This is a genomic window from Kitasatospora sp. NPDC048286 (assembly GCF_043201735.1).
Lineage (GTDB): Bacteria > Actinomycetota > Actinomycetes > Streptomycetales > Streptomycetaceae > Kitasatospora.
The window spans coordinates 1-98,448 of record NZ_JBICZE010000023.1 but is presented as its reverse complement, the minus strand read 5'-3'; the positions used below and the strand labels follow the sequence as shown (position 1 = coordinate 98,448).

General features: G+C 72.6%; 84 protein-coding genes, 5 tRNA genes and 3 pseudogenes. 76 read left to right on the top strand and 16 right to left on the bottom strand.

Translation table 11 applies throughout. The features are described from left to right. Window positions 1–92: pseudogene (locus tag ACGF13_RS37500) on the bottom strand (roadblock/LC7 domain-containing protein); the annotation flags it as partial. A 10-nt stretch (window positions 93–102) separates the two neighbouring features. Next, complete coding sequence (locus ACGF13_RS37495; RefSeq protein WP_392883865.1) at window positions 103–3,987, bottom strand: nitrate- and nitrite sensing domain-containing protein; 3,885 nt, start codon at window positions 3,985–3,987, stop codon at window positions 103–105. Window positions 3,988–4,625: 638 nt separating this feature from the next. Here ACGF13_RS37495 and ACGF13_RS37490 point away from each other — a divergent pair. From ACGF13_RS37490 to ACGF13_RS37435, 12 genes are all read left to right on the top strand, one after another. Further along, window positions 4,626–4,844, top strand: a complete 219-nt coding sequence (locus ACGF13_RS37490; RefSeq protein WP_392883864.1) for a hypothetical protein — start codon at window positions 4,626–4,628, stop codon at window positions 4,842–4,844. Between the two features lie 266 nt (window positions 4,845–5,110). Further along, entirely contained in the window at window positions 5,111–5,911 is an 801-nt protein-coding gene (locus tag ACGF13_RS37485) for a fumarylacetoacetate hydrolase family protein (RefSeq protein WP_392883863.1), read from the top strand. Next, a complete protein-coding gene (gene gltX, locus ACGF13_RS37480) occupies window positions 5,904–7,403 on the top strand; it encodes a glutamate--tRNA ligase (protein WP_392883862.1) in 1,500 nt (499 codons plus the stop codon). Before ACGF13_RS37485 ends, gltX begins: the two co-directional genes overlap by 8 nt. A gap of 238 nt (window positions 7,404–7,641) precedes the next feature. Beyond that, window positions 7,642–7,713, top strand: a tRNA-Gln gene (locus ACGF13_RS37475). Window positions 7,714–7,750: 37 nt separating this feature from the next. After that, a tRNA-Glu gene (locus ACGF13_RS37470) sits at window positions 7,751–7,823 on the top strand. Window positions 7,824–7,870: 47 nt separating this feature from the next. Then, window positions 7,871–7,943, top strand: a tRNA-Glu gene (locus ACGF13_RS37465). A 47-nt stretch (window positions 7,944–7,990) separates the two neighbouring features. Next, window positions 7,991–8,063 (top strand) — tRNA-Glu (locus ACGF13_RS37460). A 48-nt stretch (window positions 8,064–8,111) separates the two neighbouring features. Beyond that, window positions 8,112–8,186, top strand: a tRNA-Gln gene (locus ACGF13_RS37455). A 317-nt stretch (window positions 8,187–8,503) separates the two neighbouring features. Beyond that, window positions 8,504–9,928 carry a 3-isopropylmalate dehydratase large subunit gene (leuC, locus tag ACGF13_RS37450; RefSeq protein ID WP_392883860.1) on the top strand — a complete coding sequence of 475 codons (1,425 nt, stop codon included), beginning with the start codon at window positions 8,504–8,506 and terminating at the stop codon, window positions 9,926–9,928. A 3-nt stretch (window positions 9,929–9,931) separates the two neighbouring features. Beyond that, on the top strand, window positions 9,932–10,528 hold the full coding sequence (gene leuD, locus ACGF13_RS37445; protein ID WP_392883858.1) for a 3-isopropylmalate dehydratase small subunit: 597 nt from the start codon (window positions 9,932–9,934) through the stop codon (window positions 10,526–10,528). Window positions 10,529–10,710: 182 nt separating this feature from the next. Next, window positions 10,711–11,058 (top strand): hypothetical protein, encoded by a 348-nt coding sequence (locus tag ACGF13_RS37440; protein ID WP_392883857.1) that lies wholly within the window; start codon window positions 10,711–10,713, stop codon window positions 11,056–11,058. 133 nt (window positions 11,059–11,191) lie between these two features. Continuing rightward, window positions 11,192–11,938: an HU family DNA-binding protein gene (locus tag ACGF13_RS37435; protein WP_392883855.1), complete on the top strand. Its 747-nt coding sequence runs from the start codon at window positions 11,192–11,194 to the stop codon at window positions 11,936–11,938. Between the two features lie 199 nt (window positions 11,939–12,137). Here the strand turns inward: ACGF13_RS37435 and ACGF13_RS37430 are convergent, their stop codons facing one another. Both ACGF13_RS37430 and cofC read right to left on the bottom strand, forming a co-directional pair. Beyond that, window positions 12,138–12,359 carry a hypothetical protein gene (locus ACGF13_RS37430; protein WP_392883854.1) on the bottom strand — a complete coding sequence of 74 codons (222 nt, stop codon included), beginning with the start codon at window positions 12,357–12,359 and terminating at the stop codon, window positions 12,138–12,140. Window positions 12,360–12,479: 120 nt separating this feature from the next. Beyond that, the gene (gene cofC, locus ACGF13_RS37425) at window positions 12,480–13,163 is read right to left on the bottom strand and encodes a 2-phospho-L-lactate guanylyltransferase (RefSeq protein WP_392883853.1); all 684 of its coding nucleotides are present in this window, start codon (window positions 13,161–13,163) and stop codon (window positions 12,480–12,482) included. Between the two features lie 231 nt (window positions 13,164–13,394). Here cofC and ACGF13_RS37420 point away from each other — a divergent pair, with 231 nt between their 5' ends. The 3 genes from ACGF13_RS37420 (at window position 13,395) to ACGF13_RS37410 (ending at window position 16,468) form a co-directional block, all read left to right on the top strand. Beyond that, entirely contained in the window at window positions 13,395–14,225 is an 831-nt protein-coding gene (locus ACGF13_RS37420; protein ID WP_392883851.1) for a lysophospholipid acyltransferase family protein, read from the top strand. Continuing rightward, on the top strand, window positions 14,222–15,223 hold the full coding sequence (locus tag ACGF13_RS37415; RefSeq protein ID WP_392883850.1) for an NAD(P)H-dependent glycerol-3-phosphate dehydrogenase: 1,002 nt from the start codon (window positions 14,222–14,224) through the stop codon (window positions 15,221–15,223). Before ACGF13_RS37420 ends, ACGF13_RS37415 begins: the two co-directional genes overlap by 4 nt. Window positions 15,224–15,322: 99 nt before the next feature. Beyond that, window positions 15,323–16,468, top strand: coding sequence for a D-alanine--D-alanine ligase family protein (locus tag ACGF13_RS37410; RefSeq protein WP_392883848.1), 1,146 nt, complete (start codon window positions 15,323–15,325; stop codon window positions 16,466–16,468). A 78-nt stretch (window positions 16,469–16,546) separates the two neighbouring features. On the opposite strand, the gene ACGF13_RS37405 is transcribed toward ACGF13_RS37410, so the two are convergent. Then, window positions 16,547–17,065 (bottom strand): DUF3515 family protein, encoded by a 519-nt coding sequence (locus tag ACGF13_RS37405; RefSeq protein ID WP_392883846.1) that lies wholly within the window; start codon window positions 17,063–17,065, stop codon window positions 16,547–16,549. Window positions 17,066–17,133: 68 nt separating this feature from the next. Further along, window positions 17,134–17,367, bottom strand: coding sequence for an Lrp/AsnC family transcriptional regulator (locus ACGF13_RS37400; protein ID WP_392883844.1), 234 nt, complete (start codon window positions 17,365–17,367; stop codon window positions 17,134–17,136). A gap of 209 nt (window positions 17,368–17,576) precedes the next feature. Between ACGF13_RS37400 and ACGF13_RS37395 the strand changes: the two genes are divergently transcribed. The 3 genes from ACGF13_RS37395 (at window position 17,577) to thiD (ending at window position 20,545) form a co-directional block, all read left to right on the top strand. Next, window positions 17,577–18,542: a thiamine-phosphate kinase gene (locus ACGF13_RS37395; protein WP_392883842.1), complete on the top strand. Its 966-nt coding sequence runs from the start codon at window positions 17,577–17,579 to the stop codon at window positions 18,540–18,542. A gap of 156 nt (window positions 18,543–18,698) precedes the next feature. Then, window positions 18,699–19,724, top strand: coding sequence for an ATP-dependent 6-phosphofructokinase (locus ACGF13_RS37390; protein WP_392883841.1), 1,026 nt, complete (start codon window positions 18,699–18,701; stop codon window positions 19,722–19,724). Between the two features lie 23 nt (window positions 19,725–19,747). Then, on the top strand, window positions 19,748–20,545 hold the full coding sequence (thiD, locus tag ACGF13_RS37385; protein WP_392883839.1) for a bifunctional hydroxymethylpyrimidine kinase/phosphomethylpyrimidine kinase: 798 nt from the start codon (window positions 19,748–19,750) through the stop codon (window positions 20,543–20,545). A gap of 154 nt (window positions 20,546–20,699) precedes the next feature. On the opposite strand, the gene rpmB is transcribed toward thiD, so the two are convergent. Then, on the bottom strand, window positions 20,700–20,885 hold the full coding sequence (gene rpmB, locus ACGF13_RS37380) for a 50S ribosomal protein L28 (protein WP_014138233.1): 186 nt from the start codon (window positions 20,883–20,885) through the stop codon (window positions 20,700–20,702). Window positions 20,886–21,167: 282 nt separating this feature from the next. On the opposite strand from rpmB, the gene ACGF13_RS37375 reads away from it, so the two are divergent. The 10 genes from ACGF13_RS37375 (at window position 21,168) to mutM (ending at window position 31,072) form a co-directional block, all read left to right on the top strand. Further along, a complete protein-coding gene (locus ACGF13_RS37375; RefSeq protein ID WP_392883838.1) occupies window positions 21,168–22,796 on the top strand; it encodes a DAK2 domain-containing protein in 1,629 nt (542 codons plus the stop codon). Window positions 22,797–22,867: 71 nt separating this feature from the next. Beyond that, on the top strand, window positions 22,868–25,087 hold the full coding sequence (recG, locus tag ACGF13_RS37370) for an ATP-dependent DNA helicase RecG (protein ID WP_392883837.1): 2,220 nt from the start codon (window positions 22,868–22,870) through the stop codon (window positions 25,085–25,087). Between the two features lie 103 nt (window positions 25,088–25,190). Continuing rightward, entirely contained in the window at window positions 25,191–25,724 is a 534-nt protein-coding gene (locus ACGF13_RS37365) for a hypothetical protein (RefSeq protein WP_392883836.1), read from the top strand. Window positions 25,725–25,853: 129 nt separating this feature from the next. Beyond that, entirely contained in the window at window positions 25,854–26,435 is a 582-nt protein-coding gene (gene rsmD, locus ACGF13_RS37360; protein WP_392883834.1) for a 16S rRNA (guanine(966)-N(2))-methyltransferase RsmD, read from the top strand. A 49-nt stretch (window positions 26,436–26,484) separates the two neighbouring features. After that, window positions 26,485–26,976: a pantetheine-phosphate adenylyltransferase gene (coaD, locus tag ACGF13_RS37355; protein ID WP_392883833.1), complete on the top strand. Its 492-nt coding sequence runs from the start codon at window positions 26,485–26,487 to the stop codon at window positions 26,974–26,976. Between the two features lie 184 nt (window positions 26,977–27,160). Next, complete coding sequence (locus ACGF13_RS37350; RefSeq protein ID WP_392883831.1) at window positions 27,161–28,336, top strand: ATP synthase F0 subunit B; 1,176 nt, start codon at window positions 27,161–27,163, stop codon at window positions 28,334–28,336. A gap of 173 nt (window positions 28,337–28,509) precedes the next feature. Next, complete coding sequence (locus tag ACGF13_RS37345; RefSeq protein WP_392883830.1) at window positions 28,510–29,154, top strand: YceD family protein; 645 nt, start codon at window positions 28,510–28,512, stop codon at window positions 29,152–29,154. Between the two features lie 2 nt (window positions 29,155–29,156). Further along, entirely contained in the window at window positions 29,157–29,330 is a 174-nt protein-coding gene (rpmF, locus tag ACGF13_RS37340) for a 50S ribosomal protein L32 (RefSeq protein WP_030056747.1), read from the top strand. Between the two features lie 20 nt (window positions 29,331–29,350). Beyond that, window positions 29,351–30,139 (top strand): ribonuclease III, encoded by a 789-nt coding sequence (rnc, locus tag ACGF13_RS37335; RefSeq protein WP_392883829.1) that lies wholly within the window; start codon window positions 29,351–29,353, stop codon window positions 30,137–30,139. 54 nt (window positions 30,140–30,193) lie between these two features. Further along, window positions 30,194–31,072, top strand: coding sequence for a bifunctional DNA-formamidopyrimidine glycosylase/DNA-(apurinic or apyrimidinic site) lyase (gene mutM / locus ACGF13_RS37330; RefSeq protein ID WP_392883827.1), 879 nt, complete (start codon window positions 30,194–30,196; stop codon window positions 31,070–31,072). 63 nt (window positions 31,073–31,135) lie between these two features. On the opposite strand, the gene ACGF13_RS37325 is transcribed toward mutM, so the two are convergent. Continuing rightward, window positions 31,136–32,056, bottom strand: coding sequence for a hypothetical protein (locus ACGF13_RS37325; protein WP_392883825.1), 921 nt, complete (start codon window positions 32,054–32,056; stop codon window positions 31,136–31,138). 320 nt (window positions 32,057–32,376) lie between these two features. Between ACGF13_RS37325 and ACGF13_RS37320 the strand changes: the two genes are divergently transcribed. The 5 genes from ACGF13_RS37320 (at window position 32,377) to ftsY (ending at window position 39,795) form a co-directional block, all read left to right on the top strand. Continuing rightward, the gene (locus tag ACGF13_RS37320) at window positions 32,377–33,699 is read left to right on the top strand and encodes a hypothetical protein (RefSeq protein ID WP_392883823.1); all 1,323 of its coding nucleotides are present in this window, start codon (window positions 32,377–32,379) and stop codon (window positions 33,697–33,699) included. A 98-nt stretch (window positions 33,700–33,797) separates the two neighbouring features. Further along, a complete protein-coding gene (locus ACGF13_RS37315) occupies window positions 33,798–34,097 on the top strand; it encodes an acylphosphatase (protein WP_359900575.1) in 300 nt (99 codons plus the stop codon). A 445-nt stretch (window positions 34,098–34,542) separates the two neighbouring features. Next, complete coding sequence (locus tag ACGF13_RS37310) at window positions 34,543–34,746, top strand: hypothetical protein (protein ID WP_045702518.1); 204 nt, start codon at window positions 34,543–34,545, stop codon at window positions 34,744–34,746. 155 nt (window positions 34,747–34,901) lie between these two features. Further along, the gene (smc, locus tag ACGF13_RS37305; protein WP_392883821.1) at window positions 34,902–38,492 is read left to right on the top strand and encodes a chromosome segregation protein SMC; all 3,591 of its coding nucleotides are present in this window, start codon (window positions 34,902–34,904) and stop codon (window positions 38,490–38,492) included. 67 nt (window positions 38,493–38,559) lie between these two features. Continuing rightward, window positions 38,560–39,795, top strand: a complete 1,236-nt coding sequence (gene ftsY / locus ACGF13_RS37300; protein ID WP_392883820.1) for a signal recognition particle-docking protein FtsY — start codon at window positions 38,560–38,562, stop codon at window positions 39,793–39,795. 96 nt (window positions 39,796–39,891) lie between these two features. Here the strand turns inward: ftsY and ACGF13_RS37295 are convergent, their stop codons facing one another. After that, entirely contained in the window at window positions 39,892–40,584 is a 693-nt protein-coding gene (locus ACGF13_RS37295) for a bifunctional DNA primase/polymerase (protein ID WP_392883818.1), read from the bottom strand. Window positions 40,585–41,221: 637 nt separating this feature from the next. On the opposite strand from ACGF13_RS37295, the gene ACGF13_RS37290 reads away from it, so the two are divergent. The 7 genes from ACGF13_RS37290 (at window position 41,222) to ftsH (ending at window position 51,818) form a co-directional block, all read left to right on the top strand. Beyond that, window positions 41,222–42,676: a hypothetical protein gene (locus ACGF13_RS37290; RefSeq protein WP_392883817.1), complete on the top strand. Its 1,455-nt coding sequence runs from the start codon at window positions 41,222–41,224 to the stop codon at window positions 42,674–42,676. 317 nt (window positions 42,677–42,993) lie between these two features. After that, a complete protein-coding gene (locus ACGF13_RS37285) occupies window positions 42,994–44,382 on the top strand; it encodes an ammonium transporter (protein ID WP_392883815.1) in 1,389 nt (462 codons plus the stop codon). Further along, window positions 44,379–44,717, top strand: coding sequence for a P-II family nitrogen regulator (locus ACGF13_RS37280; RefSeq protein WP_392883814.1), 339 nt, complete (start codon window positions 44,379–44,381; stop codon window positions 44,715–44,717). Before ACGF13_RS37285 ends, ACGF13_RS37280 begins: the two co-directional genes overlap by 4 nt. 157 nt (window positions 44,718–44,874) lie before the next feature. Then, window positions 44,875–47,337: a [protein-PII] uridylyltransferase gene (locus ACGF13_RS37275; protein WP_392883812.1), complete on the top strand. Its 2,463-nt coding sequence runs from the start codon at window positions 44,875–44,877 to the stop codon at window positions 47,335–47,337. Window positions 47,338–47,515: 178 nt separating this feature from the next. After that, window positions 47,516–49,081: a signal recognition particle protein gene (gene ffh, locus ACGF13_RS37270; RefSeq protein WP_392883810.1), complete on the top strand. Its 1,566-nt coding sequence runs from the start codon at window positions 47,516–47,518 to the stop codon at window positions 49,079–49,081. Between the two features lie 86 nt (window positions 49,082–49,167). Beyond that, window positions 49,168–49,692 carry a GNAT family N-acetyltransferase gene (locus tag ACGF13_RS37265; RefSeq protein ID WP_392883808.1) on the top strand — a complete coding sequence of 175 codons (525 nt, stop codon included), beginning with the start codon at window positions 49,168–49,170 and terminating at the stop codon, window positions 49,690–49,692. Window positions 49,693–49,784: 92 nt separating this feature from the next. After that, window positions 49,785–51,818, top strand: coding sequence for an ATP-dependent zinc metalloprotease FtsH (ftsH, locus tag ACGF13_RS37260; protein WP_392883807.1), 2,034 nt, complete (start codon window positions 49,785–49,787; stop codon window positions 51,816–51,818). 144 nt (window positions 51,819–51,962) lie between these two features. On the opposite strand, the gene ACGF13_RS37255 is transcribed toward ftsH, so the two are convergent. After that, window positions 51,963–52,787 (bottom strand): SAM-dependent methyltransferase, encoded by an 825-nt coding sequence (locus ACGF13_RS37255; RefSeq protein WP_392883806.1) that lies wholly within the window; start codon window positions 52,785–52,787, stop codon window positions 51,963–51,965. A gap of 189 nt (window positions 52,788–52,976) precedes the next feature. On the opposite strand from ACGF13_RS37255, the gene proS reads away from it, so the two are divergent. The 18 genes and pseudogenes from proS to ACGF13_RS37165 all read left to right on the top strand — a co-directional run bounded on the left by proS (window position 52,977) and on the right by ACGF13_RS37165 (window position 69,560). After that, complete coding sequence (proS, locus tag ACGF13_RS37250) at window positions 52,977–54,389, top strand: proline--tRNA ligase (protein WP_392883805.1); 1,413 nt, start codon at window positions 52,977–52,979, stop codon at window positions 54,387–54,389. A gap of 535 nt (window positions 54,390–54,924) precedes the next feature. Then, window positions 54,925–55,503, top strand: a complete 579-nt coding sequence (locus tag ACGF13_RS37245; protein WP_359822362.1) for a hypothetical protein — start codon at window positions 54,925–54,927, stop codon at window positions 55,501–55,503. A 354-nt stretch (window positions 55,504–55,857) separates the two neighbouring features. After that, window positions 55,858–56,286, top strand: a complete 429-nt coding sequence (rpsP, locus tag ACGF13_RS37240) for a 30S ribosomal protein S16 (protein ID WP_097236094.1) — start codon at window positions 55,858–55,860, stop codon at window positions 56,284–56,286. Window positions 56,287–56,288: 2 nt separating this feature from the next. After that, a complete protein-coding gene (locus ACGF13_RS37235; protein WP_030056773.1) occupies window positions 56,289–56,528 on the top strand; it encodes an RNA-binding protein in 240 nt (79 codons plus the stop codon). Window positions 56,529–56,697: 169 nt separating this feature from the next. Then, entirely contained in the window at window positions 56,698–57,279 is a 582-nt protein-coding gene (gene rimM / locus ACGF13_RS37230; protein ID WP_392883804.1) for a ribosome maturation factor RimM, read from the top strand. Between the two features lie 101 nt (window positions 57,280–57,380). Further along, a complete protein-coding gene (gene trmD, locus ACGF13_RS37225) occupies window positions 57,381–58,199 on the top strand; it encodes a tRNA (guanosine(37)-N1)-methyltransferase TrmD (RefSeq protein WP_392883869.1) in 819 nt (272 codons plus the stop codon). A 154-nt stretch (window positions 58,200–58,353) separates the two neighbouring features. Next, window positions 58,354–58,704: a 50S ribosomal protein L19 gene (rplS, locus tag ACGF13_RS37220; RefSeq protein WP_030306736.1), complete on the top strand. Its 351-nt coding sequence runs from the start codon at window positions 58,354–58,356 to the stop codon at window positions 58,702–58,704. 78 nt (window positions 58,705–58,782) lie between these two features. Further along, entirely contained in the window at window positions 58,783–59,748 is a 966-nt protein-coding gene (gene lepB / locus ACGF13_RS37215) for a signal peptidase I (protein WP_392883802.1), read from the top strand. Between the two features lie 193 nt (window positions 59,749–59,941). Further along, window positions 59,942–60,721, top strand: a complete 780-nt coding sequence (gene lepB, locus ACGF13_RS37210; protein WP_392883801.1) for a signal peptidase I — start codon at window positions 59,942–59,944, stop codon at window positions 60,719–60,721. Window positions 60,722–60,964: 243 nt separating this feature from the next. Then, entirely contained in the window at window positions 60,965–61,963 is a 999-nt protein-coding gene (lepB, locus tag ACGF13_RS37205; RefSeq protein WP_392883799.1) for a signal peptidase I, read from the top strand. A 160-nt stretch (window positions 61,964–62,123) separates the two neighbouring features. After that, on the top strand, window positions 62,124–62,876 hold the full coding sequence (lepB, locus tag ACGF13_RS37200) for a signal peptidase I (RefSeq protein ID WP_392883798.1): 753 nt from the start codon (window positions 62,124–62,126) through the stop codon (window positions 62,874–62,876). A 112-nt stretch (window positions 62,877–62,988) separates the two neighbouring features. Then, a complete protein-coding gene (locus ACGF13_RS37195; protein WP_392883797.1) occupies window positions 62,989–63,462 on the top strand; it encodes an NUDIX domain-containing protein in 474 nt (157 codons plus the stop codon). A 55-nt stretch (window positions 63,463–63,517) separates the two neighbouring features. Beyond that, on the top strand, window positions 63,518–63,844 hold the full coding sequence (locus tag ACGF13_RS37190; protein ID WP_030056781.1) for a DUF2469 domain-containing protein: 327 nt from the start codon (window positions 63,518–63,520) through the stop codon (window positions 63,842–63,844). A gap of 225 nt (window positions 63,845–64,069) precedes the next feature. Then, window positions 64,070–64,534, top strand: coding sequence for a YraN family protein (locus tag ACGF13_RS37185; RefSeq protein WP_392883868.1), 465 nt, complete (start codon window positions 64,070–64,072; stop codon window positions 64,532–64,534). Window position 64,535: 1 nt separating this feature from the next. Next, entirely contained in the window at window positions 64,536–66,251 is a 1,716-nt protein-coding gene (locus ACGF13_RS37180; RefSeq protein WP_392883796.1) for a YifB family Mg chelatase-like AAA ATPase, read from the top strand. Then, window positions 66,248–67,444, top strand: coding sequence for a DNA-processing protein DprA (gene dprA / locus ACGF13_RS37175; RefSeq protein ID WP_392883795.1), 1,197 nt, complete (start codon window positions 66,248–66,250; stop codon window positions 67,442–67,444). The genes ACGF13_RS37180 and dprA overlap by 4 nt, the downstream gene beginning before the upstream one ends. A 595-nt stretch (window positions 67,445–68,039) precedes the next feature. After that, window positions 68,040–68,836: pseudogene (gene whiG, locus ACGF13_RS37170) on the top strand (RNA polymerase sigma factor WhiG). A 139-nt stretch (window positions 68,837–68,975) separates the two neighbouring features. Continuing rightward, the gene (locus ACGF13_RS37165; protein ID WP_392883867.1) at window positions 68,976–69,560 is read left to right on the top strand and encodes a TetR/AcrR family transcriptional regulator; all 585 of its coding nucleotides are present in this window, start codon (window positions 68,976–68,978) and stop codon (window positions 69,558–69,560) included. 138 nt (window positions 69,561–69,698) lie between these two features. On the opposite strand, the gene ACGF13_RS37160 is transcribed toward ACGF13_RS37165, so the two are convergent. Then, a complete protein-coding gene (locus ACGF13_RS37160) occupies window positions 69,699–70,097 on the bottom strand; it encodes a M23 family metallopeptidase (RefSeq protein ID WP_392883794.1) in 399 nt (132 codons plus the stop codon). Between the two features lie 905 nt (window positions 70,098–71,002). Here ACGF13_RS37160 and rpsB point away from each other — a divergent pair. From rpsB to rlmN, 6 genes are all read left to right on the top strand, one after another. Beyond that, entirely contained in the window at window positions 71,003–71,875 is an 873-nt protein-coding gene (gene rpsB / locus ACGF13_RS37155; protein ID WP_392883793.1) for a 30S ribosomal protein S2, read from the top strand. 129 nt (window positions 71,876–72,004) lie between these two features. Further along, window positions 72,005–72,844 (top strand): translation elongation factor Ts, encoded by an 840-nt coding sequence (gene tsf / locus ACGF13_RS37150; RefSeq protein WP_392883792.1) that lies wholly within the window; start codon window positions 72,005–72,007, stop codon window positions 72,842–72,844. Window positions 72,845–73,105: 261 nt separating this feature from the next. Beyond that, a complete protein-coding gene (gene pyrH / locus ACGF13_RS37145; RefSeq protein WP_329929692.1) occupies window positions 73,106–73,870 on the top strand; it encodes a UMP kinase in 765 nt (254 codons plus the stop codon). Between the two features lie 76 nt (window positions 73,871–73,946). Next, entirely contained in the window at window positions 73,947–74,504 is a 558-nt protein-coding gene (gene frr / locus ACGF13_RS37140) for a ribosome recycling factor (protein ID WP_360348875.1), read from the top strand. Then, a complete protein-coding gene (locus ACGF13_RS37135; RefSeq protein ID WP_392883791.1) occupies window positions 74,504–76,015 on the top strand; it encodes a phosphatidate cytidylyltransferase in 1,512 nt (503 codons plus the stop codon). Before frr ends, ACGF13_RS37135 begins: the two co-directional genes overlap by 1 nt. A 90-nt stretch (window positions 76,016–76,105) precedes the next feature. After that, window positions 76,106–77,206: a 23S rRNA (adenine(2503)-C(2))-methyltransferase RlmN gene (rlmN, locus tag ACGF13_RS37130; RefSeq protein ID WP_392883789.1), complete on the top strand. Its 1,101-nt coding sequence runs from the start codon at window positions 76,106–76,108 to the stop codon at window positions 77,204–77,206. A gap of 33 nt (window positions 77,207–77,239) precedes the next feature. On the opposite strand, the gene ACGF13_RS37125 is transcribed toward rlmN, so the two are convergent. The 4 genes from ACGF13_RS37125 to ACGF13_RS37110 form a co-directional block, all read right to left on the bottom strand. Then, complete coding sequence (locus ACGF13_RS37125) at window positions 77,240–78,391, bottom strand: hypothetical protein (RefSeq protein WP_392883787.1); 1,152 nt, start codon at window positions 78,389–78,391, stop codon at window positions 77,240–77,242. Between the two features lie 55 nt (window positions 78,392–78,446). Then, window positions 78,447–79,202: an ABC transporter ATP-binding protein gene (locus ACGF13_RS37120; RefSeq protein ID WP_392883785.1), complete on the bottom strand. Its 756-nt coding sequence runs from the start codon at window positions 79,200–79,202 to the stop codon at window positions 78,447–78,449. A 225-nt stretch (window positions 79,203–79,427) separates the two neighbouring features. Then, on the bottom strand, window positions 79,428–80,822 hold the full coding sequence (locus tag ACGF13_RS37115) for an aspartate aminotransferase family protein (RefSeq protein WP_196946910.1): 1,395 nt from the start codon (window positions 80,820–80,822) through the stop codon (window positions 79,428–79,430). Beyond that, window positions 80,819–81,292 (bottom strand): Lrp/AsnC family transcriptional regulator, encoded by a 474-nt coding sequence (locus ACGF13_RS37110; protein ID WP_030243538.1) that lies wholly within the window; start codon window positions 81,290–81,292, stop codon window positions 80,819–80,821. Before ACGF13_RS37110 ends, ACGF13_RS37115 begins: the two co-directional genes overlap by 4 nt. A gap of 297 nt (window positions 81,293–81,589) precedes the next feature. Here ACGF13_RS37110 and ACGF13_RS37105 point away from each other — a divergent pair, with 297 nt between their 5' ends. From ACGF13_RS37105 to ACGF13_RS37095, 3 genes are all read left to right on the top strand, one after another. Beyond that, the gene (locus ACGF13_RS37105) at window positions 81,590–83,035 is read left to right on the top strand and encodes a gamma-aminobutyraldehyde dehydrogenase (protein WP_392883783.1); all 1,446 of its coding nucleotides are present in this window, start codon (window positions 81,590–81,592) and stop codon (window positions 83,033–83,035) included. 185 nt (window positions 83,036–83,220) lie between these two features. Further along, entirely contained in the window at window positions 83,221–84,579 is a 1,359-nt protein-coding gene (locus ACGF13_RS37100; protein WP_392883781.1) for an aspartate aminotransferase family protein, read from the top strand. Between the two features lie 77 nt (window positions 84,580–84,656). Further along, window positions 84,657–85,859 (top strand): spermidine/putrescine ABC transporter substrate-binding protein, encoded by a 1,203-nt coding sequence (locus ACGF13_RS37095; RefSeq protein ID WP_392883780.1) that lies wholly within the window; start codon window positions 84,657–84,659, stop codon window positions 85,857–85,859. Window positions 85,860–85,865: 6 nt separating this feature from the next. Here ACGF13_RS37095 and ACGF13_RS37090 read toward each other — a convergent pair whose 3' ends face one another. Beyond that, on the bottom strand, window positions 85,866–87,518 hold the full coding sequence (locus ACGF13_RS37090) for a PucR family transcriptional regulator (RefSeq protein WP_392883778.1): 1,653 nt from the start codon (window positions 87,516–87,518) through the stop codon (window positions 85,866–85,868). A 254-nt stretch (window positions 87,519–87,772) separates the two neighbouring features. Here ACGF13_RS37090 and ACGF13_RS37085 point away from each other — a divergent pair, with 254 nt between their 5' ends. The 9 genes and pseudogenes from ACGF13_RS37085 (at window position 87,773) to ACGF13_RS37045 (ending at window position 98,172) form a co-directional block, all read left to right on the top strand. After that, window positions 87,773–89,284, top strand: a complete 1,512-nt coding sequence (locus ACGF13_RS37085) for a gamma-aminobutyraldehyde dehydrogenase (protein ID WP_392883776.1) — start codon at window positions 87,773–87,775, stop codon at window positions 89,282–89,284. A 54-nt stretch (window positions 89,285–89,338) separates the two neighbouring features. After that, window positions 89,339–90,589: a spermidine/putrescine ABC transporter substrate-binding protein gene (locus ACGF13_RS37080; protein ID WP_392883774.1), complete on the top strand. Its 1,251-nt coding sequence runs from the start codon at window positions 89,339–89,341 to the stop codon at window positions 90,587–90,589. A 41-nt stretch (window positions 90,590–90,630) separates the two neighbouring features. Beyond that, a complete protein-coding gene (locus tag ACGF13_RS37075) occupies window positions 90,631–91,773 on the top strand; it encodes an ABC transporter ATP-binding protein (RefSeq protein WP_392883772.1) in 1,143 nt (380 codons plus the stop codon). Further along, the gene (locus ACGF13_RS37070; protein WP_392883770.1) at window positions 91,770–92,714 is read left to right on the top strand and encodes an ABC transporter permease; all 945 of its coding nucleotides are present in this window, start codon (window positions 91,770–91,772) and stop codon (window positions 92,712–92,714) included. The genes ACGF13_RS37075 and ACGF13_RS37070 overlap by 4 nt, the downstream gene beginning before the upstream one ends. Continuing rightward, the gene (locus ACGF13_RS37065) at window positions 92,714–93,517 is read left to right on the top strand and encodes an ABC transporter permease (RefSeq protein ID WP_224280157.1); all 804 of its coding nucleotides are present in this window, start codon (window positions 92,714–92,716) and stop codon (window positions 93,515–93,517) included. The genes ACGF13_RS37070 and ACGF13_RS37065 overlap by 1 nt, the downstream gene beginning before the upstream one ends. A 63-nt stretch (window positions 93,518–93,580) precedes the next feature. Next, window positions 93,581–94,975 carry an NAD(P)/FAD-dependent oxidoreductase gene (locus tag ACGF13_RS37060; protein ID WP_392883768.1) on the top strand — a complete coding sequence of 465 codons (1,395 nt, stop codon included), beginning with the start codon at window positions 93,581–93,583 and terminating at the stop codon, window positions 94,973–94,975. A 133-nt stretch (window positions 94,976–95,108) separates the two neighbouring features. Further along, window positions 95,109–95,539 (top strand): annotated as a pseudogene (locus ACGF13_RS37055) (hypothetical protein). Between the two features lie 115 nt (window positions 95,540–95,654). Further along, entirely contained in the window at window positions 95,655–96,428 is a 774-nt protein-coding gene (locus ACGF13_RS37050) for a nucleotidyl transferase AbiEii/AbiGii toxin family protein (protein ID WP_392883766.1), read from the top strand. A gap of 220 nt (window positions 96,429–96,648) precedes the next feature. Further along, on the top strand, window positions 96,649–98,172 hold the full coding sequence (locus ACGF13_RS37045; protein WP_392883764.1) for a CoA-acylating methylmalonate-semialdehyde dehydrogenase: 1,524 nt from the start codon (window positions 96,649–96,651) through the stop codon (window positions 98,170–98,172). Window positions 98,173–98,448: the final 276 nt, after the last annotated feature.

Here is a 98,448-nt window from a genome sequence, read left to right as displayed (position 1 = left end):
TCCGCGGAGACCACCACGGTGTGGGACACCCCGGGGGTGTTGTCCACGAAATTGGTGATCAGCCAGTTCAGGTTCTGTGCGGCCTGGCTCATCTGGTTCAACTCAACGCTCCTGGTGATCTGCGCCGTTGCCGTCGCTCCGGCCACCGAAACTATCGAATCCGGGCTGCTGGGCACCATGCTGGAAGCCCGCCTGGTTGGCGGCCTGCTCGGCGCCGGCGCGACGGCCCTGCTGGATGCCGCGACGCAGGTTGGTCAGCCGGCCGCGGACCTCCTCGGGAGCCCGGGAGACCTGGGGACCGGTCAGCGGCGAGGCCTCGGCGGTGCCGGAGACCAGGTTGGCCTGCGGGGTCCGCCGGGGCAGGCCCGACATGGTGACGCCGCTGGTCGAGGGCTCGCGGATCTGCTCGGCGCGGCGCCAGCGCTCGTCGTTCGCGGACGGACGCCACGGCGCGTCGCCGGTGCCCGGCTGCGGCTGGCCCTGCTGCGGAGCCGGCTGGGGGGCCTGCGGCTGCTGGGGGGCCTGCTGCTGAGGAGCCTGTTGCCGCGGGGCCTGCGGCTGCTGCGGGGCCTGCTGCTGCGGAGCCGGCTGGGGCGCCTGCCGCGGCGCCTGCCGCGGAGCGTGCTGCTCCTCGGCCTGCGGCTGGAACTCCGGCGCGGAGGTGCCGGGGCGGCGCGGCTGGTACGGCCGCGGCCGCGCCTGCTGCGGGCCCTCGGACTGCGGGAACCAGGGCTGCTCGCCGCCGGTCGGCAGCGCCATCGGCTCCTGGTGCGGCAGCGGCTGGGGCTGCTGCGGGGCCTGCTCCTGGCGCACCGGCTCCGGACGCGGCGGGTTCGGCACGTTCGGCAGCACCGGCTCGACCAGGCCGAGGCCCAGCGGGTCGCGCGGGTCGATCTGGCTGGCCTCGAAGCGCGGGCGGGCGAACTGCTGGGTGCTCTCCACCGGCGCCGGCTCGGCCGACGGCAGCGGCTGGGGCTGCTGCTGGTGGGCCTGCGGCGGCAGCTGCGGCTGACGGTCGCGCTGCGGCGCGTCCGGACCGGGGCGCTGCGGACCGCGCGGGCCCTGGGCGGCGGGCCGACCGGGGGCGCCGGGGCCCTGCGGGGCCGGACGGCGCTGCGGCAGGCCGTCCTGCGGACGGTTGCCCGGACGGGCACCCTGCGGCGGCGTGCCGGGACCGCCGGGGCGGCCGTGCTGCGGCTGCTCGCCGGTCCGGGCACCCGGACCGCCGTCGAACTCGCCGCCGGGACGCGGCCGTTCCTGGCCGGGACGGCCCGGCAGGGGCTGACCGGCCTGCGGCTGGTTCGGCTGCGGCTGGCCGGGCTGCTGCGGACGGGCCTGCGGCTGGCCGGGCTGCTGCTGACCGGCCTGGGGCTGGCCGGGCTGCTGCTGACGGTCGCGGCGGGGCAGGCCGTTCGGTCCGCTCTGCGGCGGGCCCTGGCGGCCCGGGGTGCGCTGCGGCAGACCGCCCTGCTGGGCCTGCTGCGGAGCCTGCTGGCTCTGCGGGGCCTGCGGAGCCTGCTGGTTCTGCGGAGCCTGCCGCTTCTGCTTCGGCTGCGGCTGGGCGGGCTGTCGGCCCTGGCCCTGCTGACCGCCGCCCTGCGGGGGGTTCTCCCGCAGCGACTGGCCGACCTTGCGGGTCGGCAGACCGCCGCCGGGCGCACCCGGACCGGCCTGCGGACCGGGGCCCGCCTGCGGACCGGGGCCCGCCTGCGGACCGGGGCCGGCCGGAGCGGTCGGGCCGCCCTGGCCGAGCTGCGGGCGCCCGCCCTGCGGGGCACCGGCGGCCGGGCCCTGGCCGAGCGCGGCCGGGCCGCCCTGGCGGCCGGGCGGCATCTGGCGCTGCTGGCGCGGCGTCGGGGCGACCCCGCGCTGCTGCTTGCCCTGGCCGGAGCCGGCCCGGCCGGCACCGGCACCGCGGCGGTCGCCGGAGTTGGTGACGTCCACCGGGAGCATGACCAGCGCGGTGGTGCCACCGGAGTCGCTGGGACGCAGCTGGATGCGGATGCCGTGTCGCAGGGACAGGCGGCCGACCACGAAGAGGCCCATGCGGCGGGAGACGGAGACGTCCACCGTCGGCGGGTTGGCGAGGCGCTCGTTGATCTCGGAGAGGTCGTCGGGGCTCAGGCCGATGCCGGTGTCGTGGATCTCGACCAGCACGCGGCCGTCCGGCAGCGCGTGGCCGGTGACCCGGACGCGGGTCTGCGGGCTGGAGAACGAGGTGGCGTTCTCCAGCAGCTCGGCGAGCAGGTGGACGAGGTCGTTGACGACGCGGCCGGCGACCTCGGCCGACGGCACGGCGGCGAGCTCGATGCGCTCGTACTGCTCCACCTCGGAGGCGGCGGCGCGGAGCACGTCGACCAGCGGGACGGGCCTGGTCCAGCGGCGGCCCGGGTCCTCGCCGGCGAGGACGAGGAGGTTTTCGCCGTTGCGGCGCATGCGGGTCGCGAGGTGGTCCAGCTTGAAGAGGTTGGCCAGCTGGTCCGGGTCCGCCTCGCGGCTCTCCAGCTCGGAGATGAGCGACAGCTGGCGCTGGATGAGGCCCTGGCTGCGGCGCGAGAGGTTGGTGAACATCGCGTTGATGTTGCCGCGCAGGAGGGCCTGCTCGGCGGCGAGGCGGACGGCCTCGCTGTGCACCATGTCGAACGCGTGGGCCACGTGGCCGATCTCGTCGGTGGAGTCGATGGCGACCGGCTCGACCGTGGTGTCGACGTCGTGGGGGTCGGCCTCGGAGAGGGTCTTGACCAGCTCGGGCAGGCGGCGCTCGGCGACGTCCTCGGCCGCGGCCTGGAGGCGGGTCAGCGAGCGCACCATCGAGCGGGCGATCAGACCGGCGCCACCGAGGGCGAAGAGCAGCACCAGGGCGATCGCGACACCGATGATCAGGGCGTCGGCGTCGGCCTGGGACTGGAGGTCCTGGGCCTTGCCGTCCAGGTTCTCGATGAGCTTGGACTCGATCCGGCGCTCGGCGGTGATCTTGGCGCTGGCCTTCTCGTACCAGTCCTTGTAGGTGACCGCCTCGGTCTGGCGGATGCCGCTCTGGGTGAGGACCGTGGAGGCGTAGCGGTCGGCGTCGGAGACCACCGAGTTGTAGCTCAGCTGGCTGCGCAGGTTGTCCAGGTCGTGCGCGGTGTAGATGTTGTTGAAGCTCGCGATCGCGTTGTCGTACGAGCTGCGCAGGCGGATACCGAAGGACTCGTCGCTGGGGCTGAGGTCGGGGCTCTTCGGGTTGGCCAGCGCGGCGCTGATCAGGGCCCGCTGCTGCGAGGTCGCGTCCTTCGCCAGCGAGAACTGCTGGAGCGCGCCGGTGGCGATGACCAGGTCCTTGCTGTTCGACGCGAGCGCGATGTCCTGGGTGATGGACAGCAGGTCGCGGATGATCACGTCGTAGGCGGTGATCGTCGACTGGATGTTCTGGTTGTTCTGGTACGGCAGGCTGCGGGTGTCCGCGATCGAGTTCAGGTCCTTGCGGATCTGGAGCAACAGCGCCTTGCCGCCGGACAGTTGGAGGTCCTCGAACTTGTCGGAGGAGGCGGTGAAGGTGCGGCTCAGGTCGTCGGTGGACTTGCGGGCCGCGACGATGTCGTCGTCCAGCGGGGCGGTCGGGTCGTGGGTGATCGGGCCGGCGCTGATGTCGCGCTCGGTCTGGAGCGCGTCCGCGAGGTTGGTCGCCTTCTTGGCCAGGTCGGAGAGGTTGGCCATCTGGGCGAGTTGCTGCGAGTTCTCCATCGAGCTCTGGATGCGCAGGCCACCGAGGACCAGCGAGACCAGCACGGGGAGGGCGAGCAGCGCGATCAGACGGGTGCGGATGCGCCAGTTGCGCATCGCGAGCCGGCTCAGACCGGTGGCGCGGCGCCGGGTCAGGGAGGTGCGGAGTTTGTCCCGGGTGGACTTCCGCTCCTGGCCGTCCTCCTCCGGGCGGCCGGGGGCCTCGGGTGTCACCGGCTCGGCGGGGCCGCCGGGGGCCGCCGCCTGTTGAGGGGCTGCCACAGGCTCACGCGACTCCGGGTTACCCGCGGCGCCGCTACCCCTTTTGAAACGTCCCTGCACTGGCGTCGCAACCTCTGGACCGGGCGTCCCGCCGCGTCGCCACGGCCTGGACGGTGTCGAGTTTCCATCCGCACCCCGGCCGGTCCGGGAGAGCGGGCACCGGGGTGGACCACTCCCTACCCACGGTCCGTCGCATTCCAGCACAGCCGGGGAATCCCAACAAGGGCCGCAGGTACCGGGTGTCGGGCGCTACCGACCGCTTGCGCGATCTCACGGACTGTGTGCCAACGGGACCGGAATACCGCCTTTTTCGGACACTCGCCGGATACATGCCAAGCGGGCGCAGCGTCGGGAAGAGTCACAGACCTTCCGGAATGCCCTTTATCGGAGGGAATGTCGGAAAATCCGAGTGCGGCGATATGTCGGATATCTGCGTTTTGCTCGGCATTTTGTGAGCAAAATCACAGCCCAATGTGTAGCTTTGGTCACGGCCTCTGTGGAATGAGATCTCGTAACCTGGCTGTCGCCTGGGCACGGCCTCGAATAAGCCTGCCCAGAACCCCTCCGAATCAATCGGAATCCATCAGGTCGTCCCGATCCGCCGCGATCGGTCCGGCCATGACCACGAGGTGCTCTCGATGTCCCAGGCGAAGAACGCCACCAAGTCCACGCTGTCCTGCCGCCCCACGGCGAACCCGCGCCGGACGACGCTGGCCTCGGTCGAGGACTTCAGCAAGATCCCGGGCGCCCGCAAGCCCGAGGACGTCGTGACCTACGGCACCGAGCTGCCGGCCGCCACCGCCAACCCGCGCCGCATCCAGCTGATGGTCGCGCCGGTCGTCGTCGTTCAGGACTGACCACCCGCAGCGCCGCGTCGAGGGCGCCGTCGTCACACCCGTGGCGGCGGCGCCCTCGCCGTTGTGCGGCGGGCGCCCTGCGGACCCCCGCGCCCCGGTCGGCCCGGACTCCGCCCCGACCGTCCTGAACAGGGGCAAAGCGGTCAGTCGAGGCCCCACGCGATAGCCTGGAGACCGATTGACGGGGCCGCGCCCACTGCGGGCGGGGCGCCAACCAGCGCCCGGGCGCGCCCCGGGCGGCCGACGAAGCGAGGGGTACCCCAGCCGTGCGCATTGCCAGGTTTTCCGTCCGGGAAGGGAGCCCTGCCGCCGGCAGCGTCTCCTTCGGCGTGGTGGAGGGCGACCCTTCCCAGCCCGACTCGCTGGTCGTCCACGCGCTGGCCGGCCACCCGTTCGGCCAGCCCCAGCCCACCGGCGAGAGCTTCCGCTTCCAGGACGTCCGGCTGCTCAGCCCGATGCTCCCGAACAAGATCGTGGCGGTCGGCCGCAACTACGCGGCCCACGCGGCGGAGCTGGGCAACGACGTCCCGGACGTCCCGCTCACCTTCTTCAAGCCGTCCACCTCGGTGATCGGTCCGACCGAGAACATCGCGTACCCGCCGTTCTCCTCGGACGTCCACCACGAGGCCGAACTCGCCGTGGTGATCGGCCGGATGTGCCGTGAGGTGCCGTTGGACCGGGTGCCCGAGGTGATCCTCGGCTACACCTGCGCCAACGACGTCACCGCCCGGGACGTCCAGCAGCGCGAGGGCCAGTGGGCCCGGGCCAAGGGCTTCGACACGGCCTGCCCGCTGGGCCCGTGGATCGAGACCGACCTCGACCCGAGCGACCTCGCGATCACGTGCACGGTCAACGGCGAGCTCCGCCAGACCGGCCGCACCTCCCAGATGGTCCGCTCGGTCGCCGAGCTGGTCGTCCACATCTCCGAGGCCATGACGCTGCTGCCCGGCGACGTCATCCTCACCGGCACACCCGCAGGGGTGGGCCCCCTCAACGTCGGCGACGAGGTCGCCGTCTCCATCGAAGGCATCGGCACTCTCACCAACAAGGTGATCAAGCGTGGCTAACACTGACCCGGCCGTCCGGGTTCGCTTCTGTCCCTCCCCGACCGGCAACCCCCACGTGGGCATGGTCCGCACGGCCCTGTTCAACTGGGCCTACGCCCGCCACAACGGCGGCACGCTGGTCTTCCGGATCGAGGACACCGACTCCGCCCGCGACTCCGAGGAGTCGTACAACCAGCTGCTCGACGCGATGCGCTGGCTCGGCCTCGACTGGGACGAGGGCCCGGAGGTCGGCGGCCCGAACGCGCCGTACCGGCAGTCACAGCGGATGGACATCTACGCCGATGTCGCCCGCCGCCTGCACGAGGCGGGCCACGCCTACCACTGCTACTGCTCCACCGAGGAGCTGGACGCCCGCCGCGAGGCCGCCCGCGCGGCCGGCAAGCCCTCCGGCTACGACGGCCACTGCCGCGAGCTGACCGACGAGCAGGTCGCCGTCTACAAGCTGGAGAAGCGCGAGCCGATCCTGCGCTTCCGGATGCCCGACAGGACCATCAGTTTCGACGACCTGGTCCGCGGCACGCTCACCTTCGAGCCGGAGAACGTGCCGGACTACGGCATCGTCCGGGCCAACGGCGCCCCGCTCTACACCCTGGTCAACCCGGTGGACGACGCCCTGATGGGCATCACCCACGTGCTGCGCGGCGAGGACCTGCTGTCCTCCACCCCGCGGCAGGTCGCGCTGTACGCCGCGCTCGCCGAGATCGGCGTCGGCAACGGCACCACCCCGCGCTTCGGCCACCTGCCGTACGTGATGGGCGAGGGCAACAAGAAGCTCTCCAAGCGCGACCCGCAGTCCTCGCTCAACATGTACCGCGAGCGTGGCTTCATCCGCGAGGGCCTGCTCAACTACCTGTCCCTGCTGGGCTGGTCGCTGGCCGAGGACCGCGACCTGTTCGACATGGACGAGATGGTCGCCGCCTTCGACGTCACCAAGGTGAACGCCAACCCGGCCCGCTTCGACCTGAAGAAGTGCGAGGCGATCAACGCCGAGCACGTCCGCCGGCTGGCCCCGGAGGACTTCGTCCGCCGCCTGGTGCCCTTCCTCCAGGGCGCCGAGCTGCTGCCGGCCGAGCCCACCGCCGAGCAGCTGGACCTGCTCGCCAAGGTGGCGCCGCTCACCCAGGAGCGGATGGTCGTGCTGAGCGAGATCGTGAACATGGCCGGCTTCCTGTTCGTGGCGCCGGAGAAGTTCGCCGTCGACCCGGACGACGCCGCCAAGGTGCTCACCGCGGACGCCCGCCCGGTGCTGGAGGCCAGCATCAAGGCGCTGGAGGAGCTCGCGGACTTCACCCCGGAGCCGATCCAGGCCGCGCTGCGCGAGGCACTGGTGGACGGGCTGGGCATCAAGCCCAAGTTCGCCTTCACGCCGCTGCGGGTGGCCGTCACCGGCCGCCGGGTCTCCCCGCCGCTGTTCGAGTCCATGGAGCTGCTGGGACGCCCTGAGACGCTGCGCAGGCTGCGGTCCTCCCTGGACGCCCTGCCGGCCGCCTGAGCGGGCCGCTGAGCAGGCCGCGGGCCCGGCTTCGTGCCGGGCCCGCGGCGTACCCGGAGGTCATCCGTAGGCCTCCCGGCCGCTGCCTGGGGTTATCGATTTTGGACCCGGGGCCGACGTCGGGTAATGTTCTTTCTGCGCCGCCCGGGAGGGAACGGACGAGGGAACGAAAGCCCCTCGGAAGGGACCGACCGAGAGGCGCAACGCCTGAGAAGGGCCCGCGAGGGTTCAACTCTGGTGGGGTATGGTGTAATTGGCAGCACGAGTGATTCTGGTTCATTTAGTCTAGGTTCGAGTCCTGGTACCCCAGCGCAGTACGTGAGTACGGCAACATAAAAGAAGATCAAGCCCCCGTTGTGTAGCGGCCTAGCACGCTGCCCTCTCACGGCAGTAGCGCCGGTTCGAATCCGGTCGGGGGTACTGATCCCGCAAGGGATCGACCGGTCCCGCGAGGGACCACCTGGAAAGCCCCCGTTGTGTAGCGGCCTAGCACGCTGCCCTCTCACGGCAGTAGCGCCGGTTCGAATCCGGTCGGGGGTACTGATCCCGCAAGGGATCGACCGGTCCCGCGAGGGACCACCTGGAAAGCCCCCGTTGTGTAGCGGCCTAGCACGCTGCCCTCTCACGGCAGTAGCGCCGGTTCGAATCCGGTCGGGGGTACTTCAGAGCAGGAAGCCGATGGGCTCGCCCATCGGCCCTTGCTTTGTGTGGGGTATGGTGTAATTGGCAGCACGAGTGATTCTGGTTCATTTAGTCTAGGTTCGAGTCCTGGTACCCCAGCCAGAAATTGGAAAGACCCCGGTTCCCCGGGGTCTTTTTCGTTGTGCAGTGGAGGCTTCCCGAAAGGGCCCCACCCGGTCGCGGGTGGGGCCCTTTCGGCGTTCTGCGGGGCCCGGCCGACCGGTGCGGGGACGGCCTCCGCGCTGTCCATGCGCTAAGACCGCGGTCTCACTCCGCGAGACACCAGTTCAATCTCCGGCGAAAAGCGCCACTCTGGACGGGAGCGGCCCGGAAGTCTCGCGGGCGGCGCACACGCTTTGACCTCGACGACACTCGACGACACGAGAAGGCCGGCAGCGCGGCCGGCTGGAGGGAATCCGATGGGACGGACACTCGCAGAGAAGGTCTGGGACGACCACGTCGTGCGGCGTGCGGAGGGTGAGCCCGACCTCCTCTTCATCGACCTGCACCTGCTCCACGAGGTCACCAGCCCGCAGGCCTTCGACGGGCTGCGGCTGGCCGGCCGCACGGTCCGCCGCACCGATCTGACGATCGCCACCGAGGACCACAACACCCCCACCCTGGACATCGACAAGCCGATCGCCGACCCGGTCTCCAGGGTGCAGCTGGAGACCCTGCGCGGGAACGCCGCCGAGTTCGGCGTCCGGATCCACTCGCTCGGCGACGTCGAGCAGGGCGTCGTGCACGTCGTCGGCCCGCAGCTCGGCCTGACCCAGCCCGGCATGACCGTGGTCTGCGGCGACTCCCACACCTCCACCCACGGCGCCTTCGGCGCGCTGGCGTTCGGCATCGGAACCAGCCAGGTCGAGCACGTGCTGGCCACCCAGACCCTGCCGCTGGCGCCGTTCCGGACCATGGCGGTCACCGTCGAGGGCGAACTGCCCGAGGGCGTCACCGCCAAGGACCTGATCCTGGCCGTCATCGCGAAGATCGGCACCGGCGGCGGCCAGGGCTACGTCCTGGAGTACCGCGGTTCGGCGATCCGGGGCCTGTCCATGGAGGCCCGGATGACCATCTGCAACATGTCGATCGAGGCCGGCGCCCGGGCGGGCATGATCGCCCCGGACGAGACCACCTTCGCGTACCTCCAGGGCCGCCCGCACGCCCCGCAGGGCGAGGACTGGGACGCCGCCGTCGCGTACTGGAAGACCCTGGGCACCGACGAGGACGCGGTCTTCGACCACGAGATCTTCATCGACGCGAGCGAGCTGACCCCGTTCGTCACCTGGGGCACCAACCCCGGTCAGGGCGCCCCGCTGGGCGCGAACGTGCCCGACCCGGCCTCCTTCGCCGACCCGCAGGAGCGCGTCGCCGCCGAGAACGCCCTGCGGTACATGGGCCTGGAGGCCGGCACCCCGCTGCGCGAGGTGACCGTCGACGCCGTCTTCGTCGGCTCCTGCACCAACGGCCGGATCGAGGACCTGCGGGCCGCCGCCGCCGTCCTGGAGGGACGCCGGATCGCCGACGGCGTGCGGATGCTGGTCGTCCCCGGGTCCGTCCGGGTCGCCCTGCAGGCCGTCGAGGAGGGGCTGGACAAGGTGTTCACCGCGGCCGGTGCCGAATGGCGCCACGCGGGCTGCTCGATGTGCCTGGGCATGAACCCCGACCAGCTCGCCCCGGGGGAGCGCTGCGCCTCCACCTCGAACCGCAACTTCGAGGGCCGGCAGGGCAAGGGCGGCCGCACCCACCTGGTCTCCCCGCAGGTTGCCGCCGCGACCGCTCTCCTGGGTCGCCTCGCGGCCCCCGCCGACCTGACCGCCGACGTCGCAGCCGTGGAGGCCTGAGCCATGGAGAAGTTCACCACCCACACCGGCCGGGCCGTCCCGCTGCGCCGCAGCAACGTGGACACCGACCAGATCATCCCGGCCCACTGGCTCAAGAAGGTCACCCGATCCGGCTTCGAGGGCGGCCTGTTCGAGGCCTGGCGCAAGGACGAGTCGTTCATCCTCAACCGGCCCGAGCGGCAGGGTGCCACGGTCCTGGTGGCCGGCCCCGAGTTCGGCACCGGCTCCTCCCGGGAGCACGCCGTCTGGGCGCTCCAGAACTACGGCTTCCACGCGGTCATCTCGTCGCGCTTCGCCGACATCTTCCGGGGCAACTCCCTGAAGAACGGCCTGCTGACGGTCGTGCTGCCGCAGGAGACCGTGGAGCGGCTCTGGGTGCTCACGGAGAGTGACCCCTCGGCCGAGATCACCGTCGACCTGGAGGCGCGCGAAGTGCGTGCCGAAGGCGTCACGGCGGCCTTCGAACTGGACGACAACGTGCGGTGGCGGCTGCTCAACGGCCTGGACGACATCAGCATCACGCTGCGGAACGAGGCCGACATCGCGGCCTTCGAGGCGACCCGTCCGAGCTTCAAGCCCCGTACTCTGCCTGCCGCCTGAGTTCCCCTCAGAACAAGCATTCTGACGATCCACCGGATGGCCCGCGCCCCCCTCGGGGGGGCCGGGCCATCCGTCGTTCCGGAGCACGAGTTAGCGCCGGGGCCCGCCCCGGATTGCCCATTTGGCTTTGCGGAAGAGGGGCCCGCGCAAGTACAACTGCGGGTAGATGGCACAATCAGTACATGCACCGGCACCATGAACCTCCGTACGCGGGCGGCGAACCCGCGGCTGAGGACTCCATGGGCCGGCCATCCGAACGCCGAATTGACGACCGGCCGGACGTCACCTCCGCACCAGCTGAGGGGCCGGACGACCAGGAAGTCGCAGCGCTCTACGCGCTCGTGGCCGAGCGGTTGAAGCAAGCTCACGCCCGCGTGCATGCGCTGAACGTGTCTGCCGATGCAAAGACCGCTCTCACCCGGCAACTCCTCATCGTCACCGAGACCGCCAAGCGCGATCTTCCGGAGGCGGCAAGGCGGTTGAGTCGCTTTGTACATGACCTCGACGAGCGGCCCCCGCCGCTCGACTGAGGTCGCCGACGCGCAAATCCATTGCGACACTAGGGTGATTCGCGCGTTTGGTAATTGAAAGTCCGCAGATACATACCTAACGTGCGAAAAGAACGGATGGAATCATCCGGCGCCCGTTTCCGAAGGGGAAGACGTGAACAAGGCTCAGCTTGTCGAAGCGGTGGCCGAGCAGCTGGGCGGTCGCAAGGCTGCCGCAGAGGCCGTCGACGCAGTGCTCGACACCATGGTCCGTGCCGTTGTGGCCGGTGACCGGGTTTCGGTCACCGGGTTCGGCACCTTCGAGAAGGTGGAGCGCTCCGCGCGCTTCGCCCGCAACCCGCAGACCGGCGAGCGGGTCAAGGTCAAGAAGACCTCGGTCCCGCGCTTCCGTCCGGGGCAGGGCTTCAAGGACCTGGTCAGCGGCAGCAAGAAGCTGCCGAAGGAAGGCCCCTCGGTGAAGAAGGCCCCCAAGGGCTCCCTCACCCCGGGCAAGAGCGGCGTCGCCGCCACCCCGGCCGCCAAGCGTGCCGCCACCAAGCGTGCCGCCGCTGCCGCCGCCGCTCCGGCCACCAAGAAGGCCGCCGCCAAGAAGACGGTGACCACGGCCGCCGCCAAGAAGGCCGCCACCACGGCTGCCGCCAAGAAGACCACGGCCACCGCCAAGAAGGCGACCGCGAAGACCACGGCCGCGAAGACCACCGCCGCCAAGAAGACCACGGCGACCGCGACCAAGGCCGCCGCGACCAAGAAGACGGCCGCGGCGAAGAAGGCGACCACCACGGCTGCCGCCAAGAAGACCACGGCCACCGCCAAGAAGGCGACCGCCACGGCCAAGAAGACGGCGCCGGCGAAGAAGACCGCCACCCGCAAGACCACCGCGCGCAAGACCTCTGCCAAGTAAGTCCCGCGCGACCGTCCTCGGACGGCCTTCGGCCAGGAGCCGCGGCACCCCTTCCGTGAATTCACGGAGACCGGGCGCCGCGGCTCTTTCGGTTTCCGGGCGCTCGGTCAGGAATCGACGGCGTACGGCGGCGCGGGGGCGACCAGGACGGCGTGACGGAAAGCGGGCCGGTAACCTGGGCGGGGGCCGATCGGGCCGGTCAGGCCTCGGCGGGGTCGGGGAAGGTCTGGAGCGTCACGAAGACCACCCGGCGGGCCTCGCCGGTGCCCTCGGTGCGGATCCGCACCCGCTGGCCGGGGCGCAGCAGCCGCAGGCCGCCGGCGTCGAAGGCGGCCGCGTCGAACGGCACCGGGGTCCCGTCGTCGAGCAGCACGGAGCCGGCCCGGGTGGCGGGGTCGAAGGTGAACGCGGTGGCCTGCATGCGAGCAGCATAGCGAGCGGGCCGTCCTGGGCCCGGGAGCAGGTCGGGCGGCGTCCCGGACGGGGCCGGGGCGGGCTCGGAACAGGCTCGGCGCGGGCTCGGGGCAGGCTCAGTGCGTGCTCAGCGCAGGCTCAGGCGGGCGAACAGGGCGCTGGTGTGCGGGCCGAGGCCGAGCACCGCGGCCTCGCCGAGGTCCGCCCCGGTGTCCACGTCCCGGCGCACCGACTCCACGTCCGCGAGGCGCAGTTCGAGCGCCCCGCCGGCCGCGTGCCGGGCCCGGGAGCCGTCCCCGAAGGCGGGGGAGAGCGGTCGGCCGGGGGCGCAGGCGAGCAGTGTGGTGCCGAGGCCGGGGGAGTCCGGCAGGAAGGCCCGGCCGTCGGGCGGCACCGCGCCCAGCACCCGGGCGAGTTCGGCCGGGCGCAGTGCCGGGAGGTCGGCCGAGAGCGCGGCCAGCGAGGCCCGCGGGGCCAGCGCCCGGGCCCGCGCGGCGCCGTGCGCCAGCGCCCGGTTGAGGCCGCCGCCGGGCTCGTCGGCGACCACCAGGGCGCCGAGCGCGGCGAGCCGGGCGCCGGCCCCGGCGTCGCGGGTGACCACCAGGACCCGGCCGACGCCCGGAGTGGCCAGGGCGGCGCTGACGGTGTCCAGCGCGAAGGACAGTGCCAGGTCGGCCCGGTGCGGCCCGGCGTACGGGGCCAGTCTGCTCTTGGCCAGGTCGAGCGACTTGAGCGGAAGCACCAGCGACCAGCCGGCCGTGGGTGCGGGGGGCGCGACGGGCCCACTGGGGCGTACGGTGTCCTGGGTCATCGGCGTCATTGTGTCGCCGGTCCCGGAGCCCTCGCCAGGCCGTTCGAGCTGTGCGGACGTGCGTTTGATCACGCCCGCCGGGCGGGTTGGCGCGGTTGCTCGACAGCCGGTGAGCGGGCGGGCGACACTGTTCCGCGCCCGTGGCCCGGGCACCGGCGGAAGAAACGGTGCGCGGCACCGGGAAGCCATGACCGCGGTGATCCGTGCCGCATCGGATGAGAAGGAGCTGGGGTGGCCCGCCGCTCGTACGCCAAGTTCGGCAACGCCGACTACGGCATCTGGTACCGCTTCGCGGCCGTGCTGGTGAAACCGGTGACGACCGCCCTGGTGAAGCCCGACTGGCGGGGCTGGGAGCACATTCCGAAGAACGGCGGTTTCATCGCCGCGGTGAACCACAATTCGATCATCGACCCGGTGATCTACGCGCACTGGCAGTACAACAGCGGACGTCCGCCGCGCATTCTCGGCAAGTCCTCGCTGTTCTCGATCCCCTTCATCGGATTCATGCTGCGCAAGACCGGCCAGATTCCGGTGTTCCGCGAGTCCACCGACGCCGCGCAGGCGTTCCGGGCCGCGATCGACGCGATCAACGGCGGCCAGTGCGTGCAGTTCTACCCGGAGGGCACGCTCACCCGGGACCCCGACCTGTGGCCGATGACCGGCAAGAGCGGCGTCGCCCGGGTCGCGCTGATGACCGGTGCGCCGGTCATCCCGGTCGCGCACTGGGGCGCCCACGAGATCATCCCGCCGTACGGCCGGCCCGGTTACGGGAAGGGCAAGTTCAACCTCTTCCCGCGGCACAGGGTCACCGTCGCGGCCGGGCCGCCGGTGGACCTCAGCAAGTACCGGGGGCAGGAGCTCACCACCCAGGTGCTCGCCGACGCGACCGAGGACATCATGACGGCGATCACCGCCGTGCTGGCCGAGGTCCGGGGCGAGGAACCGCCGGCCGAGCGCTACGACATGCGCAAGGCCGCCCGGGAGCGTGCCGCGGCCGCGCTGGCCGAGCGCCGGCGGGCCAAGGGCGAGCGGACCAAGGGCACCGAGGAGGACGGCAAGTGACCCGCTGCGCCGTGATGGGGACCGGCTCCTGGGGCACCGCGTTCGCGCTGGTGCTCGCCGACGCGGGCTGCGAGGTCGTGCTGTGGGCCCGCCGCCAGGAACTGGTGGACGCCGTCAACTCCACCCACGAGAACCCGGACTACCTGCCGGGCGTCCGGCTGCCCGACACCGTGCGGGCCACCACCGACGCCGCCGAGGCGCTGGCCGGCGCCGACTTCGCGGTGCTCGTGGTGCCCTCGCAGACGCTGCGCGACAACCTGGCCGCCTGGACGCCGCTGATCGAGCCGCAGACCGTGCTGGTGAGCCTGATGAAGGGCATCGAACTCGGCACCGCCAAGCGGATGAGCGAGGTGATCGACGAGGTCACCGGCGTCGGCCCGGAGCGCGTCGCGGTGGTCAGCGGGCCCAACCTGGCCAAGGAGATCGCCAACCGGCAGCCCGCGGCCAGTGTGGTCGCCTGCTCCGACGAGACGGTCGCCAAGCGGCTCCAGGCGGCCTGCCACACGCCGTACTTCCGGCCGTACACCAACACCGACGTGGTGGGCTGCGAACTCGGCGGCGCGGTCAAGAACGTGATCGGCCTGGCGGTCGGCATGGCGGCCGGCATGGGGCTCGGCGACAACACCAAGGCGACCCTGATCACCCGCGGGCTGGCCGAGACCACCCGGCTCGGCGAGGTGCTGGGCGCGGACCCGCACACCTTCGCGGGACTGGCCGGGATGGGCGACCTGGTGGCCACCTGCTCCTCACCGCTGTCGCGCAACAACACCTTCGGCATGAACCTGGGCCGGGGCATGTCGCTCGCGGAGACCATCGCGGCCACCCGGCAGACCGCCGAGGGCGTCAAGTCCTGCGAGTCGGTGCTGGACCTGGCCCGGCGCAACGGGGTCGACATGCCGATCGTCGAGGCCGTGGTGGACGTGGTGCACAACGAGCGGCCCATCAAGGAGGTCCTGCAGGCGCTGATGTCGCGTTCGGCGAAGCCGGAGCGGCGCTGAGCCCGCAGGGCGGCTTCGGCGGCGTCCGGTTCCCCGCCGCCGGCTCCCGGGCGCCGCTCGCCTTCCGCCCGGGCCTCGCACGGTAGTCTCAAACCCGATATGAGCATCGAACAGACCTCCCCGAACCGGCCCGACCGGAAGCCGCGCGTCGCGCTGGTCTTCGGCGGGCGCAGCTCCGAGCACGCCATCTCGGTCTCCACCGCGGGCAGTGTGCTCAGGGCGATCGACCGCGACAAGTACGACGTGCTGCCGATCGGCATCACGCACGAGGGCCGCTGGGCGCTGACCAGCGACGAGCCGGCCCGGATGGCCATCACCGACGGGCGGCTGCCGGACGTGGCGCACGTCGCCGAGGGCGTCGACGGCCAGGTCGCGCTGCCGGTCGCCCCGGGCAACCGCGAGGTGGTCCTGACCGAGCCGGGCAGCGCCCCCAAGGCGCTCGGCGAGGTCGACGTGGTGTTCCCGCTGCTGCACGGCCCGTGGGGCGAGGACGGCACGCTCCAGGGCCTGCTGGAGCTCTCCGGCGTCCCGTACGTCGGCAACGGCGTGCTGGCCAGCGCGGCCGGCATGGACAAGGAGTTCGCCAAGCGGATCCTGGCCTCGCACGGTCTGGAGGTCGGCCGTTACACCATCGTGCGGCCGCGCGACTGGGAGTCCGAGGAGGGCCGCGCCGCGGTGCGCGAGCGGGCCGCCGAGCTGGGCCTGCCGGTGTTCGTGAAGCCCTGCCGGGCCGGCTCCAGCATCGGCATCACCAAGGTGAAGGACCTGGCCGACCTCGACGCCGCGATCGAGGAGGCCCGTCGGCACGACCCCAAGCTGATCATCGAGGCGGGCGTGACCGGCCGCGAGATCGAGTGCGGCGTGCTGGAGTTCGAGGACGGCCCGCGGGCCAGCGTGGCCGGCGAGATCCTGGTCGGCGAGGGCTTCGACTTCTACGACTTCGATGCCAAGTACATCGACTCCTCGGACGTGAAGATCCCGGCGGACCTGACCGCCGAGGAGCTCGCCGAGATCCAGCGCCAGGCGATCGAGGCCTTCGAGGCGCTCGGCTGCGAGGGCCTGGCCCGGGTGGACTTCTTCCTGCTGGAGGACGGCACCTGGATGATCAACGAGATCAACACCATGCCCGGCTTCACCCCGATCTCGGCCTACCCGAAGATGTGGGCGGCCAGCGGGGTCTCGTACCCGGAGCTGATCGACCGGCTGCTCGGCGCTGCGCTGCGCCGCTCGACCGGGCTGCGCTAGCGGGCCGTACGGCGCAGGGCGGGCCGTACGGCGCAGGGCGGGCCGGGAGCTTCCCGGCCCGCCCTGCGTTCGTCGTGCTCAGCCGGGGATGTTGGCCTTGACCAGCGGGGTGAGCGCGGCGGCCGGGTCCAGCGGGCTGCTGTAGACGCCGGGCGGGGAGATCACCTCGACGTAGGCCGCGCGCATGGTCGTGACCAGGCGGTAGCTCCCGTCGTCCAGCTTCTGCGACCACCAGGTGAGGTCGTCGACGGTCGGGGACAGGTCCTTGGCGTGCGGCCCGTCCAGCTCCTCGGGCCGGTCGACGCCGCAGCGCAGGACCGTCCGGGGCGAGCTGTCCCAGACGGCCACGTACGGCGAGGCGGGCGACGGGTCCTTGCGGGCGTGCCCGAGCAGCTCCTTCGGCAGCGCGGCGGCCAGGGCCCTGCAGTAGCCGGCCGCCCTACCGGTCGGGTCCGGGACCTCGACGGCCCGGTCGGCCGGGCCCCAGCTGCCCACCAGCACCACGACCGTGCAGGTCAGGGCGACGGGCAGGGCCAGCCAGCGGACCGGGGCCGGCAGGGCGGTCAGCGCCTTGGGGACGCGCAGTTCTCTGGCCACCCGCCGATGGTAACCGGGCCTTACGCGCCCGGGCTCCCGGTGCGCCGGCCCGCCCCGGCCCACGGGCCCTAGAGGTGCACCACGGGGCAGGTGAGGGTGCGGGTGATGCCCTCGACCTTCTGGACCCGGGCCACCACCATGCGGCCCAGCTCGTCCACCGTCCCGGCCTCGGCCTTGACGATCACGTCGTACGGGCCGGTGACGTCCTCGGCGGTGAGCACGCCCGGGATCTCGGAAATGGTCTGGGCCACGGAGGTGGCCTTCCCAACCTCGGTCTGGATCAGGATGTATGCCTGTACCACGGGGACCTCCCGGCGGCCGGTTCAAGGGGGGATCGCCGCCGTGAGCACCCGGTCAGGCGTGTGGGTGGATGGGCTCACCGGCAGTCTGATCACCACGCTACCCCGCGGTGGGCCGGGGAGGGGAGACCCCGGGGCCCCGGAAGGGCGTACGCTGCGCGCGGGGGAGCGCGACGGGGGCCGATTCGGATGGAAACGCGAGAGGACGGCAGATGCAGGGGACCGTGGGCGAGCTCGGCGAGTTCGGCCTCATCAGGGAGCTGACCGCCCGGGTACCGCTCACCGATGCGGTCGACCTCGGCCCGGGTGACGACGCCGCGGTGGTACGGGCACCGGACGGCCGGGTGGTGGCGACCACGGACGTCCTGATCGAGAACCGGCACTTCCGCCGGGACTGGTCCACCGCCTACGACGTGGGCCGCAAGGCCGCCGCCCAGAACCTCGCCGACGTGGCCGCGATGGGGGCGGTGCCGACCGCCATCCTGCTCGGCCTGGTCGCCCCCGCGGACCTGCCGACCACCTGGGCGACCGAGTTGATGGACGGGCTGCGCGACGAGTGCCAGGTGGCCGGGGCGACGGTGGTCGGCGGCGACGTGGTGCGCGGCGACACCGTCACGCTGGCCATCACGGCGCTCGGCGACCTCCAGGGGCGTGCGGCGGTGACGCGCTCCGGCGCACAGGTCGGCGACGTGATCGCGGTGACCGGCTGGCTCGGCTGGTCCGCCGCCGGGCTGACCGTGCTCCAGCGCGGCTTCCGCTCCCCGCGCGCCTTCGTCGAGGCGCACCGCCGGCCCGAACCGCCGTACCACGCGGGCCCGGCGGCGGCCGAGTTGGGCGCGACCTCGATGATCGACGTCAGCGACGGGCTGGTCGCCGACCTCGGCCACGTGGCCCGGGCCAGCCAGGTGGACATCGACCTCAAGGCCGCCGACTTCGACGTCCCGGCGCAGATGGCCGACATCGGCCAGGCGGTCGGGGTGGACCCGCTGGTCTGGGTGCTCTCCGGCGGCGAGGACCACGCGATCGTGGCCACCTTCCCGCGCGGGGTCCAACTCCCGGCCCGCTGGCGGGTGGTGGGCGAGGTGACCGGCCGCCCGACGGGCAGCCGCAGCGGCCGGGTGACGGTCGACGGCGCCCCCTGGGACCGGGTCGGCGGCTGGGACCACTTCGCCGAGTAGCGGGCGGTCCTCCCGGATCCCCGTACGACGGACGGCGCGTGACGCTCCGGTGTGCGGGGACGGGATTCGCGGGTGCGTTGTGCGTAGGCTTGCGCCATCCCAGCCGCCCGTCCGGCGCGGATGGTCCGAACCACTGCGAGTGGGAGCACACCACAGATGCGCATCGGTGTACTGACCAGCGGCGGCGACTGCCCCGGCCTCAACGCGGTGATCCGCTCGGTGGTGCACCGGGGCACCGACGTCCACGGGGACGAGATCGTCGGCATCCTGGACGGCTTCCTCGGACTGATCGAGGGCCGCACCAGGACCGTCACCCACGACGACGTCACCGGCCTGCTCACCCTCGGCGGCACCATCCTGGGCTCGGCCCGGGTGCGGCGGGACCGGATCGTCTGGGCGGTGGAGAACGCCAAGACGCTGGCCCGGGAGATCGGCATCGACGCGCTGATCGCGATCGGCGGCGAGGGGACGCTGACCGCCGCCAAGCTGTTCAGCGACGCCGGACTGCCCGTGGTCGGGGTGCCGAAGACCATCGACAACGACATCGACACCACCGACATGACCTTCGGCTTCGACACCGCCGTCCACGTCGCGACCGAGGCGATCGACCGGCTGAAGACCACCGCGGAGTCCCACCAGCGCGTCATGGTGGTCGAGTTGATGGGCCGGCACACCGGCTGGATCACCCTCACCGCGGGCATGGCCGGCGGCGCCCACGGCATCCTGATCCCGGAGAAGCCCTTCGACATCGAGGCGGTGGCCCGGATAATCGAGGACCGCTTCGCGCGCGGCAAGAAGTTCGCCATCATCGCCGTCGCCGAGGGCGCCTGCCCGGTGCCCGGCACCATGCGCTTCGACCACGGCGAGGTCGACCAGTACGGCCACCGGACCTTCGGCGGGATCGGCACCCGGCTCGCCCACGAGCTGGAGAACCTGCTCGGCAAGGAGGCCCGCCCGGTCATCCTCGGCCACGTCCAGCGCGGCGGCACCCCGACCGCCTACGACCGGGTGCTCGCCACCCGGTTCGGCTGGCACGCCGTGGAGGCCGTCCACCGGGGGGCGTTCGGGCACTTCACCGCGCTGCGCCGGACCGGCATCGAGCTGCTGCCGATCGGCGACGCGGTGACCCGGCTGAAGACGGTGCCGCGGGACCGCTGGGCGGAGTCCGAGGCGGTGCTCTGAGACCGCGCGGGTAGGTTGGGGCCATGTCCTCCACCGCACCCCCCCGCGTGCTCACCGTCGCCGGCTCCGACTCCGGCGGCGGTGCCGGCATCCAGGCCGACCTCAAGGCGATGCTCGCCCTCGGCGTCCACGGCATGAGCGTGATCACCGCCGTCACCGCGCAGAACTCGCTCGGCGTCCAGGGCTACTGGGAGCTGCCCGCCGAGGCCGTCCGGGCGCAGTTCCGCAGTGTGGTGGACGACATCGGGGTGCAGGCCGTGAAGACCGGCATGCTCGCCTCGGTCGAACTCGTCGAGACCGTCGCCGAACTGCTGGCCGGGGTGGACGCCCCGGTGGTGGTCGACCCGGTCGGGGTCTCCAAGCACGGGGACGCGCTGCTGGTCGCCGAGGCCGTCGCGACCGTCCGCGAGAAGCTGCTGCCGGTCGCCACCCTGGCCACCCCCAACCTGCACGAAGTGACCCAGCTCACCGGGCTGACCGTCGAGGACGAGTCGCAGATGCTGGACGCCGCCAAGGCGCTGGTCGACCTCGGGCCGCGCTGGGCGCTGGTCAAGGGCGGCCACCTGGAGGGCGAGGCCGCCGACCTGCTGTACGGCGGACCGGACGAGGTGCACTGGTTCCGGGCGCCGCGCTACGACAACCGCCACACCCACGGCACCGGCTGCACCCTGGCCAGCGCGATCGCCTCCGGCCTGGCCAAGGGCGAGCCGCTGCCGCGGGCGGTGGCCTCGGCCAAGGAGTACATCACCGGCGCGATCGCCGGGGGCTTCGCCCTGGGCGCCGGCATCGGCCCGGTCGACCACGCCTGGCGCTGGCGCTGAGGAACCCGGGAAAACAGAGGTGGGCGGGCTCCTGGATGGAGTCCGCCCACCACTGGTGAGTCCGGAAATCGGCGTAGTCGGCCACGGAAACAGCGAAGCCGGCTCATCCGAGGATGAACCGGCTCACTGGAGGACCGGCTTGCCGGTCTGCGCGTCAGCGCGAGACCTTACCGGCCTTGATGCACGAGGTGCAGACGTTGAGCCGCTTCGGCGTCCGCCCAATCACAGCGCGCACCGTCTGAATGTTGGGGTTCCAACGACGGGGGGTACGGCGGTGAGAGTGGGAGATGCTGTTGCCGAAGCCCGGCCCCTTGCCGCAGACGTCGCAGTTGGCAGCCACAGGAGTCACTCCAAGACTTCAGATCAGATACTTTCGAAAACCCCGCTCAGCCACCAGAACACTCACGTGAACCAGACCGGACAAGGGGGTGAGCCTGGACGGTTCCAGGCAACCGGAAGAGCATACAACGCTTGCTTCCGTCCCACGAAACTACCATGACCGGCCGAGTGATCGCTCCGGTCGCCGGTCCGGACGACCCCACCCGAGCCCCGATAACCTGCCGGTATCACCCCTCGCCGTTCATTGCCCGGCCATGTCGGCGTCCCATCCGGAGGAGACCTGGTGCTGCACACGCTCGACGCCCCGGCCGTGCGCACCTGGTGCCAGCTCGCCCTCCGCGCGCTCGGCCAGGCCCGCGAGGAGATCGACGCGCTCAACGTCTATCCCGTCCCGGACGGCGACACCGGCACCAACCTCTACCTGACCGTCGAGTCCGCCGCCGCCGAGGTGGAGAGCCGCTTCGCCGACCCCGTCGACCCGGGCCCCGGGCTGGCCGACACGGTCCGGGCGATGGCCCGCGGCGCGCTGGTCGGTGCCCGCGGCAACTCCGGGGTGATCCTCGCCCAGTGGCTGCGCGGCACCGCCGAGACGCTGGCCGAGGGCGGCGGCGCCGAACAGCTGCGGGCCGCCCTGCAGCGGGCCGCCGACTCCGCGTACCAGGCCGTCGCGGAGCCCGTCGAGGGCACCCTGCTGACCGTCGCCCGGGTCGCCGCCCGGGAGGCCGTACGGGCCGGGGACGGGCTCGCGCAGGTCGCCGACACCGCCTACCGGGCCGCCCGGGACGCGCTGCGGCACACCCCCGAACAGCTCGCCGTGCTGGCCGAGAACGGTGTGGTGGACGCCGGCGGGCGCGGCCTGGTGGCCGTCCTCGGCGCGCTCGCCGACGCCGTCGCCGGGCAGCAGCCGATGGGGCCGGTCGCGCTGCGCGGCGACATCCGGGCCGTCGAGAGCTGCGAGACCCACCTCAGGCCGCCCGGCCCCGGCCACCCCGCCTTCGAGGTCATCTACCTGCTGGACGCCCCCGACGAGGCGCTGCCCGCGCTGCGCGCGCGGCTCGGCGAACTCGGCGACTCCCTGGTGATCGGCGGCGGCGACGGCCTGTGGAACGTCCACGTCCACGTGGACGACGCGGGCGCCGCCGTGGAAGCCGGGGTCGGAGCCGGGCGCCCGCACCAGATCCGGATCACCCACTTCGCCGAGGCCGCCGCCCGCTCCGGCAGCGCCGCCGAGCGCGGCGAGCGCGAGGAACGGGCCCGGGCGGTGCTCTCGGTGGTCTCCGGCGGGGGCCTGGCCGAACTCTGCGAGCAGGCCGGCGCCGTCGTCCTGCACGCCGACCCGGACCGCCCGCCGGCCAGCGCCGAACTCGCCGCCGCCGTGCGCCGCTCGGCCGCCCGCGAGGTCGTCCTGCTGCTCAACGACCCCGAGCTGCGCGCCGCCGCCGGGGCCGCCGCCGACCAACTGCGCGAGGAGGGGGTGCGGATCGCCGTCCTGCCCACCCGCTCGCCGGTGCAGGGACTGGCGGCGCTGGCGGTGCACGAGGGCGGCCGCCGCTTCGACGAGGACGTGGTCGCCATGACCTCCGCCGCCGGGGCCACCCGGTACGCCGAGCTGGCCGTCGCCGAGGGGGAGTCCTGGACGATGGCCGGGGTCTGCCAGGCCGGGGACGTGCTCGGGCTGATCGACGGCGACGTCGCGGTGATAGGCGTCGGCCTGGCCGAGGTCGGCGAGAGCGTGCTGGACCGGATGCTCGGCGCGGGCGGTGAACTCGTCACCCTGATCCTCGGCGAGGGCGCCGACGAGGCGCTCGCCGAACGGCTCGTCGCCCACGTCCGGCACCGGCGGCCCGAGGTGGACGCGGTGGTCTTCCACGGCGGCCAGGAACCGGCGCCGCTCCTCATCGGGGTCGAGTAGCGCCGCCCCGGCGGCGGACGGGCGGGCGACCAGCGCCGTTCTGTCCGTCCGGTGGTGTAGACAGGGGCCTGATGGGCGCTCTCGATGAACCACTGACCAAGCTCGTCGGCGACCGCACCGCGAAGGTGCTCGCCGACAGCCTCAAGCTGCGCACGGTCGGGGACCTGCTGCACCACTATCCGCGCCGCTACGTCGAACGCGGCCAGCTCACCAGCCTGGACGAGCTGGAGGTCGACGAGCACGTCACCGTGCTGGCCAGGATCGAGAAGGTCACCCTGATCCCGTTCCGCGGGCGCAAGGGCGACCGACTGGAGGTCGTCGTCACCGACGGCCGCAGCCGGCTCTCGCTGGTCTTCTTCAACCAGGGCTGGCGGCAGAAGGAGCTCAGGGCCGGCGCCCAGGGCCTGTTCGCGGGCAAGGTCGGGGTCTTCAACCGGACCCGCCAGCTCGTCTCCCCGGACTACCAGCTGCTCGACGAGGACGCCGGGTCGGACGCGGCACGGCAGTTCGCCGGCCGGCTCATCCCGGTGTACGGCGCCAGCGCGCAGATGCCCAGCTGGAAGCTGTCGATCTGCATCGAGACCGCGCTCACCAAGCACCTCGGCGACGTCGGCGAACCGCTGCCCGCCGAACTGCGCGAGCGGCACGACCTGATCCCGCTGCCCGAGGCGCTGGAGCTGATCCACCGCCCGCGCGGCCACGCCGACCGCGAGCGCGCCCAGAGCCGGCTGCGCTGGGACGAGGCCTTCGTGCTGCAGGTCGCCCTCGCCCAGCGCCGGGCCGCCGACTCCGCCCTGCCCGCCAAGCCGCGCCGGGCCCGCGAGGGCGGCCTGCTGGACGCCTTCGACGCCCGGCTGCCGTTCACCCTCACCGAGGGCCAGCAGAAGGTCTCCGCCGAGATCGCCGCCGACCTGGCCACCGAGCACCCGATGCACCGGCTGCTCCAGGGCGAGGTCGGCTCGGGGAAGACTCTCGTCGCCCTGCGCGCCATGCTCGCCGTGGTGGACGCGGGCGGCCAGGCGGTGCTGCTCGCGCCCACCGAGGTGCTCGCCCAGCAGCACCACCGCTCGATCGTCGAGATGATGGGGGACCTCGCCGAGGGCGGCATGCTGGGAGGCTCCGACCTCGGCACCCGGGTGGTGCTGCTGACCGGCTCGATGGGCGTCCCCGCCCGCCGCCAGGCGCTGCTCGACATGGCCTGCGGGGACGCCGGGATCGCCATCGGCACCCACGCGCTGATCGAGGACAAGGTGCAGTTCCAGGACCTCGGCCTGGTCGTGGTGGACGAGCAGCACCGCTTCGGCGTCGAGCAGCGGGACGCGCTGCGCGCCAAGGGCGAGCAGCCGCCGCACCTGCTGGTGATGACCGCCACCCCGATCCCGCGCACCGTCGCGATGACCGTCTTCGGGGACCTGGAGACCTCCGTCCTGGACCAGCTGCCGGCCGGCCGCTCGCCGATCTCCACCCACGTCGTCCCGGCCCTGGAGAAGCCCAACTTCCTCACCCGGGCCTGGGAGCGGGTCCGCGAGGAGGTCGCCAAGGGCCACCAGGCGTACGTGGTCTGCCCCCGGATCGGGGACGAGGAGCCCGCCGCCGACGTCGGGAAGAAGCGCCGCAGGGCCGCCGAGGAGGACTTCGAGGAGGTCGCCGACGCGGGCGCCGCGAGCGACGAACGGCGGCCCCCGCTCTCGGTGGTGGAGACGGCCGACAAGCTGGTCAGGGGGCCGCTCGCCGGGCTGCGGGTGGAGATCCTGCACGGCCGGCTCGCACCGGAGGCCAAGGACGAGGTGATGCGCCGGTTCGCGGCCGGCGAGGTGGACGTGCTGGTCGCCACCACGGTGATCGAGGTCGGCGTCAACGTCCCCAACTCCACCGCGATGGTCATCATGGACGCCGACCGCTTCGGCGTCTCCCAGCTCCACCAGCTGCGCGGCCGGGTCGGCCGCGGCAGTGCGGCGGGCCTGTGCCTGCTGGTCAGCGAGATGCCCGGGGGCAGCGCCGCGAGGGCCCGGCTGGACGCGGTGGCGGGCACCCTGGACGGCTTCGAGCTGTCCCGGATCGACCTCGAACAGCGCCGCGAGGGCGACGTGCTGGGCCAGGCGCAGTCCGGGGTGAAGTCCTCGCTCAAGGTGCTCTCGGTCCTGGAGGACGAGGAGGTCATCCTCACCGCCCGCACCGAGGCCACCGGCCTGGTCGCCGAGGACCCGGACCTCGCCGCCCACCCGGAGCTGCGCACCGCGCTGGAGAGCCTGCTCGACGAGGACCGCGCGGCCTACATGGAGAAGGGCTGAGCCGTTCCGGCGGAGCCGGATTGTCAGACCCCCGGGAGAGAATGAAGGTGTTCAGGGCGCACCTCCAAGGTGCGTACCTGGCACGACACTTGGGGGTCATGCCATGGCATTCCGTCATCTCAACGAGCTCCCGCTGGGCGACAAGGTCTTCCGGATCGAACTCGCCAGCGACGACGACCGCGAGGTCACCCTCACCCTGACCGGCTGGCGCGAGGGGGCGGCCGCCGCACCGCTCGCCTCGGGCCGGCTCCGCCTGCCGGTCGAGGACGTCGCCTCGCTGCGGATCGCGCTCAACCGCGCGCTGCGGGCGCTGGCGATCGTCGCCGACGTCTCCGAGCCCATCCCCGACCGCGACGTGCTGCGCGAGCTGTACCCCGGCCACGGCGCCCCCTGGGTGCCGCAGCACGAGGAGGAGCTGGTCCGGCGCTTCCACGACGGCGAGACCGTCGCCCGGATCGCCGCCCGCTTCGGTCGCACGCCCGACTCCGTCCGGACCAAGCTGCGCGAGCTCGGGCACGACCCGCGCCGCCCCGAGTTCTGCCCGCCCGACGGCTGCCTGTCCTGGTCCCGCTACGCCTCGCCGGCCCTGCTCGGCGCGAGCGCCCCGGCCCAGGCGGCGGACTCCGAGGCGAGCTGACCACCCGTGGGTGACGGTGCGGCCCGGCGGGAGCGTCCCGCCGGGCCGCACCGGTCCGGCACCGGCGCGCTCCTGCGGGTCGGGGCGGGATAGCGTGGTCGGGCAGCGACGAAAGGACCTCCCACCACCATGACCCGCGTGATCGCCGGGGCGGCCGGCGGCCGCCGGCTGGCCGTACCGCCCGGCCGGGGCACCCGACCGACCTCCGACAAGGCCCGCGAGGCGATGTTCTCCACCCTGGAGGCGCTGCACGGAACCGTGCGCGGAACCCGGATGCTGGACCTGTTCGGCGGATCGGGCGCGGTCGGGCTGGAGGCGCTGTCGCGCGGCGCCGAGCACGTCCTGCTGGTCGAGGCGGACGCCCAGGCGGCCCGGGTGATCCGGGAGAACGTCCGGACGATCGGCCTGCCCGGCGCCGAGGTGCGGGCGGCCAGGGCCGAGAAGGTGATCGCCGGCCCGCCTCCGCAGAGCCCGTACGACCTGGTCTTCCTCGACCCGCCGTACGTGGTGACGGACGAGGAGGTCCGCGAGATGCTGATCACACTCCTGGCCGGGGGCTGGCTCACGGAGGACGCACTCGTCACCGTGGAGCGCAGCACCCGCGGCGGCGGCTTCGACTGGCCCGAGGGCTTCGAGGAGCTCCGCTCCCGCCGCTACGGCGAGGGAACGCTCTGGTACGGTCGCGCCGCCGCGGCCGGCGAGCAGGAGTAGCGGGCCGCCGCCCGCAGCAGCCGTCATCCCACGAGGGAGCACACACGCCATGCGCCGAGCCGTCTGTCCCGGTTCGTTCGACCCGATCACCAACGGCCACCTCGACATCATCGAGCGGGCTTCGAAGCTGTACGACATGGTGCACATCGCGGTCCTGATCAACCGGAACAAGCAGGGCATGTTCACCGTCGAGGAGCGGATCGGCCTGATCGAGGAGGTCACCGCCGGCTTCGGGAACGTGGTGGTCGAGTCGCACCACGGCCTGCTGGTGGACTACTGCCGGGAGCGCGGCATCCCCGCGATCATCAAGGGCCTGCGCGCCGTCAGCGACTTCGACTACGAGCTCCAGATGGCCCAGATGAACCACGGTCTGACCGGGGTGGAGACGCTGTTCGTGCCGACCTCGCCGACGTACAGCTTCCTCTCCTCGACGCTGGTCAAGGAGGTCGCCTCGTACGGCGGCGACGTCTCGCACCTGCTGCCCGCGACGGTGCACGGCCGGCTGGTGGAGCGGATCGCGGAGCGCAAGGCCCAGCAGTAGCCGTCCGTCCCTTTCCTGCCGGTTCGTCACGGATCGTCCCGCGGGCGGCAGACCGGTTCGGCTGAGGCGTTGTGACCGTGCCCGGCAGTGGCCGTACAGTCTGTATTCCTGCCCTGCGGTGAGGTCCACCGCGTCGGGCCTGCCTCCGCCGGACCGTCGGCGGCACACGGAAAGACGAAGCCCCGTGGACGTGCAGAACAAGGTCGACGAGATCGTGGCGGCGGTCGAGAACGCCCGCTCGATGCCGATGTCGGCCTCCTGCGTGGTGAACCGGGCCGAGCTGATCGGCCTGCTCAACGACCTCAGGTCGGCGCTGCCCGCCGAACTGGCCCAGGCCCAGTCGGTGATGGCCGACCACGAGCAGGTGGTGGCGGGCGCCCAGGCCGAGGCCGACCGGATCATCCAGGGCGCGCACGCCGAGCGCGGCTCGCTGATCTCGGACACCGAGGTGGTCCGCCGGGCCCAGGCCGAGGCCGACCGGATCCTCGCCGAGGCGCGCGCCGAGGTCGACACCAAGCGGGCCGAGGCCGACGACTACGTGGACAGCAAGCTCGCCAACTTCGAGGTCGTGCTGACCAAGACGCTGGGCGCGGTCGGCCGCGGCCGCACCAAGCTGCGCGGCGAGTCCAGCGTCTTCGAGGCCGAGCCCGACACCGAGAGCGACGGCGAGGAGTTCCGTCCGCAGCGGATCAGCCCGAGCCCCGAGGTCGACGAGTACGTCGATGTGAAGCTCGCCACCCTGGAGAACGTGCTCGGCGCCACCCTGGAGGCCGTCGGCAAGGGCCGGGACAAGCTGCTCGGCAAGCGGCCGATCGACGAGCTGGGCGCCTACCTCGCCGCCGCCGACCAGGCCCAGCAGGCCAAGGAGCGGGCCGAGGCGGTGGCCGCGGGCTTCGCCCACGACCCCGAGGGCGACGACATCGCCTGGTACCGCGAGGACGTCCCGCAGCAGCAGACCTGGCCGGAGCAGACCCCGGCCGCGGCCGACTGGCAGGCCCCCGGCACCGACCAGTACGCGGCCGCCCAGCAGCCGGGCGGGCAGTACGTCGAGGTGTACGGCGGCTACGACCCGGCCGGCCAGGGCGACCCGTACAACACCCAGTGGGGCCAGCAGCAGGGCGGCTACCAGCAGCAGGGCTACCAGGACCAGCAGGGCGGCTACAGCTATCCCCAGCAGCAGGGCTACGCCGCGCAGTCGTACGACGGCTACGCCTACCCCCAGCAGCCCACCGCGCCGCCGGCCGTGCCGCACCAGCAGCAGGGCCAGCAGCAGGGCCAGGGGCAGGGCCTGGACGAGACCAGCTTCTTCGACACCAGCATGATCGACATGACCAGGCTGCGGGAGCTCGGCGGCCGCTGAACCGGCCCGGCGCGGCGGTGCGGGAGTCTCCTGACGGGACCGAAGTTGGGCCTGACGGGAGACTCCGGTAGTCTGACCACTCCGGCCCCTCCATGTCCGGCTGTCGGCTTGCCCTCGCAACGCCGGTCCGGGCGGAGACGCCACCGAAGATCCCCCCAGGAAGTCAGGACACCGTGAACCGCCTCGACCACCGCGACCCCCTCGTGTTCGACACGCACGAGCTCGGTCGGCGTCCGGGCTCGATGCGCAAGGTGAGCCGGACCCTGGAGGCCCCCGAAGGCTTCGGGATCATCGACGTCATCGGCGTGCCGGAGAAGAGCCCGATCGACCTGGAGCTCCGCCTGGAGTCCGTGGTCGAGGGCGTGCTGGTCACCGGCACCGCCGAGGCCCACGTCGAGGGCGAGTGCGTCCGGTGCCTGGAGCCCGTCGAGTTCGACATCGACGTGGACTTCCAGGAGCTGTACTACTACCCGGAGTCCGACGAGCGCCACCGCGCCCGGACGACCGGGACCGAGGACCTCGACGAGGACTCGGAAGAAGAGACTTACCGTCTGGAGGGCGACTTCTTCGACCTCCAGCCGGTGCTGCGTGACGCGGTGGTGCTCGCACTGCCGCTGCAGCCGGTGTGCCAGGAAGACTGCCTGGGCCTGTGCTCCGAGTGCGGAGCGCGCCTGAGCGACGACCCGGCGCACCACCACGATGCCGTCGACCCCCGGTGGGCGGCTCTGCAGGGACTCTCCGCCGCCCCCGGCGACGAGGGTGACGGATCTAAGAACAGCGACACCCGTGAGGGTCTCGCCGAGAACCAGGAGAAGTAGCCGTGGCTGTTCCGAAGCGGAAGATGTCGCGCAGCAACACGCGCCACCGTCGGTCCAACTGGAAGGCCGTCGTTCCGGCCCTCGTGGCGTGCGACCGCTGCCACGAGCCGAAGCTGGGCCACATCGCGTGCCCGAGCTGCGGCACGTACAACCGTCGCCAGGTCCTCTCGGTCTGATCGGCGGGGTGTACGGATCGATGTCGGACGGTAACTCCACCCGCAAGGCGACCACCGCCCCGAAGGGTTCTTCGGGCGGCGGCAAGGCCGGCGGGCCGGCTTCGACCGAATACGACGTCCTGGAAGGGCGCCTCGGGTACACACTCGAGCGCGCCCTTCTGGTACGTGCCCTGACCCACCGCTCGTACGCGTACGAGAACGGCGGGCTGCCCACCAACGAGCGCCTGGAGTTCCTCGGCGACTCGGTGCTGGGCCTCGTGGTGACCGACACCCTCTACCGCGTCCACCCGGACGTCCCGGAGGGCACGCTCGCCAAGCTGCGCGCCGCGGTGGTCAACTCCCGCGCATTGGCGGACGTCGGCCGTGGTCTGGACCTCGGCGCGTTCATCCGCCTCGGCAAGGGCGAGGAGGGCACCGGCGGCCGCGACAAGTCGTCGATCCTCGCCGACACCGTCGAGGCCGTGATCGGCGCCGTCTACCTGGACCGGGGACTGGACGCGGCCACCGAGTTCGTCCACCGGCTGTTCGACCCGCTGATCGAGGAGTCCTCTCAGCTGGGAGCCGGCCTGGACTGGAAGACCAGCCTGCAGGAGCTCACCGCCTCGGTGGGCATCGGCGTGCCGGAGTACGTGGTCATGGAGTCCGGTCCGGACCACGAGAAGACCTTCACCGCGGCGGCCCGGGTGGCCGGCGAGGACTTCGGCAGCGGCGTCGGCCGTTCGAAGAAGGAAGCCGAGCAGAAGGCCGCCGAGAGCGCCTGGCGCGCGATCAAGGAGAAGTACGCCGACCGGCTGCCCGCCGGGGCGTGACCTCGAAGTAGCCTTCACTCCTGCTGATCCGTACCGAGCAGGAGGCGTGTTCCCGTGCCCGAACTTCCCGAGGTCGAGGTCGTCCGCCGTGGTCTGGCCAACTGGGTGGCCGGGCGGACCGTCGCCGACGTCCAGGTGCTGCACCCGCGCGCGGTGCGCCGCCAGCCGGCCGGCGCGGCCGACTTCACCGCCCGGCTCACCGGCACCATCCTCGGCACCGCGCAGCGCCGCGGCAAGTACCTGTGGGTGCCGCTGGCCGGGACGGGCGCGGGCTTCTCGCTGATCGGCCACCTCGGGATGAGCGGCCAGCTGCTCGTCCAGGACCCGTCCGTACCCGACGAGACGCACCTGCGGGTGCGGCTGCGCTTCGCCGACGGCGGGCGCGAACTGCGCTTCGTCGACCAGCGGACCTTCGGCGGCCTGGCGGTCGAGGAGGCCGAGGACGGGGACCCGGAGGGCACCCCGGTGTCCATCGCGCACATCGCCCGCGACCCGCTCGACCCGCGCTTCGACGACGCCGCCTTCGCGGCCGCGCTGCGCGCCAAGCGGACCACCGTCAAGCGCGCCCTGCTCGACCAGACCCTGATCAGCGGCGTCGGCAACATCTACGCCGACGAGGCGCTGTGGCGCTCCAAGCTGCACTACGACCGCCCGACCACGACCCTCACCCGCCCGCAGGCCCTGCTGCTGCTGGCCAACGCCCGGGACGTGATGACCGCGGCGCTCGCCGTCGGCGGCACCAGCTTCGACAGCCTCTACGTCAACGTGAACGGCGAGAGCGGCTACTTCTCCCGGGACCTCGACGCCTACGGCCGCGAGCAGGAGCCCTGCCGGCGCTGCGGCACCCCGATCCGGCGGGCGGCCTGGATGAACCGCTCCAGCTACTTCTGCCCCCGCTGCCAGCGGGTGCCGCGCGCCCGCAGCGGAGGCTGAGCCGTCGGGCGTGCCCCGCGGACCTCCGCCCGGTCGGACGGGGTCCGCGGGGCACGCCCCGCGCTACTTCCGGGTGAGTTCGGGCTCCTGGACGGCCGGCTCCCCGGGCGTGCCGTGGGTGTCCTGGCCGAAGTAGGCGACCCCGACCGCGGCGACCACCGCGAGCAGGAAGCCGATCACACCGAGCCAGCCCAGGCCGGCCTTGGAGGAGTCGCCGAGCCAGAGCACGCCGACCGCGCCGGGCAGCACCGTCTCGCCGACCACCAGCGCGGCGGTCGCGCCGTTCACTGAGCCGATCTGCAGCGCCACGGTGTGGATGTACATGCCGCCGAGACCGCCGACCAGGACCGCGTACAGCGCCGGGTCGGAGAGCAGCTCGCCGAACGCGAACGGCTCGATGCCGTTGAGGATGCGCACCCCGACGCCCAGGGCGCCGAAGCCGAGGCCGGAGAGCAGACCGGCGACGATCGCGCCGTTGGCGCCCATCCGCCGCACCAGCAGGCTGCCGCCGACCAGCAGCACGGTGGTGATGATCAGCAGCCACCAGTGGAAGGACATCGCCGCGTGGTGGCCGCCCTCCGGCCCCGCCGAGACGGCCAGCAGCACCAGCGCCGAGCAGAGCACGGCGATCGACGCCCACTCCAGCTGCTTGAGCCGGATCCCCAGCAGCTTGATGCTGAGCACCGCGGTGATCACCAGGTTGGCGCTGATGATGGTCTGGGACAGGAACAGCGGCAGCAGTCGGGCGGCCAGTGCGCCGAGCCCGAAACCGATCAGGTCGAGCACCGTGCCGAGGATGAACTCCCAGGTGACGGCGGCCTTCGCGGTCGAGGACAGGCTCGGGCCGCCGTGCTCGGTGGTCGAGGTGGTGGCGCCCTTGGCGGCCTCCTCCCGCGCGGAGCGGCGGGATCCGACGGCCTGGAGGACCGAGCCGGTGCCGTAGCAGGCGGATGCCGCCACGGCGGTGACGAGGCCGATGATCACCAAGTGCTCCGATCGGGAGTCGGGTCAGGAACGAGCTGAGTAAAGAAAAGGCAATGGGACCGGTGGTCCGGGACCACTATGCCCGTTCGCACGGTACGGTCGGCACGCCCCCCGCAGTGCCCCGGAGCCCGGTCGGACCCGCCGGAACGTACGTCCGGGAGCCTCGCGGGGTTCCCGCCCGGAACCCGCCTCAGGGGTGGCTGGGGGAAACATCATCCCCGAGGAGGGGAGCGGGCCCGGCGGACGGCGGGGGCTCTTGTCAGTACCAGTATGCGAAGGGTATGGCGTGCTCAGCCGCCGGTCGCGGTAGCGTCGGGGGCATGAGAACCCTTGCACGACGTTCCCGGGGCGCCGGGCCGCTTGCCCTGGTGGCGGCGCTGCTCGGGCTGCTGCTCCTGGTGGCGCCCGCGGCCTCGGCCGCCGGCGGGCTGAGTGATGCCGCGGCCACCCTGAAGAAGGGCCAGGTCTACGTCGCCCCGGCCATGACCAGCCGATTCAGCGAGTCCCAGGCCGACGCCCTGAGCAAGAAGATCGACAAGGCCGACAAGCCGATCTTCATCGCGGTCATCCCCGACTCCGCGTACGCGAAGTCCACCCTCCAGGACCTCCGCACCCTGGTGGGCGTCGACGGCGTCTACGCGGTCTGGCACGACGGCAAGCTCGACGCCGGCGGCGACCGCGGCGCGATGGGCGCCGCCCAGGCCCAGCGCATCGCCGGCGCGGCCCAGCGCTCCAACGGCGGCGACATCAACGCCACCCTGAACTCCTTCGTCGACCAGGCCGCCCCGCAGACCAAGGGCACCGGGGTCAACCACAGCACCTCGATCGCCTGGGTGGTCATCCCGCTCGTGCTGGTCGCGCTCGCCGGCACCGGCGTCTTCCTGCTGTTCCGCCGCGCCAAGAAGCGCAAGGAGGAGCAGGCCAGGGCCGAGCTGGAGCAGCTGCGCCGGGTCGTGGACGAGGACATCACCGCCTTCGGCGAGGAGCTGGACCGGCTCGACTTCAGCCCGGCCGCGGCCGACGCCGACGACGCCCAGCGCACCGACTACACCCACGCCCTGGACTCGTACGAGAAGTCCAAGCGGCTGATGGACGAGGCGAAGAAGCCCGAGGACGTCAAGGAGGTCACCGAGGCGATCGAGGACGGCCGCTTCTCGCTGGCCACCCTGGCCGCCCGGCGGGAGAAGCGGCCGCTGCCCGAGCGCCGCCCCCCGTGCTTCATGGACCCGCGGCACGGCCCGTCCGTCAAGGACGTGGACTGGGCCCCGGCCGGCGGCTCCGCCCGTGCCGTGCCGGTCTGCCAGGCCGACGCGGACCGGGTGGCGGCCGGCCTCGACCCGGCGATCCGCACCGTCGACACCGACCAGGGCCCGCAGCCGTACTGGAACGCCGGCCCCGCGTACGCCCCGTACGCCGGCGGGTACTACAGCGGCTTCGGCGGCGGCCTGCTGCCCGGCCTGCTGGTCGGCACCATGCTCGGCTCGATGATGAGCTCCCCGGCCTACGCGGCGGCGCCGATGATGGACGGCGGCTACCAGGACCAGTACGAGGGCGGCGACTTCACCGGCGCCGACTTCAACGCGGCCGACTTCGGTGGCGGTGGCGACTTCGGTGGTGGCGACTTCGGCGGCGGGGACTGGTAGTCCGCCCAGCCGACCGACCAGGTCAGCGGCCCCGCCGGTGCTCCGGCGGGGCCGCTCCCGTTCGCGCGGGGACGCGCGCGGGAGGCTAGGGTCGGGGCATGCACGGTCGTGACGCCCACAGTGAGGAACCGGTCCGGGTGACCGCCTGGGTCCGGGGGAAGGTCCAGCAGGTCGGGTTCCGCTGGTGGACCAGGGCGCGGGCGCTGGAGATCGGCCTGACCGGCTACGCCGGCAACCTCGGCGACGGCCGGGTGCAGGTGGTGGCCGAGGGGCTCGCGGCCGACTGCGAGCAGCTGCTGGCCAGACTGCGCGGCCCGGGGACCCCGGGGAACGTCAGCGGGGTCACCGAGATCTGGACGGCCGTCGGCCCCGGTTACGAGGGCTTCGAGATCCGCTGAGCCGCCCCGGGCCCGCCCTGCGGCGGCCCGGCGCGCGGCTCGCCGCTCGGTCCGCAAGCGGGCTTCCGCGAAAAGATCCGGAACTGGCGGTGTCACGAGGTTGCCATCTGGGCAGACTCGTGGTTGACTCCGCATCGAACGATGATCCACGAGCACGGGGTGGACCGGGCCCGAGGCCCCCAGGCGTGACGACTCCGCCGGGCAGGTGACAGGGGCGCGGTAGCGTGCGGTGATCGTGTTGACCCTTTCCGTCTTTGGTGAGACGCTGGAAGCCCGCGCACACGACCGCGTTCTCCCGGCAGGCGCATACCCTCGTGAGCCCAGCTCACGGTGTTGTGCCGTAGTGCCCAGCCAGCACTTCCGGTGACGCGCCGCGCGTGCGTCCCCCTTCCCCCTAGACCTGGACCGTTCCGGTTCGGTCACTCAGCGTGGAGGACCATTCATCATGGCAAAGGCGCTTCTCGGGTACGTCGGCGGCCCCGACCCGCGAATGCTCTCCGAGATGCGACGGCTTCAGCAGCGCGTCCAGGATCTTGAAGCCGAGCTCCTTCGGATGCAGGCTGAGAACGACGCTCTGACCGCTGTCGCTGACGAGCACTCGCTGCTCAACAGCATCGATCTGGATCAGCGGGAGCCGGCTCTCACCTGAGTCCCGCCCGGTCCTCGCAGATCGACGCCGCTGTGCACTGAGCCGCCCCGAAAGGGACGCAGCTTGCAAGGGACGCCCGGATGTGGCGTCCCTTCGTCGTGTCCGGCTCCGGATACAGTCGGTTCCCGTCGTGAGCGATTGAGGAGACCGGCCGCGTGCACCTGAAGAGTCTGACGCTGCGCGGGTTCAAGTCCTTCGCCTCCAGCACCACCCTGCGCTTCGAGCCGGGCATCACCTGCGTCGTCGGGCCGAACGGCTCGGGGAAGTCGAACGTGGTCGACGCGCTGTCCTGGGTGATGGGCGAGCAGGGGGCCAAGTCGCTGCGCGGCGGCAAGATGGAGGACGTCATCTTCGCCGGGACCAGCGGGCGCGCCCCGCTCGGCCGCGCCGAGGTCAGCCTCACCATCGACAACGTCGACGGTGCCCTGCCGATCGACTACTCCGAGGTGACCATCACCCGGACCATGTTCCGCAACGGCGGCAGCGAGTACGCGCTCAACGGCGAGACCTGCCGCCTGCTGGACATCCAGGAACTGCTCTCCGACTCCGGCATCGGCCGCGAGATGCATGTCATCGTCGGCCAGGGGCAGCTGGACTCCGTCCTGCACGCCGACCCGATGGGCCGACGCGCCTTCATCGAGGAGGCGGCCGGCATCCTCAAGCACCGCAAGCGCAAGGAGAAGGCGCTGCGGAAGCTGGACGCGATGCAGGCCAACCTCAACCGGGTCCAGGACCTGGTGGCCGAACTGCGCCGCCAGCTCGGACCGCTCGGCCGACAGGCCCGGATCGCCCGCCGGGCCGCCGGCATCCAGGCCGACCTGCGCGACGCCCGGCTGCGGCTGCTCGCCGACGACCTCGGCGTGCTGCGCCGGGCCGTCGAGGCCGAGGTCGCGGACGAACTGGCGCTGCGGCTGCGCCGCACCACCGTCGAGCAGGAACTGGCCCGAGCGGTGCAGCGCGAGCGCGTCCTGGAGGCGCAGGTCCAGCAGCTCGGCCCCGGCCTGGAGACCGCCCGGCAGACCTGGTACCGGCTCTCCGCGCTGGCCGAGCGCACCCGCGGCACCGTCGGGCTGGCCGAGGCCCGGGCCCGGCACGCCGTCGCAGGGGGCCGGGGCGAGGAACGGCGCGGGCGCGATCCCGAGGAACTGGAGCGGGAGGCCGAGCAGGTCCGCGAGCAGGAGGCCGCGCTGACCGAGGCGCTGGAGGAGACCCGGTACGCGCTGGCCGAGGCCGTCGAGCGCAAGGGCGGACTGGAACGGGACCTGGCCGCCGAGGAGCGCCGGCTGCGGGACGCCGCCCGGGCCATCGCCGACCGCCGGGAGGGCCTGGCCCGGCTGCAGGGGCAGGCCGCCGCCGCCCGGTCCAAGGCCGCCGCGGCGCAGGCCGAGATCGGCCGGCTCACCGAGGCCAGGGACGAGGCGCTGCTGCGCGCCGAGGCGGCCCAGGGCGAACTGGACGAACTCCAGCAGCAGGTGGACGGCCTCGCCGGGGAGGACGAACAGGCCGAGGCCCGGTACCGGCGGGCGCGCGAGCGGCTGGCCGCCGTGGAGGCGGAACTGGCCGCGGCCCGGGAGACGGCCGGCGCCGCCGAGCGCGAGCGGGCCGGGCTGACCGCGCGGCACGAGGCGCTCTCCCTCGGGCTGCGCCGCAAGGACGGCACCGGGGCGCTGCTGGAGGCGGGGGAGCGGCTGGGCGGGCTGCTCGGCCCGGCGGCCGCGCTGCTGCGGATCGAGCCGGGGTACGAGGTGCCGCTCGCCGCGGCGCTCGGTGCGGTGGCCGACGCGGTGGCCGTCGACTCGCCGTCCGCCGCCGCCGGGGCGCTGCGGCTGCTGCGGGCCGAGGACGCCGGCCGGGCCGCGCTACTGATCGCCGGTGCCGCCGAAGTGGCGGAGGCGGCGGGGGAGTTGCCCGCCGGTTCCCGCTGGGCGGCCGAACTGGTGGACGGCCCGGCCGAGTTGCTCGGTGCGGTCCGGCGGCCGCTGGCCGCGGTGGCGGTGGTCGAGGACCTGGACCAGGCGCTGCGGCTGGTCGCCTCGCGGCCCGGAATCCGCGCCGTCACCGCCGACGGGGACCTGCTCGACGCCGGCTTCGCCCAGGGCGGGTCCGGCGGTGCGCCCAGCCTGCTGGAGACCCAGGCGGCGGTGGACGAGGCGGCCCGGGCGATCGGTGAACTCACCGCCCGCTGCGCCGAGTCGGCCGAGCGCCTCGCCGAACTCACCGAGCAGCGACGGGAGTCGGCCGCCGAGGTGGAGCAACTGGCCGAGCGGCGGCGGCAGGCGGAGAAGGACCGGGCCCAGGTCGCCGGGGCGCTCGGCCGGCTCGGCGGGCAGGCCCGCGCCGCCGCCGGGGAGGCCGAGCGGCTGTCGGCCGCGGCCGCACGGGCCGAGCAGGGGCTGACCGAGCTGCTGGACGGCGCCGAGGAACTGGCGCGGCGCCTGGCCGCCGCCGAGGAGTCGGCCCGGGCGGGGGAGGACGAGCCGGACGCCGCCGAACAGCAGCGGCTGGCCGAGGCCGCGAGCGACGCCCGGCAGGCCGAGCTGGAGGCCCGGCTCGCCGTGCGCACCCACGAGGAGCGGGTCCGCGCCCTGACGGGCCGGGCCGACCAGTTGGACCGGGCCGCCCGCGCCGAGCGCGAGGCGCGCGCCCGGGCCGCCGAGCGCCGCCGGCGCGCCGAGCACGACGCCTCGGTGGCGAACGCCGTCGCGGCGGGCGCCCGGCAGCTGCTGGCCTGCCTGGAGGTGTCGCTGGCCCGCGCGGACGCCGGGCGCGCGGCCGTCGAACAGGCGCGCACCGAGCGCGAGCAGGAGCTGCGCGAGCACCGGGAGCACGGCCGCGGGCTCAAGGAGGAGCTGGACAAGCTCGTCGACGCCGGGCACCGGGACGAGGTGCTGCGGGCCGAGAAGCGGCTGCGGATCGAGCAGCTGGAGGCGCGCGCGCTGGAGGAGTTCGGCATCGACGGCGGCGAACTGCTCGCCTCGTACGGGCCGGACCAGCCCGTCCCGCCGTCGCCCCCGCAGGACGGGACGGAGCCGGGGGAGCCGTACCCGTACGTCCGTGCCGAGCAGGAGAAGCGGCTGCGGGCGGCCGAGAAGGCGTACCAGCAGCTCGGCAGGGTCAACCCGCTGGCGCTGGAGGAGTTCACCGCGCTGGAGGAGCGCCACCGCTTCCTCGGCGAGCAGCTGGACGACCTCAAGCGCAGCCGGCGCGACCTGATGGACATCGTCCGGGACGTGGACCAGCGGGTCGAGCAGCTGTTCACCTCGGCGTACCACGACACCGCCGCCCAGTTCGAGGGCGTCTTCGCCCGGCTCTTCCCGGGCGGCGAGGGCCGGCTGGTGCTGACCGACCCGGACGACATGCTCGGCACCGGGGTCGAGGTGGAGGCCCGCCCGCCGGGCAAGAAGGTCAAGCGGCTGTCGCTGCTCTCCGGCGGCGAGCGCTCGTTGACCGCGGTGGCGCTGCTGGTGGCGATCTTCAAGGCCCGGCCCAGCCCGTTCTACGTGATGGACGAGGTGGAGGCGGCGCTGGACGAGACCAACCTGCGCCGGCTGATCGGGATCATGGAGGAGCTGCGGGAGAGCTCCCAGCTGATCGTCATCACCCACCAGAAGCTCACCATGGAGTCGGCCGACGCCCTCTACGGCGTGACGATGAAGGGCGACGGCATCTCCCGGGTGATCAGCCAGCGGCTGCGCGAAGAGCACCGGGAGCGGCGGCCGCGGGCGGTACGCACCGCATCGGTGTAGTGCGCACCGCATCGGTGTGGGTCGGCTGCGGTCCATCCGGCCCCCGGTCGCGGATACTGGAGCGGTTATGGAATACGTGATTCTTGCCGTAGTCATCGCCGTGATCGCCATCGGTGCGATCGCGGGCCTCGTCGTTTCCGGCAGACGACGCCAGCAGCTGCCCCCGAAGTCGCAGGCGCCGGTCATCACGGCGCCGAAGCCCACCCCGCAGGAACCCCAGGTCGGCGAGGAGTCCGCGCCGCCGACCGAGGCGCCCCGCCGCACCGTCGAGGAGGTGGAACTCCCGGCGGAGCCGGAGGCCGCCGAGGCCCCCGAGGCTCCCGAGGCCGTCGAGGTCGTGCCCGTCGAGGCCGAGGCGGCGCCCGCCGTCGAGGTCCCCGAGCCCACCGCCGGCCGGCTGGTCCGGCTGCGCTCGCGGCTCTCCCGTTCGCAGAACTCGCTCGGCAAGGGTCTGCTCTCGCTGCTCTCCCGGGAGCATCTGGACGAGGACACCTGGGAGGAGATCGAGGACACGCTGCTCACCGCCGACGTCGGTGTCACCCCGACCCAGGAGCTGGTCGAGCGGCTGCGCACCCGGGTGAAGGTGCTCGGCACCCGTACCCCCGACGAGCTGCGCGCGCTGCTGCGCGAGGAGCTGGTCGAGCTGATCGGCAAGGACGCCGACCGCACCGTCCGCTCCACCAGGCACGAGGAGGGCCCGGCGGTGGTCCTGGTGGTCGGCGTCAACGGCGTCGGCAAGACCACCACCACCGGCAAGCTGGCCCGCGTCCTGGTCGCCGACGGCCGCAGGGTGGTGCTCGGCGCCGCCGACACCTTCCGTGCCGCCGCCGCCGACCAGCTCCAGACCTGGGGCGAGCGGGTGGGTGCGCGCACCGTGCGCGGCCCGGAGGGCGGGGACCCGGCCTCGATCGCGTTCGACGCGGTCAAGGAGGGCATCGCCGAGGGCGTCGACACCGTGCTGATCGACACCGCCGGCCGCCTGCACACCAAGACCGGCCTGATGGACGAGCTGGGCAAGGTCAAGCGGGTCGTCGAGAAGCACGGCCCGGTGGACGAGGTGCTGCTGGTGCTGGACGCCACCACCGGCCAGAACGGCCTGGTCCAGGCCCGGGTGTTCGCCGAGGTGGTCGACATCACCGGCATCGTGCTGACCAAGCTGGACGGCACCGCCAAGGGCGGCATCGTGGTCGCGGTCCAGCGCGAGCTGGGCGTGCCGGTCAAGCTGATCGGCCTGGGCGAGGGCGCGGACGACCTGGCTCCGTTCGAGCCGGGCGCGTTCGTGGACGCGCTGATCGGGGACTGACGCCCTCCCCGTACGTGCGACGGTACGTACCCCAGGGCGCACGAAGGGCCCGCTCCCTCCTCGGGGGCGGGCCCTTCCGCATGCCGGGGCGGCGGGTCAGGAGGCCATCCAGGCCGGCTCGGCGGTGCGCTCGCGGCTGCGGTGGCAGGCGTAGGCGAGGGTGCCGAGCAGCAGTCGGGCCTCCGGCGGGCAGCCCGCGTTGTCGCGGGTGGGGCGGCGTAGCCAGCGGACCGGGCCGAGGCCGTCGAGGACGGTGGGCGGGGCGGCGACGTAGCTGCCCTCGCCGTGGCAGGTCAGGTCGAGCGCGGCGTCGTCCCAGCCCATCCGGTACAGCAGGTCGGGCAGGCGCCGGGCGGTGCCGGCGGCGACCAGGAACTGGAGCCGGCCGGTGGGGGCGGCGAGCACCGGGCCCACCTGGGTGCCCATCCGCTCCAGCCGGACCAGGGCCTGGAGGCCGGCCTGCTCGGGGACGTCCAGGACGTCGAAGGCGCGGCCGGTGGGGAAGAGCACCGAGCCCTCGGCGCGGGGGGCGCGGGCCCGGCCGCCGCCGCCCGGCGCGGGGTGCAGGCCGGGGGCGGCGCAGCGGGGGGAGCCGCAGGGACAGCGGGTCGGGGCGGTGGCGCCGGTGACCGGGGTGCCGGTGGCCGGGTCGCCGGTGACGACCGCCCAGCCCCAGCGGCCGGTGTACTCCGCGGCGGCCTGGGACGCGGTGACCTTGGTGCGGCGGCGCGCGCCCAGCGGTGCCAGCCGCAGGTGCCCCAGTCGAAGTTCGCCGAACAGGTTGTCCATGCCTCCCCCAACAGGTTCTCGTTGCCGATGGTTACGGGACGGTGACTGTGTGTCGATTGTCAGCTGTGTGGTGCGTAGTGCGGTGGCGGCGCGCAGCGCGTGGTGTGCGCCTGTTCCGCCGGTGTGCCTCGGGCGCCGCCTTGTGGGGGCGGCGCCGATGCCGGATCGTCGTGTGCGTGGGGCTGTCGCCGTCCCGAGTGAACGGTGAACTCACCTGTGGCTGCGGTGGATTGCGGTGTCCGCCGGGTCCTCCGGGGTGCTTCGGCGGACTTGGCGGCCCGCATATGCCGGGCCGTTGGGACTCCCTAAGTGAAGCGTGTGCCCCTGGGCTTCGGTTCACTCCTGGGGGTGGCGAAAGGTGGCGTTTCGCCAGGGCCGCTCCCGCGGACTCGTCGTGGGGCATTACGTTCAGCGTGCGGATGTCGTCGAGGAGTCTGTTCCGGGCCGCCGAGGCGCGGGAGTCGGGGACCTGACGGATCGTCCGCGACGATGGCACACCAGTGCGAGGGCTTCGCGGTACGGCGGTGCCGCGGCACGGCAGCGCCTCAGGCACGGCACGTCTGGCAAGAGCCCGCAACCGTCGGGCGGTCACGATCGGGGGCCCCGCTAGGGGCCGGGCGGGATGGGGACGTTACCCATGGCAGAGAAGCAACCGAATGAGAAGCTGACCACGTGGTTCGCCCGCAGTGGCTGGTCCAAGGGCGAGTTGGCCCGCCAGGTCAACCGCCGGGCCCGGCAGATCGGCGCCCACCACGTGTCCACCGACACCTCGCGGGTGCGCCGCTGGCTCGACGGAGAGCAGCCCCGCGAGCCGATCCCCAAGATCATGTCGGAACTCTTCTCCGAGCGGTTCGGCTCGGTGGTCTCGATCGAGGACCTCGGCCTGCGCGCAGCGATCCCGGTCTCGACCGTGGGCGGCGGCGTCGACCTGCCGTGGAGCGGTCCGCAGACCGTCCAGCTGATCAGCGACTACTCCCGCAGCGACCTCATGCTCAACCGCCGGGGCTTCCTCGGCACCTCGCTGGCGCTGACCGCGGGTGCCGCGCTGATCGAGCCGATGCAGCGCTGGCTCACTCCCGGCCCGACCGGCGTCCCCACCCCGATCCTCACCGCTGCCAACGGCGGCGAGGCGTTCACCGGCCGGCTCTCCGAACCCGAGCTCGAACTGCTGGAGCAGACCACGGTCATGTTCCGGCAGTGGGACGCGCAGAACGGCGGCGGGCTGCGCCGCAAGGCCGTCGTCGGCCAGCTGCACGAGGTCACCGACCTGCTCCAGGAGACGTACAGCGAGGACACCACCAAGCGGCTGTTCCGGCTCACCGCCGAACTCGCCCACCTGGCCGGGTGGATGTCGTACGACGTCGGGATGCACCCGAGCGCGCAGAAGTACTACGTGCTCGCCCTGCACGCGGCCAAGGAGGCGGGCGACCGCCCGTTCGGGGCGTTGATCCTCACCGACATGAGCCGCCAGATGATCCACCTCAACCGGGGCGAGGACGCCCTGGAGCTCATCCACCTGGCCCAGTACGGCAGCCGCGACACCGCCACCGCGCGCCAGCAGTCCCTGCTGTACGCGATGGAGGCGCGCGCCTACGCCACCATCGGCGAGGTCAACCGCTGCGCCCGGGCGGTCCGGCTGGCCGAGGACACCTTCACCGACATCCGCGAGGGGGACCAGGACCCGGACTGGCTGAAGTTCTTCTCGCCGGCCGAGCTGAACGCCGAGAACGCGCACTCCTTCCGCGACCTCGCGTACCACTCGGACAACGCCGAGCTCTACGCCTCGATGTCCGCGCCGGTGATGGAGACCGCGGTCGACCTGTTCCGCCAGGACGCCGACCACGTGCGCTCGTACGCCTTCAACCTGATCGGCATGGCCAGCGTCCACCTGCTGCAGAAGGAGGCCGAGCAGGCGGCGGTGATGGCCGAGCAGGCGGTGGACATCGCCACCAAGGTGCGCTCGGAGCGGCTGAACTCCCGGGTGCGCAAGACCACGGAGGCCGCGGCGGCCCGGTTCAAGGGCGTGGACGCGGTGAGCCGGCTCAAGGAGCGGGTGGTCCAGGACATCCCGGAGTTCGTCTCGGTGGTCTGACCGGTCCCGCCGAGGGCCTTCCGAGGGAAGCTCCACCGACCGTGGCGGCCGCCGCCGCCACGGTCGGTGGCATGTCCGGAGTCCGGCGGTGCGGCCGTCCGCGTGGCGGTTCGGGCCGGGCGGGCGGTGGTTCAGGCCGGGCGGGGCCGCGGTTCACGCAGCCGTAACCCGCGCGTCGCACGTGTCACGGCGGTGAAACAACCGGCCACACCGGCCGAAACCCGCCTTCGACACGCTCGTCCCGACGCCGACGCCCCGGGTGGCACCACGGGACGGATCCCCGGGTGCGGATCGGCCTGGACGCAGAGGAGACGCCGATGCCGGACGGCTTCAGTGCGGGCGACACCGCCTTCGTACTCATCAGTGCCGCCCTGGTCATGCTGATGACCCCGGGGCTGGCCTTCTTCTACGGGGGGATGGTCAGGGCCAAGAGCACGCTGAACATGCTGGCGATGAGCTTCCTCTCGCTCGGCATCGTCAGCGTGCTGTGGGTCCTCTACGGCTACTCGCTCAGCTTCGGGTCCGACTCCTTCGCCGGTCTGATCGGAAACCTGGACCACCTCGGGATGCGCGGCCTCGGCCTCGACCAGCTGGCCGGCTCCATCCCGGTCACCGCCTTCGCGCTCTTCCAGCTGATGTTCGCGGTCATCACCCCGGCGCTGATCAGCGGCGCCGTGGCGGACCGGGCGAGATTCGCCGCCTGGGGGCTGTTCATCGCGCTCTGGGTGACCGTCGTCTACTTCCCGGTCGCGCACTGGGTGTTCTTCTTCGACGGCGGCCACGGCGGCTGGCTGGGAGACCGCAACGGCGTGATCGACTTCGCCGGCGGGACCGCCGTGCACATCAACGCGGGCGTCGCCGGGCTCGCCCTCTGTCTGGTGCTGGGCAAGCGGATCGGCTTCCGGAAGGACCCGATGCGCCCGCACAGCCTGCCGCTGGTGATGCTCGGCTCCGGACTGCTCTGGTTCGGCTGGTTCGGCTTCAACGCGGGCTCGGCGCTGGCCGCCAACGGCGTCGCCGCGATGGCGATGGTCAACACCCAGGTCGCCACCGGCGCGGCGCTGGTCGGCTGGCTGGTCTACGAGAGGTTCAGGCACGGCGCGTTCACCACGTTGGGTGCCGCCTCCGGAGCGGTGGCCGGGCTGGTCGCGATCACCCCGGCCTGCGGCTCGGTCAGCCCGCTCGGGGCGGTGGCGATCGGGCTGGTCGCGGGCGCGGTCTGCTGCGCCGCCGTCTCGCTGAAGTACCGCTGGGGCTTCGACGACTCGCTCGACGTGGTGGGCGTGCACGCGGTCGGCGGCGCGGTCGGTTCGCTGCTGGTCGGCCTGTTCGCCACCGGCGGGGTCGGCCAGGGCGTCAAGGGCCTGTTCTACGGGGGCGGGATCGGGCAGCTCGGCAAGCAGGCGATGGGCGTGGCGGTGGTCGCGGCGTACTCCTTCGTGCTGTCCTGGCTGCTGGCCAAGGCGGTGGACCGGCTGATCGGCTTCCGGGTCGCCGCGGACGTCGAGGTGGCCGGCATCGACCGGGCCGAACACGCCGAGTCCGCCTACGATTTCAGCGCCGTGGGGGCGGGCCTGGCCCGGGCCCTGCCGGGCCTGGCCGTCGCTGCCGCGAAGCCCGTCGCCGAACGGTCCGCCGCCGCGGAGCCCGACCCGGAGCCCGCGGCGAAGTCCGCCGAGAAGAAGACCGAGGTCGACGCCCGATGAAGCTCATCACCGCCGTGATCAAGCCGTACCGACTGGACGAGGTGAAGGCCGCCCTGCAGGCCTTCGGGGTGCACGGCCTGACCGTCACCGAGGCCAGCGGCTACGGCCGCCAGCGCGGCCACACCGAGGTGTACCGGGGGGCCGAGTACACCGTGGACCTGGTACCGAAGGTCAGGATCGAGGTCCTGACCGAGGACGAGGACGCCGAGGACCTGATCGAGGTCCTGGTGAACGCCGCCAGGACCGGGAAGATCGGCGACGGCAAGGTGTGGAGCGTCCCGGTCGACACCGCCGTACGGGTCCGCACCGGCGAGCGCGGGCCGGACGCCCTGTAGCCCGACCGCGCACCGGCGGGCCCTTCGCCAGGGGAGGGTCCGCCCGACGGCGCACCGGCGTCCCCCGGCCGGTCGAACGGCTCGTCCTCGGGTCGGAGCGGCGGTACGGGGCTCACCGGTGCGACGGTCCACCAGCACGACGGACGGGACTCCGCGCATGACCACCGAGACCAGCCCCTCCGACCCCTGTGACCCGGCGGGGCACGCCGCCGCCCGGGCCGCGCTGCTCGCCGGCCCCGGGCCGGTCGGCCGCCCCCGCCGGCGGGCGCTCGCCCGGCTCACCGACGACTGGCTGGCCGGGCTGCTCGCCGCCGCCGGCGCCCCGCCCGGCGTCGCGCTGGTCGCGGTCGGCGGGTACGGGCGCGGCGAGCTCTCCCCGCGCAGCGACCTGGACGTCCTGCTGCTGCACTCCGGCCCGATCGCCCGGGAGCTGCCCGAGCGGATCTGGTACCCGGTCTGGGACGCGGGCGCCCGGCTCGACCACGCGGTGCGCACGGTGGCCGAGGCCCGCTCGGTCGCCGCCGCCGACCTCAAGGCCCAGCTCGGTCTGCTGGACGCCCGCCACCTCGCCGGGGACCGGGCGCTCACCGACGCGCTGCGCTCCGCGGTGCTCACCGACTGGCGCGCGAGCGCCCCCGCACGCCTGCCCGAGCTGCGCGAGCTGGCCCGCGCGCGGGCCGAACGGCAGGGTGAGCTGGCCTTCCTGCTGGAACCCGACCTCAAGGAGGCCCGCGGCGGCCTGCGCGACGTCGTGGTGCTGGACGCGATCGCCGCCACCTGGCTCGCCGACGCGCCCCGGGACGGCCTGGACGCCGCCGCACTGTGGCTGGCCGACGTGCGCGACGCCCTGCACCTGGCCACCGGCCGGGCCACCGACCGGCTGAGCCTCCAGGACCAGGACCAGGTCGCCGAGCGGCTCGGGGTGCTGGACGCCGACACCCTGCTGCGCCGGGTCTACGAGGCGGCCCGCACCATCGCGTACGCGGGCGACGTCACCTGGCGGGCGGTGGACCGGGTGCTGGCGGCCCGCGCCGGCCGCGGTCGGCGGGTGCGCCGTCCGGGCATCCCGTTCGTCGGCCCCGGCCGCGGCGCCGGAGGGCAGGTCCACGGCGCCGGAGGGCGGGCCCGGGGCGCGGTCGAGCGGCGTCCGCTCGCCGAGGGCGTGGTCGAGCAGGACGGCGAGGCGGTACTCGCCCAGGGCGCCCGGCCGGCCGCCGACCCGGTGCTGCCGCTGCGCGCCGCGGCCGCCGCCGCGCAGAACGGGCTGACCGTCTCGTACGCCACGGTGCGCCGGCTGGCCGCCGAGTGCCGCCCGCTGCCGGTGCCCTGGCCGGACGAGGCGCGCGAGCAGCTGGTCACCCTGCTGGGCGCGGGGGAGGCGGCCGTCCCGGTGTGGGAGGCGCTGGAGGCGGAGGGGCTGGTCCGGCGGCTGCTGCCGGACTGGGAGCGGGTGCGCTGCCGTCCGCAGCGCAACGCCGTGCACCGCTGGACGGTGGACCGGCACCTGGTGGAGACGGCGGTGCGGGCCGCCGCGATGACCCGCCGGGTGGCCCGGCCGGACCTGCTGCTGGTCGCCGCGCTGCTGCACGACATCGGCAAGGGCTGGCCGGGGGACCACTGCGAGGCCGGCGAGGTGATCGTCCGCGACCTCGGCCCCCGGATGGGCTTCGGCCCCGAGGACACCGAGACGCTGGCGGTGCTGGTCCGCCACCACCTGACCCTGGTGGACACCGCGACCCGGCGCGACCCGGACGACCCGGCGACCGTCGAGGCGATCACCAAGGTGGTCACCACCCGGGCCGAGCTGGAGCTGTTGCGCGCGCTCACCGAGGCGGACGCGCTGGCCACCGGCCCCGTCGCGTGGAGCGCCTGGCGGGCCTCGCTGGTGGACGGCCTGGTGGCCCGGGTGGCGGACCGGCTGGCCGGGGCGGGCGCCCCGCCGGTGGAGCCGGCGCCGACCGCCGAGCAGGAGCGGCTCGTGGTGGAGGCCGCCAGGACGGGGCAGCCCGCGCTGTCGCTGCGGGCCCGGTCCGAGGGGGCGGCGCCGGGCGCCGAGCCGATGGGCGTCGAGCTGGACCTGGCGGTCCCGGACCGTCCCGGGCTGCTCGGCACCGCCGCCGGGGTGCTCGCGCTGCACCGGCTGGCCGTCCGCTCGGCCGGGCTGCGCGAGCTGGACCCGGTGGGCGCAGGGCCGGTGCTGCTGCTGTCCTGGCGGGTGGCGGCCCAGTACGGCGAGCTGCCGGAGGCGGCCCGGCTGCGGGCCGACCTGCGCCGGGCACTGGACGGCTCGCTGGACGTCGCCCGCCGGCTCGCCGAGCGGGACGCCGCGGCCCCGCGCCGCCGGGGCATCCCCACCCCACCGCCGCTGGTCGCGGTGGCGCCCGCGGTGGCCTCGGCGACCGCGACCGTGCTGGAGGTCCGCGCGCACGACGCCCCCGGGCTGCTGCACCGGATCGGCCGGGCACTGGACGGGGCGGGTGTGCGGGTGCGCACCGCGCACGTCTCCACGCTGGGCGCGGAGGCCGTCGACTCGTTCTACCTGACCGACGGGGACGGCCGGCCGCTGACCGCCCGGCGGGCCGGCGAGGCGGCGGCGGCGGTCCGGGCCGCGCTGGGCTGAGCGCTCGGCGTGGCGTGGCGGGCCCCGCAGGGGAAGGTCGGGGGGAGGCCGGACGGCGAGGTCGGCCGGGGTGCGGGCGGGCGTTCCGACCGGGGGTGGAGACCGTACCCGGGGCGGCCGGATACCCTGGGGGGCGACGACCGTACCGATACCGATGCCGTAGAGGACCCGCGACGACGTGTTCGACACCCTTTCCGATCGCCTCGCAGCGACGTTCAAGAACCTCCGGGGCAAGGGCCGCCTGAGCGAGGCGGACATCGACGCCACCGCCCGCGAGATCCGCATCGCGCTGCTGGAGGCGGACGTCGCGCTGCCGGTCGTCCGGGCCTTCATCAAGCAGGTCAAGGAGCGGGCGCTCGGTGCCGAGGTCTCCGGCGCGCTGAACCCGGCGCAGCAGATCATCAAGATCGTCAACGAGGAGCTCATCGCGATCCTCGGCGGCGAGACCCGCCGGGTGCGGTTCGCCAAGAGCGGCCCGACGGTGATCATGCTCGCCGGTCTCCAGGGTGCCGGTAAGACCACCCTCGCGGGCAAGCTCGGCCACTGGCTGAAGAAGCAGAAGCACACCCCGCTGCTGGTCGCCTGCGACCTCCAGCGCCCCAACGCGGTCAACCAGCTCCAGGTGGTCGCCGAGCGCGCCGACGTGGCCTTCTACGGCCCGCAGCCGGGCAACGGCGTCGGCGACCCGGTGCAGGTGGCCAAGGACTCGATCGAGTACGCCAAGCAGAAGCAGTACGACGTCGTCATCGTCGACACCGCCGGCCGCCTGGGCATCGACGCCGAGCTGATGCAGCAGGCCGCCGACATCCGCGCCGCGGTGAACCCGGACGAGGTCCTGTTCGTCGTCGACGCGATGATCGGCCAGGACGCGGTCACCACCGCGCAGGCCTTCCTCGACGGCGTCGACTTCACCGGCGTGGTGCTCTCCAAGCTCGACGGCGACGCCCGCGGCGGTGCCGCCCTGTCGGTCGCGCACGTCACCGGCCGGCAGATCATGTTCGCCTCCAACGGCGAGAAGGTCGACGACTTCGACGCCTTCCACCCGGACCGGATGGCCTCGCGCATCCTCGGCATGGGTGACGTCCTCTCGCTGATCGAGAAGGCCGAGCAGACCTTCTCGCAGGCCGAGGCGGAGAAGATCGCCGCCAAGCTGCGCGGCGGCCCGAAGCAGTTCACCCTGGACGACTTCCTGTCCCAGCTGGAGCAGGTCCAGAAGATGGGCTCGATCTCCAAGCTGCTCGGCATGCTGCCGGGCATGGGCCAGATCCGGGACCAGATCAACAACATCGACGACAAGGACGTCAACCGGGTCGGCGCGATCATCAAGTCGATGACCCCGGCCGAGCGCGCCGAGCCGGAGCTGATCAACGGCTCCCGCCGGGCCCGCATCGCCAAGGGCTCCGGCGTCCAGGTCGGCGAGGTGAAGAACCTGGTCGAGCGGTTCTTCGAGGCCCGCAAGATGATGTCCGCGATGGCCTCCGGCAAGGGGATGCCGGGCATGCCGGGCATCCCCGGCATGGGCGGCGGCGCGAAGAAGTCCGGCAAGAAGGCCCCGCAGGCCAAGGGCAAGCGCAAGAGCGGCAACCCGCTGAAGCGCGCGCAGGAGGAGGCCGCGGCCGCCGAGCGCCGCGCGCTCGGCCCGGGCGCCGGCCAGGGTCCGGCGGACGGCGGCGCGTTCGGCCTCGGCGCGGGCAAGGGCCCGGCCGACTTCGAGCTGCCCAAGGAGTTCAAGGACATGCTGTAGTCCTTGATCGACTCTGATCGACTCTGATCGGCCCGTCGTCCGGTGTTTCCGGGCGGCGGGCCGATCGCGTGTCCGATGATGGGGTCATGCGAGTGATGATCAGGGCCCCGAGGGCCGAGGACACGGCCGTTTACGCCGACGCGGTCCGGCGGTCCGCCGAACACATCGGCCGGTGGAACCCGGTCGAGCCGGACGGACTGCCCGACCTGCTGAAGCGCCAGGGCTCCGGGCTGCGGACCTTCCTGATCCTCGACCGGGAGACCGGCGGACTGGTCGGCAAGGTGAACGTCGCCAACATCGTGATGAGCCGGTTCTGCAACGCCACGCTGGGCTACGACTCGTACCTGCCGTTCAACGGCACCGGGCGGATGACCGAGGGCATGCGGCTGGTCCTGGACCGCTGCTTCGCCCCGCGGTCGTCCGACGGGCTGGGCCTGCACCGGCTGGAGATCAACGTCCAGCCGGACAACGAGCGCTCGATCGCGATGGCCAAGCGGCTGGGCTTCCGGCACGAGGGCTTCTCCCCGCGGATGCTGTTCCTCCAGGGGGACTGGCGCGACCACGAGCGGTTCGCGCTGACCGCCGAGGAGTGGCCGGGCACGACGGCATAACCGCTGGTGGGAGCGGCCGGCGCGGCCGTACGGCGGCTCGGGCGCGGCGTTGCGATTGGCTCGCCCGAGCACCTGTCCGTATTGTCCGATGGGTGACCGAACCCGTGCCGCCACGTCAGACTCCCGACCAGCCCTGGCGCTCGGAGGGCGCCCCGCCCCCGCCGCCCAAGCGCCGGATGCCCGGCGGCTGGGTGGGGCTCGCCCTCACCGCCCTCGTGGTGTTCCTGATCTCCGACCTGCTGTTGTCCTTCTTCGGCCCCGCCGGGTCCACCACGATCTCGTACACCGAGTTCAACAACCAGCTGAACAAGGGCAACATCACCAAGATCTACGCCAAGGGCGACGCGATCGAGGGCACCCTCAAGACCGCCCAGCCCAAGCCGGACGGCGGCAAGGGCGACTACACCGAGTTCGACACCCAACGGCCCTCCTTCGCGGGCGACAACCTCTGGAGCACCCTGCAGCAGAAGGGCGTCGAGGTCACCGCCACCTCGCCGGTCCAGCAGCGCAGCTTCCTCACCAACCTGCTGCTCTCGCTCGCCCCGATGCTGCTGCTGATCTTCATCTGGGTGATGCTCGCCCGCCGGATGGCCGGCGGACTCGGCGGCGGACCGCTCGGCCGCAAGGCCCCGCCCAAGCCGGTCACCGCCGAGCAGGGCAAGCGCACCACCTTCGCCGACGTGGCCGGCATCGACGAGGTCGAGGCCGAACTCACGGAGGTCGTCGACTACTTGAAGAACCCCGAGCGGTACCGCAGGCTCGGTGCCAAGATGCCGCGCGGCGTGCTGCTGAGCGGCCCGCCCGGAACCGGCAAGACCCTGCTGGCCCGGGCGGTGGCCGGCGAGGCGAACGTGCCATTCTTCTCCGCCTCCGCCTCCGAGTTCATCGAGATGATCGTCGGCGTCGGCGCCAGCCGGGTCCGCGAGCTGTTCGCCGAGGCCCGCAAGGTCGCCCCGGCGATCATCTTCATCGACGAGATCGACACCATCGGCCGCCAGCGCGGCGCCGGCGGCGGCATGGGCGGGCACGACGAGCGCGAGCAGACGCTCAACCAGATCCTCACCGAGATGGACGGCTTCACCGGCTCCGAGGGCGTCATCGTGATCGCCGCGACCAACCGGGCGGACGTGCTCGACCCGGCGCTGCTGCGCCCCGGCCGCTTCGACCGGCGGATCACCGTCAGCCCGCCCGACCGGGAGGGCCGGGCGGCGATCCTGCGCATCCACAGCCGCAGCGTCCCGCTGGCCGGCGGCACCGACCTCAGCCGGCTGGCCAAGGTCACGCCGGGGATGACCGGCGCCGAGCTCGCCAACCTGGTCAACGAGGCCGCGCTGCTGGCCGTCAAGCGCAAGCAGGACGCGGTCAACGAGCGGGACCTCTCGGACGCCCTGGAGAAGGTCCAGCTCGGTGCGGTGCGGCCGCTGGTGATGCCGCAGGAGGAGCGCGAGCGGACGGCGTACCACGAGAGCGGGCACGCGCTGCTGGGCATGCTCCAGCCCGGCGCGGACCCGGTCCGCAAGATCACCATCGTGCCGCGCGGCCGGGCGCTCGGCGTCACCCTCTCCACCCCGGAGGACGACCGCTACTCGTACACCGAGCCCTACCTGCGCGGCCGGATCATCGGCGCGCTCGGCGGCATGGCGGCCGAGCAGGTGGTCTACGGGGTGATCACCACCGGCGCGGAGAGCGACCTGGAGCAGGTCACCAACATCGCCCGCGGGATGGCCGGGCGCTGGGGGATGAGCGAGCGGGTCGGCCGGCTCACCGCCGTGCCCTCCGACCCGCAGGGCGCGTACGGGCTCTCCGCCGCGCCGACCACCCTGGACGCGGTGGACGAGGAGGCCCGGCGGATCGTCTCCGAGTGCTACGACGACGCGCTGCGGATCCTGACCGAGCAGCGGCACCGGCTGGACGCGCTGGCGGCTGCGCTGCTGGAGGCGGAGACGCTGGACGAGGCGGAGGCGTACCGGGCGGCGGGAGTGCCGCGGGGGGCGTCGGCGGAGGGCTCCGGAGGGGCCGAGGGGTCCGGTGGGGCCGGCGGCTCTGACGGGGCCGGTGGCTCCGACGGCTCCGATGGCTCCGATGGGTCCGATGGGTCCGACGGGAAGTCGATCGACCGGGCGTGAAGCCGGGAATCGGGGGCGTGCGCCATGGTGGCGGGCGCCCCCGATTTCGTGTTTCCCGGTCCCTTTCCCCGTCCCTTTCCCTGCCTCCTGCCCCGCCTCTTGCCCCGTCCCTGTCCCCGCTCTGCCCGGCGATCCCCGCTCTGCCTAGCGCGGCCGCTCGGCGACCAGGTAGCGGAACAGGTTCTCCATCCGCACCGAGCCGTCCGCGCGCAGGTACGGCTGGAGCACCTCCTCCAGCTCCTTGGCCACCAGCGAGGCGCCGGAGAACTCCTCGGCCGGCTCGAACAGGCCGGTGGAGAGCAGCCCTCGCACCGCGCTGTCGAGGTCGGCGTAGGCGAACGGGCAGCTCACCCGGCCGCTGCCGGCCGGACGCAGCCCGGCCGGGGCGAGCAGGTCCTCCAGGGCGCCGGGCGCGCTCAGCTCGAACGGGTCGCGCGCGGTGGTCCGACCCGCCATCCGCCGGGCCACGTCCAGCACCGGGGCGCTCTCGCAGCGCTCCGGCGGCCCCCAGGCGGCCAGCACCACGTGCCCGCCCGGGAGGGTGAGCCGGGCGGCCTCGGCCACCACCGGGCCGGGCTCGGCGGCGCCGGGCAACTGCTCGAAAACCGTCACCAGCGAATGGGCCGGGTGGGGGACGGCGGATGGTGTCCGGGCCCCCGCGCACACCCGCAGCCGACGGGCGCGGGCCAGCTCGCGCAGCTCGTCCCGCGGCTCCTGACCGGCGACCTGGGCGCCCCGGCCGACCGCGAGCAGAAGGGCCAGTCCGGACCGGCAGCCCAGGCCCAGCACGCTGCTCGCCGGGCCGACCTCCAACCGGTCGTAGACCGCCTCGTAGAGCGGCACCAGCATGCGCTCCTGGATCTCCGCCCAGTCGCGCGCCCGCGTGGGGCGCGCCGCCCCGGTCCGCGGGTGGTGCGGGCGTGCGCCCGTCGGTCGTGCGGTCGTGCCGGTCGTCCGCGCTGAAGCCATGGCGGCCTCCCATCCGGTCCTTCGGTGTGCTGCTACGGCTCCCCCAAAGTCCCGCCCCACACCAGCGAACAGCGGGTCGGGCCCGGCGTCCAGAGGGGTGCAGGGTGGTGCGCGCGTGTCACGGTGGTGCGCCCCCGTCCGGTGATACCGATTCGAAACCGGGGCCCCGGGCCCCGTACCATTCGCCCCATGGCTAAGGCACCCGTTCTCACCCCTCAGGCGGAAGACTTCCCGCGCTGGTACCAGGACCTCATCAACAAGGCCGAGCTGGCCGACAACGGTCCGGTGCGCGGCACCATGGTCATCCGACCGTACGGCTACGGCCTGTGGGAGCGGATGCAGCAGGAGATGGACGCGCGGATCAAGAAGGCCGGCGCGCAGAACGCCTACTTCCCGATGTTCATCCCGCAGTCCTACCTGACCAAGGAGGCCGAGCACGTCGAGGGCTTCGCCCCCGAGCTCGCGGTGGTCACCCACGGCGGCGGCAAGCAGCTGGAGGAGCCGGTCGTCGTCCGGCCGACCTCCGAGACGATCATCAACGAGTACTTCTCGAAGTGGGTGCAGAGCCACCGCGACCTGCCGCTGCTGATCAACCAGTGGGCCAACGTGGTCCGCTGGGAGCTGCGTCCGCGCGTCTTCCTGCGCACCACCGAGTTCCTCTGGCAGGAGGGCCACACCGCCCACGCCACCTACGAGGACGCCCGTGACTACGCGTCGATGATCCACACCCAGGTCTACGGCGACTTCATGACCAACGTGCTCGGCATCGACGTCGTGCTCGGCCGCAAGACCGCCAAGGAGCGCTTCGCCGGCGCCATCAACACCCTCACCCTCGAGGGCATGATGGGCGACGGCAAGGCCCTCCAGATGGGCACCAGCCACGAGCTGGGCCAGAACTTCGCCAAGGCGTTCAACACCACCTACCAGCTGCAGGGCGCCGAGCGCGAGCACGTCTGGCAGACCTCCTGGGGCGTCTCGACCCGCATGGTCGGCGGCCTGATCATGTCCCACGGCGACGACAACGGCCTGCGGGTGCCCCCGCGCCTGGCCGCCGTCCAGGCCGTCGTCCTCGCGATCAAGGGCGACGACGCGGTCATCGCCAAGGTCCGCGAGATCGGCGCCCAGCTGGAGGCCGCCGGCATCCGGGTCGTGGTCGACGACCGCACCGACACCCCGTTCGGCCGCCGCGCCGTCGACTGGGAGCTCAAGGGCGTCCCGCTGCGCATCGAGGTCGGCCCGCGCGACCTGGAGAACGGCACCGCGATGCTGGCCCGCCGCATCCCGGGCGGCAAGGAGCCGGTCTCCATCGACGCCCTGGCCACGCTGCTCCCGGGCGTGCTGGAGGAGGACCAGGCGCTGCTGCTGCGCCAGTCCCGCGAGCGCCGCGAGTCCCGCACGGTCGACGTCAAGACCATCGACGAGGCCATCGAGGCCGCCGCGACCGGCTGGGGCCGGATCTCCTGGGCCGACCTCGGCGCGGAGGGCGAGGCCAAGCTGGCCGAGCAGGGCGTCACGGTCCGCTGCATCGTTGCCGCCGACGGTTCGGTGCCGCAGACGGACGACCAGGAAGGCAACGTCGCGATCGTCGCCCGGGCGTACTGACATCCGTTCGGTGTCCGGCGGACGGCAGACGGCGTTCGGCGGACGGTGTTCGATGTCCGGTGGGTGGCCTTCGGCGGATGGCCTTCGGTGGACGGTGTTCGGTGGACGGCGGATGTCGCTTCGATGTCCGCCGGACGTCCGTCCTCCGCGGGTATTGACCGGCAGCGGCGACATTTGCCCGGAATGCGGATGGGTAAGAATCCGGTAACTGTTCCGGTGTGTCCGCGCGGTGGACATCCCTACTGGCCGGTCAACTCCCGGTATTAACGGAATAGCGGTACGGTGTACGGCCCGTGGCCCTGTCAATCCGGCAGGCCCACGGGCCGTACGTCCTGGGTGGCGACAGCCCGCCCCCCGGACGGAATTCACCAGGCCCGTCGGCGTTGCGACGGGCCGAAACCGGCAGGGGGTTGGTCTTGCGTCAGATCCGGAACGCGCAATTCGCGCGCGGCCTCGCATTCCTGGGAGTTCCCTGTGAATTCCCCGGGAACGGGAACATGCGGAACATCGGCTCGCACTCCATCGTTGGTCTAGCGTGAGCACGACACAGCCCCTCGTTCTCGCGGCCGAACTGGCCGCCGCCTGGAGCGACATCCAGGCCTACCACCAGGACCTTCCCGACCTCGCCTCGCCCGAGGCGCTGATCGGGGAGTCCTCCTCGGCCTGTGGGACGCGGCTCGGTTTCGAGCGCCTCCTCCACGAGGCTGCCCATGGTCTGGCCGCGGCCCGGGACATCCGGGACACCTCGCGGGCCGGCCGCTACCACAACCGGCGCTTCCTGATGCTCGCTTCCGAGCTGGGCCTGGCGCACCCGGTCGAGCCGCACGCGAGCAGCGGCTTCTCCCAGGTGACCATGCTCAAGGAGACCCAGGAGCGGTACGCCGACACCATCGAGCGCCTGGACCGTGCCCTCGGGGCGCACCAGGAGGCGGTGGCCGGCGACGGCGCGACGCGCGCCTTCCGCGGCCCGGCGGCCCGGCACGGCTCCTCCGGGGGCGGCGTGCGGGTCAAGGCGGTCTGCGGCTGCGGGCGCAATGTCCGGGTCGTTCCGTCGGTGCTCGCGCAGGCGTCCATCGTCTGCGGTGCGTGCCAGCAGCCGTTCAAGATCGCCTGAGCGGTCGACGCCCCGGCGGGCTGCTGTGCGGGCAGCGGTCCGGCCGGAATGCCGGAGTGCGGCAGCGAGCCGCACTGCGGTGAAGTGAGCACTGCGGAAGTGAGCGGTGCAGCAGGACAGTGGTGATGTCTTCGGGCCGGACCGGGAGCGGGGGCTCCCGGTCGAGCCCTGACCGGGCGCCCGGCCCGCGTACAGGCGGTTCTCGCCGATGTGGCAGAATGGACAGCTGAGTACTCGGCAGCCGAGCAGGACCCCTCTCTCCTACGGCTGGCGTGTCCCTTGAACGGTCCGCCGCGCAACCCCACGCGCTGGCGAGCCCGCTCACCCACGTCAACACCAGGAGAATCCACTCCCGTGGCAGTCAAGATCAAGCTGAAGCGTCTCGGCAAGATTCGCTCCCCGCACTACCGCATCGTCGTCGCCGACTCCCGCACCAAGCGTGACGGCCGCGCGATCGAGGAGATCGGCATCTACCAGCCGACCTACAACCCCTCGAAGATCGAGGTCGACAGCGACCGCGCCCAGTACTGGCTGTCCGTCGGCGCCCAGCCGACCGAGCCGGTGCTCGCCATCCTGAAGCTGACCGGCGACTGGCAGAAGTTCAAGGGCCTGCCGGCTCCGGCGCCGCTGAAGGTCGCCGAGCCGAAGGTCGAGGACTTCTCGCACCTGTTCGCCAAGGCCGTCGCCGGCTTCGAGGACGCCACCACCGGCGTCGCCATCACCCCGAAGGCCAAGAAGTCGGACAAGGCCGAGGCCGAGGCCGACGCCGCCGCCGAGGCCTGATCGTGATCGAGGACGCCCTCGACCACCTGGTGAAGGGCATCGTCGAGCACCCCGACGAGGTGCAGGTGCGCTCGCGCAACCTGCGTCGGGGTAACACCATCGAGGTGCGGGTGCACCCCGATGACCTCGGCAAGGTGATCGGCCGGGGCGGCCGTACGGCGCGCGCGCTGCGCACCGTGGTCGGCGCCCTCGGCGGTCGCAACGTCCGGGTCGACCTGGTCGACGTGGACAACATTCGCTGACGCTGCTGCTCGTTCAGCCGTCAGGGCTTGTGAGGCCGACCGGGACGCATGTCGTCCCGGTCGGCCTTTCGCATTTCCATCCGCTTATCCGTCGCATCGCCGCTTCGCGGCACCGCTTCGCAGCCCGTCGCTTTCGTTTCGGCTCAGGAACTCCAGGAGAACGATCACCGTGCAGCTCGTCGTCGGCAGGATCGGCCGTGCCCACGGCATCAGGGGGGACGTCAGTGTCGAGGTCCGCACCGACGAGCCGGAACTCCGGCTCGGCCCCGGTGCCGTCGTGCTCACCGACCCCGCGTCGGTCGGACCGCTGACCGTCGAGTCCGGCCGGGTGCACAGCGGCCGGCTGCTGCTGCGCTTCGCCGGCGTCAAGGACCGCAACGCGGCCGAGGCCCTCCGCGGCACCGTGCTCATCTCCGAGGTCGACCCGGAGGAGAGCCCCGAGGACCCGGAGGAGTACTACGACCACCAGCTGGTCGGCCTGGACGTGGTGCTGCTCGACGGCACCCTGGTCGGTGAGCTGACCGAGGTCGTCCACCTGCCCTACCAGGACCTGCTCACGGTGAAGAAGGCCGACGGCACGGAGGTGCTGGTGCCCTTCGTCAGCCAGATCGTGCCGACCGTCGACCTGGAGAACCAGCGTGCCGTGATCACCCCGCCGCCCGGGCTGATCGACCCGGAGCAGGCCGAGGTCGCGGGGACCTCCTCGGTCGAGCGCACCGAGGGTTCCGAGGACGCGGAGGAGTCGGAGTGACCGTCGAGGAGCGTGCCGGGTCGGGGGCCGAGGCGGTCGACAGCGCCGTGTCCGGCACTGTCGTGTCCGACGCTGCCGTCTCCGGTGCGGTGCAGAGCGGTATGAGGATCGACGTCGTCACGATCTTCCCCGAGTACCTGGAGCCGCTGGACATCTCGCTGGTCGGCAAGGCCCGCGCCCGCGGCCAGCTGGACGTGCACGTCCACGACCTGCGCGGGTGGACCCACGACGTGCACCGCACGGTCGACGACAGTCCGTACGGTGGCGGCCCCGGCATGGTGATGAAGCCCGAGCCGTGGGGCGAGGCGCTGGACGCGGTGGTCGCCGCCGGCCCCGAGGGGCAGGTGCCCACGCTGGTCGTGCCGACCCCGAGCGGGCGCCCGTTCACCCAGGAGCTCGCCCAGGAGCTGGCAGGCCGCCCCTGGCTGGCCTTCACCCCCGCCCGGTACGAGGGCATCGACCGCCGGGTGATCGAGGAGGCGGCCACCCGGATGCCGGTGGTCGAGGCCTCGATCGGCGACTACGTGCTGGCCGGCGGCGAGGTCGCCGTGCTGGTGATGGTCGAGGCGATCGCCAGGCTGCTGCCCGGCGTTCTCGGCAACGCCGAGTCCCACCGCGACGACTCCTTCGCGCCGGGCGCGATGGCCGATCTGCTGGAGGGCCCGGTCTACACCAAGCCCGCCGAGTGGCGCGGCCGGACCGTCCCGGACGTGCTGCTCAGCGGCAACCACGGCAAGATCGCCCGCTGGCGCCGCGAGCAGGCCTTCGCCCGGACCCTGGCGAACCGCCCCGACCTGGTCGAGCGCTGGCAGTACGGCGCCTTCGACAAGAAGGAGCGCGAGGCGCTGAGCATCCTCGGCCTGGCCTGGGACGAGCGGCTCGGCCGATTTCGGTCCGCGGCCGGTGATGTGGAAGAATAGGCCGCTGCTGTCTGTCGCTGGTTCCCTTCCGTAGGGGGCACGTGGACCGGCGCCCCCGCCACGGGGGGATCGTCGTCAGCCGATGCGGCCCGCAGCAGACCCCATTGTGACGACTTTCCGTGGGCGGCCCGTGGCGCCTGCGATGGAGAGCAACATGAGCAACAAGCTCGCTGCTGTCGACGCGGCCTCGCTGCGTAGCGACATTCCGGCCTTCCGCGCCGGTGACACCCTGAAGGTTCACGTCCGGGTCATCGAGGGCAACCGCTCCCGTGTCCAGGTCTTCCAGGGCGTCGTCATCCGCCGCCACGGCGCCGGTATCGGTGAGACCTTCACCGTTCGCAAGGTCAGCTTCAACGTCGGCGTGGAGCGCACCTTCCCGGTGCACACCCCGGTCGTCGAGAAGATCGAGGTCGTGACCCGCGGTGCGGTTCGCCGCGCCAAGCTGTACTACCTGCGTGACCTCCGCGGCAAGGCCGCGAAGATCAAGGAGAAGCGCGACCGCTGATCCACCGGCCCCCGGCCTCGCCGGGGGATCGGAACGCTCCGAGGGGGCCGAACGGCCGCAAGGTAAGCTCACCCCCCGATGAGCACGCACGAACCATCCGCGGACCGCGACGGCAGTCCCGCACCCACCGGTGCGGACTCGCTGTCGCGGTCCGCGGTCGTTTTCGGGGGCGGGCCTGAGCACGCCGAGGTGCCGGAACAGGCCGAGGGCCAGGAGCGGGCCGAGGGCTCCGGCGACAGTGGCCCCGGCGGCGAGGGCGCCGATGGTGCCGGCAGTGCCGATGGCGCCGATGGCAGTGATGGTGGCGACGGGGGTGATGACGGTGGTGGCTCCGGTGACGACGACTCGGAGCAGGCGGAGGAGCCAGGGCACTCGCGCTCGCGGGACCTGCTGCTGTTGGTCGGGATCTGTCTGGCGGCCCTGCTGCTGGTGAACGCCTTCGTCGCGCGCCCGTTCTCGGTGCCCTCCGGGTCGATGGAGGAGACCCTGCGCCCGGGCGACCGGCTGGTCGCGAACCAGCTCGCCTACGCCTTCGGCGGCCACCCCCAGCGGGGCGACGTCGTGGTCTTCGACGGGACGGGCTCCTTCCTGCGTGGGTCGGCCGCGCCGTCCGGCTTCTGGGACGGCCTGCACTCCCTCGCCCAGGACCTCGGACTGGCCCCGGCCGGGGACACCGTCTACGTCAAGCGCGTGATCGGGGTCGGCGGGGACCGGGTGACCAGCACCGGCCCGGGCGCGCCGATCACCGTCAACGGCGTGCCGATCGACGAGACCTCCTACCTCTCCCCGGGCGACGACCCGTCGAGCGTGGCCTTCGACGTCATCGTGCCGGCCGGCAAGCTCTGGGTGATGGGTGACCACCGCAGCGCCTCCCGGGACTCGCGCGACCACCTCGGCGAGCCCGGCGGCGGCTTCGTGCCCGAGAAGAAGGTGATCGGACGTGCGGACTGGGTGGTCTACCCGATCTCGCGCTGGACCGGCCTGGACCGGCCCGCGGCCTTCGCCGTGACTGCGGGAACGGGCGGTCATGGGGACCAGAGGTAGGGGGCGGCTCGCCGACCGCCCCGCGGCCGGGGGACCGGGGGACGGGGAGTCGACGGCCGGCGGGGCGACGGCCGGGGGACCGGGGGAGGACGCAGCGGCGGGCCGTGGGCCGATCGGGGCCGCGCCGGCGCGTGGTCGGGCCGAGCGCCGGCGCAGTGCCCGCAAGGCGGCCCGCCGGCGCAGGCGCTCGCTGGTGCTCGAGGCGCCGCTGATCGTCCTGGTCGCCCTGCTGGTGGCGCTGGTGATGAAGACCTTCCTGGTCCAGGTGTTCGTGATCCCCTCCGGCTCGATGGAACAGACCATCCTGATCGGGGACCGGGTACTGGTGGACAAGCTGACCCCCTGGTTCGGCAGTGAGCCGCAACGCGGCGACATCATGGTGTTCAAGGACCCGGGCGGCTGGCTGGAGCACGACCGCAAGCCGTCCGAGGACGGCCCGGTGCTGGGCGCGGCCAAGCGGGTGCTGACCTTCGTCGGGCTGCTGCCCTCCGACGACGAGCAGGACCTGATCAAGCGGGTGATCGGCGTCGGCGGCGACACCGTCGAGTGCTGCGACGCCCAGGGGCGCCTCACCGTCAACGGCCGTCCGGTGGAGGAGCCCTACCTCGCGCCCGGCAATCCGCCGTCCCGGCAGACCTTCAGGATCCAGGTGCCGGAGGGGCGGTTGTGGGTCATGGGCGACCACCGGGACGTCTCCGCCGACTCCCGTTTCCACATGGGCAATCCGGGACAGGGGACGATCCCGCTGAGCGGCGTGGTCGGTCGCGCGTTCGTGGTCGCCTGGCCGCTGGACCGCTTCCATCAACTCGATACGCCGAGTTCACTCTCCTCTCTCGCCCGGATGCCGCAGGCCGGCGGAACTGCCGCGGAATCGGTGGGCGTTGGGCCGGTTCCTGTGGAACCCCCGCTCGTTATGGGTGTGTTGGGCATCCTTCCGCTCGTCGTTCGTCGGTCCGGGCGGCCTCCGGAGTGAGCCGCGCAGGCCGCCGACCGGACGGGCCTCGCGTGTGGGACCGCGAGCCGGATGCCTTGGAGTGATAGAGAAGTGCAGGTGCGGCCGGGAGTGGTCCGGGCCGTCGGCCGAGGCTGTGCTGGTGTCAGGGGCGTCCGCCGTGGGCAAGCCCTGAGGCGTTCATGGTCGTGGTGAGCGTGGTGCCCGCTGTGCGGCACTCTGAGCGCGGGCGCACGGGCGTCCGCACAGCAGGGAGGAGACGTTGTGGGGGATTTGGTGATCGGCGCCCGATCAGGCGCCGGAGAGCCCGAGGGCTCGGGCCGTCGGGCGGACCGGTCCGCCGAGTCCGCGGCCTCGGCCGAGGCCTCGGCGGCGCAGACCGCCGACGGTCAGGGCGGCTCCGGGCCGGAGGACGCCCCGGACTCCCCGCATGCGGGTGCCGAGCCCGCGGACGGGTCGGAGTCGGAGGCTCCGGCCGATCCGCGCAAGCAGCGCTCGTTCTGGAAGGAACTGCCGATCCTGATCGGCATCGCGCTGATCCTCGCGCTGGTGATCAAGACCTTCTTCGTCCAGGCGTTCTCCATTCCGTCGGAATCGATGCAGAACACGCTGCAGGTCGGCGACCGTGTCCTGGTGGACAAGCTGACCCCGTGGTTCGGGGCCGAACCCGAGCGCGGCGAGGTCGTGGTGTTCCACGACCCGGGCGGCTGGCTGAACGACGAGCCGACCCAGCAGAGCAGCAACTCCTTCGTCCGCGGTGTCCAGGACGTGCTCAGTTTCGTCGGCCTGATGCCCTCCGCCAACGAGAAGGACCTGATCAAGCGGGTCATCGCGGTCGGCGGTGACACCGTCGAGTGCGAGGCCGACGGGCCGGTGACGGTCAACGGCGTCGCGCTCAACGAGCCGTACGTCTACCCGGGCAACACCCCGTGCGGTGACCACCCCTTCGGCCCGGTCCAGGTGCCCAAGGACCGGATCTGGGTGATGGGCGACCACCGCGCCAACTCGCTGGACTCCCGCTTCCACATGGACCAGCCGGGCGGCGGCACCGTCCCGGTGAACAACGTGATCGGGCGTGCCTTCGTGGTGGCCTGGCCGATCAGCCACTGGTCGACGCTGCCGGTGCCGGACACCTTCGACCAGACGGGCCTGGCGGCGGCCGCGCCGATGGCGCCGCCCGTGGCCGGTGCGGTGGGGGCCGTCGCCCTGCTCCCGCTGGTGCGTCGGGTGCGGGGCCGGGCGGAGCGCCGCCGGGAGTCCTGAGCTCCACCGGATCCCGACCCACCGGGTTGGCCCCGGCTCTTGCGCGGGCCGTGGTACCGACGAGTAATCTGCTCGGACGTGCCACGGCCCGTCGGCTTTTCCGCCCGTGCCTCCGGCGTGCCAGTGGTGTTCTCCGGTCGGCCAGAGGTGGACGGTGTCGATGAGCAGTGTCGTGGAGCAGACGGCCGACCACCCGACCGCGCCCGCCTGTGTGCGCCGCCGGCCCGCCGCGGTGCTGCAGGGCGTCGCGCTGGCGCTCGGACTGGTGCTGATGGTCGGCGGTTTCGCCCTGATCGCGATCGACTACCGGCCGTACAACATCCCCACCGCCTCGATGCACCCGACGCTGCGTGCCGGTGACACCGTGCTCGCCCGCAAGGTCGGCGGCGGCGACATCGGGCGGGGCGACGTGGTGGTGTTCAGGGACCAGGCCTGGGGCGGCGAGCTCATGGTCAAGCGGGTGGTCGCGGTCGGCGGGGACACCGTCGCCACCACCGGAGCCGACTACCGGCTGACGGTCAACGGGCAGCCGGTGGACGAGCCCTACCTCGCGACCCAGGGCCACCAGGGCGCCACGTTCAGCGTGACGGTGCCCCAGGGCCGGCTGTTCCTGCTCGGCGACAACCGGGTGGGCTCGCTCGACTCCCGTACCCACCTGGAGGTCGACGGCGGGACCGTCCCGGCCGACGCCGTCGAAGCCAGGGTCGAGGCCACCGCGCTGCCGTTCGGCCGGATGGGCCTGCTCGGTAGGGTCACCGACTTCGACGGCTTCACGGGCCCGAAGGCCGCGCGGCCCGGTCCGCTGGAACCTCTCGTCTACGCAACCCTCGCGGGCGCGGCGCTGATCCTCGTGACCTCGGCGGTGGGCGGGGTGGCCGGCCTGGCCCGCCGGTTCCGGGGGCGCAGCTCCTGAGCGGGGCCGTCGCCCGGTGGGCCGCTCTGCCGAACATCGCCCCGGACGGCCGCGTCGGGTGGCAGGATCGGTAGCGCCACCGATGCGAACGGAAGGAGCGTGGAGCGCCGCCATGACAGCACGGCGTCGCAGGGCGGCGCGGATCCTGCTGCTCGACGGGCAGGACCGCATCCTCCTCTTCCTGGGGGCCGACCCGGCCGCCCCGGAGGAGACGTGGTGGTTCACGCCCGGGGGCGGCTTGGAGGCGGGCGAGGGCGTGCGCGAGGCCGCCGAGCGGGAGCTCGCCGAGGAGACCGGCCTGCGGGGTGTGGACCTGGGGCCCTTGGTGGCGTACGGCACGGTGTCGTTCTCCTTTCGGGGACAGCGTTACGAGCAGGAACAGTGGTTCCACCTGGCCCGGACCGCGGAGACGGGGCTGGACCACTCGGGCGTGGGCGCGGACGAGCACGCCCAGCTGCTCGCGGCCCGCTGGTGGACGGTCGAGGAACTGAGGGGAACCGCCGAGACGGTCTATCCGGTCGGTCTGGCGGACTTCCTGGAGCGGCTGCTGGCCGAGGGCCCGCCGGTGGAACCGGTACGGCTCTGACCGTGGGTGCGGTGGTCCACAATGGGTGGACGTGACAAGTTGAGGGGACGCCTGGATGAGTGCCGAAGATCTCGAGAAGTACGAGACCGAGATGGAGCTCAAGCTCTACCGGGAGTACCGGGACGTCGTCGGCCTGTTCAAGTACGTGATCGAGACCGAGCGACGGTTCTACCTCACCAACGACTACGAGTTGCAGGTGCACTCGGTCCAGGGCGAGGTGTTCTTCGAGGTGTCGATGGCGGATGCGTGGGTCTGGGACATGTACCGGCCGGCCCGGTTCGTCCGCAAGGTCCGGGTGCTGACCTTCAAGGACGTGAACATCGAGGAACTCGCGAAGAGCGATCTGGAGCTGCCCTCGGACGAGTCCGGCTTCGGGAACTGACGTTGAACGACTCCGTCCCGCGTTGTCCAGCCGAATTTCGCGGGAACGGGGCTTCTCACCCCTGAGGGTGACAAAAGTTGTCCACAGGCCCGAGTTATCCACAGGGAACGGGAATTCCCGGGCCTCGTCGTGCGCGTTGGTGCAGCCTCCTCGGCGGAGGTGGTCACCATGCAGCACACCGTCGTGCAGGACCAGCAGCACCAGCAGGACCAGGCCGTACCGGACATGGCCGCAGCCGGGAAGGCCCCGCGGGCGGTCCCGGACCGCACCACCAAGAACGGGCTCGGCCGCTACGGGGAGCGGGTCGCCGCCCGCCGGCTCGCGGAGGCCGGGCTCCGCATCCTGGACCTCAACTGGCGCTGCGTCGAGGGCGAGCTGGACATCGTCGCCCTCGACGGCGACACCGTGGCGGTCTGCGAGGTGAAGACCCGCTCCGAGCGGGGTTTCCAGCAGCCCACCGAGGCCATCGACCGGACCAAGGCCGCCCGGCTGCAACGCCTGGCCGAGCGCTGGATGGCCGAGCGTTGGCCCGGTCACTTCGCCGAGCTGGCCGGGCCCGGCTACGACCCGGGGCCCACCGATCCGCAGTGGCCGCCCGCCCCACCGGGCGGGGTGCGGATCGACCTGGTCGCGGTGGTCAACCGGGCGCGGGGTGCGGCCCTGGTCGACCACCTGCGGGGGGTGGTCTGAGATGGCCTTCGCCCGCACCTGTTCCGTCGCGCTGGTCGGCGTCGACGGAGTGATCGTCGAGGTCCAGGCCGATCTGGAGCCCGGGGTGGCCGCGTTCGCCCTGGTCGGCCTGCCCGACAAGGCGCTCACCGAAGCCCGCGACCGGGTCCGAGCCGCGGTCGTGAACAGCGGCGAGGCCTGGCCGCAGCGCAAACTGACGGTCGGACTCAGCCCCGCCTCGGTGCCCAAGAGCGGCAGCGGCTTCGACCTCGCGGTGGCCTGCGCCGTGCTGGCCGCCGCCGAACGGCTCGACCCCTCCACCATCGCCGACCTGCTGATCATCGGCGAGCTGGGGCTGGACGGCCGGGTGCGGCCGGTCAGAGGGGTGCTGCCCTCGGTGCTGGCCGCCGCCGACGCCGGGTACGAGCGGGTCGTGGTCGCCGAGCAGACCGCGCCCGAGGCCTCGCTCGTCCCCGGGGTGACGGTGATCGGCGTCCGCAGTCTGCGCCAGCTCGTCGCCAACCTGACCGGCGTGGCGGCACCGGAGGAGCCGCCCGATCCGATCGGAGGCCGACCGGATCCGCTGATGGCCGGGCTGATGCTGCCCTGCGCGGGAGTGCGGGGCCTGCCCGACGACCGGGCGGCCCGGCTCGACATGGCCGACGTGGCCGGCCAGTACGAGGCCCGGCGGGCCCTGGAGATCGCCGCCGCCGGAGGACACCACCTCTACTTGAAGGGCCCACCGGGCGCGGGCAAGACGATGCTGGCGGAGCGGTTGCCCGCGCTGCTCCCGCCGCTGACCCAGAAGGAGGCGTTGGAGGTCACCGCCGTCCACTCGGTGGCGGGGCTGCTCCCGGTCGGGCGTCCGCTGATCGACACCGCGCCCTACTGCGCCCCGCACCACTCCACGACGATGCCGGCCATCGTCGGCGGCGGCAGCGGCCTGCCGAGACCCGGCGCGGTCTCGCTGGCCCACCGGGGCGTGCTCTTCCTGGACGAGGCGCCGGAGTTCCCGGTCCGGGTGCTCGACGCGCTGCGCCAGCCGCTGGAGTCGGGCGAGGTGGTGATCGCCCGCTCGGCCGGATCGCTGCGGCTCCCGGCGCGCTTCCTGCTCTGCCTGGCGGCCAACCCCTGTCCGTGCGGTCGGTACTCGCGGCGGGGTGAGGGCTGCGAGTGCACCCCTGCCATGGTCAGCCGCTACCAGGGGCGACTGTCCGGGCCGCTGCTGGACCGGGTCGACCTCCAGGTCCAGGTGGCCCCGGTGACGCGGGTCGAGCTGATGGAGCGGGACGCCACGGCGGAGACCACCGAGACCGTCGCGGCCCGGGTGCTGGCCGCGCGGGAGCGGGCGGCGGCCCGGCTGGCGAGCACCCCGTGGCGGACGAACGCGGAGGTGCCGGGCCACGAGCTGCGCACCCGCTGGCAGCTCGCGGGCGGCGCGCTCAACGACGCCGCGCGGCAGTTGGAGCGGGGGCTGCTGACCGCCCGGGGCCTGGACCGGGTGCTCCGGGTCGCCTGGACGGTCGCCGACCTCGCCGGACGCGACCGGCCGGACCAGCGGGACGTGCGTAGCGCCCTCGTCCTGCGCACCGGGGTGGAGCACGGACTGCCGCTGACCGAGCGGGTCCTCGGCCGGCTCGGCGGAATCCCGGCGCGGCGCGGCAGCCCGGAAGAGGGCCGGCCCGCGAAGCCGGGGGCGCCTGACGGACATCCGCGGAACCAGGAGGGTGAGGCATGAACCAGTTGCTCAGGCAACCGCGAATTCCCGGCGCGGCCGAGGCCGAGGTCGGTGCCGCGGCCAACGTCGAGCCGGAGCCCGAGCGCCTCGCCCGGGTGCTGCTGGGCCGGCTCAGCGAACCGGGCGACGCGGTGGTCGGCCGGTGGCTCGGCCAACTCCCCGCCGTCGATGTGGTGAAGGCGATCCGGGGCGGGACGGTGCCCGACCACCCCGCGCTGGACGCCACCCGGCTGGCCGGGTACCAGGCGCGGCTCCCCGGCCTGGACCCGCAGATGGACCTGAAACGGGTACGCGACGTCGGCGGACGGTTCATCATTCCGGGGGACACGGAGTGGCCCAGCCAGCTCGACGACCTGGGTGACGGACGTCCGATCGGACTCTGGGTGACGGGCACCGGCTCGCTGCGGCTGCTCGCACTCCGGTCCGTCGCGCTGGTGGGCTCCCGCGCCTGCACCGCCTACGGCGCCCACGTCGCGGGGGAGCTGTCGGCCCAACTGGCCGAACGAGGCTGGGTGGTGGTCTCCGGAGCCGCCTACGGGATCGACGCCGCCGCGCACCGAGGGGCACTCGCGGTCGGCGGGATGACCGCCGCCGTGCTCGCCTGCGGTGTCGACGTCGCCTATCCCAAGGGCAATGCCGAACTGATCCGGCGGATCGGCGTCCAGGGTCTGCTGGTCAGCGAACTGCCGCCCGGGGAGCATCCGAACCGCTTCCGCTTCGTCCTCCGCAACAGGGTCATCGCGGCGCTCACCCGGGGAACGGTGGTGGTCGAAGCGGCGGTGCGCAGCGGCGCCCTGAGCACGGCCAGACGGGCGCGGGACCTCAACCGCCACACCATGGGTGTCGCGGGCCCGGTGACTTCGGAGCTCTCCGCCGGGGTGCACGCCCTGATCCGCAGCGGCGCTGCCACCCTGGTCACCGACGCGGCCGAGATCATGGAGCTGATCGGGGCGATCGGGGAGGACCTGGCGCCGCAGCGCAGCGGCCCGGTGCTCCCGCGCGACCTGCTGGAACCGGCGGTGGCCCGGGTGCTGGAAGCCGTACCCGCGACGGCGGAGGGGGCGCCGGTCGAGCGGCTGGCCCGGCAGTCCGGCCTCCCGCCGGACGAAGTCCTCCAACGGCTCTACGAGTTGGGCTCGCTCGGCTACGTGGAGCGGCACGGCGCGCACTGGCGCGTGGTGCGGAGGAGGTGAGCGTCGGAACGGAGAACGCGCCCGCGCCGAGGGCACGCACGTCGGACCGTCCGGCTGCCTGGCACTCCGGTTCCTCTGTTCGCAGGATCGATCCGGTGTGCGACGGCCACCGGATCGGGGGACGACCGAGTGGCGGTAGCGCTTCGCAGTGAGTCGGTCACGCTACGCTCCACATGCCTTCCCTATCAGCACATGACTCGGCAGAACGGCGCAGACCAACGCATGCCCACACACATTCCCGGACACAGAGTGACCGGTGGCGCTCGGTCCTCGGGGGGGCCGCGAACCGAGCGGCGCCCCGTGCCCGACTTCCCGTCCAAGTCGGCGGGGACGATGGGAGGCCTGTCGCGCCAGGGCGGCCGGCCGACGGTGGTGCCCCAGCCGGCGGATGCGGCCCGGGGTGCAGAGCCGGTCCAAGGCGCCGACGCGACCGGTCCCGCCGGCGCGCCCGTCGGGGCGCCCGCCGGCGCACCCCCCGGCGCGGCCGTGGCCGGTGCGCCCCGGCCGCCCGGCAGTGCGCCGGTCCGGTCCGCTGCCGTCCAGGTGTTCGCCTCGCCGGTGTCCCCGCTCCGCCGGGAGCGGGTGGAGGGCGGCGATCAGGGGCAGGACGCCCGGGAGGCCGCGGCCCAGGGCCGCACCGCGCTCGAAGAGCTCTGGCGCTCCTACAAGGAGACCGGTGACCAGCGGCTGCGCGAGCAGCTGATCCTGCACTACTCACCACTCGTCAAGTACGTGGCCGGCCGGGTCGGGGTCGGGCTGCCCTCCAACGTCGAACAGGCGGACTTCGTCTCCTCCGGGGTCTTCGGGCTGATCGACGCGATCGAGAAGTTCGACATCGATCGCGCCATCAAGTTCGAGACCTACGCGATCAGCCGCATCCGCGGCGCGATCATCGACGAGCTGCGGGCCCTGGACTGGATCCCGCGTTCGGTGCGGCAGAAGGCGAAGGCGGTCGAGCGGACGTACGCGACGCTGGAGGCCCGGCTGCGCCGGACGCCGCACGATCCCGAGGTCGCGGCCGAGATGGGCATCGCGATCGAGGACCTCCACGCCATCTTCAGCCAGCTGTCGCTGGCCAACGTGGTGGCGCTGGACGAGCTGCTCCACCCGGTGGGGGAGGGCGGCGACCGGCTGAGCCTGATGGACACCCTGGAGGACCACGGCGCCGACAACCCGGTCGAGGTGGCCGAGGACCGCGAGCTGCGCCGGCTGCTGGCCCAGGCGGTCAACACCCTCCCCGAGCGGGAGAAGACGGTGGTGACGCTCTACTACTACGAGGGCCTCACCCTCGCCGAGATCGGACAGGTGCTGGGGGTGACGGAGAGTCGGGTGAGCCAGATCCACACCAAGTCCGTCCTCCAGCTGCGCGCCAAGCTGTCGGACATCCGATAGGGCGTCGGCAGTCGGGCGTCCGCCGTCGGTCACGGGTGGCCGGTCGCCGGGCCCGCGCCTCCTCCTGATGCGCGGCGCCGTATCGGTCGGAGGTAGGGCTCCGTAGAGTGGGAGCGTGCCGAAGATCCGAGCGGCCACGGTGGCCGAGCATCGCCAGCTCCAGCGGGCAGCCCTTCTTGATGCTGCCCGCGTCCTGCTTGCCGAGGGTGGCATGGAGGCCCTGACCTTCCCCGCGCTCGCGGCGCGCACCGGGCTGGCGCGCTCCTCGGTCTACGAGTACTTCCGGTCCCGCGCCGCCGTGGTCGAGGCGCTCTGCGAGGTGGACCTCCCGCTCTGGGCGGCCGAGATCGAGGCCGGGATGGAGAGCTGCGACACCGCCGTCGAGCGGATCGAGGCCTACGTCCGGGGCCAGCTGGCGCTCGCCGCCGACCCCCGGCACCGGGCGGTGGTGGCGATCTCGGCGCTGGAGCTCGACGAGGCCGCGCGGGAGCGGATCAGGTCGGCGCACGGCAGGCTGGCCGGTCTGGTCGGCCGGACCCTGGAGGACCTCGGCCACGAGCAGCCCCGGCTCGCCGCGGCCCTGGTGCAGGGTGTGGTGGAGGCGGCGACCCGCAGGGCCGAGCAGGCCGCGGCAGGGGGCCGCACCGGCTGTGCCGTCGAGAGCCCCGAGGAGATCGCCGATGCCGCGGTCGCGATGGTGCTGCACGGGCTCGCCCGGCCCTGAGCCGACCCGGCCGGCTCCGCCCGCAGTCCGGGCTCCGCCCTCGTCCTTGCCCTCACCCCCCTCGCCCTCGCCGTCGCCGTCGCCGTCGCCGTCGCCCTACACTCGCGTCCTTCGCCGACGGGCGTGCGGCAGCACGCCCTACCCGTCCCCGCCCTTCAGTGGCAGCAGCCGCGCCGTGCCCGCGCCGAACAGGGCCAGCGGGTCGAGGTAGCGGTCTCCGCGCAGCAGCCCCCAGTGCAGGCAGTCGTGCTCGGCACAGTGCCGCCCGTCCGGAGCGAGCAGTCCGATCGTCTGTCCGGCGGCCACCGTGGTGCCGACCGGGACGGTGCCGGTGACGGGCAGGTAGGTGGTCCGGAGTGCGGGAGAGCCCGAGCCGGGATGGGAGACGGTCACCACCGGCCGTCCCGCCACCAGCCCGGAGAAGGCGACCACTCCGGGAGCCGCCGCCCGGACCTCCGCCCCCGGTGCCGCGGCGAGGTCCACTCCCCGGTGTCCGGCGGCCCAGACCTTCGCCGGCGGCTCGAACCGGCCCAGCACCGCGCCAGGCCCGCCCACCGGCCAGGCCCGCGCGCCACTCCGCCCGCCCCCACCCCCGTCCGCGCCCGAGCGCGGGACGCCCGAGCGCGGGACACCGACGGCCTCGGGCCCCCTCGAAACCCCTGTGGCCCGCACAGCCCCCGTGACCCCGGTAGCCCCCGCAGCCCCTGACGCCCCCGGCAGCGCGAGCACGAGCACCACCGCCACCCCGCCGAACCACCCGCGACCAGTCATGCCCGCAGGCTCGCCGTCGTGCCGTTCCCGCGCCACCCACATCCGGATTCCTGTGGACAAACCACCCCCGCGCCCGCACGCCATCACTCCGACGGGTGCACGGACTCCGCCATCCGGTGTACAAACGGCATACCGGCGACGGACCGGGGCAGTCGGCCGACCGGCCCGCATCCACCCCCGCACCCACCCCCGCCCCCGCGCCCGCGCCCCGACGTCCGCCCGAGCGTCCGGTCCCGAGTCCGTCACACGGCCCTCCCCGCCCCCGTCGCAGCCCCACGGGAACGTGACCGAAGCCCCATCGGAACCCGCCCTTCCCGGCCGTTCCCCGGGCTCCTCCCAGGTCCTCGGCGGGCCCCCGGCCACGCGTGGAGTCGCTCGCGCCTCGGCGCTTCCCGTACACTTCACACGCGACCCGGTCCGCCGGGTCGACTTCGCACGCCCCGCCACCGGCGGTCGGACGCGGTTCGTCCGCAGCCCCGCCAGGTGCGAGTGCCGCTCGGTCCGCCGAGCCCGACCGGCCCCTGGGCCGCCAGGGTGGAGCGGCTCGGCACGTTCGGGGCGTCAGGCGTGGCTGTCACCTGGCCGCCACGGACAAACCGAGCCTGACCCGGCTGTGGGCGATCGCTGCGAGGCAGTGCCGCCGCCGGGCCGTAACACCAAGGAGCACGGCAATGGCCGTCGTCACGATGCGGGAGCTGCTGGAGAGCGGCGTCCACTTCGGTCACCAGACCCGCCGCTGGAACCCGAAGATGAAGCGCTTCATCATCACCGAGCGCAACGGCATCTACATCATCGACCTCCTGCAGTCGCTGAACTACATCGACCGCGCCTTCGAGTTCATCAAGGAGACCGTTGCCCACGGCGGCAGCGTCCTCTTCGTCGGCACGAAGAAGCAGGCCCAGGAGGCCATCGCCGAGCAGGCCACCCGCGTGGGCATGCCCTACGTGAACCAGCGCTGGCTCGGCGGCATGCTGACCAACTTCTCGACCGTCTACAAGCGCCTCCAGCGCCTGAAGGAGCTCGGCGAGCTGGACTTCTCGGACGTGGCCGGCTCCGGCCTCACCAAGAAGGAGCTCCTGGTCCTCCAGCGCGAGCACGACAAGCTGGAGAAGACCCTCGGCGGTATCCGCGACATGCAGCGCGTTCCCAGCGCCGTCTGGATCGTGGACACCAAGAAGGAGCACATCGCGGTCGGCGAGGCCCGGAAGCTCAACATCCCGGTCGTCGCCATCCTCGACACCAACTGTGACCCGGACGAGGTCGACTACAAGATCCCGGGCAACGACGACGCGATCCGCTCCGTCACCCTGCTGACCCGCGTGATCGCCGACGCCGTGGCCGAGGGCCTGAAGTCCCGCGCCGGTGTCGCCAAGGGCGACGCCAAGGCCGAGCCGGGTGCCGACCAGCCGCTGGCCGCCTGGGAGAAGGACCTCCTCGAGGGCGAGAAGAAGGCCGAGGAGGCCCCCGCCGCCGCCGAGGCCCCCGCCGCCGAGGCTCCGGCCACCGAGGCTCCGGCCACCGAGGCTCCGGCCGAGCAGGCCTGACGTACCAAGGGTGAGGGGCACCCGCCGGTACGAAGCCGGCAGGTGCCCCTCTCTCCCGCGCCGGGACCGAACCACCGGTCCCGGCGCCACTCCACGCAGACACGCGAGACGCGAGAAGAGATTCACACCATGGCGAACTTCACCGCCGCGGACGTCAAGAAGCTCCGTGAGCTCACCGGCGCCGGCATGATGGACTGCAAGAAGGCCCTGGACGAGGCCGAGGGCAACGTCGAGAAGGCCGTCGAGCTTCTGCGCATCAAGGGCCAGAAGGGCGTTGCCAAGCGCGAGGGCCGTGACGCCTCCAACGGCGCCGTCGCCGCGCTGATCGCCGAGGACAAGAAGTCCGGCGTTCTGGTCGAGCTGAACTGCGAGACGGACTTCGTCGCCAAGGGTGACAAGTTCGTCGAGGTCGCCGACGCGATCGCCGCCCACGTCGCCAAGACCGCCCCGGCCGACCTGGACGTCGCCCTGGCTTCCGAGATCGAGGCCGGCAAGACCGTCCAGCAGTTCGTGGACGAGGCCAACGCGACCCTGGGCGAGAAGATCGTCTTCCGTCGCTTCGCCCAGTTCGACGGTGACGGCTTCGTCGCGGTCTACCTGCACAAGACCAGCCCCGACCTGCCGCCGGCCGTCGGCGTCCTGGTCGAGCTGGACAAGGAGAACGCCGAGGTCGCCAAGGACGTCGCGCAGCACATCGCCGCCTTCGCCCCGAAGTACCTGTCCCGCGAGGAGATCCCGGCCGAGGCGCTCGAGAACGAGCGTCGCGTCGCCGAGGCCACCGCCCGCGAGGAGGGCAAGCCCGAGGCCGCCCTGGCGAAGATCGTCGAGGGTCGCGTCACCGGCTTCGTGAAGGAGAACTCCGTCCTGGAGCAGGCCTTCGCCAAGGACAACAAGAAGTCCGTCGCCAAGGTCCTCGAGGAGAACGGCGTCGCCCTGAAGCGCTTCGCCCGCTTCCGCGTCGGCGCCTGAGCCACGTTCCACCTGGTCCCCGGCCCCCTTAGGCTGGGAACCGCCCCCGCCCGCTGACCGGGGTGGGAGGAACGCCGAACGGGCTCACCCCGCGCCTACCGCCAACGGGCGGGCTCGCGTCGGCACCATGAACGACGAGGAGGCCATTGCCGTGCAGGACACCGAACCGGTTCCCGCGGCAGTGGCCTCCTCGCGTGTACGCGCAGGCCGGGCATCCGCACACCCGCGCCTGTGACCAGTAGGTGCAAAAAGGAGAAGTCCATGCAGGAGACGCAGGAGACCGCGCAGGACCCCAGGGACGGCTCGCGCCGCCGGGTGCTGCTCAAGCTGTCCGGTGAAGCCTTCGCCGGTGGCGGCGGGCTCGGCGTCGACCCGGACGTCGTGCACGCGATCGCCCGCGAGATCGCCACGGTCGTCCGCGCCGGTACCGAGGTCGCGGTGGTCATCGGCGGCGGCAACTTCTTCCGGGGTGCCGAGCTCCAGGTCCGCGGCATGGACCGGGCGCGCTCCGACTACATGGGCATGCTCGGCACCGTGATGAACTGCCTCGCGCTGCAGGACTTCCTGGTCAAGGAAGGCATCGAGACCCGGGTCCAGACCGCCATCACCATGGGCCAGGTCGCCGAGCCGTACCTGCCGCTGCGGGCCGTCCGGCACCTGGAGAAGGGCCGTGTGGTGATCTTCGGCGCCGGTATGGGCATGCCGTACTTCTCCACCGACACCACGGCCGTCCAGCGCGCCCTGGAGATCCACGCCGACGTCCTGCTGATGGGCAAGAACGGCGTGGACGGCGTCTACGACTCCGACCCGCGGACCAACCCGGACGCGGTCAAGTTCGACGCGCTGGAGTACTCCGAGGTCATCGCGCGCGACCTTAAGGTCGCCGACCTCACCGCGATCACGCTGTGCAAGGACAACAACCTTCCGATGCTGGTCTTCGAACTGCTGGCGGAGGGCAATATCGCGCGCGCGGTGAAGAGTGAGAAGATCGGCACACTCATCAGCCAGGATTCTGTCCGGGCCTGAGCAGCGACCAGCCGTACCGGTCGGCGCGCCGAGACCGGTCGGAACAACAGCAGATGAACCGGACAGGGAGACCACAGTGATCGAAGAGACCCTCCTCGAGGCCGAGGAGAAGATGGAGAAGGCCGTCCTGCACGCCAAGGACGACTTCGCGGCCATCCGCACCGGCCGTGCGCACCCGGCGATGTTCGCCAAGATCGTCGCGGAGTACTACGGCGCCAAGACCCCGATCAACCAGCTGGCCTCGTTCTCGGTGCCGGAGCCGCGGATGGCGGTCGTCTCGCCGTTCGACAAGACCGCGCTGAAGGCCATCGAGCAGGCGATCCGCGACTCCGACCTGGGCGTCAACCCGTCCAACGACGGCTCGATCATCCGCGTGGTGCTGCCCGAGCTGACCGAGGAGCGCCGCCGGGAGTTCATCAAGATCGCCCGTACCAAGGGCGAGGACGCCAAGGTCTCGATCCGTTCGGTGCGCCGCAAGGCCAAGGACGCCATCGACAAGCTGGTGAAGGACGGCGAGGTCGGCGAGGACGACGGCCGCCGTTCCGAGAAGGAGCTCGACGACACGACGGCCAAGTACGTGGCCCAGATCGACGAGCTGCTGAAGCACAAGGAAGCCGAGCTGCTCGAGGTCTGATGAACGACGCCCCTGACGCCCCCGGCTACTGGGGCCCGTCCGACCAGCAGTTCCAGCCCTACCGCCCGGCGCCGCACCCGCAGGACGCCCGTACCCCGGCCCACCCGGTGCCGGGGTACGGCGTGCAGCCGCCGCCGGTCCAGGGACACCCCGGCCACCCGGGCGGCCACGCCGCGCCCCCGGGCGCGCCGGGTGCCGCCCACGGGGCCCCGGGCCTCCGTTCGGATCAGCCGCAGCAGCCTCCGGTGTACTGGGGCGGCGACGCGGAGGAGACTCAGGTCATGCCTCCCGTACCGGCCGAGCCCGGCCCGCCGCCCGGCAGGCCCGACCCCGGTCGGGCGGCCGCCCACGGCAGGCCCGCGGCCCACGGTCGGCCCGCCCCCGGCGGACCGGCCGAGCCCGGCGAGGGGCAGGCCCGGGACTCCGGCCGGCTGAGCGGCCCGCTGTTCCGGGACGAGCAGTTCGAGCCGGCGCCGCCCGGTGTGACCGAGACGGTCGTGCTGCGCGCGATATCCGGCGACGCCATCCCCGCCCCCGGCCACGGCACCCCGCCGCACCCGGGGGCACCGGTGCATCCCGCGCCGCCGGCGAACCACCTGGCGGCCGGGCAGCCCCACTTCGTGCCGTCGTCCCACCCAGGGCAGGAGACACCCGTGGCCGCCCAGCCCGCCCCGCAGCCGCAGCCGCAGCCGCGCAAGCAGCGCGGCGGCCGTAACCTCCAGGCCGCCATAGGCGTGGGCGTCGGCCTCGGTGCGGTGATCGTCGCCTCGCTGTTCGTGGTGAAGGCGCTGTTCCTGGTCGTCGTGATGGCCGCGGTCGCGGTCGGCGTCTGGGAGCTGACCAGCCGGCTCGCCGAGCGCAAGCAGATCAAGGCGCCGCTGGTCCCGCTGGTCGTGGGCGGCCTCGCGATGGTCGCCACCGGCTACTGGGCCGGCATCCAGTGGGCCGCCGCCTCGCTCGCGCTGACCGGGCTGGCGGTGATGGTCTGGCGGATGGCCGAGCCGCCGGAGGACTACCTGCGGGACATAACGGCAGGTGTGTTCACGGCCTTCTACGTGCCGTTCCTGGCCACCTTCGTGGCGATGATGCTGGCGGCCGACGACGGCCCCCAGCGGATCGTGCTCTTCCTGATCGTGACGATCTGCAGCGACACCGGCGCCTACGCGGTGGGCTACAAGTTCGGAAAGACCAAGCTGGCCCCGACGATCAGCCCGGGCAAGACCCGCGAGGGCCTGGCCGGCGGCATCGCCCTGTCGATGCTGGCGGGCGCGCTGCTGATGGAACTGACCATCGACGGCGGCAGCTGGTGGCAGGGCCTGATCCTGGGCGGCTGCGCGGCGGTCACCGCGACCCTGGGCGACCTGGGCGAGTCGATGATCAAGCGCGACCTCGGGATCAAGGACATGGGCACGCTGCTGCCCGGCCACGGCGGCATCATGGACCGGCTGGACTCGCTCCTGCCGACCGCCCCGGTGGTCTGGCTGCTGCTGGCGGCCTTCGTCGGCAGCTGACCCGCGCGGTCGAGCCGTACGAGACGTACGAGCAGGGCCCCGGACGCCTGGCGTCCGGGGCCCTCGCGCGTCTGCGACACTGGAACAACCATGCCTAAGCCCGGAGAACTCACCTTTGTCGCGCCGCGCGGCGCCAAGCCCCCGCGACACCTCGCCGATCTGAGCCCCGCCGAGCGCAAGGAGGCCGTCGCCGAGCTGGGCGAGCAGCCGTTCCGCGCCAAGCAGCTCTCCAACCACTACTTCGGCCGGATGTCGAACGACCCGGCGAGCTGGACGGACATTCCCGCCGCCAGCCGGGAGAAGCTGACCGGGAGCCTGCTGCCGGAGCTGATGTCGGTGGTCCGGCACGTCTCCTGCGACGACGACGCCACCCGCAAGACGCTCTGGAAGCTCTTCGACGGCACGCTCGTGGAGTCCGTGCTGATGCGCTACCCGGACCGGGTCACCATGTGCATCAGCTCGCAGGCCGGCTGCGGCATGAACTGCCCGTTCTGCGCCACCGGCCAGGCGGGGCTGACCCGCAACCTGTCCACCGCCGAGATCGTCGAGCAGATCGCGGCCGGGATGCGCGCGCTCAAGTCGGGGGAGATCCCCGGCGGCGAGGCGCGGCTGTCCAACGTGGTCTTCATGGGCATGGGCGAGCCGCTGGCCAACTACAACCGGGTGCTGGCCTCGATCCGCCGGCTGACCGACCCGGCGCCGGACGGCTTCGGCCTGTCCCAGCGCGGCATCACGGTCTCCACCGTCGGCCTCGTCCCGGCGATGCACCGGTTCGCGGACGAGGGCCTCAGCTGCCGTCTGGCGCTGTCGCTGCACGCCCCGGACGACGAGCTGCGCGACGAGCTGGTGCCGGTGAACACCCGCTGGAAGGTCGCCGAGGTGCTGGACGCGGCGTGGAACTACGCGGAGAAGTCCGGCCGCCGGATCTCCATCGAGTACGCGCTGATCAAGGACATCAACGACCAGGCGTGGCGGGCCGACCTGCTCGGCCGGCTGATCAAGAACCGCCGGGTGCACGTCAACCTGATCCCGCTGAACCCGACCCCCGGCTCCAAGTGGACGGCCTCCCGGCCCGAGGACGAGCGCGAGTTCGTCCGTCGGCTCCAGTCGCACGGCGTGCCGACGACCGTCCGCGACACCCGCGGCCAGGAGATCGACGGCGCCTGCGGTCAGCTCGCCGCGGCGGGCTGAGCCCCGCTCCGCGGGAACGACCGGGGCGGGCCCCTACCGGAGCCCGGCGGCCGCCAGCGCGGCGGTCGCCCCGCCGGTCAGCAGCAGCGTGCTGCCCGCCGCGAGGGTGCGCAGCGCGACCGCGCCGAACAGCAGCCGGGGCGAGGTGCCGAGGCGCAGCAGCGCGTCGGTGACCTCCCGGCGGTCGGTGCGGACCTCGGCGAGCCGGGTGACCACCGCGGCGGCCGCGCAGCCGAGCACCAGGCAGGCCTCGACCGCGGGCAGCGCGTCGGCGCTGTCCGGTGTGCCGATCCAGTAGCGGATGGTGGTGAGCACCAGCGCCACGGCGAGGGTGAGCACGGCCAGCGGCGCACCGAGCCGGCGGGCCTGGGCGGTGAGGCCGCGCCCGGCCAGCAGTCGCAGCGGGGTGGGCCGTCCGACCGCGAGCAGCCGCCCGGCCCAGGCCAGCAGCGGACCGGTGAGCAGGGCGAGGCCGAGAGCGCTGGCCGCCCAGCCGCCGAGGGCGGCGGTGCTGGTGGTGCCGAGTCCGGCGGGCAGGTGGATCGGGCGGCCGTCGACGGCGGCGCCGGGCCGCAGGGCGATGAGTTCGAGCGCGGCGCCGATCACGCCCAGCCCGGTCGCCAGGGCGATCCGCCAGACGCCGAAGCCGGTCGGGGCCGGGGTGCGGCCGCCGGGCAGGGTCTCGGTGGCGGGCACCGCGAGGGCGGCGGCGGTGCCGGCGGTGAGCGGGACCAGGGCGAGCAGGACGACCGGCGCGGCGGCCGGCAGCGGCACGCCCATGCCGAGGTCGAGGGCGAGCCCGGGGCCGGCGATGTCGTTGCGCAGCACCAGGAAGAGCAGCAGGGTGAGCACGCTGCCGAGGGTGCAGGCGAGCGCGACCTCGCCGGCGATCAGCGTCCGGATCCGGCGGGAGCCGACCCCGGCGGCGGTGAGGCCGGCGATCCGCTCGGGCCGTCGGGCGGGCACCGCGCGGGCGGCGACGGCTGCGAACCAGGCGACGGCGGCGAGCGGGGGCAGGCACCACAGCAGTCGGGCCAGCGGGTCGCCGCCGTCGATCGGGTCGCTCATCGCCCGGCCGAGGGAGCGCAGCAGGAAGGCGGCGACCACGGCGGCGGCCAGGGCGGTGAGCAGCCAGCGGCCGAGGTCGGGCACCCGGTAGCCCCGGGCCAGACGGAGATAGAACACGTCGACTCTTTCAGCGGCTCGGCTTCGGCAGCTCGGTTTCAGCGGCTCGGCGTCGTTAGCGGCGGGTGGCCGTGACGGCGGGCGCTCCGGCGGCTCCGGGGGCGGCGGAGCCGCGGGGGACGGGGGCGACGGGGGCGGTGAGCCGTCCGTCGACCAGGGCGACGGCGCGGTCCGCGAACCGGACGAGCTCGGGGTCGTGGGTGGCCAGGACGAGGGTGAGCTGGTGGGACCTGGCCGCGCTGGTCAGTATCCGCATGACCTGCTCGGCGGCCTCGCGGTGCAGCGGGGCGGTCGGGTCGTCGGCGAAGACGACGGGTGGCAGCGGGGCCAGGGCGCGGGCGACGGCGACCCGCTGGCGGCGGCTCTGGATCAGCCGCTCGGGGCGCAGCCGGGCGCAGTCGCCGACGTCGAGGCGCTCCAGCCACTCGTCGGCGGCGGTGTAGGCGGCCTTGTTGCCGGCCCCGGCGAGCAGCAGCGGCAGGGCGACGTTCTCCCGGGCGGTCAGTTCGGGCACCAGGTGGGGTTCGGAGCCGACGAAGCCGAAGCGGTCGCGGCGCAGCCGTTCGCGGCCGGCCCGCTGGAGGGTGTGCACGGGGGCGCTGTTGAACCAGACCTCGCCCTCGTCGACCGGGAGCTGGGCGGAGAGGCAGCCGAGCAGGGTGCTCTTGCCGGAGCCGCGCCGGCCGGTGATGGCGAGCACCTCGCCCTCGCGGACGCCGATCGAGATGCCGCGCAGGGCGGGGGTGCCGTCATGGGACTTGACGATCCCTCGGGCCCACAGCACGTCGTTGTCAGGCGGTGCCGCTGACATGAGGATCCATCCTGGGTGGCCGCAGGGATATGACAGTCGTCAGATTAGAACGACCGGGGCGTGTCGCGGTTGCGGCGCACTGGTCCATCACGGGCATATCACCCGCATTCAGGCATGTTTGGTCGTACGACTGTGATGTTGCACCGGCGGGGGAGACGCCGAAGGGCGGCCTCGCGGGGAGCGGGGCCGCCCTTCGGCGGAGGGTGGGGAAGAAGGCTCAGGGGATCAGATCTTCGCCCACGCGTCGGTGAGGCTGGTCCGCAGGATCTGCTCGATCTCGTCGAAGGTCGACTGGTCGGAGATCAGCGGCGGGGCCAGCTGGATGACCGGGTCGCCACGGTCGTCGGCGCGGCAGTACAGGCCGTTGTCGAAGAGGGCCTTCGACAGGAAGCCGTAGAGGACGCGCTCGACCTCTTCGTCGTTGAACGACTCCTTGGTGACCTTGTCCTTCACGAGCTCGATGCCGTAGAAGTACCCGTTGCCGCGGACGTCGCCGACGATCGGCAGGTCGCGCAGCTTGTCCAGGGTGCCCAGGAACGCGGCCTCGTTGTCGAGCACGTGCTGGTTCAGGCCCTCGCGCTCGAAGATGTCGAGGTTGGCCAGCGCCACCGCGGAGGAGACCGGGTGGCCACCGAAGGTGTAGCCGTGCAGGAAGGTGTTGTCGCCCTTGTAGAACGGCTCGGCGAGGCGGTCCGAGATGATCGTGGCGCCGATCGGGGAGTAGCCCGAGGTCATGCCCTTGGCGCAGGTGATCATGTCGGGCTGGTAGCCGAACTTGTCGGCGCCGAACATGGTGCCCAGGCGGCCGAAGGCGCAGATGACCTCGTCCGAGACCAGCAGCACGTCGTGGCGGTCGCAGATCTCGCGCAGGCGCTGGAAGTACCCGGGCGGCGGCGGGAAGCAGCCACCGGCGTTCTGCACCGGCTCGACGAAGACGGCGGCGACGGTCTCGGCGCCCTCGTTGAGGATGGCCACCTCGATCTCGTCGGCGCACCAGCGGCCGTAGGCCTCGGGGTCGACCGTGCCGTCGGGGCCCTCGAGGAAGGCCGGGGCGCGGTAGATGTTGGTGTTCGGGGCCTTGTGGGTGCCCGGCACCAGCGGCTCGAACGGGGCCTTCAGGCCCGGCAGGCCGGTGATGGACAGGGCGCCCTGCGGGGTGCCGTGGTAGGCGACGGCGCGCGAGATGACCTTGTACTTGGTCGGCTTGCCGGTCAGCTTGAAGTACTGCTTGGCGAGCTTCCAGGCGGTCTCGACGGCCTCGCCGCCACCGGTGGAGAAGAAGACCTTGTTCAGGTCGCCCGGGGCGTAGTTGGCCAGGCGCTCGGCCAGCTCGACGGCCTTCGGGTGGGCGTAGCTCCACACCGGGAAGAAGGCGAGTTCCTTGGCCTGCTTGGCGGCGGCCTCGGCGAGCTCCTCACGGCCGTGGCCGGCCTGGACGACGAACAGGCCGGCGAGGCCGTCGAGGTACTTGCGTCCCTTGTCGTCCCAGACGTAGGTGCCCTCGCCCTTGACGATCGTCGGCACGGGGGAGTTCTCGTACGACGACATGCGGGTGAAGTGCATCCACAGGTGGTCGTAGGCGGTCTTGGAAAGGTCCTTCTGCGCCGGGTCGGCTGTCATCGGGTGCCCCAGGTGTAGGTCTGTTTCCGGAGCTTCAGGTAAACGAAGCTCTCGGTGCTCCGCACGCCGGGAAGGGCGCGGATGCGCTTGTTGATCAGTTCGAGCAGGTGCTCGTCGTCCTCGCAGACCAGTTCGGCCAGGAGGTCGAACGAGCCTGCGGTGCAAACCACGTAGTCGACCTCGTCGAGGGCGGCCAACGCGTCGGCGACCGGCTCGATGTCACCCTCGACCCGGATGCCGACCATCGCCTGGCGGGTGAAGCCGACGGTGAGCGGGTCCGTGACGGCGACGATCTGCATCACGCCCTGGTCGAGCAGCTTCTGGACGCGCTGCCGCACGGCAGCCTCGGAAAGGCCGACGGCCTTGCCGATGGCGGCGTACGGGCGGCGCCCGTCCTCCTGGAGCTGCTCGATGATCGCCTTGGAGGCGGCGTCGAGGGGAACGCTGGCGTTCCGGTCGCGGTTGGCCACGCGGCCACTGTGCCTGATCGCCCGAGTGTTCGCAAGCGTGGAAGCTGCTGATTTCGTCGTGATCTTGGAAAACGCGTACGGATTTCATTGCTGAAGCGCACTCGGTCTGTCGATACCGGCAGTCGTGCGGCTACCCTGGCACGGTACGCGCGCGCCCCGAGGGCCGGCGCACGTACCGCCACCAGTGGACCGCGCCGCTCCTGGCGCGGCCACTCGGGACCCTTCGTACGCCGGATCCGCCGACGTACCATTGCGCCGGAATCTGCAATGCCGCAGGCCCAGACCGAGGAGAGATCCGTGAGCGACCTTCGCACGCTGCGCAACTACATCAACGGTGAGTTCGTCGACGCGGCCGACGGCCGCACGCTCGACATCGTCGACCCGACCACCGGCGAGGTGTACGCGACGTCGCCGCTGTCCGGTGCCGCTGACGTCGACGCGGCCATGGCCTCCGCCGACGCCGCCTTCCCGATCTGGCGCGACGCCACCCCGAGCACCCGGCAGAAGCTGCTGCTGAAGATCGCCGACGCGGTCGAGGCCCGGGCCGACGAGATCGTCGACGCCGAGGTTCGCAACACCGGCAAGCCCCGCGCGCTGACCCTCTCCGAGGAGATCGGCCCGATGGTGGACCAGATCCGGTTCTTCGCCGGTGCCGCCCGCATGCTGGAGGGCAAGGCCGCGGGCGAGTACATGGACGGGATGACCTCGATCATCCGTCGCGAGCCGGTCGGCGTCTGCGCCCAGGTCGCGCCGTGGAACTACCCGATGATGATGGCCGTCTGGAAGTTCGCCCCGGCCATCGCCGCGGGCAACACCGTCGTGCTGAAGCCCTCCGACACCACCCCGGCCTCCACCGTGCTGCTGGCCGAGATCATCGGCGGCGTGCTCAAGGAGCTGGAGCTGCCGGCCGGCGTCTTCAACGTCATCTGCGGTGACCGCGAGACCGGCAAGCTGATGGTCGAGCACAAGACCCCGGCGATGGCCTCCATCACCGGTTCGGTGCGCGCCGGCATCTCGGTCGCCGAGTCCGCCTCCAAGGACGTCAAGCGCGTCCACCTGGAGCTGGGCGGCAAGGCCCCGGTCGTGGTCTTCGAGGACGCCGACATCGCCGAGGCCGTCGAGGGCATCTCGGTGGCGGGCTACTTCAACGCCGGCCAGGACTGCACCGCCGCCACCCGCGTGCTGGTGCACGAGTCGATCCACGACGCCTTCGTCGAGGCGCTGGCCAAGGCCGCGGCCGAGACCAAGACCGGTGGCGTGGACGACGAGGACGTGCTGTACGGCCCGCTGAACAACGCCAACCAGCTGAAGCAGGTCTCCGGCTTCATCGAGCGGCTGCCCGCCCACGCCAAGGTCGAGGCCGGTGGCCACCGGGTCGGCGACCAGGGCTACTTCTACGCCCCGACCGTCGTCTCCGGTCTGAACCAGGACGACGAGATCATCCAGAACGAGGTCTTCGGCCCGGTCATCACCGTGCAGAAGTTCACCGACGAGGACCAGGCCGTCGCGTACGCCAACGGCGTCGAGTACGCGCTGGCCTCCTCGGTGTGGACCAAGGACCACGCCCGCGCCATGCGGATGTCGCGCCGCCTGGACTTCGGCTGTGTCTGGATCAACACCCACATCCCGCTGGTCGCCGAGATGCCGCACGGTGGCTTCAAGAAGTCCGGCTACGGCAAGGACCTGTCGGCGTACGGCTTCGAGGACTACACCCGCGTGAAGCACGTCATGACCGCGATCTGAGCGCGTCGTGACCGTCAGCGCGGTATGACCGCGATCTGATCGCTCCCGAAGGTCGGCTGATGTGACGGTGGGCCCGGGTCCTCTCGACCCGGGCCCACCGCCTTTGCATCCTGTCGACGGTTGGCGCGACCGGCTGACACGATGGAACTGCCCTTCGGGGACGGGCCGCCCCTAGCCTTACCGGCATGAGCATCCCCACCGCTGACTCAGCCGCCGGCCAGGCCGTCAAGGCCGCCGACCGCGCGCACGTCTTCCACTCGTGGTCCGCCCAGGCGCTGATCGACCCCCTCGCGGTGGCCGGCGCCGAGGGCTCGTACTTCTGGGACTACGACGGCAACCGCTACCTCGACTTCTCCTCGCAGCTGGTCAACACCAACATCGGCCACCAGCACCCGAAGGTGGTCGCCGCGATCCAGGAGCAGGCGGCGAAGCTCTGCACCATCGCCCCCGGCTTCGCGGTCGAGTCGCGCAGCGAGGCCGCCCGGCTGATCGCCGAGCGCACCCCCGGGGACCTGGACAAGATCTTCTTCACCAACGGCGGTGCCGAGGCCAACGAGAACGCCATCCGGCTGGCCCGGCTGCACACCGGCCGGCAGAAGGTGCTGTCCACCTACCGCTCGTACCACGGCGCCACCGCCAACGCGATCGCCCTGACCGGCGACCCGCGGCGCTGGCCCAACGAGAGCGGCGTCTCCGGAGTGGTGCACTTCTGGGGGCCGTACCCCTACCGCTCCAACTTCCACGCCGAGAACGAGGCGCAGGAGTGCGAGCGCGCGCTGGAGCACCTGGAGCAGGTGATCGCGTTCGAGGGACCCGGCACCGTCGCGGCGATCATCCTGGAGACGGTGGTCGGCACCGCGGGCATCCTGGTCCCGCCGGCGGGTTACCTGGCCGGGGTGCGGGAGATCTGCGACCGCTACGGGATCGTGTTCATCCTGGACGAGGTGATGGCCGGCTTCGGCCGCACCGGCGAGTGGTTCGCCGCCGACCACTGGGGCGTCACCCCGGACCTGCTCACCTTCGCCAAGGGCGTCAACTCGGGCTACGTGCCGCTGGGCGGCGTGGCGATCAGCGCCGAGATCGCGGCCACCTTCGCCGAGCGGGCCTTCCCCGGCGGGCTCACCTACTCCGGCCACCCGCTGGCCTGCGCCTCCGCGGTGGCGACCATCACCACCATGGCGGAGGAGGGCATCGTCGAGAACGCCAGGCACATCGGCGAGACGGTCCTCGGCCCCGGCCTGCGCGAGCTGGCCGAGCGGCACCCGTCGGTCGGCGAGGTCCGCGGCCTCGGCGTGTTCTGGGCGCTCGACCTGGTGAAGGACCGGGAGACCCGCGAGCCGCTGGTGCCCTACAACGCGGCCGGCGCCGACAACGCGCCGATGGCCGAGCTGGCCGCCGCCTGCAAGCAGCGCGGGCTCTGGCCGTTCGTCAACATGAACCGCTTCCACGTCGTCCCGCCGTGCACCGTCACCGAGGAGGAGGCCAAGACCGGCCTCGCGGTCCTGGACGAGGTGCTGTCGCTCACCGACGCGCACACTGTCTGACGTACCCAGACGTACCTACCAGGACGGCCCCGAGCACGCGCGTGCCCGGGGCCGTCCCACGCTCCGGAAGGCCGCTCATGCCCAGCCGCACCACCCTGACCCGCCGTCCCGTCGACTCCCGTGCCGTCCGCCGGCGTTCCGTGCTCGGCGGTGCCGCGCTGCTCGGCGCCGGCACGCTGACCGGCTGCGGCATCCCGTCCGCGTACGTGGCCGAGGACCGCCGCTCGGCCCCCGACCGCTCGGAGAGCGACAAGCGGCTCGTCTTCTCCAACTGGACGCAGTACATCGACACCGACGACGCGGGCGGCCGCCCGACCCTGGACGCGTTCAGTGAGAAGTCCGGGATCGAGGTCACCTACACCGAGGACATCAACGACAACGACGAGTTCTTCGGCAAGATCAGCCCGGTGCTCACCCAGGGCTCCGCCCCCGGCCGGGACCTGATGGTGATCAGCGACTGGATGGCCGGGCGGTACGTCTCGCTGGGCTGGGTGCAGGCCATGGACCGGGACAACCTGCCCAACGTCACGGCCAACCTGGACCCCCAGCTCGCCGACCCGGCCTTCGACCCCGGGCGCAGGCGCAGCGTGCCGTGGCAGTCCGGGATCACCGGCATCGCCTACAACCGCAAGGCGCTCGGCCGCGAGATCAGGTCCACCGCCGACCTGTGGGCGCCCGACCTCAAGGGCCGGGTCACGCTGTTCGCAGGGCTGGACGAGGCGCTCGGGCTGCTGATGCTCTCCCAGGGCGCGGACATCGCGAAGTTCAGCGACGACGACGCGCGCAGGGCGATGGACCTGGTGCAGAAGGCGGTCGATAGCGGCCACGTCCGGCGCTTCACCGGCAACGACTACACCAGCGACCTCGCCTCCGGCGCGGCGCTCGCCTGCCAGGCGTACTCGGGCGACGCCGTCCAGCTCACCGCCGAGAACCCGGACATCGAGTTCGTGGTGCCGGAGGAGGGCGGCGAGCTGTGGGCGGAGAGCCTGATGATCCCCAACCGGGCCGCCCACAAGCGCAACGCCGAGCTGCTGATCGACTACTACTACCAGCCCGAGGTGGCGGCCGAACTCGCCGCGTTCGTCCAGTACATCTGCCCGGTGCCGGCCGCCCGCGAGGTGCTGGCGGACAGCGGCGACAAGGAGAAGGCCGAACTCGCCGAGAACCCGCTGGTCTTCCCGACCGAGGAGATGCGCGCCCGGCTGCACACCATGCGCGACGTCGCCTCGGCCGAGCGGCCCGAGCTGCACAAGGTCTGGGGCCGCATCACCGGGGTGTGATCCGTCCTACCGGCGCACCGCGTCCAGGGCGAGCAGGGCCACGTGCAGGGAGAGGCAGGACTCCACCTGGTCGAGGTCCACGCCGAGGATCCGCTCGACCTTGTGCAGCCGGTCGTAGAAGGACGGCCGGGACAGGTGCGCGGCGTCCGCCGCGGCCGACTTGTTCCGGCCCTGCTCCAGGTAGATCCGCAGCATCTGCACCAACTGGCCGTTGTGCTCCGCGTCGTGGGCCAGCAGCGGGCCCAACTCCCGTTCCACGTACGTCTGCAGCCGGGCGTCGTCGCGCAGCAGGTGGAGCAGGCCGCGCAGCCGGACGTCCGGCAGGCGGTAGTAGGAGGAGCTGCGGCCGCCGGGCGCGTCGTGCAGGGCGGCGTCGGCGACCTGGGTGGCCTCCAGCAGGGTGCGCCGGGCGTCGCGCACCGAGCCGACCGAGGAGCCGACCGCGACCACCGGGCCGGCCGGGTCGCCGCCGTCCCGTCCGGCCTCGGCCGACATCCGGCGCAGCGTGGCCGAGAGGGAGTCCAGCGCGGCGTGCTCGTCCTGCTGGGTGCCGAGGGCGATCAGCAGGCCGACGGCCTCGTCGTCGAGCGCGCCGACCAGCGCGGTCAGCCGGCAGGCCCGGACCGCGCCGGCGGCCAGCTCGGTGAAGTCGCGCAGCCGGGCCTGGGCCTCCAGCGCGGCCGGGATCGGCCCGCGCCGCTGTCGCAGCACCACGCCGACCAGCCGGCGGCCCTCCAGCGGGATGCCGAGGGCCTGGGCGCGCAGGGCCGCCTCGGAGACGGTCAGCGCGTGGGTGAGGATGCCGGACAGCAGGGTGCGGTGGGTCTGCCGCTCCAGGCTCTCCCGGTCGCGCACCACCAGCCGGTTGAGCGCCAGCGCGGAGGCGCCGCGCTCCAGCAGCATGGTGTGCGGGTGGGGCTCGCCCTCGGGCAGCGGGCCGGGCTCCTGCACCAGCACCAGGCGGCCCCAGTCCTGGCCGCGGGCGCCGACGGTGGTGACCAGCCAGCCGCTGCGCGGGTCGTGGCCGGTGCGCCCGGCCGGGCGGACCCCGCGCGAGCGGCGCTCCCAGTCCTCCAGCACCTCGGCCTCGGGGCGTCCGGCGGCGTCGTGGGCGAGTACCTGGTGGGCCAGGTTCTCCAGGACGACCGGGGCGCCGGCCATCCGGGCCACCTGGCGGATCACCTCGGGCGGCTCGGCTCCCTCCACCACCAGCTCGTTGAAGACCTGGTGGACCGACTCGGAGACCCTCAGCTGCTCCAGCTGGGCGTTGACCACCAGGGCGTGCACGGCCTCGGTGACGGCGACGAAGCGCAGTTCGCGGCGGAGCGTGATCAGCGGCAGCCCGCGCTGCTCGGCGGCGTTGACCAGAGCGCGGGGGAGCGAGTCGAAGTAGCGCCGCCCGAACTCGACGACCAGGCCGGCCACCCCGACCTCGTCCAGCTCGCGGACGTAGCGGGCCAGGCCCTCGCGGTCCTCCGGCAGGGCGATGCCGGTGGTCAGCACCAGCTCGCCACCGCGGAGCATCCCGGCGACGTCGGGCAGCTCGCTGACGTGGACCCAGCGGACCGGCCGTTCCAGGTGGTCGGCGCCGGCCACCACCTGGGGCAGGCCGCGCCGCATCACGTCCAGGTCGAGGATTCGGGCGACGGTGGGGAGCATCGCGGGCCTCCGGAGGCCGTGTGGGGACCGGAGCGGGGGCTCCGGGTGATCAGGGTGTCAGGTAAATCATCCATCCCCCAGACGACCTGTCGCCCTGCCTGCACCCTTGCACCCTGTAAGGCCCTTCGCGTCGAGGTTGTCGAAGTGACCCTTGTCACGTCAACCTCCCAGCAGGCAAGGTCAGCGGGACCGCAGACCCCCAGCGCGGACGCGTGACCCCGCAGCGGTCGAACCACGGCACTTGGAGGAACCAGATGGACCTGACCGACTTCGGCCCGGGCGCGCAGTACATTGCGGGCCGCCAGACCCGGGGGAGCGGCGAACCCTTCCAGGTCGTCAACCCCGCCGACGGCAGCGTGGTCGAGCAGGTCGCGCTGGCCACCACCGAGGACGTGGACACCGCCGTCGCCGCCGCGAAGGCCGCCCTGCCCGGCTGGTCCTCGGCCACCCCCGGCGCGCGGTCCGAGGCGCTCACCAGGCTGGCCGCCGTCCTGGCGGGGGCGGCCGACGACCTGGCCCGGGTGGAGACGGCGCAGACCGGCAAGCCGGTCAAGCTGGCCACCGAGTTCGACGTGCCCGGCACGATCGACAACGCCGCCTTCTTCGCCGGCGCCGCCCGCAACCTGGAGGGCAAGGCGGCCGGCGAGTACTCCGGCGACCACACCTCGTACGTGCGGCGCGAGGCGGTCGGCGTGGTCGGCTCGATCTCGCCGTGGAACTACCCGCTGCAGATGGCCGCCTGGAAGATCCTCCCGGCGATCGCCGCGGGCAACACCATTGTGCTCAAGCCGGCCGAGCTGACCCCGCTGACCTCGGTGATGTTCGCCCGGGCCTGCACCGCCGCGGGCATCCCGGACGGCGTGGTCAACGTGGTCACCGGCGCCGGGCGCACCGCCGGCGAGCACCTGGTCGGGCACCCGGACGTCGCGATGGTCTCCTTCACCGGCTCCACCGGCGTCGGCAGGCGGGTCGCCGAGATCGCCACCGCGAGCGTCAAGCGCACCCACCTGGAACTCGGCGGCAAGGCCCCGTTCGTGGTCTTCGACGACGCCGACCTGGACGCCGCCGTGCACGGAGCGGTCGCCGCCTCGCTGATCAACGGCGGCCAGGACTGCACCGCCGCCACCCGCGCCTACGTCCAGCGCCCGCTGTACGACGCCTTCGTGGCCGGGGTCGCCGAGCTGTACGCCGCGATCCGGGTCGGCGACCCGCTGAACCCGCACACCGACCTCGGCCCGCTGGTCTCGTACGCCCACCGGGACCGGGTGGCCGGCTTCGTGGAGCGCGCCCGCTCGTACGCCACCGTGGTCACCGGCGGCCGGCCCGCGGAGAAGGGCCACGACGGCACCGATCTCACCCGCGGCGCGTACCACCTGCCCACCCTGATCACCGGCGCGGCCCAGGACAGCGAGGTCGTGCAGGGCGAGATCTTCGGCCCGGTGCTGGTCGTGCTGCCCTTCGACGGCGACGACGAGGGTCTGCGGCTGGCCAACGACACCCCGTACGGCCTGGCCGCCTCCGCCTGGACGAGCAACGTGCACCGCTCGCTGCGCGCCACCCGGGAGATCGCGGCCGGCTGCGTCTGGGTCAATGACCACATCCCGATCATCAGCGAGATGCCGCACGGCGGCTACAAGGCGTCCGGCTACGGCAAGGACATGTCCCAGTACTCGCTGGACGAGTACACCCAGGTGAAGCACGTCATGTTCGACACCACCGCGGTGGCCCGCAAGGACTGGCACCGCACCGTCTTCGGAGACAGATAACCCCCGGCCCAAGCGGGTGCCCCCACACCCCATCTCCCCCAGGAGGCCCGTTCCATGGCGTTCAACGAGCTCACCGACGGTCTGCCCGAACCGGTCCGAAGGGCCTGGGAACGCAGCCTGACCAGTGGTCGGGCCGCGCTCGGCCGCCGCACCCTGCTGCGCGCCGCCGCGCTGACCGCCGGAGCGGGCACCCTGGCCGCCTGCGGCATCCCGGCGGCCCCGCGGGCGACCGGCGACTCGACCGCGAACGCCGCCAAGGACCTCTCCGAGACGCAGAAGGAGGTCGACTTCTCCAACTGGCCGCTGTACATCGACACGGACGAGAAGGACAAGGAGAAGCACGGCACCCTGGACGCCTTCACCGAGGCCACCGGCATCAGGGTCAAGTACAACGAGGACGTCAACGACAACGTCGAGTTCTTCGGGAAGGTCAAGCCGCAGCTCGCCTCCGGCCAGGACACCGGCCGCGACCTGATGGTGCTCACCGACTGGATGGCCGCCCGGCTGATCCGGCTGGGCTGGGCGCAGAAGCTCGCCCCGGCGAACGTCACCACCGCGATCACCAACATCGACGCGCGCTTCCGCGCCCCCGACTGGGACCCGGGTCGGCTCTACTCCTACCCGTGGGCCGGCATCCAGACCGTCGTCGCGTACAACCGGAAGGCGACCAAGGGGAAGCAGGTCACCAGCGTCTCCCAGCTGCTGGACGACCCCGACCTCAAGGGCCGGGTCACCTTCCTCTCCGAGATGCGCGACAGCATCGGGATGGTCCTGCTGGACCAGGGCAAGGACAGCGCGAAGTTCACCGCCGACGACTACGACGGCGCGGTCGCCCGGCTGCAGAAGGCCGTCGACAGCAAGCAGATCCGCCGGTTCACCGGCAACGACTACGGCCAGGAGCTGTCGGCCGGCGACATCGCGGCCTGCATCGCCTGGGGCGGCGACCTGATCCAACTGCGGGCCGACAACCCGGACATCGAGTTCGTCATCCCGGAGAAGGGCTACATCGCCTCGACCGACAACATGCTGGTCCCGGCCAAGGCCCGGCACAAGACGAACGCGGAAAAGCTGATCGACTTCTACTATCAGCCGAAGATCGCGGCGCAGCTGGTCGCGGGCATCGGCTTCGTCTCCGCCGTCACCGGGATGAAGGACGAGCTCGCCGGCATCGCCCCGGAGACCGCGGCCAACCCGCTGGTCGTACCCACCCCCGAGATGGCGGTCAAGGCCCACGTGTTCCGCACTCTCTCCGAGAGCGAGGAGAGCGACTTCGAGCAGAAGTTCTCCAAGCTCATCGGCGCCTGACCCCCGACTCCCGGCAGAGAAACCCAGGAAGACACCACCCCATGACAGACCAGCAGCGCGACGCGGCCGCCGGCGGCGACGTCCGGCTCACCGGCATCGGCAAGACCTACGGCTCCTTCACCGCCGTCCAACCGCTCGACCTGACCGTCCCGCAGGGCTCCTTCTTCGCCCTGCTCGGCGCCTCCGGCTGCGGCAAGACCACCACCCTGCGCATGATCGCCGGCCTGGAGGAGCCCACCACCGGCACCGTCCTGATCGGCGGCCAGGACGTCACCGCCCTGCCCCCGTACAAGCGGCCGGTGAACACCGTCTTCCAGAGCTACGCGCTCTTCCCGCACCTGGACATCTTCGAGAACGTCGCCTTCGGCCTGCGCCGGCGCGGCCGGAAGGACGTCAAGAAGCAGGTCGACGAGATGCTGGAGCTGGTCGAACTCGGCCAGTACGCCCGGCGCAAGCCGCACCAGCTCTCCGGCGGCCAGCAGCAGCGCGTCGCGGTCGCCCGCGCGCTGATCAACCACCCCCAGGTGCTGCTCCTGGACGAGCCGCTCGGCGCGCTCGACCTCAAGCTCCGCCGCCAGATGCAGCTGGAGCTCAAGCGGATCCAGACCGAGGTCGGCATCACCTTCGTGCACGTCACCCACGACCAGGAGGAGGCCATGACCATGGCCGACACCATCGCGGTGATGAACGGCGGCCGGGTCGAGCAGCTGGGCGCCCCCGCCGAGCTGTACGAGAACCCCGCCACCACCTTCGTGGCCAACTTCCTCGGCCAGTCCAACCTGCTGCCCGCCGAGGTCACCGGCGCAGACGGCGGCGACCTGCTGCTCAGCGCGGCCGGCGCCCGCCTCACGGTGCCGAAGGCGCGCTGCGCCACCGACGCCAAGCGCGTCCACCTGGGCGTGCGCCCGGAGAAGATCACCATCACCCACGCCTCCGAGCAGGTCGCCGACGGCCGCAACCGGCTGACCGGCACCGTGCTCGACTCCAGCTTCATCGGCGTCTCCACCCAGTACGTGGTGCGCACCGACGGCGGCCAGGAGGTCACCGTCTTCGAGCAGAACATGGAGCGCGACGCCCGGATCGTCCCCGGCGCCGCCGTCCGACTGCACTGGAACCCGGCCCACTCCTTCGCCCTGGACGCCGCGCAGGCGATCGACGCGGGCACCGCGGAGGAGGCCGCATGACCGCCACCGCCCCGGCCGCGCCGCCCCAGGCGATACCCCCCGACGGCGGCCCCCGCACGGAACCGGGGGCGAAGCCCAGGCGCAAGCTCACCCCGTACTGGCTGCTGCTGCCCGGCATCGCCTGGCTGGTGATCTTCTTCGCCGTCCCGATGCTCTACCAGGGCTCGACCTCGCTGCAGACCGGCTCGCTCGAAGAGGGCTTCAAGGTCACCTGGCACTTCTCGACCTACTGGGACGCCCTGGTCGAGTACAAGTGGCACTTCCTGCGCTCGTTCTCCTACGCGGCCGTCGCCACCGTGCTCTGCCTGGCCGTCGGCTACCCGCTCGCGTACACGATCGCCTTCAAGGCGAGCAAGCGCTGGCGCAACGTCATCCTGATCCTGGTCATCGCGCCGTTCTTCACCAGCTTCCTGATCCGCACCCTGGCCTGGAAGACCATCCTGTCCGACGGCGGCCCGGTGGTCGGCGCGCTGAACGCGCTGCACGTCCTGGACGTCACCAACCTGCTCGGCCTCACCGACGGCGACCGGGTGCTGGCCACGCCGCTCGCGGTGGTCTGCGGCCTCACCTACAACTTCCTGCCGTTCATGATCCTTCCGCTGTACACCTCGCTGGAGCGGATCGACCCGCGCCTGCACGAGGCGGCCGGCGACCTCTACGCCCGGCCGTTCACCACCTTCCGCAAGGTCACCTTCCCGATCTCGCTGCCGGGCGTGGTCGCGGGCACCCTGCTGACCTTCATCCCGGCCTCCGGCGACTACATCAACGCCCAGCTGCTGGGCTCGCCGAGCGAGCAGATGGTCGGCAACGGCATCCAGAAGCAGTTCCTGAACGTGCTCGACTACCCCACGGCGGCCGCGCTGAGCTTCATCCTGATGGCCCTGATCCTGGGCATGGTGACGGTCTACATGCGCAAGGCCGGGACGGAGGATCTGGTCTGATGTCCCGGATGTTCAAGTGGATCCGCGCCCACCTGGTGGTGCTGGCCGGCCTGCTGGCCCTCGCCTACCTGGTGCTGCCCAACCTGGTCGTGCTGGCCTTCTCGTTCAACAAGCCGGTGGGCAAGTTCAACTACGAGTGGAACGAGTTCTCCACCGACGCCTGGACCAACCCCTGCGGCGTCGCCGACATGTGCCAGTCGCTCTCGCTCAGCCTGCAGATCGCGGTGCTCGCCACCATCGGCGCCACCGTGCTCGGCACCATGGTCGCCTTCGCGCTGGCCCGCTACCGCTTCCGCGGCCGCTCGGCCACCACCGCGATGATCTTCCTGCCGATGGCCATGCCCGAGGTGGTCATGGCCGCCTCGCTCGGGACGCTCTTCCTCAACATGCGCATCCCGTTCGGCTTCACCACCATCCTCATCGCGCACATCATGTTCTGCCTCAGCTTCGTGGTGACGGCGGTCAAGGCGCGCGTGATGAGCATGGACCCGAGGCTCGAACAGGCCGCCCAGGACCTCTACGCGACCCCCACCCAGACCTTCCTGAGGGTCACCCTGCCGCTGGCGGCGCCCGGCATCGCGGCGGGCGCGCTGCTCAGCTTCGCGCTCTCCTTCGACGACTTCATCATCACCCAGTTCAACTCGGGGCCGACCACGGTCACCTTCCCGATGTTCGTCTGGGGCGCCTCGCAGCGCGGCATCCCGGTGCAGGTGAACGTCATCGGCACCGCGATGTTCCTCGCCGCCGTCGTGCTGACCGTCGTCGGCCAGTGGCTGGGCAACCGTCGGAAGGCCACCGCCTGACGTACGGTCGACAGCGGTGGCACGCACAACCATCACCTATCCGTAGAAAGTGGCTGATAATGCATGGATTCCGCCCGCGCACTCAGTGACGCCAGGCCCACCCCCTTCTGGCTGGAGGATCCCGGCCGGCCGGCGGCGCTGCCCGCCCTGGTCGGCGACACCACCTGCGACCTGCTGGTCGTCGGCGGCGGCTACTCCGGCCTGTGGACCGCCCTCATCGCCAAGGAGCGCGACCCCTCGCTGGACGTCGTGCTGGTCGAGGGCAACGAGGTCGGGTGGGCCGCGTCCGGGCGCAACGGCGGATTTTGCGCGGCCAGCCTCACCCACGGCTTCGGCAACGGCCTGGACCGCTGGCCGTCCGAACTGGCCCAGCTGGAACGCCTCGGTGCCGCCAACCTCGACGGCATCGAGGCCACCCTCAAGCGCTACGGCATCGACGCCGAGTGGGAGCGCACCGGCGAGATCGACGTCGCCACCCAGCCCCACCAGGTCGAGGAGCTCCACGAGGTCGCCGAGGCGGTCGCCCGGTACGGCCTCGACATCACCGTCCTGGACGCCGACCAGGTGCGCGCCGAGGTGAACTCGCCGACCTTCCTCGGCGGGCTCTGGGACAAGGAGGGCGTGGCGATGGTCCACCCCGCCAAGCTCGCCTGGGGCCTCAAGGACGCCTGCCTCGGCCAGGGCGTGCGGATCTTCGAGCACACCCGGGCCACCGACCTGCGGGAGCACGGCAGCGGCATGGCCGTCCGCACCCCGTACGGTCGGGTCTTCGCCCGCAAGGTCGCGCTCGGCACCAACGTCTTCCCGTCACTGCTCAAGCGGGTCCGCCCGTACGTCGTCCCGGTGTACGACTACGCGCTGATGACCGAGCCGCTCAGCGACGAGCAACTCGCCTCGATCGGCTGGCGCGGGCGGCAGGGCCTCGGCGACAGCGCCAACAAGTTCCACTACTTCCGGCTCTCCGCCGACAACCGGATCCTCTGGGGCGGCTACGACGCGGTCTACCACTTCGGCGGCCACGTCCGGCACGAGTACGACCAGCGGCCGGAGACCTTCCGCACCCTGGCCAACCACTTCTTCCGCTGCTTCCCGCAGCTGGAGGGCCTGCGCTTCACCAACGCCTGGGGCGGCGCGATCGACACCTGCAGCCGGTTCTCGGCGTTCTTCGACACCGGCTACCGGGGTAAGGTCGCGTACGCGGTCGGCTACACCGGGCTCGGCGTCGGCGCGACCCGCTTCGGCGCCGAGGTGATGCTCGACCTGCTCGCCGGCGGGCGCACCGAGCGCACCTCGCTGGACATGGTGCGCAGCAAGCCGCTGCCGTTCCCGCCCGAGCCGGTGCGCTGGGCCGGGATCGAGATCACCACCCGGTCGCTGGAGCGGGCGGACCGCAACGGCGGCCACCGCAACCTCTGGCTGCGCACCCTCGACCGGATGGGGCTGGGCTTCGACAGCTGAAGTGCCCGCACCCGCAGTCGGGTGCCCCCAGTCGTGTAATCGGGACCCGCCGTCCGCCTCTCCCTGGTGACGGCGGGTCTCGTTCATCCCGCCGTCTCCGAACAGTACGAACGGCGAGAAGCGGGGACACGACATGGAGACCACCGGACTGCACTGGCTCGCCCAGGTGGCACCGGACCCGGAATCCTTCCGGGAGCAGTGGGAGCGCAGCGGGCTCGGCCTGGTGCTGCTGCCGGCCGGCCGGCGCTGGGACGTCCTCTCCGTCCCCGGGCGGCTCGGCCGCCCGGCCCTGGAGGTCCTGGACCCGCGCACCCGCGGCCCGGTCCTCACCGACTTCGGGGGCGAGCAGCTGAGCTTCCTGGTGCCCGTCGGCACCGCGGCCCACTGGATCGGCACCGGCGTGCGCGGCGCCGGGGAGGGCACTTGGATCGTCGTCCCGCCCCCGAGCGCAGCAGCCCGGGCGTGCGCTGGCTGGTCCCGCCCGACGGCTCCGGGCGGCTCAACGACCCGGTGCTGCTGGAGCTCGCCCTGCACGAGGCGGCGGCGAGGCTCAGCGGCTGGTGAGCCGCGGGGCGTCCGGGGGCATCCCTGGGCGCTCGACGGTGGCGGCGCGTGGGGGAACCTCGGGGCGCGAGCCGGCGGCGGCGCGCGGAGCGGGCGGCCGCGTCAGACTGGAGGCGTGACCACCGTCCCGCACGCCGTCGACGCGCCCCTCCGCCCGGGCGCCGCCCAGCTGCGCCTGGCCGCGCCGGCCGCACCCGTCTGCGACCGGTACGGCCTCGCCCTGGCCGGTGGGCACGCGCTGCGCGCCCACGGTGTCGCGGCCTGCCCGCAGGACGGGCTGACCCTGGCGACCGGCGGCGCCGACCTGCCGGAGGCGGCCGCCGCGCTGGGCGAGGCGTACCGGGCGGCGGGCGGCGGGGCCGTCGACCGGCCGGGCACACCTCGACTGGAGCAGCTCACCGTCCGGCTGGCGCTCGGCGGACGGTCGCACTCGGTGGAGCTGCGCAAGGAGCCGCTGGGCCACCGCCCGGTCCGGCTCGACTTCGGTGCGCCCGGACCGGACGAGCCGCCGCTGGTGTTGCCGGTCGTCGCCCTGGAGGACGCGGCCGCGCTGACCACCGTGCTGCTCGTGGACCGGGGCATGCCGCGCGACCTGATCGACGTGCACGCCCTCACCCGCTGCTACCGGGAGGGTGAACTGCTCGCGCTGGCGGGGGAGTTGGACCCGGACTTCCAGCCCGCGGCGCTCGCCGAACGGCTGGAGACGCTCGCCGAGGCGGCGGACGGGCGGTTCCGCGCCCGGGGTGTCCCGGCCGGGGAGGTGGACGAACTCAAGCGATGGGCGCTGGCCTGGGCACAGGACCTGCGGCTGGACCTGTTGGAGACCCAGGAGGCGGCGGACGGGCTGCATGACCCGTACCTGGAGGAGCCGGAGGACGGGGAGTCCTGAGGCCCCGCCGCGGGTCCACTCGTTCGGCCGAGCGACCGGACGACCTGTAAGGCTGAATCCACGATCCCCGTCAGCCTGTTCGTTGAGCCGGGCCGGAGCGGCCACCAGACTGGGAGACGAGCGCGGTAGCCCCGTGATTTCCGTCGCCCGGCCCACCCGCGGCGGCGCCAGACCGGACCGGTGGCAGGACGCCGCCCGGGACTTCGGAGGCAGACGGACCTTGAGCAAGCACATCATTCACTGGATCGGCGGCAAGCCGGTCGCCACCGCCGGTGCGGCCCCCCGTCGCGGTGAGATCTTCGACCCGGCCACCGGCCAGGTCGCCGGACAGGTCGACTTCGCCGAGATCGCCGAGGTCGACCAGGCGGTGGCCGCCGCCGCCGCGGCCTTCACCGAGTGGCGCACCGCCTCGATCGCGAAGCGGACGACGGTGCTCTTCGCCTTCCGCGAGCTGCTGAACGCCCGCCGCGACGAGCTGGCCTCGATCATCGTGGCGGAGCACGGCAAGGTGCACTCCGACGCGCTGGGCGAGATCGCCCGTGGCCTGGAGGTCGTGGAGTACGCCTGCGGCATCCCGCAGCTGGTCAAGGGCGGGTTCACCGAGCAGGCCTCGACCGGCGTCGACGTCTACTCGATCCGCCAGCCGCTCGGCCCGGTCGCGATCATCTCGCCGTTCAACTTCCCGGCCATGGTGCCGATGTGGTTCTTCCCGATCGCCATCGCGGCCGGCAACACCGTCGTGCTGAAGCCCTCGGAGAAGGACCCGTCCGCCGCCAACTTCCTCGCCGAGCTGTGGAAGGAGGCCGGCCTGCCGGACGGCGTCTTCAACGTCGTGCACGGCGACAAGGTGGCCGTCGACCGCCTGCTGGAGCACCCGGACGTCAAGTCCGTCAGCTTCGTCGGCTCCACCCCGATCGCCCGCTACGTCTACGAGACCGGCACCCGCTACGGCAAGCGCGTGCAGGCCCTGGGCGGCGCCAAGAACCACATGCTGGTCCTGCCGGACGCGGACCTCGACCTCGCCGCCGACGCCGCCGTCAACGCCGGCTTCGGCGCGGCCGGCGAGCGCTGCATGGCGGTGTCCGTGCTCGTTGCGGTCGACCCGATCGGCGACGAGCTGGTCGACAAGATCAAGCAGCGGATCGCCACCCTGAAGGTCGGCCCGGGCTGCAACGGCGACTCCGAGATGGGCCCGCTGGTCACCGGCCAGCACCGGGACAAGGTCACCTCCTACGTGGAGTCCGGGGTCGCCGACGGCGCCGAGCTCGCCGTGGACGGCCGCAAGCACCCGGTCACCGCCGAGGACAGGAACGGCTCCCCGACGGCCGACGGCTTCTGGCTCGGCCCCACGCTGTTCGACCACGTGAAGCCCGGCATGTCCGTCTACAACGACGAGATCTTCGGCCCGGTCCTCTCGGTCGTGCGCGTCGCCTCGTACGAGGAGGGCCTGGCGCTGATCAACGCCAACCCGTACGGCAACGGCACCGCCCTCTTCACCAACGACGGCGGCGCGGCCCGGCGCTTCCAGTTCGAGGTGGAGGTCGGCATGGTCGGCATCAACGTGCCGATCCCGGTCCCGGTCGCCTACTACTCCTTCGGCGGCTGGAAGGCCTCCCTGTTCGGCGACGCCCACGCGTACGGCCAGGACGGCGTCCAGTTCTTCACCCGGGGCAAGGCCGTGACCCAGCGCTGGTTGGACCCGTCGCACGGCGGCATCAACCTGGGCTTCCCCACCAACAGCTGATCCGCACGGCTCCACCGGCCGGACCCCTCTCCCCGGGGTCCGGCCGGCCGTCTTTGCACGACGTTTGCATCCGGGCGCGGAAGCGCGTACAGTTCTTCGAGCTGCCTGGCAGGGAGCACCGGACACGCATTGCGCGGACGGTCCCGGGGCAGCCAATCCTCTGAAACACCACTTCCGGTTTGTGCCGGTCGTTTCGCTTTTTCGCGTGACGGCCTGGGGCTTATTCGGTGTGCTCGTTTTATCGGGTTGCGGTCGGATTCGCTTTTCGGAGCGGGG

What these genes read in the sequence shown, in the direction of transcription:
- ACGF13_RS37195 (WP_392883797.1), top strand. Translation starts at nt 62,989, where the DNA reads ATGACAGCACGGCGTCGCAGGGCGGCGCGGATCCTGCTGCTCGACGGG.
- ACGF13_RS37085 (WP_392883776.1), top strand. Translation starts at nt 87,773, where the DNA reads ATGGACCTGACCGACTTCGGCCCGGGCGCGCAGTACATTGCGGGCCGC.
- ACGF13_RS37320 (WP_392883823.1), top strand. Translation starts at nt 32,377, where the DNA reads ATGAGAACCCTTGCACGACGTTCCCGGGGCGCCGGGCCGCTTGCCCTG.
- recG (WP_392883837.1), top strand. Translation starts at nt 22,868, where the DNA reads ATGGGCGCTCTCGATGAACCACTGACCAAGCTCGTCGGCGACCGCACC.
- ACGF13_RS37410 (WP_392883848.1), top strand. Translation starts at nt 15,323, where the DNA reads ATGAGCATCGAACAGACCTCCCCGAACCGGCCCGACCGGAAGCCGCGC.
- ACGF13_RS37075 (WP_392883772.1), top strand. Translation starts at nt 90,631, where the DNA reads ATGACAGACCAGCAGCGCGACGCGGCCGCCGGCGGCGACGTCCGGCTC.
- rsmD (WP_392883834.1), top strand. Translation starts at nt 25,854, where the DNA reads ATGACCCGCGTGATCGCCGGGGCGGCCGGCGGCCGCCGGCTGGCCGTA.
- ACGF13_RS37095 (WP_392883780.1), top strand. Translation starts at nt 84,657, where the DNA reads ATGCCCAGCCGCACCACCCTGACCCGCCGTCCCGTCGACTCCCGTGCC.
- ACGF13_RS37390 (WP_392883841.1), top strand. Translation starts at nt 18,699, where the DNA reads ATGCGCATCGGTGTACTGACCAGCGGCGGCGACTGCCCCGGCCTCAAC.
- ACGF13_RS37490 (WP_392883864.1), top strand. Translation starts at nt 4,626, where the DNA reads ATGTCCCAGGCGAAGAACGCCACCAAGTCCACGCTGTCCTGCCGCCCC.
- ACGF13_RS37115 (WP_196946910.1), bottom strand. Translation starts at nt 80,822, where the DNA reads ATGACAGCCGACCCGGCGCAGAAGGACCTTTCCAAGACCGCCTACGAC.
- ACGF13_RS37100 (WP_392883781.1), top strand. Translation starts at nt 83,221, where the DNA reads ATGAGCATCCCCACCGCTGACTCAGCCGCCGGCCAGGCCGTCAAGGCC.
- ACGF13_RS37395 (WP_392883842.1), top strand. Translation starts at nt 17,577, where the DNA reads ATGCAGGGGACCGTGGGCGAGCTCGGCGAGTTCGGCCTCATCAGGGAG.
- ACGF13_RS37080 (WP_392883774.1), top strand. Translation starts at nt 89,339, where the DNA reads ATGGCGTTCAACGAGCTCACCGACGGTCTGCCCGAACCGGTCCGAAGG.
- ACGF13_RS37310 (WP_045702518.1), top strand. Translation starts at nt 34,543, where the DNA reads ATGGCAAAGGCGCTTCTCGGGTACGTCGGCGGCCCCGACCCGCGAATG.
- ACGF13_RS37190 (WP_030056781.1), top strand. Translation starts at nt 63,518, where the DNA reads ATGAGTGCCGAAGATCTCGAGAAGTACGAGACCGAGATGGAGCTCAAG.
- trmD (WP_392883869.1), top strand. Translation starts at nt 57,381, where the DNA reads ATGAGGATCGACGTCGTCACGATCTTCCCCGAGTACCTGGAGCCGCTG.
- ACGF13_RS37315 (WP_359900575.1), top strand. Translation starts at nt 33,798, where the DNA reads ATGCACGGTCGTGACGCCCACAGTGAGGAACCGGTCCGGGTGACCGCC.
- ACGF13_RS37430 (WP_392883854.1), bottom strand. Translation starts at nt 12,359, where the DNA reads ATGCAGGCCACCGCGTTCACCTTCGACCCCGCCACCCGGGCCGGCTCC.
- ACGF13_RS37440 (WP_392883857.1), top strand. Translation starts at nt 10,711, where the DNA reads ATGCACCGGCACCATGAACCTCCGTACGCGGGCGGCGAACCCGCGGCT.
- coaD (WP_392883833.1), top strand. Translation starts at nt 26,485, where the DNA reads ATGCGCCGAGCCGTCTGTCCCGGTTCGTTCGACCCGATCACCAACGGC.
- leuD (WP_392883858.1), top strand. Translation starts at nt 9,932, where the DNA reads ATGGAGAAGTTCACCACCCACACCGGCCGGGCCGTCCCGCTGCGCCGC.
- ACGF13_RS37065 (WP_224280157.1), top strand. Translation starts at nt 92,714, where the DNA reads ATGTCCCGGATGTTCAAGTGGATCCGCGCCCACCTGGTGGTGCTGGCC.
- ACGF13_RS37135 (WP_392883791.1), top strand. Translation starts at nt 74,504, where the DNA reads ATGAACGACGCCCCTGACGCCCCCGGCTACTGGGGCCCGTCCGACCAG.
- pyrH (WP_329929692.1), top strand. Translation starts at nt 73,106, where the DNA reads ATGCAGGAGACGCAGGAGACCGCGCAGGACCCCAGGGACGGCTCGCGC.
- rlmN (WP_392883789.1), top strand. Translation starts at nt 76,106, where the DNA reads ATGCCTAAGCCCGGAGAACTCACCTTTGTCGCGCCGCGCGGCGCCAAG.
- ACGF13_RS37280 (WP_392883814.1), top strand. Translation starts at nt 44,379, where the DNA reads ATGAAGCTCATCACCGCCGTGATCAAGCCGTACCGACTGGACGAGGTG.
- ACGF13_RS37070 (WP_392883770.1), top strand. Translation starts at nt 91,770, where the DNA reads ATGACCGCCACCGCCCCGGCCGCGCCGCCCCAGGCGATACCCCCCGAC.
- leuC (WP_392883860.1), top strand. Translation starts at nt 8,504, where the DNA reads ATGGGACGGACACTCGCAGAGAAGGTCTGGGACGACCACGTCGTGCGG.
- ACGF13_RS37090 (WP_392883778.1), bottom strand. Translation starts at nt 87,518, where the DNA reads ATGCTCCCCACCGTCGCCCGAATCCTCGACCTGGACGTGATGCGGCGC.
- proS (WP_392883805.1), top strand. Translation starts at nt 52,977, where the DNA reads ATGGCTAAGGCACCCGTTCTCACCCCTCAGGCGGAAGACTTCCCGCGC.
- ACGF13_RS37120 (WP_392883785.1), bottom strand. Translation starts at nt 79,202, where the DNA reads ATGTCAGCGGCACCGCCTGACAACGACGTGCTGTGGGCCCGAGGGATC.
- cofC (WP_392883853.1), bottom strand. Translation starts at nt 13,163, where the DNA reads ATGACCCAGGACACCGTACGCCCCAGTGGGCCCGTCGCGCCCCCCGCA.
- ACGF13_RS37180 (WP_392883796.1), top strand. Translation starts at nt 64,536, where the DNA reads ATGGCCTTCGCCCGCACCTGTTCCGTCGCGCTGGTCGGCGTCGACGGA.
- rplS (WP_030306736.1), top strand. Translation starts at nt 58,354, where the DNA reads ATGAGCAACAAGCTCGCTGCTGTCGACGCGGCCTCGCTGCGTAGCGAC.
- ACGF13_RS37295 (WP_392883818.1), bottom strand. Translation starts at nt 40,584, where the DNA reads ATGGACAACCTGTTCGGCGAACTTCGACTGGGGCACCTGCGGCTGGCA.
- ftsY (WP_392883820.1), top strand. Translation starts at nt 38,560, where the DNA reads ATGGAATACGTGATTCTTGCCGTAGTCATCGCCGTGATCGCCATCGGT.
- thiD (WP_392883839.1), top strand. Translation starts at nt 19,748, where the DNA reads ATGTCCTCCACCGCACCCCCCCGCGTGCTCACCGTCGCCGGCTCCGAC.
- ACGF13_RS37185 (WP_392883868.1), top strand. Translation starts at nt 64,070, where the DNA reads ATGGCCGCAGCCGGGAAGGCCCCGCGGGCGGTCCCGGACCGCACCACC.
- rnc (WP_392883829.1), top strand. Translation starts at nt 29,351, where the DNA reads ATGTCGGACGGTAACTCCACCCGCAAGGCGACCACCGCCCCGAAGGGT.
- ACGF13_RS37285 (WP_392883815.1), top strand. Translation starts at nt 42,994, where the DNA reads ATGCCGGACGGCTTCAGTGCGGGCGACACCGCCTTCGTACTCATCAGT.
- rpsB (WP_392883793.1), top strand. Translation starts at nt 71,003, where the DNA reads ATGGCCGTCGTCACGATGCGGGAGCTGCTGGAGAGCGGCGTCCACTTC.
- ACGF13_RS37365 (WP_392883836.1), top strand. Translation starts at nt 25,191, where the DNA reads ATGGCATTCCGTCATCTCAACGAGCTCCCGCTGGGCGACAAGGTCTTC.
- lepB (WP_392883802.1), top strand. Translation starts at nt 58,783, where the DNA reads ATGAGCACGCACGAACCATCCGCGGACCGCGACGGCAGTCCCGCACCC.
- dprA (WP_392883795.1), top strand. Translation starts at nt 66,248, where the DNA reads ATGAACCAGTTGCTCAGGCAACCGCGAATTCCCGGCGCGGCCGAGGCC.
- tsf (WP_392883792.1), top strand. Translation starts at nt 72,005, where the DNA reads ATGGCGAACTTCACCGCCGCGGACGTCAAGAAGCTCCGTGAGCTCACC.
- ACGF13_RS37060 (WP_392883768.1), top strand. Translation starts at nt 93,581, where the DNA reads ATGGATTCCGCCCGCGCACTCAGTGACGCCAGGCCCACCCCCTTCTGG.
- ACGF13_RS37265 (WP_392883808.1), top strand. Translation starts at nt 49,168, where the DNA reads ATGCGAGTGATGATCAGGGCCCCGAGGGCCGAGGACACGGCCGTTTAC.
- ACGF13_RS37275 (WP_392883812.1), top strand. Translation starts at nt 44,875, where the DNA reads ATGACCACCGAGACCAGCCCCTCCGACCCCTGTGACCCGGCGGGGCAC.
- lepB (WP_392883798.1), top strand. Translation starts at nt 62,124, where the DNA reads ATGAGCAGTGTCGTGGAGCAGACGGCCGACCACCCGACCGCGCCCGCC.
- ACGF13_RS37255 (WP_392883806.1), bottom strand. Translation starts at nt 52,787, where the DNA reads ATGGCTTCAGCGCGGACGACCGGCACGACCGCACGACCGACGGGCGCA.
- ACGF13_RS37290 (WP_392883817.1), top strand. Translation starts at nt 41,222, where the DNA reads ATGGCAGAGAAGCAACCGAATGAGAAGCTGACCACGTGGTTCGCCCGC.